Origin of the sequence: Rossellomorea sp. GAMAL-10_SWC (assembly GCF_049568075.1) — a bacterium.
Taxonomy (GTDB): Bacteria; Bacillota; Bacilli; order Bacillales; family Bacillaceae_G; genus Gottfriedia.
On record NZ_CP144911.1, the window covers coordinates 3,516,983 to 3,632,325 of the forward strand.

Below are 115,343 nucleotides of genomic sequence, written 5' to 3' on the forward strand. Positions count from 1 at the left end.
GAGCTTCTTACCTGGATGAGATAAATAATAACCAAATAGTACTCTTAATTGAGCAAACTTTTCCTCATATGTACCTGGCATTTTATTTAACAAAGATTTCTTACCATGTACTACTTCATCATGTGAAAAAGGTAAAACAAAATTTTCTGAGAAGGCATATAAAAACGAGAAAGTCATCTTATTATGATGATGCTTTCTTTCCGTTGGGTGAGTCTCCATATAAGTCAAAACATCATTCATCCAACCCATATTCCACTTAAAATTAAAACCTAATCCACCTTCGTATGTAGGTGCAGTAACTAATGGCCAATCAGTAGAATCTTCTGCAATCATTAATACTTGCGGATCATGTTCAAATACCGCTTCATTTAATTTTCTTAAAAACTGAGTTGCAAAAGGATTCTCTTCATTTCTATTTTTCCAATATAATATATTTGCAACAGCATCTACCCTGAAACCATCAATATGAAAATACTCCATCCAATATAAGGCGTTTGAAATAAGGAATGATTTTACTTCTGGTTTTGATAAATCAAAATTTGCTGTTCCCCATACTTCATTTTCTCTAGCATCATAACCTTCATATTCATATGTCGGTTCACCATCAAACATGTATAATCCATGAGAATCCTTACAAAAGTGACCAGGCACCCAATCCATAATGACTCCTAATCCGTTCTGATGACATTCGTCTATAAAGCTCATTAGTTCATGAGGATTTCCATATCGACTAGTAGAAGAAAAATATCCTACTCCTTGATACCCCCAAGAACGATCATATGGATGTTCGACTAATGGTAAGATTTCAATATGTGTAAAACCATGATCTTTTACATATGGAATTAGTTCTGTCGCTAATTCTGCATAAGTGTAGAAATCACCGTTTTTCTTCTTTTTCCAAGACCCTAAATGTACTTCATAAATTAAAACAGGTTCTTCATATACAGACTTTTTAAATTTTTGCTTACGATATTTTGCATCTTTCCATTTATACCCCGAAAGATCATAAACAATCGAAGCTGTGCTAGGTCTTAGTTCACTATAGAAAGCAAAAGGATCACTTTTTAATAAAACTTCACCACGTTTGGTCGAAATTTCATATTTGTATATCGTCCCATGACCAATTTCGGGGATATATATCGTCCAAATCCCTTGATCGTTCAACTTTTCCATTTTATGTTCAGAACCATTCCAACTATTAAAGTCCCCAACTACTGAGACACCTTTCGCATGTGGAGCCCACACTGTAAAAGTAGTTCCAACTTTATTCCCTTTTTTTACAACATGTGCCCCAAAGCATTCATGGCTATGGAATAAACTTCCCTCATGGAATAAATGCACATCAAACTCAGTTGGCCGTGTCAAAAGCAACATCCTCACCTCATTACAATCTCTTAAATTCTTCTATCTCTTAATATTCTACAAATATATATATTCACCTTGTTTTTATGCAAAAAAAATTCAAAAACTTTTTTCGTAAAATGAATAACCATTCATGAAACCGTTGTCATTATTGCGTTTGTCGTAAAAATGTCGAATTTGTCGAACGAATATTTATGTATATTTATACATAGTATTTCAAAATTCCCTTGTAACAATTTGTAAATTTTTGATTTTTCATAAAATTTCATACATATTTCACACTTTTATAACATATAAACTTTATTTTTAAAAAGAATTGTAGAAAATTGTCGGTTTACGGGGGAGAGTTTTTTTTGAAAAATATTTAGAAATCATTAGCAAATTATTTAAATATTTAGATGAAAAATAAAAAAATCTTTAAACCGAATTCAATTTATTTGGTAATATCGAAGACCATGCAACAATGCATATTGATCAGAATAGTGAATTTAAATTACCTGACTTATATTTTAGGCAATTCAACAACAATTATTGAGATTCATGTAGATTCGCTTCAAACTTACTAAAGATTTGGTATATTTACCTACTTAGGTAGGTCTTATTATTAACTCAATAAAATAACAATCGTAATATAGTAAAAAGGATCTTCGTTTTTACGAAAATCCTTTTTTGGCTTATTATTTAAAAGCTTATTAGGCTTGCATTCGCTTATTTGATGTTATTACACGTAAACGAATATCTGAAATCAGGAATACCCCACATAAAATGACAAGAAAACCAAACAACATCCCTAATGTAATATGTTCTTTCAAAATAAGAATACCCCAGATTATTCCAAACACTGGAATTAAAAAAGTAACACTTAATGTTTTGGTAGGCCCAACACTTTCGATAAGATAAAAATACAATAAATATGCTATAGCAGTACAAAATAATGCTAATCCTAGTACTGCCAATATCGCAACTCCTGATACGTTATCTGTAGACTCAGTGAAATTTAAAAATGTAAAAGGTAAAAGTAAAATTGCAGCACCAATTTGTTGACCAGCTGCAAGTGAAAGTGGTGGTACTAAGGCAAATGCCTTCTTTGCATAAACACCCGCAATTCCATATGAAATAGTCGATAAAACTGCTAGTCCAATGGCTATTTTAACATCATAAGTAAAGGGAATTGAACTCCATCCTACTAACAAGATCACTCCTATTACTCCCACTATTATTCCAGTTAACTTACGAATACTCAACCTTTCTTTCGTCCATAAAAAAACAACCAGAGCTGTAAATAATGGCGTCAAAGAGTTTAGAATTGATGACATTGAGGCTGGCAAATATAATGCTGATGTAGCAATTAATGTAAATGGAATTGCTCCATTTAATGCCCCTATTATTAAATATTGTCTCCATCTCTCTTTAAATTGTAAAGACTTTTTAGTAATAACCAAATATAGCACCAGGGCAAACGCAGCAATTGTAACTCTTCCCTCTATTGTTAAAATAGGTCCAAAAACAGGTGAAGCGATCCGAATAAATAAAAATGAAGCTCCCCATAATGCAGCTAGACTCAATAAAGCTATTCCATCTTTTAACTTCATTTATTCAGTCCCTTTCTGAATGTAGTTGGAGTGTAATTAAAATGATGACGAAACATGCTTGAAAAATGTGCAGAGCCTTTAAAACCAAGTTTATGAGCTATTTCAGTTATGGTTTTGTCAGTATCTCGTAATAATCTCAAAGCTTCAATCATTCTTAACCTAGTTACGTATTCTAACGGAGATAAACCTGTGGATTTTTTAAATATTCTTTGCAAATGAAATTTACTTACTCCAACTTCAATTGCTAACCGATCCAGTGTTAAACTATTTCGATATTCTTTTTCAATAAAATGTTTGGCAGATAAAATAATATCCTCCTCATTTGAGTGAAGTAAATCAGGACGACATCTTTTACATGGACGGTATCCATCTTTAATTGCCAAAGAAAATGACGGATAATATGACACATTTTCTTTTAATGGGGTTCTTGACTTACAAGAAGGTTTACAACAGATTCCAGTGGACTTAACTGCATAAATAAACACTCCATCGTAGTTTTCATCGCATGATTCAACTGCATCCCACATGACCTGATTATTTAATCCGTTCATTTAATCACCTCATCTTTAGCTATTCACATTTTAACACTAAGATCATACGCTTGCTTTCAATTTCTTGCTTTCTAATTTCTTTGGTCTTGTAATATTTATTATTTGAAGAACACTTTAAAAAAATGGATTTAAACGACATTTTAACTAAAGGGTGAGGATAAAATGATGCTGGAATTTAAAATGAGCGAAAAAGACTTTAAGTTTTGATAATGAAGAATATTAACCCGAATGAAGATTAATGGAAAAGGAGAAGGGCGAGATTGTGGAGAACTAAGACTGAGATGTGCTGTTTCGATTACTTTATTTGTAAATAGACAGAAGCCATATTGAATCTATGAGAGTTAACTCCCTGTACATCCTAAAACGTACAAAGAGTACTCTAATATAATGAAGAAAGACGTATTCAATTAAAGCTCGTTCACTAAAATCATAAAAAAGACAAATAAAAAACTCAGTTACCTGTGTTATCACAAATAACTGAGCTTTAGTTATGACCCGTACGGGACTCGAACCCGTGTTACCGCCGTGAAAGGGCGGTGTCTTAACCGCTTGACCAACGGGCCAAAAAAAAATATGGCAGAGAAGAAGGGATTCGAACCCTCGCACCGGTTACCCGATCTACACCCTTAGCAGGGGCGCCCCTTGAGCCACTTGGGTACTTCTCTATCATATGGCTCCGCAGGTAGGGTTCGAACCTACGACCACTCGGTTAACAGCCGAGTGCTCTACCACTGAGCTACTGCGGAAAAATTAATTTTAAATTTAATGGTGGGCCTAAATGGACTCGAACCATCGACCTCACGCTTATCAGGCGTGCGCTCTAACCAGCTGAGCTATAGGCCCATTAAATTTTATAAAAAAGCGGGTGATGGGAATCGAACCCACGACCGAAGCTTGGAAGGCTTCTATTTTACCATTAAACTACACCCGCATAATATGGGGCGACCGATGGGAATCGAACCCACGAGTGTCGGAACCACAATCCGATGCGTTAACCACTTCGCCACGACCGCCATAAAGAGTGCCGACTAGAGGACTTGAACCCCCAACCTACTGATTACAAGTCAGTTGCTCTACCAATTGAGCTAAGTCGGCATATTATTAACTAAATCAATTAGTTTTATTACTTAATATAATTTGCTCCACTCAAGCTTAAGTATTGGTATAGTAACCTTCATAAAGTTCGTCCTTGTCTCATCTAGATAATTCAAGGTGTTTTTCGACAAGTACGCTGATGTTTCGCTACAAAGCTTATTCATTCGTGCTCTACCAATTGAGCTAAGTCGGCTTATTAAAAGCTAATTTACTTATTTATTTAAGATGGTGGCTCGGGACGGAATCGAACCGCCGACACGAGGATTTTCAGTCCTCTGCTCTACCGACTGAGCTACCGAGCCATCTTAAATGGCGGTCCCGACCGGGATCGAACCGGCGATCTCCTGCGTGACAGGCAGGCATGTTAACCGCTACACCACGGGACCATTTGGTTGCGGGGACAGGATTTGAACCTGCGACCTTCGGGTTATGAGCCCGACGAGCTACCAGACTGCTCCACCCCGCGATAATGAGGATACTATTTAATATAGTTCCTAAAAGTTATATACAATTTAATAAAAATGGAGGAGTAAGAGGGATTCGAACCCCCGCGGGCTGTTACACCCCTGTCGGTTTTCAAGACCGATCCCTTCAGCCAGACTTGGGTATTACTCCATTATAAGTGGTGGACCTTGTAGGACTCGAACCTACGACCGGACGGTTATGAGCCGTCTGCTCTAACCAGCTGAGCTAAAGGTCCTTAAATAAGTAGCGGCGGAGGGAGTCGAACCCACGACCTCACGGGTATGAACCGTACGCTCTAGCCAGCTGAGCTACACCGCCATAATAAGTTAATTTAAGTTTCTTTAAGTGGAGCCTAGCGGGATCGAACCGCTGACCTCCTGCGTGCAAGGCAGGCGCTCTCCCAGCTGAGCTAAGGCCCCATGTTTTAAATGGTCGGGAAGACAGGATTTGAACCTGCGACCCCCTGGTCCCAAACCAGGTGCTCTACCAAGCTGAGCCACTTCCCGTTCAGAATAACAGGTGGAATAATATGGCGCGCCCGAAAGGACTCGAACCCATAACCTTTTGATCCGTAGTCAAACGCTCTATCCAATTGAGCTACGGGCGCATATTATAAATGGTACCGAGGGCCGGACTCGAACCGGCACGGGGTCAACCCCCGCAGGATTTTAAGTCCTGTGTGTCTGCCATTCCACCACCCCGGCAGCATATGTGGAGCGGAAGACGGGGCTCGAACCCGCGACCCCAACCTTGGCAAGGTTGTATTCTACCACTGAACTACTTCCGCGTATACTGCTTATAAATTATAAATTTAAATGGTGCGGGTGAAGGGACTCGAACCCCCACACCGAAGTACTAGATCCTAAGTCTAGCGCGTCTGCCAATTCCGCCACACCCGCAAATATTCTCTTTTGAGAAAATGGTGAGCCATGAAGGATTCGAACCTTCGACCCTCTGATTAAAAGTCAGATGCTCTACCTACTGAGCTAATGGCTCAAAAGAGTGCCGACTAGAGGACTTGAACCCCCAACCTACTGATTACAAGTCAGTTGCTCTACCAATTGAGCTAAGTCGGCATATGGTGGAGGATGACGGGCTCGAACCGCCGACCCCCTGCTTGTAAGGCAGGTGCTCTCCCAGCTGAGCTAATCCTCCATCAAACCAAGCGACGTTCTACTCTCACAGGGGGAAACCCCCAACTACCATCGACGCTGAAGAGCTTAACTGCCGTGTTCGGTATGGGAACGGGTGTGACCTCTTCGCTATCATCACTTGATTCTTTTTCTTTAGGACATTAATTATTATATCAAATTTCATTTAAAAGTCAATAACTTTTTTGAAGTTTTTTTTATAATAATTTTCGTACCTTCAAAACTAGATAATGTCATCATCAAACTTGTTAGTTAAGTCCTCGACCGATTAGTATCAGTCAGCTCCACGTGTCACCACGCTTCCACCTCTGACCTATCAACCTGATCGTCTCTCAGGGGTCTTACTAGCTTAACGCTATGGGAAATCTCATCTTGAGGGGGGCTTCATGCTTAGATGCTTTCAGCACTTATCCCTTCCACACATAGCTACCCAGCCATGCTCTTGGCAGAACAACTGGTACACCAGCGGTGTGTCCATCCCGGTCCTCTCGTACTAAGGACAGCTCCTCTCAAATTTCCTGCGCCCACGACGGATAGGGACCGAACTGTCTCACGACGTTCTGAACCCAGCTCGCGTACCGCTTTAATGGGCGAACAGCCCAACCCTTGGGACCGACTACAGCCCCAGGATGCGATGAGCCGACATCGAGGTGCCAAACCTCCCCGTCGATGTGGACTCTTGGGGGAGATAAGCCTGTTATCCCCGGGGTAGCTTTTATCCGTTGAGCGATGGCCCTTCCATGCGGAACCACCGGATCACTAAGCCCGACTTTCGTCCCTGCTCGACTTGTAGGTCTCGCAGTCAAGCTCCCTTATGCCTTTACACTCTTCGAATGATTTCCAACCATTCTGAGGGAACCTTTGGGCGCCTCCGTTACTCTTTAGGAGGCGACCGCCCCAGTCAAACTGCCCACCTGACACTGTCTCCGAGCCGGATTACGGCTCTAGGTTAGAATTTCAATACAGCCAGGGTAGTATCCCACCGACGCCTCCACCGAAGCTAGCGCTCCGGCTTCTCAGGCTCCTACCTATCCTGTACAAGCTGTACCAAAATTCAATATCAAGCTGCAGTAAAGCTCCACGGGGTCTTTCCGTCCTGTCGCGGGTAACCTGCATCTTCACAGGTACTATAATTTCACCGAGTCTATGGTTGAGACAGTGCCCAAATCGTTACGCCTTTCGTGCGGGTCGGAACTTACCCGACAAGGAATTTCGCTACCTTAGGACCGTTATAGTTACGGCCGCCGTTTACTGGGGCTTCAATTCAGAGCTTCTCCCGTAAGGGATAACCCCTCCTCTTAACCTTCCAGCACCGGGCAGGCGTCAGCCCCTATACTTCGCCTTGCGGCTTCGCAGAGACCTGTGTTTTTGCTAAACAGTCGCTTGGGCCTTTTCACTGCGGCTCTCCCGGGCATACACCCAAAAGAGCACCCCTTCTCCCGAAGTTACGGGGTCATTTTGCCGAGTTCCTTAACCATAGTTCTCTCGCTCACCTTAGGATTCTCTCCTCGCCTACCTGTGTCGGTTTGCGGTACAGGCACCTATTTCCTCGCTAGAAGCTTTTCTTGGCAGCGTAGAATCAGGAACTTCGGTACTATATTTCCCTCGCCATCACAACTCAGCCTTATGATGTGCGGATTTGCCTACACATCAGCCTAATTGCTTGGACGCGCATATCCAGCAGCGCGCTTACCCTATCTTTCTGCGTCCCTCCATTGCTCAAACGGAAATGAGGTGGTACAGGAATATCAACCTGTTGTCCATCGCCTACGCCTGTCGGCCTCGGCTTAGGTCCTGACTAACCCTGGGAGGACGAGCCTTCCCCAGGAAACCTTAGGCATACGGTGGACGGGATTCTCACCCGTCTTTCGCTACTCATACCGGCATTCTCACTTCTAAGCGCTCCACCAGTCCTTACGATCTAGCTTCAACGCCCTTAGAACGCTCCCCTACCACTGATACCATACGGTATCAATCCGCAGCTTCGGTGATACGTTTAGCCCCGTTACATTTTCGGCGCAGAGTCACTCGACCAGTGAGCTATTACGCACTCTTTAAATGGTGGCTGCTTCTAAGCCAACATCCTGGTTGTCTAAGCAACTCCACATCCTTTTCCACTTAACGTATACTTTGGGACCTTAGCTGGCGGTCTGGGCTGTTTCCCTCTTGACCACGGATCTTATCACTCGTAGTCTGACTCCTATGGATAAGTCATTGGCATTCGGAGTTTGACTGAATTCGGTAACCCGTTGGGGGCCCCTAGTCCAATCAGTGCTCTACCTCCAAGACTCTAACACATAAGGCTAGCCCTAAAGCTATTTCGGGGAGAACCAGCTATCTCCGAGTTCGATTGGAATTTCTCCGCTACCCACACCTCATCCCCGCACTTTTCAACGTGCGTGGGTTCGGACCTCCATTCAGTGTTACCTGAACTTCATCCTGGACATGGGTAGATCACTCGGTTTCGGGTCTACGACCACGTACTATATCGCCCTATTCAGACTCGCTTTCGCTGCGGCTCCGTCTCTTCAACTTAACCTTGCACGGGATCGTAACTCGCCGGTTCATTCTACAAAAGGCACGCCATCACTCGTTAACGAGCTCTGACTATTTGTAAGCACACGGTTTCAGGTTCTCTTTCACTCCCCTTCCGGGGTGCTTTTCACCTTTCCCTCACGGTACTGGTTCACTATCGGTCACTAGGTAGTATTTAGCCTTGGGAGATGGTCCTCCCAGATTCCGACGGAATTTCACGTGTTCCGCCGTACTCAGGATCCACTCAAGAGGGAACGAGGTTTCAACTACAGGGTTTTTACCTTCTTTGACGGACCTTTCCAGGTCGCTTCATTTACCCCGTTCCTTTGTAACTCCGTATAGAGTGTCCTACAACCCCAAGAGGCAAGCCTCTTGGTTTGGGCTATCTTCCGTTTCGCTCGCCGCTACTCAGGAAATCGCTATTGCTTTCTATTCCTCCAGGTACTTAGATGTTTCAGTTCCCTGGGTCTGTCCTCAGTACCCTATGTATTCAGGTAAAGATACTACTCCATTACGAGTAGTGGGTTTCCCCATTCGGAAATCTCCGGATCAAAGCTTACTTACAGCTCCCCGAAGCATATCGGTGTTAGTCCCGTCCTTCATCGACTCCTAGTGCCAAGGCATCCACCGTGCGCCCTTTCTAACTTAACTAATTTTAAAACTAATTGAATTAAACTTACGCAGTTTAATGAATGACATTATCTAGTTTTCAAGGTACAAAGTTGAGAGTGAACTCTCAAAACTAAACAAAACAATGAAGAAACATTTTCATACATGAACCATCGGTTCATGATGTCTCCATAGAAAGGAGGTGATCCAGCCGCACCTTCCGATACGGCTACCTTGTTACGACTTCACCCCAATCATCTGTCCCACCTTAGGCGGCTGGCCCCTAAAAGGTTACCCCACCGACTTCGGGTGTTACAAACTCTCGTGGTGTGACGGGCGGTGTGTACAAGGCCCGGGAACGTATTCACCGCGGCATGCTGATCCGCGATTACTAGTGATTCCGGCTTCATGTAGGCGAGTTGCAGCCTACAATCCGAACTGAGAATAGTTTTATGGGATTAGCTCCACCTCGCGGTCTTGCAACCCTTTGTACTATCCATTGTAGCACGTGTGTAGCCCAGGTCATAAGGGGCATGATGATTTGACGTCATCCCCACCTTCCTCCGGTTTGTCACCGGCAGTCACCTTAGAGTGCCCAACTAAATGCTGGCAACTAAGATCAAGGGTTGCGCTCGTTGCGGGACTTAACCCAACATCTCACGACACGAGCTGACGACAACCATGCACCACCTGTCACTCTGTCCCCGAAGGGAAAGCCCTATCTCTAGGGTTGTCAGAGGATGTCAAGACCTGGTAAGGTTCTTCGCGTTGCTTCGAATTAAACCACATGCTCCACCACTTGTGCGGGCCCCCGTCAATTCCTTTGAGTTTCAGTCTTGCGACCGTACTCCCCAGGCGGAGTGCTTAATGCGTTAACTTCAGCACTAAAGGGCGGAAACCCTCTAACACTTAGCACTCATCGTTTACAGCGTGGACTACCAGGGTATCTAATCCTGTTTGCTCCCCACGCTTTCGCGCCTCAGCGTCAGTTACAGACCAGAAAGTCGCCTTCGCCACTGGTGTTCCTCCAAATCTCTACGCATTTCACCGCTACACTTGGAATTCCACTTTCCTCTTCTGCACTCAAGTTTCCCAGTTTCCAATGACCCTCCCCGGTTGAGCCGGGGGCTTTCACATCAGACTTAAGAAACCGCCTGCGCGCGCTTTACGCCCAATAATTCCGGACAACGCTTGCCACCTACGTATTACCGCGGCTGCTGGCACGTAGTTAGCCGTGGCTTTCTGGTTAGGTACCGTCAAGGTGCCAGCTTATTCAACTAGCACTTATTCTTCCCTAACAACAGAGCTTTACGACCCGAAGGCCTTCATCGCTCACGCGGCGTTGCTCCGTCAGACTTTCGTCCATTGCGGAAGATTCCCTACTGCTGCCTCCCGTAGGAGTCTGGGCCGTGTCTCAGTCCCAGTGTGGCCGATCACCCTCTCAGGTCGGCTACGCATCGTAGCCTTGGTGAGCCGTTACCTCACCAACTAGCTAATGCGCCGCGGGCCCATCTGTAAGTGATAGCTAAAAGCCATCTTTCAATAAAGGAACAGGAGTTCCTTTATGTCATCCGGTATTAGCTCCGGTTTCCCGAAGTTATCCCAGTCTTACAGGTAGGTTGCCCACGTGTTACTCACCCGTCCGCCGCTAACTAACGGGAGCAAGCTCCCATTAGTCCGCTCGACTTGCATGTATTAGGCACGCCGCCAGCGTTCGTCCTGAGCCAGGATCAAACTCTCCATAAAAGTTAAGTTTAAATCTTGTATTGCTCAAAAAACTAATAATTGACGTTTACTTCATGTTTTGTTTAGTTTTCAAAGTTCATTTCCGTCGCGTCATTGGCGACTTTTTCATATTAACATTCTCAGAAGAGCCTGTCAATGTTTTTTAAAATCTTTTTTCTTTCGACGCCGTTATCTCTTGGCGACATAGAATAATATAACATCTATAAATCACACCGTCAACACTTTTTGAAAGTTTTTTTAAAAAAGGTGAAAACTCTTTTCTAAATAGAATACACATGTATTTGGACATATAAATAGTAAGTCATAATACTTTAATACAAACAAGCTGAATAAACTTAACAGTAGCGAATTGTTCAATAGCATCCATCCGATTTGAGAGAGGTGTAAATAATGAATGGTTTCGTATTGTTTTCAAAGCAACACATAATTACATTATTAATCATTCTTCTCCTTCTTATCTGTTTGTTTTACTTCAGAAAATTTAATAAACAATAAGAAAAAGTAGATTTATTCCTCCGTACCCTATTAATCGTCTCAATGCTTACAGTAGAATTTCTATTATATGGATGGCTTATTAAAACGAACCAGTGGGATTGGGGCGATTCATTACCTCTCCAACTATGCAGTATAAGTATGTATCTATGCTGTTATACACTTATTACAAAAAATTATAAAGTTTATGAGATTATCTATTTTTGGGGATTAGCTGGGGCTATCCAAGCTGTACTTACTCCAGATATTAAATATAGCTTCCCTCATTTTAAATATATACAATTTTTCACTACTCACGGAGGAGTCATTAATTTCTATTTGTTATATGACATTTATCTTTGGATATACTCCAATTCTCCGTTCATTATTAAAGTCATTCTTCTATATAATTTTATTGGCTATACCTATTTACTTACTGGATTATGTTATAAAAGGAAACTACTTATTTTTAAGAGCTAAACCTGCTGGGGCAAACTTGCTAGACTTTTTTGGGCCATGGCCATATTACTTAATTGTATTAGGCTTAATTCTTTTCCCCTATTTTTTGATTTTATATCTCACAATTCATTCATTTAACAAAAAGCTGAAGATAAACCAAGTACCATCCGATCATTCTATCAATTAATTAATGAGTGGATCTCCTGTATTTAGCGTAAATTCAAAATTCTTCAATTTCATTAAATAAGTTCGAATTGTTTTCCATGTTAGCACTAACATTTCCTATCTCATTTATGCTATATTTACAATGAATGGGGTGGACAAAGTGGCAAAAAAGAAAAGTAGTAAAATTAATAATATAAGAACGTTTGCACTTTCATTATTATTTATTGGCTTCATCATTATGTATGGTGGTGTATTTTTCAGAGAGCATAAGATTGTCATGACGCTCTTTATGCTTGTGGGATTTTTAGCGATTATAGGTAGTACAGTTGTTTATTTTTGGATCGGAATGCTGTCTACAAAAACAATTCAAGTCATCTGTCCGAATTGTAACAAAACGACTAAAATGCTTGGTAAAGTTGACATCTGTATGTATTGTAATGAGCCACTTACATTAGATCCTTCATTAGAAGGTAAAGAATTTAATGAAAAATATAATAGCAAACGAGATGCTAAACAATAGCAAAATAAATAAAGCACATTACAATTATGTAATGTGCTTTATTATGATAATGCTTTTTCTTTACATTTAGGACAAATTCCGTATACTTCCATTCTATGATTGGTTACTTCAAATCCCGTTTCCTTTTCAACATAAAGATTGATTCCTTCTAATCCGTCGTAATGAAAGTCATTCATTTCACCACATTTTTCACAAATAATATGATAATGATCAGTTGTTATATAATCAAAACGACTAGAAGAATCACCGAAGTTTAATTCTTTAACCATTCCTACTTCACGTAATACTCTGAGATTATTGTAAACTGTTGCCACACTCATATTTGGAAATTTTCCCTCAAGTGCTTTATAGATTTCATCAGCAGTAGGATGTGTTCCACTTCCTATTAAATATTCTATAATTGCATGCCTCTGAGGTGTAATACGTACGCCGCTATTCTTTAAATGTAAAATTGCATCTTGAATATTTTCCTTATGCAACGCCGCTCTCCCCGTTTCTATAAAATAGTTCCTAAATTAATTACTTATTATTAGTTTATTCAACTGCAAGAATATTTGTCAACTTTTTGAGAATTTCTTAAAAAAATTAGCCTATGCTTGTATCCCATATATGAAAACAAAAAAATGTGCGAGAATTCTCTCGCACTTCAATATGCTATCATCTGAGGAGGTATGCCCTATACTCCAATATATTCTCGAAAGCAATATAGGTATAGACGAAAAGCTCGATTTTTTTAGATAAAACGATTCTTTCTCAAAAAAACTTAACATAAATCAAATTAATTGACCCAAAATAGTTTGTACAATTTTAAGAACGACTAATGACACTATAAACATCTTCAACATGATTCTTTACTCTAACCTTTTGCCATACATTTTCGATACAACCTTCTTCATCAATTAAAAATGTTGTACGTTCTATTCCCATATATTCCTTACCAAAATTATTCTTTAACTTCCATACATCATATAACTTTGCAACTTCAGTTGTTTCGTCTGAAAGTAATAAAAATGGTAATTGATGTTTTTCTATAAATTTTTCATGTCTTTTTATAGGATCAGGACTTATTCCTAAAATGACAGTTCCACTATTCATAAACCTTTCGTATGAATCTCTAAAGTCACAAGCTTCTGTAGTACAACCTGGTGTCATATCCTTTGGGTAAAAGTAAAGAACTACTTTCTTTCCTCTATAGTCTGATAAAGTTACATCTTCTCCATTACTTGCTGGTAAAGTAAATTCCGGTGCTTTGATTCCAATTTCAACAGTCATAATAATCTCCTTAATCATAAATATTAACGTTCTTCTTTAAATACTTGTAAAACAAAAGCCGCTGGCATCGTATAACCGATGAGCGCTTCAACCATAGCAACCCATCTTCCGATCCCCACTGGTACAATATCCCCATAGCCTACAGACAAAAGGGTGATTGCGCTAAAATATAAGCATAACCCCATTATATGGTAATTAGTCCCTTCAATAGGAATAGAATGCTCAATTAAAATTGGATGTGGCCCGCGGTCTAGTATAAAATACACTGCGCTAAAGCCGATAAGTACCGTTCCATATATTAAAAATAAAAGAATGTAATTATTAATTGAAATAAGACTTTTATTGACTTTTGTAGTTGAAGTATTCCATAAATACACTAGGCTATACAAAATTGCAAAGATAGCAATAAAAAAGAAAAAAGCAGTTCCCATTTCAATCACCTCATTTCAATTTATGAAACAAGCTATTGAAATAGAATACTGCTTAGTTACCCGCACCTTTATATTTTTTTACACCTTGATTCCAAATTAAAACAGCTATAACAAAAACAACTAATCCCATAACAGGCGTTAAAAATGAATAGACATACCATTCACTTCTACGTAGAAAATACGCAGCCGGATAAACACCTACAAATGCAAATGGTAAAATCCATGTTAATACAAAGCGAATGATTGGATGATAAATATTAATCGGATAACGACCATAGTTTCCTATATTATACATTAACGGCATAATTGACGTTCTTGCATCTGACCAAAAACCAATACTTGCTAAAGCAATAAAGATTCCGGCATAAACAAACATTCCACCAAAAGCCATTAATAGAAATAAAAATGGATCATACCAAGTGATTGAAAGTCCTAATTTAAAACCTGCATAGATCATAATAATCAATCCAGTAATAGCACCTAGTAACGATTCTAACTCCATTTTCTCTAATACAACTTGAAAAAGACTATGAATTGGTCGAGTTAAAATACGATCAAACTCTCCCTTTACGATGTAACGATCATTAAAATCCCATATATTAAAAAATGAACCAAAAAGAGCAAACGGAACTAAAAAGAAACCATAAATGAATACAATTTCATCTCGGTTCCACCCTTCAATAAGTGACGTATGATTGAAAACTAATAATATAAAAATTAAATTTACAGCCTGAGCCATCAAATCTGATAAAAATGATAAAAAGAAGTTTGCTCTATATTGTAACTTCGTTTTTAAATATTGACCTGAATATTGAAGAAATATATTTAAATAAAACATTCTTTAACCTCCTTGTATAACAAGATGCTTTTTAGCTTTATACCATATAAGAGAAATAGGGATACATAAAATAATGATCCAAATTACTTGAAATAAAAGGCCTCTTAAAATCAATTCACCTTTTATGCCTTGAGCAAAAATCATACTAGGAATATAGCTGATTCCTTGAAATGGTAAGTACTTCATTACATCTTGTGCCCAAACCGGAAAGAACGTGATTGGAATCGTTAAACCTGAAAATAAATCGATGATGACACGTTTAGCTTGAATAAATCCCATATTATTTTGAAGGAAGAATGCCATTAAACCTGTTAATAAATTCAATTGTGTATTAATAGCAAAACTGAAAATCGAAGCAATTAAAAATAAACCTAAAGTTTTTAAATTAAATGAAACATCTAACCGAAAAATTAAAGCTACTATAATAAAGCCTGGAATTGAAAAGAAAAAGAATCTAAAAATCCCCTCACCTAACCCTTGCATCACTTTAGTAAGTAAATAGTTATAAGGTCTAATAAGTTCTATTGCTACTTTACCTTCTACAATTTCTTCAGCAATTTCACGGTCAAGATTATTAAAATAAAACGCCCTTGCCATCCAAGCAATTGCTACATAAGTAGTCATCTGGTTTACTGAAACACCTTGAATTGATCCTTGGTGACCATAGATTGCTTTCCATAAAAAGAAATAAGCTCCTATATTAATCGTATAAATAACAATCCCAGTGTAATAATTAGTACGATACGCTAACATCATTAAAAAACGGATTCGAATGATTTCAATATACTTACTCATTACTAATACCTTCTTGGTAGATGTTTCGTATAATTTCTTCTGTAGAAATTTCTAACATCTTCATATCTTTAACGGGATTTGATTGAACTACTTTAGCTATAATCATAGAAATAAGCGTTTCATCATTCGGTAATGTAACACTCCAAATATTTTCGCCTTCTTCTTCTTTCCATTTTACATCAGTTCGTCCGATCAATTCATATAATGTAGTATGATTTACTGGCTTAATAAACTGGAATTGAATTTCTTTCTCTTCGCCCCATTGCCCTTTTAATTGTTCAAGTTTTCCATCATATATGATTTTTCCTTCATCTAACATAACTACTCGATCACACAATGCCTCAATATCAGAAATATCATGGGTTGTTAAAAGAATTGTTGTGCCATATTTTTGGTTTAACTCTTTTAAAAACTCGCGAATTTTTAATTTTACTAATACATCTAATCCAATTGTTGGTTCATCTAAAAATAATAAAGGTGGATTATGGATTAACGCAGCTGCTAATTCACATCTCATTCTTTGACCTAAAGATAACTTTCTTACAGGTTGATCTAATAAAGGCTCAATATCCAAAGTCTTTATGATATAACCCATATGTTCTTCATATTGCTTATCTGGTATTTGATAAACCTTTTTTAGTAATCGAAATGATTCTTGTACTGCAATATCCCACCATAATTGAGATCTTTGCCCAAATACGACACCTATTGATTTAACAAAACGCTCTCGATCTTTTTGAGGATGGTAACCATTAACTGTTATATCACCAGAAGTAGGTGTTAGTATTCCCGTCAACATTTTAATTGTAGTCGACTTCCCTGCACCATTCTCTCCGATATAAGCCATCATTTCACCTTTTTTTACAGAAAAGCTTATATTATTAACGGCTGTTTTCGTTCTATAGTTTCTTGTAAATAAATCTCTAAATGCACCTTTTACACCAGAGCGACTCAAGAAAGTTTTAAATTCTTTGTGTAAGTTCTGAACTTCGATTATGTTTTCCATAAGACTTCCTCCATTTTTTATTCCGTCGCTTAGTGTATTTGAAATACGAACTAAGTACAATAAAAAAGTACTAAAAAGTAGTTTCCAATTTTTATCGGACTATTTTTGAGAAAAATATAGATTCTACAAAATGTTCAAATTTCTTTTTAACTTGTAAAGGCTTACATTTACCACGCGCTAAAATTTCGTGCTAGAATGTAATTTAACCACATAAATAATGTAAGATGCCGGTTAAATGCTTTCATTTTTTTATCAATAATGGGAGGTACTCCATGAATAATCAAAAGTCAATTGAAATACATAATGAAGCTTTAGAACACATCGTTGGAGGAGTGAACAGTCCTTCAAGATCGTTTAAAGCAGTTGGTGGCGGAGCTCCTGTCACAATGAAGCGTGCAAAAGGCGCATATTTTTGGGATGTTGATGGCAATCAATATATAGATTATTTAGCAGCATACGGTCCTATTATCACTGGCCACGCTCACCCACATATTACAGAAGCAATCACAAAAGCAGCAGAAAATGGTGTCCTTTACGGTACTCCTCATGAACTTGAAGTACAATTTGCCAAAATGCTAAAAGAAGCGATTCCTAGTATGGATAAAGTCAGATTTACAAATTCAGGTACTGAGTCCGTAATGACAACTATTCGTGTAGCAAGAGCATACACTGGACGTACTAAAATCGTTAAATTTGCTGGATGTTATCACGGTCATTCGGATTTAGTACTTGTTGCTGCAGGCTCTGGACCATCTACACTTGGTACTCCTGATTCCGCTGGTGTACCACAAAGTATAGCCAATGAAGTTATTACAGTTCCATTTAATGACACCACAGCATATGCAGAAACAATGGAAAAATGGGGTCATGAAGTAGCTGGTGTACTTGTTGAGCCAATCGTCGGTAACTTCGGAATCGTTGAACCAAAAGAAGGATTCCTAGAAGCTGTAAATGAAATTACGCACAATCACGGTGCTTTAGTCATTTATGATGAAGTAATAACTGCCTTCAGATTTATGTATGGAGGAGCACAAAATTTATTAGGAATTGAACCAGACTTAACAGCTCTTGGAAAGATTATAGGCGGTGGATTACCGATCGGAGCTTATGGTGGTAAAAAAGAAATTATGGAAACAGTTGCCCCACTTGGTCCTGCATATCAAGCTGGTACGATGGCAGGTAATCCAGCATCAATTGCAGCTGGTATTGCATGTCTTGAAGTATTACAACAAGAAGGTGTCTATGAAGAATTAGATCGTCTAGGTGCCATTCTTGAAAAAGGTATTCAGGAAAAAGCTGATGAGCACAACATCCATATAAAAATCAATCGCTTAAAAGGTGCCTTAACTGTCTATTTCAATGTAGACGAAGTAACGAATTATGAAGAAGCAAAAGAATCAGATGGAGAAGTTTTCGGTAGATTCTTTAAGCTTCTATTAGAAGAAGGTATTAATCTAGCACCATCAAAATATGAAGCTTGGTTCTTAACTACAGCTCATACTGAACAAGATGTTCACCAAACTATTAATGCTGTTGGGAACGCGTTCCTAAAATTATCTACGATTAAACTATGATATATCTGAGGTCACTACAACTTGAAGTGACCTCTATTCATACATAGTTAATTCTGAATAATCAATTTTTTTACCATAAAATAGGAGGTAGTTAAATGAAATTTCAAACAAAAACAGAATGGTCACCAGGTTTATTTAGAGATTATTACAATAACGAACATGATGCATGTGGGATTGTTGCCTTTATCAATCGTTCGATAACTCAAACAAGAGATACGATCGATATTGCTGCCGAAAGTTTACGAAAGATGAATCATCGAGCGGGATTTACGAACGGTGAAGGTGATGGTGTAGGAATTCAGACTGACATCCCCACTCTACTTTGGCAAGAAAAACTTACATCTGTAGGAATTAGTCCAGAAGTTGTTTCACATCCTTCATTTACAGTTGGACATTTCTTCTTAGATGAAAAATCAGAAATACAAACTTTGCTCCAAATTTTTGAAGAAAATGGTTATGAAACTTTATATCATAATTGTAATCAAACCTTTACTTCAGCACTTGGCCCAATCGCTCAAGCAGTAGAACCTGAGTTCTTACAAGTAGCATTACTCCCAATTAAAAATCACCAAAGTACAACTCTATTTGATTTAACAAATATTATTATCAAAAAAACAAATGTAACTGTTGTCTCTCTCAGTCAATCGACTTGTGTTTATAAAGTAATGGGAACAATCGACACTTTATTGTCATACTATTCAGATTTACAGCATCCTAATTTTCAATCATCTGTTGTGGTTGGTCATAATCGATATTCAACAAATACATCTTCTTCATTTTCAAGAGTTCAACCATTTAGCGTGCTAGCTCATAATGGAGAAATTAACACAATCGAACAATTAAGAATTGAAGCAAAACAAATAGGAGCAAATATTAAGCATGGAAATAGTGATTCACAAGATGTAAATATAACACTTGAGACGCTTATTCATAAATATAACTACTCACTGAAAGAAGCAATGGAACTGTTATTCCCTCCTGTACCAGCAGAATTTGAATCAGATTCAGAAGTAAACTCCATTTACAATACGATTCGAAGTACATTCGGTCCATATTGTCAAGGTCCCGCAGGAGTACTTACAAGAGAAGGAAATGAATTTGTTGCTAGTGTCGACGCTTTAGGTTTACGTCCAGTATGGTTACTTGAAACAAATGATTACTATGTATTATCATCCGAGCAAGGTATTCTATCTCCAGAATTATTTATATCTGAGCCACATGCTCTTTCTCCTGGAGAAAAAGTCGGTATTAATTTATTAAAAGACCGCGCTCAACTATTAACACACCGTGAATTAACGCATTTTGTTACAACGAAATTAAACGAAAAATTAACAATGAATTTAGCAAATAAAGAAGCAAATTCAACTGATTACGTAGAACACTCACCTCCTTCAATTCATCCGTTTGAATATGGGGCTTTTGGATGGCAAAAGGAACAAATCCAATTAGTTGAACAAATGGCAGAAAAAGGTGCAGAACCTATCCGTTCATTAGGGCATGACGCACCACTAGCATGTTTAGATGAAGCTAGAAAAAATCTGTCTGACTTTATGAAAGAAACAGTTGCAGTAGTAACGAACCCTGCGATCGATCGTGATCGTGAAACAGAACATTTCTCTATTTCTGTCCTATTAGGAAAAAGGCCATCTATTACAAAGAAAGATTCAGGAATTGTTCTACAACTCCCTTCTCCGATATTAGGTGATGGTTTTGTAGGAAATACGTTAAAAGCTAGTCGTCAACAAATCTCGTATGAAGAAATTCTAAATCTATATCAATTAGAAAATAAACTTTATACAATTCAAAGTACATTTTCTAATTTACCTTTAGAAGAAACATTGTCCCAATATAAATACGAAGCAGTAGAAGCTGTAAAAAATGGTGCAGAATGTATTGTTATTACAGATGATGAAGCTCATAAAAATAATCAATACTGGATTGATCCGGCTCTTATTACAGCAATAATCCATAATGGACTTGTGAATGCTAAGTTAAGAAGAAACTGTTCAATTGTCTTAAAGACAGCTGCTGTCCGTAATCTTCACGATTTAATGGTAATGAAAGGCTTAGGAGCAGATGCAATTAATCCTCATTTCCTTTTTGGAACTATTTCAGAATTGGAAGCTCCTGAAAAAATAGTAAAACTTTATGATGTTTTAAATAAAGGAATCGAAAAAGTAATTTCAACAATAGGGATGCATGAGCTACGTGGCTATGCAAAAATGTTCAGTAGCATTGGATTACAAGAAGATATCGCTTCGTCTTTAGGCGTTATAAACTTCTTTGGAGATCAAACCGTATCTGGATTCAAATTATTAGAGGCTGATTCGAAAAAACGTTCTGAAGATTACAACGCAAATAACGCAACTATGCCAAAATCTTTCCACGTATTCCCTCGAATTTGGAAAGCTATTGGTGAAACAGCACAAACAGGTAGTTATGAAACATATCGCCAAAAATTAAATCAAATTGAAGAAGAGCGACCAACTACAGTACGTCATGCGCTTTCTTTAGTTGAAAGTAGTAAACCAGTTGATTCAAGTCAGGTTTCATTAGAAATAGGTACTCACTCACTACCATTTATTATCAGTTCAATGTCATTCGGATCTCAAAATGAGGTTGCTTTTAGAGCATATGCTGAAGGTGCAAATCGACTGAATATGATTAGCTTAAATGGTGAAGGTGGAGAAATCCAAGATATGATTGGAAAATATCCAAACACTCGTGGACAGCAAATTGCTTCTGGTCGATTCGGAGTTAATGCTAATTTACTTCACTCTTCTAACTTAATTGAGATTAAAATTGGTCAAGGTGCAAAACCTGGTGAAGGTGGTCATTTACCTGCTTCAAAGGTTACACAAAAAATTGCGGAAACGAGAAATGCAACACTTGGTTCTGATTTAATTTCACCTTCAAATAATCATGATATTTATTCAATTGAAGACTTAGCTCAAATGATTAGTGAAATTAAAGCTGTTAATCCAAAAGCAAAAGTTGCTGTAAAAGTCCCTGTTGTTCCTAATATCGGCACAATTGCTGTTGGTATTGCAAAAGCGGGTGCAAACTTTATCAATATTAGCGGTTTTGATGGAGGAACTGGTGCTGCCCGTGTTCATGCAATTCAAAATGTAGGTTTACCAGTTGAAATTGGTGTTCGTGCAGCCCACAATGCACTACTAGAATCTGGTTTACGTAATTCTGTCGAGATTTGGGCGGATGGCGGTATGAAAAGCGTAAATGATGTTGTAAAAATGATGATTTTAGGTGCAAACCGAATCGGGTTTGGAACTTTATCAATGATTGCAATCGGTTGTACGACATGTCGTGGTTGCCATTTAGATACATGCCACGTTGGTATTGCAACACAAATTGAATCAGAAATTGAAGCAATGCGTCACGGTTTACGAAAATTCACACCTAGACAATTAGAAACAGCAGTAACAAATTTAGTACAATTCTTCACTGCATTCAAAGATGAATTACAAGTGATAGTTGGTTCATTAGGAGTAAAAAATGCTCAAGAACTTGTTGGTAAAACTGAATTCTTAAAACAAACAAGATTTTTAGATACGCTAAGTTTAACTAATTTATTATCTACTAATAAAATTGAGGATAAAGAATATGTACTTTCGAATGGAGAATCTGCTAAAGTACTTCAAAGTAATGACGTTGGAGTTTATGCAAAGGTTGACAATGAATATCGCCATGCTGGCAGTTTATTAATCCATGACCTAGTAGTAAAAAAACAATCCCAAGGTGTAGCTTCTCCTGTCGAGATAAGCTTCGAGGATCAATCCATTCCTGGAAATGGCTTAGGAACTTATACAGTAGAAGATTATTCTGTATACGTTCAAGGCGGAGCTCAAGATGGCGTAGCGAAAACTGCTTTTGGTGGAACAATTTTTATTAGTAAAGCTTTAGGTGCTAACGGACAATACTTTGGTGGTTCGGTCGGAAAATGCTTTGCATATGGAGCACAAAAAGGACAATTCTTTATCCAAGGTAACGCTGACTCTCGAGCAGGCATTCGTTTATCAGGTGCCGATGTTGTAATTGGTGGCCGTAATCAATCTAGTCAACCAATATCACAGAAAACTCGCCTTGGTGCAAAAGCAAATATAAACGGTTTTGCTTTTGAATATATGACTGGTGGTCGTGCAGTTGTTCTAGGAGATCCAGGTCCATGGATGTGTGCGGGTATGACTGGCGGAGTAATTTACGTTCGAAACTCATCTGAATTAGGCCTTACTAAGGAAGCATACCAAAATCGAATCGCAAAAGGTGCAAGTGTAAGTATTGTACCAGTCGATGAAACTGGTAAAAACGATCTAAATGAATTATTAGAGAAATATATCTCACTTTTAACTCAGCATAACCAACAGGACGAAGCTGAATTTGTTCAAAGTTTATTAGACAACATTGAACAAAACTTCTTACAAATTAAACCTAAAAAAGAACAAGCGGATCCATCTGTTTCAACTGAATGATTTTATAAAAAAGAAGCGAAATATTTCGCTTCTTTTTTCATTATTTAATAGTAAAGCCCTTTCATTTCTAAGTTCGAAATCTTTTAACTTAACTAACAATTTAATCTTCTTTCTCATTCATATTATTAACATAATTTCTTAAAAAATTGTATTGATAATGAGTGTAGTTCATTGTATAGTTACAGGATGTTACATGAGAAAAAAATAAGAAAGTTACTTTTAATTGAAGCAATTTTGAAAAACACTCGATGTAATAAATAGTAGTTTAGTAGTAATATAGTTAAACGTTCATATTTCATTACAAGCATTAAGCTAGACAAAAAAAGGAGTAATACAATGAGATTAGGAGCGCGTGTTCTAAAAACTGGTATAGCTATTACGCTCGCCATTTATAGCGCGATGTTTTTTGATTTATCAACAGCTTCGATTGCAGGTATCTCTGCTATTTCGGCATTAAAATCATCAGTAAACCAATCATATAAATCGTTAATTGAACAACTTCAAGCTAACTTGATTGGTGCAATACTGGCAATTATTGCAGTAATTACTCTAGGGAATAATCCAGTAATTATAGGATTTACATGTATTTTCGTGATTATCATTACATTAAAACTAAAACTCGAAAATACAATTGCTACAACATTAGTTACTGTAGTCGTTATTATGGAAGTAAGTACAAGTACCGAACACTTTGCCATTTTTACTTTCGATCGTATTTTGGCAGTAACAATTGGTGTTTTAGCTGCATCATTTGTAAATATTTTCTTAATGCCTCCAAATTATGAAAAAAAATTATCTCGTGGCATGATTTCGATAACTGAACAAACAAATAAATTAATGATGATGGCTTTACACAAAACTGTTAGCCATAATGGATTAAAAGATGAAATATATCAATTAAAAGAAATCATGAGAAATGTTACGAAAATCTATCGCTTATACAAAGAAGACCGAATCATTCTTGTTGGTCGTAAGAAAAAAGAGCATGAAAAATCTCGTAAAATCGTATTGTTTAGACAAATGCTTGTCACAGCCGATAATGCATTTGATACATTAAAAGCTTTAAACCGATTAGAATATGAAATTAACGCATCTCCGAAAGAGTTCCAAGATTTAGTAAAAAATGAACTAACATGCTTAATGCAATTTCACGAACATGCTTTAATGAAATTAATCGGCAAAGTAAACTTTGATCAAACTGCTCCACTGCATAGAGAAGAAAATATATTAAAAGATAAATTAACAAAGGCATTCTTGGATCACCATGATATTAATGACGAAGAAAAACAAAAAACATGGTTACATTTATTCCAAGTAGTATCCGCCATTTTAGAATATAGCGAAAATGTTGAGCATTTAAATACACTAGTTGATAGCCATCAAACTTATCATAAAGAATACCAAGTTCAAGTTGAACAGGTTGAAACAATGTAAAAGCCTCCGAATTATGGAGGCTTTTTGTTTTGAGTTTGAATCAAAGTATGTGGCGTATCTCGACGGGGTTTTATATTTGATGTTGATTTTTCAATCCTTGTAAACCGATTTTTTCCATTTTTGATTGAATGGAAAGAGTAATATTGCTCGTTTTCTTGCAGAGAGTAACTATTTTGAATCATTCTTCCCTGGGTATACGCTGACCCGTATAAGTAATTTTTTATCTTATTTGTGATTTTTGAAACTTTAATTGCAGTATTGCTGATTTTATTTGCAGTTCGTTGTTTAATTCACACTTACTTCTTCAAATAAAAAAAGCACAAAGAATATCTTTGTGCTAATCTTCTATACCGAACTCGAACTTGTTTCTAAATTTTGAATTTCAAACAAATGATAGTAAGCTTCTTTTTTAGCCATTAATTCTTCATGCGAACCAATTTCGACAATATGACCTTGATCAATATAAACGATTTTATCTACATGTGTAATGGTAGATAACCTGTGTGCAATAAATATTGTTGTTCGGTTCTTTGCTAGTTCCTGAATCGCGTCTTGGATATACCTTTCATTTTCTAAATCAAGAGCTGAAGTAGCTTCATCAAATATTAGAATAGAAGGATTTCTTAAAAATACACGAGCTATTGCTACACGTTGTTTTTGACCACCTGAAAGCTTTACTCCTCTTTCGCCAACAAGCGTGTCATATCCATCTGGTAAACTCATGATAAAATCATGTGCATTGGCTGCTTTGGCGGCTGCAATAATTTCTTCTTCACTAGCACTCGGATTCCCATAACGAATGTTCGATTTTACAGTATCACTAAATAGAAAATTGTCTTGTAAAACGATACCGATTTTTTCACGCATACTTTTTAAATCAAAGTCCCTTATGTCAACACCATCAATTTTAATAGACCCTTTTGTTACATCATAAAAACGTGGTATTAAACTAACTAACGAGGACTTTCCACCACCACTCGATCCAACCAATGCAATCTTTTGACCAGGTTCAATTTGAAAAGTTACATCTTGAATGACCTCTGCATCAACGGCATTATATTGGAAAGATACGTTATTAAAGTGAATTTGACCATCTAACTTCTTTGCAAAAATTGGATTATCTCGATTAACGATGTCATACTTTTCATCCATTAATTCAAAGACACGATCCATCGATGCAAACGATTGTGTTAATGCCGTTGAAGAATTCGCTAATCTTCTAAGTGGATCATATAAACGATCAATATATCCAACGAATGCTACCATCTCACCAAGTGTTAAGTGACCATGAATAACTTGATATGCAGAAAATCCGATAATTAATAATGGTCCAATATCAGTTAATGTATTTATAATTGTAAATGTTCTTGCATTCCACCCTGTATGTTTAAGAGCACGATCTAAAAACTCACCGTTTTTTTCTTTAAATAGTCCACTTTCATAATCTTCCAATGCAAAACTTCGTGTTACTTGCATCCCCTGAATCCTTTCTGTTAAGAACCCTTGTAAAACAGCTAAAGCTTGAGATCTTTGACGAGTCAAAAATCGAAGTCGACCGAAAAAGTACTTTACTGCTAATGTATAAAATGGCAAAACGATTAATGATACAAGCGTTAACTTTACATCCATTGTTAACATGATAGAAACTGTGATTAAGATTGTAATTAAATCTAACCAAACATTCATTAATCCAGTAATAACAAAGTCTTTAGTAGATTCAACATCATTTATTACTCGTGAAATGACTTCACCTGTTTTTGCATTAGCATAATATCTTAAGCTGAGTTTTTGTAAATGTTTAAATAAATGATCTCTAATATCAAATAAAATTCGACTACCGATATATTGAGCATAATACTGTCTGAAATACTCAATAGGTGGTCTTACAATAACAAAAATCCCGAATGCAATTAACATGATGTAAATAAGATGTGAGCTTTTAGTTGCAATTGGTAATGATGAATTAATGATATTATCAACTACATATTTTAATAAAAACGGTAATATCAATGGGATTCCAAATTTAACGATACCTATAGCAATCGTTAAAAAAATATGAAATCGATATGGTTTAACAAATCTTAAATAACGTTTAATACTTCCCATATTTTCATCCTTTCATATCATTAAAAAAGAAACTGTTGAGCAATCTTTTTGAGATATTAATTCTCAAAAAGACTATGTCCGCTCAACAGTTTCGATTAATCACGATACATTAAGAAACGTTCATACCAATTATCAATAAAATCGGAAGCAAACGGCCCTTTTCGTTGATGAATTAATTCCTTTAAATAACCTAAGTTCTTTTTTAAGATTGGGTCAATAATAGGAGGATAATTCATTATTTGTCGATGATTCTCATATTCATCTTCATCTAACAGCACGTAAGTCATGTCTGGAAAAACTTTAATATCTAGATCATAGTCAATATACTTAATGGCACCATCTTCATAGACGAATGGTGAGCTAATATTACAGTAATAATAAACTCCATCTTCTCTAATCATTCCAATGACATTAAACCAATAATCCATATCAAAGTAACAAATTGCTGGCTCTCGTGTAACCCATGTTCTACCGTCCGATTCAGTTACAAGCGTGCGATCATTTGCGCCAATTACTAACTGCTGCGTCCCTTTTAAAATGGTTGTCTCTTCCCATATACGATGAATATGTCCATTATGTTTGTAACTATGTATCTGTATTTTTTCTCCTGGTTTGGGAACGTTCATTGTTTCTCCCTTCTTTCTAGTGTGGACGCATTTCAACACTTTATTTATACTTTACACTTCTATTATAACTAGTTCTTATCCATTTTTAAACAAAAGGGAAGTTAATTTGGTAAAATGCCCCATTGTTTTTTTATTTTAATGCAATTTTCCTCTCATCTGAGAAAGATTTAATAATTTGCTGTGTTTGGATTAAAAAGGTGTCTTGGATAGCTTTTAATTCAGATCTCATTATATGTATTTCATCTTGGATAGAAGACAATTTTGACAAATCCTCTAATTCAAATAGTTGGTTTTCAATTTCTTGACATCGTTCAATTTCTTCTTGAATCTTTATTAACTGATCCATTGTTTCAAGTTGACGACTTACCAATTCATCGAATACTTGCATACCATTCACCATCCTTATTTCATTATTACACTATTTCTTGAAAACTAACATAATCCCTTTGACTACATTTGACGATATTTGACTATTAAGAAGAAATTAATCATTCTATGTGGATTTAAAATGTTGGACTTAAATTTCACGTAGGTAAAAGAGCACCCTTAATATAAGGGTGCTCTTTTTGAACGTTCTTTATAACAACTAGACTGCATGATCTCTCATCAGACAGGAAGATGAATATAGAAAGTAAATTACTTTACTCACTAACTCTCATCAACAGCGCACTTCTAGTAACTTTTTCTTTAGTTAATTATTGTTGGTTTTGTTGTCCAAAGTTGCTAGAAGAAGATCTTTGTGCAGATTTTGCATTAGCTTCTCTTACAGCTTGAACATCAGTTTCACTTGCAAACTCTTGTCCAAAACTTTGGTTTTGTTGTCCAAAGTTTTTAGAAGCAGCTTTTTGAGTAGACTGAGCATTTGCTTGTCTAACTGCTTGAACATCAGTTTCACTTGAAAACTCTTGTCCAAAACTTTGGTTTTGTTGTTTTACTTTGCCAATGTTAGTTCCAGATGCTGTTTTTCCAGCATTGAATTGATTGTTGTTGTTCATGATTTATCACCTCCACGAATAATATGATGTCCATTAGTCGGAGGAATATGTAAAAAACTTTACTTTATTTTTTTTGTTTAATGAACTGTTCGAGTGGAAAACTAAGAGAAGAAATTTAAAGGAGGCTTATTATGTACGTTGGCAGAGATCTTTCAGAATTATCGATGACTCCAAAAACTCAATGGAAAAATAGTGAATTGGAATACTATCATCATTCATTTCAACAAATTACTGGTTATTTAAATATTGAAGGTAGCACAATGCAAAAAGAAATTATAAAAGAAATTGAATCACGTGGTGGTCTTCATAGAAATGAAGCAGACTGGACCAGTGGTACTCGCCCTACTTTTGACTAGAGTACACTTAGAGCACAAAAACCCCAACTCTTTGTTGGGGTTCTTTGTTTCATGACTGAAGCTTTTCGATTTGTTGATAAATTTTTTGATGTACTACCGGAAACGGCAGCTCTTTACACTCATCTAATGTTACCCATTTCTGATTACTTGATAAACTACCTTCATTTATTGCTTCCCCAACATATACTTCCATTTTCCATACAAGATGTGAAAAAACATGCTCAATATTAAATTGATAAGATAATCCTTCAACTACTAATTGAGATTCTTGATTTAAGAAAAAGCTAAGTGTATCACTTTTAGATAACAACGTTGATTGAAATTCAGCAGTTGGAAACTCCCACATATTAGCAAGTAATCCACTAGAAGGTCTTTGTTGAATTAAATATTGATTATTTCTACTCTTAATGACACCTACTACTAGATCAATCGGTTTTGGTGCTTTCTTTTTACTTTTTATCGGTAACTCAGTCACAACACCAGTTTCAAAAGCTAAACATTGTTCTCTCACAGGACATAGTAGACACGCAGGATTTGTTGGTGTACAGATTAATGCTCCAAGCTCCATTAAACCTTGATTAAATGCAGACGGATCTTCATGACTAATTAATGCTCTTACAGCTTGTTCAAAAGTTTTCCGGTTTTTAGGTACACCAATATCTTCCCAAATTGTTAATATTCTAGATAATACCCTCATTACATTCCCATCAACCGCTGGCTCTGGTTTACCGTATGCAATACTAAGAATCGCTCCAGCAGTATAGGGTCCTACACCTTTTAATTTACTTATTAATTCTGGCGTATCTGGTACTTTACCTGAATACTCTTCATGGACTTCACGGACAGCCGTTTGCAAATTTCTAGCTCTGGAATAATAACCAAGTCCTTCCCATGCTTTTAGTACTTTTTCTTCCTCGGCATTAGCCAAGTCAGCAATCGTAGGGAAATTTTGCATAAACTTATTATAAAAAGGGATCACTGTATCCACACGTGTTTGCTGAAGCATTATTTCTGAAACCCATACTCGATATGGATCTTTATTCTTTCTCCAAGGTAAATCTCTTTGTTCTGCTAAAAACCAATTAACTAAATTATTTTTAAAGTCATTTTTGGGGAAAACTTCTAATGTCGTATTTAAATCATTATTCATAACTTATACCTTTCTCTAACGTCTATATGTTTTTGTTAATAGTCAATACTATAAAAATTAAAAGGGTAAGTAAAGGGAGGAACTAAATGGATACTGGTACTCATCTTGTAATGGGATTTACACTTGGCGGATTAGCAACCCTGAGTCCAATTGTCCTACATGACCCACATTTGACAAACTCACTCTTATTAACTACAATCATCGGATCACAATTACCAGACAGTGACACGATATTAAAATTAAGAAATAACGCAAAATATTTAAAACATCATCGTGGAATTACGCATTCAATTCCAGCAGTCATTTTATGGACATTATCACTTTCTGCCCTTATGACATTATTTAACAATAGAGAACACTTTGGACTCTATTTACTCTGGTCTTTCCTGGCAGTAAGTGTACATGTATTCGTTGATTTATTTAATGCCTACGGAACCCAAGCACTAAGGCCTTTTTCAAAACGCTGGATTGCTTTTGGCATCATAAATACTTTCGATCCAATCATTTTTGCAATCCATTTAGTTGGAGTTCCATTTGTTATTTTTCATTTTAGAGCCGGTCCGATTTGTGTCATGCTTTATTTCATTATGATTTTTTACTATGCGTTTAGATATCGACAAAAACAAATCGTGATTCAGACAGTCACAAAAAAATTACCAGATGTAAAACGTGTCTATGTTTCACCTTCTATAAAATACACTCATTATCATATTGTAGCAAGTACAGATTCTCATCATTACGTTGGCAAAATAAAGAAAAGAATCTTTAAAATCCACGACGTATTTAAAAGAATTCCGTTACCAGTAATTGAAGACGTAAAAGCAGCCTTTAAGGATGAAAACGTTAAATCATTCCTGGCATTTTCACCAGTTTATATTTGGGAATTGATTGGACATGACGACCATAAAGAATTAAGACTAATCGATTTAAGGTACAGGACCGAAACTTACTACCCGTTTGTCGCAGTAGTCAAATTCGACTACGAACATAATATTATCAGTTCATTCACAGGCTGGATCTTTAGCGAGAAAAAATTACAGAAAAAACTAAAAGTGGAATCTTAATAAACCAAAAAATAACCCTTAGCAATTTTTTGCTAAGGGTTATTTAATTAATGAAGAAGATTATCCTTCTCTTTCGTTTCTATCATTTCTAAACCTGGTGGCTTTGCAATTTTTATATCTGTTTCATGCAAATATTTTCCATATTGGAAAATAAATTGTTGAACAACCTTTTTAGACATTTGTTCTCCATGATATTCTCCAGCTTTAGCATAAGTTGCTTCAAAATCTTCCCATAACCATTCAACCCAAATTTTTGCTTGTGAGTATGTTAAATGACTATTTTCTTTTAGTAAAAGCTCCGTTAATTGCTCTAAATATTTCTCCATTTAATTACACCTTCCAATTTTTAAACATTTATTATCATCATATCTAAATTCAAAATGGTCATCATATTGATGATGGTTCATTTCATCAATTAGTTTTAATCACTAGGAGGGATTTCTAAGATGACAACAAAAAGTGAACGTTTTTCAAAACAAAAGCATGATATGGCTATTGATGGTAATATAGATTACAAATCACAAAATGCTTCGATCCGTCCAAATGGGAGCATTAATACAAATCCAAGAGATCGTATGGCAAAAAGTAATCGTGATGAATAGAAATTTGACCAGGGGTTTTACATCCCTGGTTTCTTTAATAATGCGATTGGGATTCCTATTTCTTCTTCACTAGTGCTTTTATGCCCCCAAGCAAAGATACCATTCATATATGTGATCATAAATAATACACCGGGTTCTTCAATTAATTCATATTGTTCCCCAGGAATAAATTGACTTGCGTCTAATAAATATGATTGAGCCATCGTTTTTTTACGAAGTATAACTTCAAGTTCATTGATCATATCCATTTGTTCAGCTTTTCTAGCTTGATGATTCAAATTGCTGATTTCTTGAACTAATTCATCTTTCGTTAAATCACTATATCGTTTTGGAATTTCCATTTTAAGTCTCCTCTAAATCATTTAGATATTTTTATTATATCAAGCTAATAACACACAACCAATTAATTTAGCTTCAGACTATTGACAAGCGCTCGCAATCAGTCTGAAAATCAATTGTTTAGAACTCTTATATAGTTCAACCAATTAATTTAGGTCTTCCTCTTCTAAAATTAAAATTGCTTTTTCAATTAAATCAATTGGGAAACCTTTTCGAAATAATACTGTTTTCATTTTTTGAGTATATTCCCAGCCACTTAATTTTTCATATTTTTTTTTCGCTTTTCTAGCATGTATTAATAGAGCTTGTAATTCATCTTCTTCTTCACTTTCATATTGTGTTTCTTCAATTGCAATCGAAGTGATGTTTGCAGAATATCCTTTTCTTCTCAGTAGTTCTTCAAGCTTTGCCTTTTTTTGATTTGTTGAGTACTTTGAAAGTGCAGAAACCTTTTTTTGACAGAGTGAAATAGCATGTTGAATTTGTTTATCTTTTGAAAATAAAATTAAGCTTTTCTCTATTACAGAATTGTTAATACCTTTTGCTATTAATTCATTCTTAATGATTGTTGGTCCTTTCAATGTCGTATTAATAGACGTACGGACATAACTATCAGCGTATTTTTCTTCATTAATATAACCTTCTTCTACAAGTCGGATAATTGTAGTTTGTATTGTATCAATTAAGAATTCTTGCTTTGTTAAATATTGTTCTATTTCTTTTTTTGTTCTCATCATTCTAGATAAATAAACAATGCTAGAAAGATATGCCTTTCTAAGTTGATCGGCATTTAATATCTCTTCTAGTTCAAATGGCTCAAATGATTGACCTTTTTTTATGTTAAATTTAACAAGAGTATCAGCATCTACACTAAATGAATACTCTTCACCATTCCCACTATCTGTGTAAATATTAAATCGTTCTTTATTTAATTTTTGAACTTGAATTTTCGTTATTATAGACATAATTTACCTCAAAATAAATTTTGTTTTTATGTACACATAAAAATAATAATATCATATTATGTATTAAGGAGATGCGTGGATGAAGATTCTTCTTACAGGCGGTACAGGGTTTATTGGATCTCAATTAATAAATGAATTTATTCGACATGAATTTCAATGTTATATTGTCACAAGAAATATAAGAACATCATCTAATCCATTTATTACTTATATTAATTGGGATCAATTAACCTCGAATTCTTTTGGGGAGTCCATTGATGTAGTCATTAACTTAGCCGGTGAATCAATAAACAGCGGTAGGTGGACTAAACAATTAAAAGACAAAATTTTACAAAGTCGTATAAAATCTACAAATATTCTAATTACATGGTTTGAAAGACAAGCCCATCGTCCAAACCTTTTTATTAATGCTAGCGCAATAGGTTTTTATGGAACCTCGGGATCTATAACTTTTAATGAAGATGACAAGCCTATTTCAAATGATTTTTTAGCATCAACTGTAAGAGAATGGGAAACTGTTGCCAGAAAAGCTGAGGAACTGGGAATTCGGACTATTCTCGCTAGATTTGGTCTTGTTTTAGGGTTAAACGGTGGAGCTCTTCCAAAAATGATTTTACCTTATAAATTGTTTATTGGTGGTCCTATCGGAAAAGGTACCCAGTGGATATCTTGGATTCATGAGAAGGATGTTGTTGGACTAATTCTTCATTCGATAAAAAATACCGAAATTAGAGGGCCAATCAATTTAGTGTCACCTAATCCAGTAACAATGAACGAGTTTAGCAGATCCCTTTCAGCAGCTTTACATCGACCAAATTTATTGAAAGTTCCAAATTTTGCCCTTCAATTATTACTAGGTGAAATGAGTATGCTAGTTTTAGAAGGTCAAAAAGTTATGCCCTCTAAAGCCATCCAAACTAATTATAACTTTCAATTCCCAACTTTAAAAGAAGCTTTACTGTTAACTTTAAATTAGTATTTGAAAGGATTTATCATGAATCTATTATTTAAAAATGCAACCATTTTTCCCATTACCTCTCAAGTTTTATATAACCATGATTTGTTAATTGAAAATGGGAAAATTAAAGAAATTGCACCTGAGATTTTTTCGATTGAAGATCAAACAATTGTCATAGAATGTGCAGGAAAACCACTTTTTCCAGGTTTTATTGATGTACACACTCACTTAGGACTATATGACGAAGGAACTGGTTGGGCTGGAAATGATGCGAATGAAACAATTGAAGTATTGACTCCACATATTCGATCAATGGATGGAATATTGCCACTTGATGTTGCTTTTACTGATGCAATCCAACATGGAATTACAACAGCTCATATTATGCCTGGTAGTGGAAATGTAATTGGTGGAACAACTTGTACAATTAAAACATATGGTAAAAGTGTCGATAAAATGATTATTCAAGAACCGTCTGGATTGAAAATCGCTTTTGGTGAAAATCCAAAAAGAACTCATAGTAACGGGAATAAAGAATCAATTACTAGAATGGGTATTATGGGAATGCTACGTGAAGCATTCTATGAAGCTAAAAACTCGCATAACCCAGATGACTTTCGAATTTTACCAATTATTAAAGCTTTAAATAGAGAAATTCCAGTACGAATTCATGCTCATCGTGCAGATGATATTTTATCAGCTATACGTTTTGGCGAAGAATTTAACTTAGATATACGAATTGAACATTGTACAGAAGGTCATTTAATTATTGACCATTTAAAGGATCGAAACCTTCAAGTATCTGTTGGTCCTACATTAACTAGACGTTCAAAAATCGAATTAAAAAATAAATCCTGGACTACATACAAAGCTCTTGCTGATATTGGGGTAAGTGTTTCAATTACAACTGACCACCCTTATACACCAATTCAGTATTTAAATGTATGTGCAGCTATAGCAGTTCGAGAAGGTTTACCTGAGCTCGAAGCTTTAAAAGCAATTACGATTAATCCAGCAAAAAATCTTAATTTATCTCATAGAATTGGTAGCTTAGAAATTGGTAAAGACGGTGATGTAGTATTATGGTCTCATCATCCGTTTCATTATATGGCTAAACCATTACTCACTGTCATAGATGGTAGAATTGTGTATAAAAATATCGAATAATTTTAGTTTGCAATTTGAACAAAATCGTTTATTATAGTATAGTAAGAACGTTTGCGGTAAATTAAATAGAAAGTGTTAAAACACTTTTCTTATATAGTATTTTAACGGGAAAGGCAAATGGTGAGCCACCAGTAAATCGCTGGTCCTAGTGGGTTCGATTCCCACCCCGAAATTTTAGGGTGCATTAAAAAATTATTCATAATTTATTCATAGTTAATGCACTTCACAGGACTTTAAATTTTATTGTTTAGTCCTCACAAAAATTTCGCGGGTGGCGTAACCTTCTTTCGCTACCCTTATTATGAGGAGGAGTAGAGATGCTGAAACAGCGAGATTTACAAGATTGTTCTGTACTTTTTGAACTTATGGTGCATCCTGATGTCTTTCCCTTTGTGCGCCATAAAGCAAATTCGTACGAAGAATTCTTATTTATCACAAAACAAGCAATCGAACTAGAAGAACAAGGAAAAATGATATCAAGAACAATCTTAGATGAGTGGGGTAACCCTATTGGTAACATTTCTTTACATGATATTGAAGATGGATATGGCTTTTTAGGAACTTGGTTAGGCAAACCTTTTCACGGAATGGGTTATAATAAACCAGCAAAAGACGCTTTCTTCCATGAGTTATTTCACGATTTAGGAATCAACTCTATTTTTATGCGTATTCGTAAAGTGAATAAACGCTCTTTTTATGCTGCAAGTAAACTACCATACGCATCATTAGCAAATGAATCACGTAAATGTCTATATGATGAAATAAATCAAAATGAAGAAATTTACGATCTATTTGAAATTACTAAAGACAATTATTTATTGCATACAATGCGTGAAGATTACCAACAACATGAAGTTACACATTTAAAAGAAGCATAATTAAGTATATCAGCCACAAAAAATGGAGAGACTTACTAAGGATTTTATAACTTAGCGAGGTGTTTTTTGTGGATAAACGAAAAGATAAAACGAGACGTAATTTAAGTTCTACTCAAGAAGTATTATATGCAAAGGAATTTAAAAGAGCTGATCGTGCTGCAGGTTATACTAATTTTAATGGCATAGGCAAATAATTTTATTCAAAAAGGCTTTCTTAGGAAGCCTTTTTTTGTTTTTCTAGAATAACTTTATAAACAGTGATGCTCCGTATAACCATCTTGCAAAATTTACAATATCTTATTTAAATTTCACTTGATTCAATAATATAAACCGAGGACGGTCTAACATAATATTCCTTACTAAGTTTTTCCTTTATTCGATGCATTTCATCTTCAATTTTTTCTCCTCGAACAAAAGATCCCCCTTCGATTCCATTCTGATCATCTAGTAAAACATACCAAGAAAATCGAAACTCCTTCATAAAAATTCACCCTTTAAAATAAGAAACTAAAAATGACTATTTTTCATTATATTCACTAACCTCAAATTTATTTTAGTCAATCGTCTAAATATTCTTAAAAATCTTATAAAATAAACTGTCCTTTAAATGTTAGACGCCTACTAACATTTAAAGGACAATTCAAAGTATTAGTTTTATTAACAAGTTTGTAATTCTTTCATTTGAGTTAATAGTTGATAAGCATGATTTACACTTTCATTTGAGGGTGGTTGAATATCTTTTAAAGGATATTTTAATCCTAATGCTTCCCATTTATAAACTCCTAATTGATGATATGGTAAAATTTCTACTTTTTCCACGTTATTTAAAGTGTTTATAAAGCCACCTAGTTTTATTAGATCATCTTCAGAGTCGGTGATTCCAGGAACTAAGACATGTCTAATCCAAACCGGGATATTTCTCTTGTCCAAGTATTTAGCAAAGCATTTAATCTGCTCATTTGATTTTCCCGTAAGTTTTATATGTTTTTTTTCATCAAAATGCTTTAAATCTAATAATACTAAATCTGTGTATTCTAATACTTCGTCTAATTTTAATAGAAAGTTTGGATCAGTACAGAAACATCCACCAGATGTATCAATCGTTGTATGAATCCCATTTTTTCTACAAGATTTAAACAGTTCTAATAGAAAGTCTAATTGTAATAATGGTTCTCCACCACTAACTGTAACGCCACCTCCAGATGATCTCATAAATGGGATATAGGTCTTAATATCCTTCATTACTTGATCAACTGATATTTCTTTACCTACTCCAATTTTCCACGTATCTGCGTTATGACAATATTGACATCTTAATAAACATCCTTGAGTAAAGATTACATACCTAAGACCTGGTCCATCGACAGTTCCACAAGTTTCAATTGAATGTATATTTCCTGAAACCATTGTCATTCACCTCTTAACTATTTTTTTCCTAATTTAGTAAAAACATTAAAGCCTAGTGAAGCATTTCCCTCACTAGGCATGAATTACAGGGATTTTACATAGAACCGTGGAAAGTTCTATTTATTACGTCAATTTGTTGTTCCCTAGTTAGTTTTATGAAGTTAACTGCATAACCCGAGACTCTAATCGTTAATTGTGGATATTCTTCAGGATGTTCCATCGCATCCATTAATGTTTCTCGATTGAATACATTTACGTTTAAGTGATGTCCGCCCTTTTCTGTATAACCATCTAACATAGCTACTAAGTTTAATTTTTGTGTACTCTCATCTTTACCTAATGCTTTTGGAACGATTGAGAAAGTATTTGAAATTCCATCTTGTGCATCTTCATAAGGTAATTTTGCTACAGAACTTAATGATGCTAACGCTCCGTTTGTATCGCGTCCGTGTAATGGGTTAGCACCAGGGGCAAATGGTTCACCTGCTTTTCTTCCGTCTGGTGTATTACCTGTCTTTTTACCATATACAACATTTGACGTAATCGTTAGAACTGATGTTGTATGAATTGAATTACGATATGTTTTATGTTTTCTTACTTTAGCCATAAAGCTTTCAACAAGTTCAACTGCAATGTCATCAACAAGATCATCGTTGTTTCCGTATTTTGGATACTCTCCTTCAATTTCGAAATCAACGACAATACCATTCTCATCTCGAATTGTTTTAACTTTTGCATGTTTAATAGCAGATAATGAATCAGCACAAACTGACAAGCCAGCGATACCTGTTGCCATTGTACGTTTTATATTTGGATCATGTAGTGCCATTTCAATTCGTTCATAGCTATATTTATCATGCATATAGTGAATACAATTTAATGTATTAACGTATAAGCCTGCTAACCAATCTAATAAAACATCAAACTTAACTTTTACTTCTTCATAGTCAAGATACTCTGATGTAATCGGAGCATACATAGGTGCTACTTGTGCTTTCGACTTTTCATCTTTACCACCATTAATTGCATATAACAATGCTTTAGCTAGATTTGCACGTGCACCAAAGAATTGCATTTGTTTACCGATTGTCATAGCAGAAACGCAACATGCAATACCATAATCATCACCATATTCTGGACGCATGATATCATCATTTTCATATTGAATTGAGCTAGTTTTAATTGACATTTTAGCGCAATATTGCTTAAATCCGACTGGTAATTTCGCTGACCAAAGTACTGTTAAGTTAGGTTCTGGAGCCGGTCCTAAGTTATCTAATGTATTTAAAAAGCGGAACGAGTTTTTCGTTACAAGTGGACGACCATCTATTCCAATTCCACCGATTGATTCAGTTACCCATGTAGGATCACCAGAAAATAATTCATTATAATCAGGTGTACGAGCAAACATAACTAATCGTAGTTTCATTACAAAATGATCGACTAATTCTTGAGCCTCTTGTTCAGTTAAAGTATTTTCTTCAAGATCGCGTTCAATATATATATCTAAAAATGTCGATACTCGGCCTAAGCTCATTGCTGCTCCATTTTGCTCTTTTATTGCTGCTAAATAGCCAAAATATAACCATTGGAAAGCTTCTTTTGCATTTGTTGCAGGTCCAGCAATATCAAATCCATGTTTTGCAGCCATTTGTTTTAATTCATTTAATGCACGGATTTGTTCATTTAGTTCTTCACGATCTCGTATTACTTCTTCTGACATAACACTTGTCGTTTTATTTAAAGTATCAATTTTATCTTTAATCAGTCGATCTACACCATATAATGCTACTCTTCTATAGTCACCTATAATTCTTCCACGACCATATGCATCAGGTAGACCTGTAATAACACCCGAACGTCTTGCTGCTTTCATTTCTGCTGTATAAGAATCAAATACGCCTTGATTATGTGTTTTTCGGTATTCTGAAAATATTTTGCTTATTTCTTCGTCAACTTTATATCCATAGGATTCACAAGCTGCCTCAGCCATTCGAATCCCACCATATGGTTGTAATGATCGTTTAAAAGGTTTATCCGTTTGGAATCCAACAATTTGCTCTAATTCTTTCTCTAAGTAACCAGGTTCATGTGAAGTGATTGTAGATACAATTTTCGTATCCATATCTAAAACTCCGCCCTTTTGGCGTTCTTCTTTAGATAATTTAAGTACTATATCCCAAAGCTTGCTAGTTGCATCTGTTGGCCCAACAAGAAAAGATTCATCCCCAACATAAGATTTAACATTTTTTTGAATAAAGTTTCTTACATCAATCGATTTTTCCCATCGTCCAGTTTCAAATTGTCTCCATTGTTCCATCGTATTACTCCTCCTCTACTGCATATAATACAGAAAGTTAATTAAGTATATAACAGATTACGTATTTAATTTATCATACGATGAACTGAAACTTTCACTTATATTATGAACATATTGTGAAACATTGAACAAAGTAATTAAGAAGTTAACTCATATAAACAACTAATTCTTTCCACTAAATTACATTTGCTTCATATAAATAGTAATTCACTCTGAAAACTTTCCAGTTAAACAACAAACTGTTATACTCAAAAGATAGTTACTGTATTAGCAAATTCACTAAAAAAGTGGACAAGACATTCACAATCCGGATATACGATAATACAATGGTTAATACAAAAATGAATAATCTCAAATTGAACAATGTTTCTTTAAAGGAGTAATTATGAATACAAAACTAAATCTTTCTAATTCGATTAATGAAAAATTAAATTTAATATATAATGAACAAATTCAAAAAGTTTTAAAAGAAGAGCAATTATTAATCGGAACAAAACAATATGTTTCTCAAGACACAACGATTTTAGAAGATGCTATTACTGCCCTTCTTCTTGGTAAAAATATATTATTAAAAGGACCAACAGGAAGTGGTAAAACGGTTTTAGCTGAGACTCTTTCAAAATTGCTTTATCAACCGATGCATAGCATAAACTGTTCAGTTGATTTAGATTTAGAAGGTATTGTTGGATACAACACAATTGCCTCTAATTCGAACGGATCTGAAGTAGTTTTCATCGATGGACCTTTAATGAAAGCAATGAAAAAAGGTCATATTTTATACATCGATGAAATTAACATGGCTAAACCAGAAACATTACCATTACTACATGGTGCACTTGATTATCGAAAAATGATTACAAATCCATTTACTCAAGAAGTAGTTAAAGGTGACGAAAACTTTAGGGTAATCGCCGCAATAAATGAAGGATATGTAGGAACAAGCGAATTAAATGAAGCTTTAAAAAATCGCTTCATTATTATAGATGTTCCATACATTAACGGGGAATCATTACTTCAGTTATTAAAAGATGAATCTGAACTAAAAGATGAAGACCTACTTAAGAAATTCACAAGCTTTTCAAGTGATTTAATCCCATTAGCAAGTGAAGGCAGAATTAGTGAAGATGCAGCAAGTATTCGCGGTGTTCTTGACGCATGTGATTTATCTGTTCATATACCAGTACTTCGAGCAATTGAACGCACAATTATCGCTAAATTAAGTGATGACATTGAGCGTGTAACTGTTAGAGAACTAGCTGAAAGTTATTTTCTTTCTTGAAATGAGTGATGATTAACATATGAAACAAATCATTTTTAACAATAAAAAAATCGACGCTTCCACTTTTCTTCAAATGGAAAATTTATCGATTTCTCTTTCGAAAGATCGAAGTTCATTTTTAGAATTTGATTTTCAGGCGTATTACGACGATGAAGAACAAAAATTTACTGTAAGTCATTTTTGGGATACACAAGAGTATAATACACAGTTACAAGGTTTGAAATCAGATGTATACTTAAAAGCTTTAGGTAATAAACATTACTCAGATTTTAGTGAATTCAAAGATACACTAAAGGAATTACAGGAAACTCATTTAAAAAGTTTTTTCACACAATTGTTTGTCCTTCTTGAGGATATCCGACTTGAAGAGTTAATTATTCATCAAAGACCAGGTACAAGACAGTTATTTTCTACGAGAAAAAAAATATATAGACATTATTTTCAATCACAATTTAAAGCAAATGAAATGCGTAATTTCCAATTAGATCAATTGTTTTGTTTAATTTATCTTTCACTTACTTCTACTCAATTAACTTATCAAACGAATGAACAACTCGAGGATATTTTACCAATCCTCTTCCAAGCGTTTGAAGCTAAAAAAACAAGTGATGTTTCTTCCATTGTATTTAGAGTGCAGCAGAGACTACTCGCACTATATAAGGAAGATATGATTCACACATATTTTGGCTATTTACCGTTAAATAAAATTAACGAATTAGCTTCATGTAATAGTAAAGTAAAAGAGCTTCAAAATGACGACCAGCAAGAGGGTCTTGATGAAAGAAATAGCGAAGACGAAAGATTATCAACCTGGCATAGAGAAAGCAAAAATAATGAAACAGATGATAATTTTTTACGATTTGAAGTTGAAAGTGGTACAAAAACTTCTATTAAAGCAAATTTTGCACGTGAAGAAGAGGCCGGCGATCAGGCAATTGCAAATGCATTTGGTTCCTCCAAACAAGGAGAGAATAAAAAGTCAAAACAAACTGATTCATATGAGGCTACGAATTCATCCTCTTCACAGCAAAATCCTTTTGGTAAATACAATAGTAATGTTTCTATTAAATATAAAGAGGCAATTGGGCAAACCGTTACCGAAAAGAAACAGTATTCTACATTGTCTTCAATGGTATCTAAAGATGTTAAAGAACTAAGAAAAACGATTGAAAAATCATTAGAAAATAAACAAAATGCACCTACTGATAAGTACTATGGTAGGTTAAATAAAAAATGGATTCGACTTTTCACAGAAGAAATTCCTAAAATGTTTTATAAAAAACAAACTGAATCGAAAGAATTAGATGCCGTTTTCTACTTATTAGTTGATTGCTCTGGATCGATGTTTAATAAAATGGATGAAGTGAAAAAAAGCGTCATTTTATTCCATGAAACATTAAAACAATTAAAAATCTCTCATAGCATTAGTGGCTTTTGGGAGGATGCTTCAAATGCAACAAAAGAAGACAAACCAAATATTTTACATCAAGTCATTCCGTTTTCAAGCTCTTTATCGCCTTCAGTAGGTCCAAACATTATGCAACTTCAAGAAGAAGAGGATAATCGTGACGGCCTAATGATTCGAATTGTTTCAGAAGAACTCGCTAAACGTTCGGAAAAGCATAAATTTTTGCTCGTGTTTACAGATGGCGAACCTTCAGCATTAGATTATTTCCAGGATGGGATTATCGATACACATGAAGCAGTTAAACAAGCTAGAAAACTTGGAATTGAGGTAATCGGTACATTCATTGAGGAAGAAGAACATCAAGAAGAAACTTCACAATTAATGAAAAATATTTATCAGCACCATTACTTAATCGCCTCAAATGCAGAAGATTTAAGACTTCAACTAAAACCAATGTTAAAAAAATTATTATTAAGAAGCATAGAATAAGATAGTTGTCCATAAGATGAAAAGAAATAGGCTTACTAGTGGCCTATTTCTTTTTATTTTATAAATTTTGTCGAACAGATTTACATAACGAAATCGTATTTCCTATTGATTTTTAAAATTAAACGGAGTACGATAAATTTTGACGACTTAGAGAGATGCATATTTAAAGAAAAGCTAGTGAATAACCGCTAGTTTGTTTTGTATTTAAGGGGGATTAGGACTATGCCTACTTCAATTAAAGCAACATTTTCACGTGTACGATTCGTATTACTGGTTGCGTTAGTAGTTTGGCTAAAAACGTATATTGTTACTCTGTTTGGATTCGATTTAAAAATTGATACAGTCTTTCAAAATGTAATATTATTTATTAGCCCTTTGGCATCCTCATTATTCCTTGTAGGGATCGCAATTTTTTTCAAAGGGAAAAAACGGAATACGATCGCGCTATTGATTAATTTCATTTTAACCTTGCTTTTATGTGGAAACGTTTTATTTTACGGATTCTTTAACGACTTCATAACATTACCAGTGCTGTTCCAAACTAGTAATATGGGTGATTTAGGATCAAGTGTAAAAGAACTAGCAAGCTTTAAAATTCTATTTATGTTTATTGATATTCTTATCCTATATTTGATCTCAAAGAAATTTCCTAAATTTTCAAACACTGGTCGAGTACCTTCATTTATGAAGTCAACTTACTATTTAATAACGATTGCAATTGCAGTTTTAAACTTAGGTTTAGCTGAAATGGAAAGACCTGAATTACTTACTCGTTCGTTTGATCGTGAAATGCTAGTAAAAAATCTTGGATTATATGTTTACCAAGGTTATGATTTATCACTTCAAACAAAGACTTCAACACAAAAGGCCTTTGCAGATAGCAGTAAATTAACTGAAATTGAAAACTATGTAAATAGTAACGGCGCAAAAGCAAATGCAAAGCTTTTCGGTAAATATAAAGGTAAAAATGTTATTGTTATTTCTTTAGAATCAATGCAAAATTTCACAATTGGCGCAAAGGTTAATGGTAAAGAAATAACTCCATTTTTAAATAAATACATTAAAGAAAGTTATTATTTTGATCACTTCTATCACCAAACTGGTCAAGGAAAAACATCTGATGCTGAGTTCATTATTGATAACTCTTTATATCCATTAGATCGCGGTGCTGTCTATTTTACACATGCAAATAACGAATATATGGCTACTCCTGAAATTTTAAAAGATCAAGGCTACTATTCAGCTGTTTTCCATGCAAATAATAAAAGCTTCTGGAATCGAAATGTAATGTACCCTTCTTTAGGCTACGATCGCTACTTTAATGAAGTAGATTATAATATTACTGATGAAAACTCTGTAAACTGGGGATTAAAGGATGAAGATTTCTTTAAACAATCACTTCCTCTTTTATCACAAGTGAAACAACCGTTTTATACTAGATTCTTAACTTTATCAAACCACTATCCTTTCGTACTTGATCCACAAGATCAATACATTGATCAATATAATTCTGGTGACGAGACACTTGATCGTTATGTAACAACAGTACGATATATGGATGAATCAATTAAACACTTTGTTGAAGGTCTGAAAAAATCAGGTCTATATGATAATACGATTCTTGTTATGTATGGTGATCATTATGGTATTTCTGAAAACCATAATCGTGCAATGGCTCAGTTCTTAGGTAAAGACGAAATTACTCCATATGACCATATGGATTTACAACGTACGCCATTTATTATTCATTTACCTAAGCAAAAACAAGGTCAAACGATCTCAAAGGTTGCTGGTCAAATTGATGTAAAACCTACCATTCTTCATCTGTTAGGCGTTGATACAAAAACAGATATTGAATTTGGTAAAGATCTATTTAGCCCAGATTATTCGGAATTCATTGTTTTCCGTGATGGCAGCTTCGTTACAAGTAAATATTATTATGTAGCTGGCTCTAATGAATTTTATAATCGATTAACTGCTGAAAAAGTAGAAGTTCCTGATCAAGAAGCGAAACTACTAATTGATAAAGCCAAAAAAGAGCTAACACTTTCAGATAATATTGTTTACGGTGATTTATTCCGTTTCTACAGTGGCAACAAGCATAAAACAGGTACAATGCAAACAATAACTGACCCAAATCAGTAAAGTGTACTTCAAAAGAACCTCACAGTCTAGTTATTAAATTTTTAGTTTGTCAACAGTCTGAATATGAAAATCAATTTTTTAGTATTTTATCTATACACCGAGAGATGCTTTTACAAGCATCTCTTTTTGTTATAATATGGTATTTATACATAGTTTTTTAATTAAAATATAGTGGGAGGATATTAATTGTATAAAAACTCTAAGTTATTATTTTGGACGATCGAACTACTATTATTATTCTTAGTCTTATTCGTTGGAACAAAAATATCATTCTTATTTCAACCAATTGCTATTTTAATTAGTACTTTATTTGCGCCAATACTTGTCTCAATCTTTCTATATTTCCTATTTGCACCAATAGTTGATTTTTTAGAGCGAAAAAAAGTGCCCCGCTCGATAGGCATTCTTCTTCTCTATCTCGGATTAATCCTAATTGCTGTAGTATCTATCATTAATTTATTCCCAACCTTAACTGAACAATTTAAAGATTTGGTAAATAATATGCCAACAATTGTAAATGAAGCAACAAATAAGATTGGCCTATTAGAGAAATGGTTAGGAAGTCAAAATTACGTTGAAATTAAAGATTTAGAAAAGAAAGTTGCAGACTATGCCCTAGTATTTATCGGTGGCATAACTGGTGGAATTGGTGCATTTTTCAATATTTTAAGTAATGTAACGTTAATCATATTAACAGTTCCATTTATACTGTTTTATATGTTTAAAGATGGTCATAAATTTCCAGCTGCGATGTCTCGTTTTTTACCACAAAGCTTAAGGAATGAAGCAATTCATATTGCAAATGAAACAAGCGAAACATTGGCTTCTTACATTCAAGGTCAAACGATTGTTTGTATTTTTGTTGGAATTGGAACATTTATTGGATATAGTATTATCGGCATACCTAATGCCTTAATTTTAGCGTTAGTAGCTGCTATTACAAATATTATCCCTTACTTTGGCCCGTTTATTGGTGGAGCTCCTGCAGTGATCGTTGCTTTTCTAATTTCTCCTAAATTAGCTTTATTCGTTGTACTGATCATTTTAATTGTTCAACAAATTGATTCCAACTTAATCTCACCATATATCATGGGGAAAAAGTTAAATATTCATCCTTTAACGATTATTCTATTATTATTATTCGCTGGTAACTTTGCAGGTGTACTTGGTATGGTTTTAGCTGTGCCAACATACGCAATATGTAAAGTAGTGATTGTTAATATAACTAGAATCATCAATTTAAGGAAAAAAGCGAAATTCGCGGATAAGATTATTGATGACGATATTGAAACAAATATCGAAATAAACATTAACAACGATAACGAGCCAAAAGAATAAATAAGAGCAAGAATAATGAAGCTGGAGTGATATTCACTCTTAACACTTCCTTTATTCCTGCTCTTTCTTTTTACAATTTAAACGTCTCTCTTCCCTGCTCTCTATTTAAGAGCCATTCTTTCCTCCACAGTCCACCAGCATAGCCTGTTAGCTTACCATTTGACCCAATAATGCGATGGCATGGAACGATGATACTTAATGGATTTCTTGCATTTGCATTCGCAACAGCTCTTACTGCCTTCGGGTTCCCTATACGATTAGCAATATCTGCATATGAAGCAGTTTCTCCATATTTAATTTTAACTAATTCCCGCCACACACTTTCTTGAAAAGGAGTTCCTTTTGCAATTGACTGAATACTAAATTCCTTCCTAAATCCACTGAAATATTCAATCAATTCATTTCCTGCATTCTTCAAAGAAGGTGGCACTATTTTTTGAATTTCGTCATTCTCTTCTTTGACAAAATCAATAAATGCTACTCCTTTTTCATTTCCAACGATCCTTAATGCACCTAACGGAGTGTCTATAAAAGCTGTATCTAATTGATTCATATATCATTCTCCTAGATTATTTATCTAAATTTGGAAAATACTCCATAGCTTCAATACATTGATTATAACCGTTTCGCTTATAAAAATTAACACCTTGTTCGCTTGGCCAAACAATAACAAATTCGAAGTTCATTTCGCCTACCCATTTATTAACTTGGGAGATTAATTTTCCTCCAATCCTCTTCTCTCGATAATCCTTTAATGTATATACATTCGTCATGAAAGCAAAAGGTTTAGTCACTCTACCAGGTCGAGGTACTTTTTGAATAAGTTCAATATAAATATGGGAAACAATTGTACCTTCTATTTCAGCAACCCATATGTACCATTGTTTACTGTTTATTGCATTTAGTAAGAAATCACGACATTCACTGTAAAAGTCATTGTATTCGCTCTCTTTAATTCTGCCCGTCTCATAATCTTCTAAAGTAAAGTCCCATCTCATCTTAATTAATTGATCTATATCTTTTATATCTGCCAACCTCAAATTCATTTTATCCCACCTTAATCCTCAGTACCTAAAACATCGGTATTAGGTGGAATATAACCCATCTGTCGAGCCATCGCGACAATTTGTCCTTTATGATGATATTCATGTGTGATCGTATGTACTAGCAATTTCATCGGTGTGATAGATATTTCTTCATTATGCTCTCTCCATGGAATCTTTCTAACAATTAATTTATTCAATCGGTCAACTGTCATATCCAATAATTCACTCACGAATAAATCAGCTTGATCAAATCTTGATTTAATATCATCAAGACTAAGATTTACAACGTTTTCCTTCGGCGTAATTGGCTTTTTCGTTTTCAATAATATAAAAGATCCAATCCATGCAATATAACATTCTGCCATATGTAGTAAAGTTTCTCTAACACTTTTGAAACCAAACCCGTCTAATTTACGAGTAAAATCCTCTGGCTTTAATTCACCACAAAAATTTAACAATGCCTCACGATTTTCTTTTACCCATTGATATTCCTTCAGATTCACTACAGTCACCTCTTACAATTTTGATTAATTAAGCTATTCTACTAAGAGGTAAAAATTACCTTTAAGTAAAAAAATAAAGGCCTGTATATACCTACAGACCCTTTTGTTTATACAAATAACTTTAAACTTACTTGAACAATTAATAAAACAGAAACTGAAATTAATAGAATTCTGGCTAGCTTCATTGGAACAAATTCAGCAAATCTTAACCCTACTTGATTACCAACAATTGAAGCAGCAGCCATCGTCACAGCAATTTTCCATTGGAAGTGCCCTGTCATATAAAATATGATAAATGCTGATAAACAACTCCCAAAATTTAATACTCTAGCCAACTGAACTGCATTAACATAAGTAAATCCTTTTTTAATAAAATACAAGATTGCAAATGTTGAAGAACCTGGACCGAAGCCCCCGTCATAAACACCAATCCCCGTTAAGATACCCCTATCTAACAATGTTTGCTTTTCAACACCACTTTTATTCGTAGTTTCATAGTTCCACTTTTTACTTGCAAACGTTAACCATAACGAACCAGTTAATAAAACTAATGCCACGATATTCATTACATGTTCATCTAACATACTCGTTACAAATGCACCAATTCCCCCACCAATAAACGAAACGAATATAAATTGAAAAATGACTGAGGTCTTAAAATCTTTCTTTTTAATTGTATAAAGGATACTACTAAACGACCCCAAACCTGAAGCAAACTTATTTGTGGCAATACCCGTTTGAATAGGAATGCCAAGAAAAATCATCATCGGGAGTGTAATTAATCCTCCACCACCTGCTAATGTTCCAACTACTGCTGCACCGATTCCTAAAATAAAAAGTAATAATAGTGAGTCCATTTTCCTATCTCCCTTTTTCGCGTCTATCCTTACTATACACAAAATATTCGAAAAAAGGGAAACTAAAGACCTTATTAGATGTGGATGATTATGGAATAGCAGGACTAAGGGGAGAAATTTTAGGAATGGCGGGACTTTTGGTGCAATAAACGACGTACTGCAATTAAAATTCGAGAATCGCAAATAAAAATGGCAAAACTGCAATTAAAATCCCAAAAACTGCAATTAAATCAGAAATATACCTATAGTGGTACAGGTATTAATACGTACTAATTGTGCTAAAGTAGCTTATTTAAACTGTTATAATAGCAAAATTGCTCTATGTTTTCTCTAGTCGGATAATAAACGAAAAAAATTTGCTAATTTACTATAATGAGTAGCAGTAAAATCCCTCTCAAATGAATAACACTGACGAGATACCCCCACTTCAACATAAAAAGGGCTTGCCCCCGTCAAGTAACCTGACATATGGACAGCCCTCTTTATTAAAAAATACTCAAATTATATCGTGAAGCCAGTAACTCAAATAATTTTATACCGGCTATACTATTTCCTTTTTCATCAAGTGACGGTCCATAAACACCAATTCCAAATCGGCGAGGCACCGCACCCATAACACCGCCAGAAACACCACTTTTAGCAGGAATTCCAACTTTAATCGCAAATTCACCCGATGCATTATACATCCCACAAGTAACCATAAAAGTGTTACAAATCTTTGCTATTTTTTCAGGTATAAGCTGCGTTTTAGAAATAGGATCCCAACCATCAAGCGCGAAAATAAGTCCAATTCTCGCCATTTCTAAACAGTTTACTTCGATTGAACATTGTTTTGTATATAAATCTAATAGCAATTCAACATCTTCAGTAATAATTCCATGCTCTTTCATAAAGTAACAAAGCGATCTGTTCAAGTGCGCTGTTTCAAATTCAGATATAGCAACTTCTTTCGAATAAGAAAGCTCTTTATTATCTGTTAAAACCCTCATAAAGTTCAAAAGTCGTTGAAAGCGATCTTTTATACTATGACCTTTAATCATACTTGTAACTGCCAAAGCCCCCGCATTAATCATTGGATTTAACGGCTTTCCAGCAGACCTAACTTCTAATTTTGCAATTGAGTTAAACGGATCACCAGTAGGCTCCATCCCTACTCGCTCAAATACGTAATCTTCTCCACGATCCATTAAAACTAAAGCTAGCGAAATTACCTTCGAAATACTTTGCAAAGTAAAACGAATGCTCGTATTACCAGCTTCAAAATGTCGTCCATCAGGCAAAAACACAGCCAACGATAAATCCTTTTTATTTGCCTTTGCAAGGGCAGGAATATAATTGGCTACTTTTCCATACTGAATAAACTCCTTTGCCTCTTCAATAAGGACTTTCAATTCCTCCATATTGTGAACTTCTTTTTCCTCTCGAAATCCATTCTGCGTCATAATATCACCTGTTCATTTCATTATTAAGAGAAAAGACATTCTCAAAATCACTTTATATGAGTATGCCTACAACAATTAAATCCCTACCTATTCTTTACGTTTTTCTTATCTACTTCTCCTACCAGACCTGCCCTCATTTCTTGATTTCCCTGTACTTCTTGAATTTCCCGTATTTCCTGTTCTTTCCGCTCTACCTGCATTTCTTGATCTATCTGCTCTGCTTGCATTTCCCGTTCTCTCTGCTCTGCCTGCATTTCCTGTTCTTTCTACTCTACCGGCATTTCCAGTTCTTTCTGCTCTGCCTGCATTACCCGTTCTTTCTGCTCTGCCTGCATTTCCTAATCTATCCGTTCTGCCTGCATTTCCTGATTTATCCGCTCTGCCTGCATTTCCTGATTTATCCGCTCTGCCTGCATTACCCGTTCTTTCTGCTCTGCCTACATTACCCGTTCTTTCTGCTCTGCCTGCATTACCCGTTCTTTCTGCTCTGCCTGCATTACCCGTTCTTTCTGCTCTGCCTGCATTACCCGTTCTTTCTGCTCTGCCTGCATTACCTGTTCTTTCTGCTCTGCCTGCATTACCCGTTCTTTCTGCTCTGCCTGCATTACCTGTTCTTTCCGCTCTACCTGCATTTCTCGATCTTTCTGTTCTGCCTGCATTTTCTGTTCGATCCGCTCTGCCTGAACTTTCTCCTCTTTCCATTTCTATTCTCTTAATTGAAAGATTAAGCTCTTTTTCAATTACTCTCATATCTTGAAAATCTTTTGGAGTAGCAAATGTTATCGCAATACCAGTATCTCCTGCACGTCCTGTTCTTCCAATTCGATGTACATAGCTTTCTGTATCCAATGGTATATCGTAGTTGAATACGTGAGTAACACCTTCGACATCAATTCCTCTAGCTGCTACATCTGTTGCTACAAGATATTGTATTTTAGCTTCGCGGAACATTTTCATAACTTTTTCGCGCTTGCCTTGGGTTAAATCTCCGTGTAGTTCTTCAGATAAAAGACCTTTTCCTTTTAGCTGTTCATTTAATTTATTAGCTCTTCTTTTTGTTCTGCAAAAAATAATTGCTAGAAACGGCTCTGCTTCTTTGATTTGATTCAATAATGCATTAAATTTACCGCGATCTGTTGTTTCAATAATTAATTGTTCAATTTCATCTAGTGTAATTCTTTTAGCTTTTACTTTAATAATTTCTGGCTTTTTCATGTAACGCTTTGCAAGTGATTGGATTTGATCTGGCATTGTAGCAGAAAATAATAAGGTTTGTCTCGACACAGGAGTTTGATTGATAATATCTTCAACCTCGTGTAAAAATCCAATATGTAACATTTGGTCTGCTTCATCGAGCACTAGGAAATCAACTTTATCTAATTTTATTGTTCCTCGTCTTAAATGGTCTAAAAGTCTACCAGGTGTTGCAATGATTAAATGGGCACCACTTTTTAGTTTACGAGCTTGTTGTTCAACATCTTGTCCGCCGTACACAGCAAGTACTCCAAAATCTTCACTAACAATCCTTTTAGCTTCAGCAGTAATTTGAAGGGCCAACTCTCTTGTTGGAGCAACGACTAAAGCTTGTGTATGTGGTAATTCTAAATTAATTCTTTCTAGGATTGGAAATAAGAACGCAAATGTTTTACCAGTTCCTGTTTGCGCCTGTCCTATTAAATCCTTACCTTCAAATACAATGGGAATTGCCTTCTCTTGAATCGGAGTAGGCTCTGTTATCCCTAATTCAGTTAAATACTCAGTTAATTCCTCACTTAAACCTAAACTAGAAAATTTATTCATTAATTTTACCTTACTTTCTATTTTCTTTCATTATAAATAATAATGGTTGTTTCATATATTTACTCAAAAAACGACTAATTCATTGTATCACAACGTTTATTAATCTTTTTAAAATTATTCTTTTTTAATTGTGTAAGTATAATCGATTAGATTTCTTCTGCATCAAGTTATTTTTCACAATTCCTTAGTAAAATAATCAAGAGTTTAATGATATATTAAATTTAAGATCAAGGAAAAAAACGGTAACCCTCGATAGGTTACCGTTTGACTAGTTATTGCCTTACTCTAATCCTAGTGCTTGTAAAACATCATCTAATGTTTTGCCTTTATACTTTGTAGCAGCTTTTGGTGAATTGTCGTTCCATGGATTTTGCATTTTGTAGTTATTAATGACATACTGCATATCCTTTGCATCAACAACACCATCATAGTTAATGTCAGCATCACGCTTATTTGTATTCCAATATGTTTGGATGTATAGCGCATCTTTTACGTCAATGACATTATCTTTATTTACATCTCCACCAGGAATATAGTCATAATTAATCGGTTTAGATCCTGCAGTCGTTTTTCCATCTTCGTTTACACCGATTTTAAAATCTTTCGAGAATGTAAAGTGACCTGGCACATCAATTTTTAATGTAAATTCATCATCTGTTATCGGTAATCTCGTTCTAAATGCTGCTTGTGATAAGTTGCCAGCGTAACCTAAAGGATCAGATACACCATATTCTTTACCATTTACATCTTTCACACTAATTTTTGTACCTGTTTTATTGAAATCAATTTGTTTTGCCATAGGTTCTGCGCCGAACAACATTAGTCCTTCAGCCTGTACTTGAGCTCTCATTAATGAATAGGTCGGTTGAATATAGAAGTAAGGCTGAATTCCTTGTGTCGTTACAGTCGTATTATCCACATTTGTATAAACAGCGTTAAAGAATCGACTTGAACCTGTTCCATTGTAGAAGTTCATTGGTCCTTTGTAGTATAGGTCTTTTGCTTTTAATGTTAAGTCTACTAATGATACATCACCAGCTATCCCTGTATTCGCTAAGTCTCCTGTTGCTGTAGCAGTAACAGTCATTTTAGTTAACGAATTATTAAACTGAGCAGCCGTATATTGAACATCTAGTTTTCCTTTAAATGCTGCATTTGGTTGTACATTGATTAAATCAAGGTACTGACTTGGATAAAGGAAAGTAAATTCTGCTTTCTTCACGTTTGTTTTTATATTTTTGGTTGAGAACGTTACAGTTGTTGATTCACCCATATTAATATGTTGTTTATCAGAGATTGCTGTTGTATATGCCGTTCCTTTTCTAACAAAATATGCATCTATAAAACTTCCATAATTTCTGACAGTTGATTTAGTATAATCTGAGAAATCGTACTCTGTAATGGCATTTACAATTGGACCAGATGTACTTAATGGTATTTCAGCGTTGAAATTTCCTTGTGAGTCTAGTGGTATGCTTTTTTCTTGAGAATTATTAGGATTATAATAAGTAAAATTATTGTCACCTTGTGATGCAGTAATGCCTGCTGCTTTCATCTCGTCTATCTCTTTATCAAATACATTACCTGATACAGAAACTTTCGTGTCAGTCGGATTAGTAGTTTCGTAAATTCCTCCTGCTTTCATATTATTCATTGTTACTTTTGCTTCTTTCACCCCATTGTAAACCGGTGCATCAGCAGTGAAAGTTTCACCTTTATCATTTGTTCCTACCATTCTAATTTTATAGAGTCCTGGGTCAATCTCTTTAAGGTCATACCCAATTGGGTTATCCGGATCACCAGTTAGAGGATAGTATTGACCATTATTCAGAATGCCACGGAAATAATACTCAATATTCTCATCTGCTCCCATTCCGTCAGCTGAGCCTAAGAATCCGATTTCTTTGTCTGTTTTTGGATCTACAATAAAGAAATCAAAATAACGCATATGAGAATTTAATTTAAAGTTTACGCCAATTGACCATTTTGTCGCATTACTTGCCGCTTCATATGGTACTGTAAACGCTGGAGGATTACCTTTTAGGTAGTCAATACCTTCTTTTACCGTATGAATAGCAAATGGAATTTTATATGTTTCATTAGGATCTTTTTGGTTTGTATAGACTACGTAACCTTCATACGTTCCAAGCTTTGCAGTTTTAGGAACATTAATTGTAGCATCCATATTCGCACTGCTGTATCTTTTGACTTTTACAGATGATTTCACATCTAATGTAACGCCATTTGCAGCAGCATCTTGGTCTGCTCTAGAGTCATTTGTGAAACGTCCGTCCAATGTTTGGAATTGAACCTTCACATCATATGTCTTATCTACAGAGCTTTTATTAAATACTGTAATTGCACGTTGATCTGTTAAGTCTTTACCAGTAACAGCTTGTTCTCCAAAACTCAATGCACCAGTAATGTTTTTAATTTGTTTAATGCCTTTACTTGCTAGAGTAGTTGCCTCATTATTACTTATATTATCTTTTACTGTTGAAGTTTTATCTTTTACTTGAATTTCCGTCTGAGAATGAACAGCATCGTATGGATTTACACGACCTGCCCCAACTTCATATACACTGTATTTATCATTTAATGGATCTGCTGTATTCATAAGTGTTGATTTAATATCTGAAGGAGACATATCTGGATGAGCTTGCTTTAATAATGCTGCGACACCAACAACATTAGGCGTTGCCATTGACGTTCCAGATAAACGCTCATACGCGTATTGATAGTTTCCAATTTGATCTGCTCCGTGCATATAAGAAGGAACAGTAGAAAAAACAGATACACCAGGTGCTGTTACTTCAGGCTTAATATCGTATAGTACACGAGATGGACCACGTGAGCTAAAAGGTGCTAATTTATCACCAACTGTCACTTGTTGTTTCATATTACTAAATGTGAAGCCAAGTGATGTACCTTTAGATGCCCCAACTAAAGGTAATTTAGCTGCTAAAGCTTTTCCTTGTGCATTACTCACTAAAAATGTTGGAAGTAATCCATAGCCGTCTCCAAGGTACACATCACCTAATGGAATATCTGTATCATATAAAGCAACAGCTTTTGCACCATGAGCTTTAGCAGTCGCTATGATTTGAGTAATTCCGTAGCTACCGCGCTGTGCTAAAACTATTTTACCCTTTACATCGATTGGATCAGAGTTTCCAGCAGAACCCATCCAATAGCTAGTTTCACCACCATATGATACATTAACCATTTGTAAAGTTTGACCATCAAAGTCAGCTACATCATCAGTCAAGCCTCTAGCAGCTAGCTTAAGATCAGCAGCCAAGTCTCCTGTTGAAGAATGGAGTGATCCTGAAAAATTTGGAATTGAGACAGATGTATCACTAGCCCCAACAGTAATTGCTAAAGGTGCATTACCAGGTGCACCAAGTGAATACATTCGATCTCCTGAGTTTCCTGCTGCGACAATCGCTGTTACTCCTGCAAGAACAGCATTGTTTACAGCAATACTCGTAGGATATAATGGATCATTGTAATTAGCTCCAAGAGACATATTAATGATATCCATTCTATCTGATACTGCTTTATCGATACCTGCCAAAATAGCCGATGTAGATCCAGATCCATATGGGCCTAAAACACGATAAGCATAAATATCAGCTTCAGGGGCAACACCTTCTACAGCAAAATCTGCATTGTTTTTTGCTTGTCCAGCAATAATACCAGCTACATGTGTCCCATGTTCAGTATAGTACGCTTCACCGCTTGAACCTATTTCAGGTTGGCCGGACTTCTTCCAATCTGCATATGAAGTTTCCATCGGGTCGTTATCATTGTCGACAAAATCGTAACCACCTTTAAAGGCACCTTTTAAATCAGGATGATTGTAATCAATTCCAGTATCAAGAATTCCGACTTTTACACCTTTTCCTGTAAAGCCTTCTTGGTGAAGTTTTTCAACTCCAGGGAATGTAACCATCGTGTGAGTTGCAGCCTGCTTAGTTGTCGTCTCCTTTATCGAAGGTGGTTCTACTTGAACTTGCATATCACTCCAGACAGCTTTTACTGCATTAGATTTCAGTAATGACTTTATTTTATTAGCTGGTAGAGTCATAGAAACACCATTAAATGCTTTTTTATATGATCGTTTAATTGAATATGAATTTTTCTTTGATTTTAATTCACTGCTAAAAATTATTTTTAAGTCTTTTTGGAATGTTTCGTGTGAAGCATCCACCTTTTCTTTTGCAGCATCAGTTGTTAACGTTACTCCTTCCGCCTCTGCTTCTAAAACGGCCGTCTGCTGTGGCTTGTCCTTAAACTCGACAATAACAGGAGTAAGCTTGTCACTTGTTTGATCGACATCAGAAGACAATTGAAGCCCCTCTTTGTCACTTAATTTCAATTGCTTAATTGCCTCTCTCTGCTGAGGCGTCAGTTGTGCTAGTACTTGTTCAATCTTTGAAGTTGCTTGTGCATGAACTTGTTGTGAAAAGGAACCTGGTGTCATTGTAGTACTGATAAGTCCTGTTGTTAATGCTAGTGTAGTAACATTTCTAAACATCTTCTTTTTCAACTACTATCCCTACTTTCTTTTCTTAATAAGTTCATTATAATGAAATTTGATATAATTCTTTATTCTGAAAATTATGTCAAACTTCATTTTTTTTTAAATTTATTTATGATTTAATTTTTTTCTTCAAACAAATAGAATAGAACTATGCAAAGTTACGCAAGGAGCTCTCCATAATACCATTAATACTTAATAGTTGAATATACTTACTTATTTGTTCAGAGGTCGCATGGTCCTTATATCTCCAATAGATTAGAAGACATTTATTGAATCTTTCTAAGTTGCCTATTTGATTTGCTGTATAAGCTACATCCAGTAATTCATCTAAACCATTTGGCAGCTGTAGACTTTCACACTGATAAAAAGCATATGCATAACGAAAATCCAAATGCACCTTCTGTTTTAACCATGGTTCTGCATCTATTATCAATTCTTCAATTGTATGTTGATATAAATCTAGGATTCTATTAGCATCATCTAATCGTTTTAATCGAATAAAAGCTTCAAGCACCTTTGGTAATCCAACATATACATCTTCTCGATCTTCTAGCCAACTAAGATATTGATCTACATACTCAAGCTGTCCGTAATCCAAATAAGAAGCAAGTCGATTTCCTATAGCTAAATCAGCAAAATAATCATTTACCCCCGCATATTGATCTGTCAGTTCAATTATTACTTCTAATGAGCCCCCAAGGCGTGCAAGTGCAAAGCTTTTATACATAAGTGCTCTACCATAATACTCTCCGTTTTTAACCAATTTCCTTAATCTCTCAGCGTAGTAAAGCACCTCTTCCCATTGCTCGCGCCTATAATAGAAAGCTGAGATCCATAAATATGCTTCCATTCTAACTTTTTTCGGCATGCAGTACAGATACTCCAACACATATGTCAATGCGTTAGGACCATCCTCAGTCATTCTTAAAATATAAAAACGCCTATAATAACTAATTGCCAACAGTTCTAAAACATCCTTCGAATCACATTCAATAATAATGTCGTACAAAGACAAAGCTTTTTCTTCTTTTCCAGCTTTAAAAAGCTCTTCTGCGACGAAAAAAATATAATTTAAATAATCAATTTGAATCGTAACTGATTTTTCAGTTGTCATAATATGTAACAGATTTTGACAATGCTCCTCGTAACCATTAGTAAAGCATTTGAATAAAAACTGTACACTTTTACGCTTGTCCAAAATTTGTTCTTCATTAAAACACTCTTCATAAAAATATGAATAAAGTGCGCCTTCCTCCAACCCAATAGCTTCGGAAATGGCATCCAAATATTTTAGTGTGAGCGAGCGTTTATGATTGAAAATACGACTTATTTCACTAATATGAATACCTGACTCCCTCGCCAAATCAGTTTTTGTCCAGCCTTTCTCTAGGCATATACATTGAATTTCTTTAAATAGAGCAGCGTTCATTCTTCTCACCTACAATTTTCTTCTTATTTACTTCTGCTCTTTCCTTAAGCGTTATAAATGCCCCATCCTCGTAAAGCTATTAAATTACAATTTCATTATAACGATACTTGATATCATTTTATTTCTGAAAAATTTTGTCAATTTGAATTTAATCTTGTAGACATACTTTTTTTATTAGACAAACGATCAAAAAAGGCTCTCCATTAGTCGCATAATGACGTATAGAGAACCCTATTAATTTGTTAATATAATATAAAACTACTGAAGCTATAAATACTTATGAGTTGATTGAAAGAAACCTAGGCATTAAAAAACACTATAACTGAAATACTAGAGATATTATTGATAAAAAAGGTAAACATATGTTCTCCAAAGAATAGTTAACACAGGAAATATAAAGGAGCTGATTAAATGAACGGAGTTTTAGATATTGTTATTTTTTGTAAAGACACAAACTCTTCTAAGAGCTGGTATGATAAAGTGGGATTTGAATATTTAAGAGGACACGATGGCATGTATTGGTTTAAAGCAGGGAATGGCGAGCTAATGCTCCATCCTACTGATGCGCAATCCAATACTGATGCAGTCTTTCAATTAGTCGTAAATGCAGTCGATCCACTATTTGAAAGTGTATTGGAAAAAGAATTGACGCCATTAGATTTTTCAAATGGAGAAAAAGTCATCACAGAACCTACTATTCAACCATGGGGCTATAAGGAATTTTGTTTAAGAGATCCAGACGGTTACATATGGGCATTTGTTCAAAAATCATGATTAAATAAAGTAAGGAAATCCACAGGATAAATTCATTTTCCATGTGGATTTTCTTTATTTATTTAGTTTTAGATTAAAGATATTACTTTGAAATATTCATTTCTTTTTTTAAGAGCCTACCTTGCTTTCTATACATAGAAAACGTTGACCAATTCGCAATGAAAACACCGGATAAGATTAGTATGCCACCAATCGCCATAATCGGTTTGATCGGTTCGTCCATTACGAAATAACCTAGGACACTTGCAATTAATGGTGATACATAAAGCCATGTTGAGGGGAAGACTGGGTTCGTTTTAGATAATAACCAACTGTATAATCCATGTCCCCCTATTGAACCTATAAATACAAGATACAATATTGGCCCCACTGCGTCCCAAGAACCTAAACTTTCAATTTTTGGTTTTTCTAATAAAAACGACACTAAAAGTAGAAATATTCCACCATATAACATTTGAAAAGCATTGATTAAAAATGGTGATACAGTACTGTATTCTGTTAATATTTCTTTTGAGGAAATTGATCCAAATCCGTAAAAAGCTTCTCCTAATAATACTGCGATACAAGCAGCAACCCATAAGTAAGAGACATGCTGACTTATCCCAGGTAAACAGACAAAAATTACACCTGCAAAAGCCATTAATAACGCTATTAGTTGTTTGCGCTCAATTCTCTTATTATTTCTCCTTAATTGGAAAAGTAAAATCATCATTGGGCCAGTTGCAGACAAAACTGCGGCTAACCCTGATGTTATATATTGCTCAGCCCAATACAATGTTGAAAATGTCATAAAAGTTAAGCAGAATCCAATATACATAATTCGTTTTGAAAAAATAAATTTCTTCACATTTACCCCTTTAAAAAGGAAATATAAAATGACAATCAGTCCTGCTAATGTAAATCGAATGCCGGCTGAAAATAATGGCGAAACGCCTGACTCAATTCCGAATTTTATTGCTAGAAAAGTTGTACCGAAAATCATGCAAATAAAAATATAATTAATAATGATCATTTCATCACCCCTTTGATAAAAGTATTATATTAAAGTCGGAGTATAACAGTATAATAGAGCATATAACAGTTAGCTCTTTTTCCATTGACGATTGATCTTTTTTTAATTAATTTAATACTAAAAACTAGTGGTGATCTATGAAAATTCAAATCCATAAAAAATCAACAGTTCCGATTTATCTCCAAGTAGGCACTCAAATTGCAGGTAGCATTCAAAGTGGTCTACTTTTATCTAACGAAAAATTACCATCTTTAAGGATACTGGCTGAGGAGCTTTCAATAAGCGTTTTAACTGTTAGAAAGGCTTATAAATGGTTAGAGACAAACGGCTATGTCACAGTGATGCCAGGTAAAGGAGTATTTATTAGTAAGAAAGTAAAAAAAACAGCACAAGTTGATCCAAGTAATAACTGGCAACAGACTTTAGGAATCAATATTGTACGATCCCAATATTTAATAAATAGAGAACAGTTAAAATATGATTTTTCAAAAGCAGTTGTCTATCCACGTCTGCTTCCTAATAAATTTTTAGCGGATGAAATGCAAAAACTATTAAGAGATGATGCTTCAATATTAACAACCTACGGACCGGTTCAAGGAGATATTGAATTAAGAACGGAAATTATTAAACATTTATATGAATTTCAAAAAATACGATCTAAAGCTGAAAATCTAATTATTACAAGTGGGGTTCAGCAAGGAATTGACTTAGTAGCACAAGCACTATTAAAACCTGGGGATTCAATTATAGTCGAGAGTCCATGCTATGGTGGTGCACTTGATATTTTTATAAATAAGGGGATTCATATAATACCTGTCGAGATGGATGAAGAGGGAATTCGATCAGACTTAATTGAAGATATGTGCATTAAATTTACACCAAAATTACTTTATGTTAACCCTACCTTTCAAAACCCAACTGGAATCTCAATGAGTAATAGTCGTAGAAAAGAATTAATTGAACTAGCACAACAGTATCATTTTTTTATTCTTGAAGACGATTCATTTAGTGATATTTATTTCGAAAAAGCATTTCAATATTACCCAATTAAATATTATGATCAATCAGACCACGTCATCTACATTAAAGGATTTAGTAAAACTTTAGCACCCGGAGTTAGAATTGCTGCGATGCTAGCAAATGGACCAGTTCTGGAATGGCTACTTGCGATTAAAGCTTCAATGGATGTCGGTAGCCCTTTGCTAACACAAAAAGCAATTTTACCCTTTCTACGAACAGATCGAATGCGAAGTCACGTTGAAAAACTAAGAATAGCTCTACAAATTCGGCGTGATACAAGTGTTGAAATACTTTCATCTCTTAATGATCAATTAAATTTTCGGATACCTGATGGTGGCTTTAATTTGTGGCTTACATTTAATAAATCCAATCTAGATATTTTTAATTTATTAAGAAAAGCCAATCATGAAAATATCTCATTCTTACCTGGTGTAGCTTGTTTTAACAACAATACAGATACCTCTTCATTTCGGATTAGTTACTCACTAGTTAGCGAAAATGATTTAGCCGAGGGGTTAGAGAAACTACGCAATATAATAAAAAAAATATAAAACTAATTAAAGGAAGGCCATATAGAACAAGATGCTTAATTTCAAAAAAATAAACTTATTACCACTCTTCATAACCATACCAGCAATGATAATCGGAGTACTTGCCATGATATAACCAAGTTTCCCCTTCCATTTACGGTCAAAATATTTTAATTGCTATTGTAGGAGGAATCATCTCCTTTTTAGTACTATTTAGAGATAAGAGAACCGCAAAGAAAAAAACAAATATCATTGTTATTACATGCATACTCATATTATTTTTACTTACCTTTTTGGACAATGGATTATACGGTGTACACCGCTGGATAGCAATTGGTCCATTAAGATTTAATATCGCTTTAGTTTTAGTTCCGTTATTATTAATTCAACTAACAAGCTTAATGAAATCAAAACCATTTTGGCTTACTTTTGGTTTTGCATTAATCTTTACAGTATTATTACTTTTTCAACCAGATGCATCTCAACTAACAGCTTTTACGATCGCCATCTCATTTCTATTATTAAATATTATAAAGAATAAAAGTGTTCAAATACTCCTATTAATTGTTTTTATACTTTTAATTATCTTTAGCTGGTCTCACTTAGACCAACTTGCCCCAGTTCCTTATGTAGAGGACATTTTAAGTTTAGTAAAGGAAATGGGAATCGGATGGCTAGTCTTAGCGATAATTTCACTTTTAATTTTATTAATACCATTTTTCTTATTTCCGCCAAACAGTGCAAAACCATTATCCTTTAGTTTAGGGATCTATTTTTTAATTAGTATTCTTTCAAGCTGTTTTGGAAACTTCCCAGTACCGATTATGGGTTATGGAACATCACCTCTTATCGGTTACTTAATTGCAATTTCTTGGTATGTATATAATAAAAAATGAACCAGTAAAATGGCTCATTTTTTCAAGCTGTTGAGTATTAGTCAGCTTTAGGTCAACTAATTTCGAACTTTAATTAAACTAATCAACTCAATTTATTTTTCTAAAAATTAGCTCATAATATATTTAACTTCTGAAAAAAATCATTACTAGTGATTATTGGAATCATGAAATTACTAAAACATATTAACAATTAAAACCATTAATAGATCGTCCAAAAATGATAATTTCATAATTAAATAAATGTTCAATTTAATGTCCGTTTTCCCTTTTGACCATTTTATAATTCAACACTCTGAAAAAATGCGGTTGGGCTGTTTTTAATTCCTAATGAGCCTGTCATGAGGAAGTTCTTTTCAGGTTTTTGCTGTTTTACTTCCTCATGAACCCGTTATGAGGAAGTTCTTTTCAGGTTTTTGTTGTTTTACTTCCTCATGAACCCGTCATGAGGAAATTCTTTTCAGGTTTTTGATGCTTTACTTCCTCATGAAACCGTCATGAGGAAGTTCTTTTCAGGTTTTTGTTGTTTCACATCCTCATGAACCTGTCATGAGGATGTTATTTTTATATTTCTGCTGTTTTACTTCCTCATGAACCCGTCATGAGGAAGTTCTTTTTACATTTCTGCTGTTTTATTTACTCATGAAACCGTCACGAGGAAGTTATTTTAATATTTCCTCTGTTTTATTTCCACAAGTTAAAAAAATGAACCATTAAAATCGTCCATTTTTATTTTTCTCACCAATGAGATGGTCTTTTAAGTGTTTCTGGTATTCTAGTGTGATAATCTCCCTTTGCTGAGTTAATTTGAGCTTGAGTAAGAAAAATACTTCCTGTAAGGTCCGCACCACTCAGATTAGCATCTCGTAAGTCTGCACCGATTAGATCAGAACCTCTTAAATCGGCTCCCTTTAAATCAGCGGCAATTAGATAGGCTCCTCTTAAGTTAGCTCCGATAAAATTCGCATCCTTTAACTTAGCACCAATAAAGTCTAAAGCTCTACCGGTAGCTTTTTGACGTTTTTTATTGTTTTTAAATTTTTTCAAAGCCACTGTCCTTGTTTTCTCACTAACACGTATAAGTAAAGAGTTAACTTCTGCACGGTGGACTGTGATATCTAAGTTTTGTATTAGTTTAGGGTCCATAAGTGTTAATTTTTCAGTTTCTTCTATAACTGTTTTTAATTCATTATGAATCTCACTTGCAGCACTAATCGTCAAACTTTCATTTAAATACCAAAGCATTTCATGCAGTTGCTTCATAATTGGAAATACTTCATACATCTCATTAGCCAATTCTGGATGTTGTCTCCAGTCTTTTCCATTAAAGGTTACTTGAGATACTTTTTGTCCCGCTCCAAAGCAATCAAAAACAGTACAGCCTTTGAAACCTAACTCTCTTAAATTCTTGTGAACTCCGCAACGAAAGTCTGATTGTAAATTATGGCAAGGTTTGCCTGCAATTTTATCATTAGCAAAATCAGCCGAGGCAGCAAAAGGTAATGCGACACAGCATAGACCAAAGCAACTCTCACAGTCCGCTTTTAGATTTTGATAACGCTCATTTACTAATCTTATATTTTCAATTTTACTAGCCACTTCCTGCGCCCCCTACCCACCATATATAAATGAATAATAATTTTTATCGTAACATCGTAATTTTTTTTGGTCAAACGTAATACAGCTTATTAAGTGTAACTTTCAACATTCTTTAGACGGTGTTACTTTTCATCCTTTAGCAATAAAAAACAGATAATTTTATAAAATTATCTGCTTTAATGTACTTTATTTAATTGTTACATCTTTTAAAAATGGAACGAAGTTAATCCAAGTTTGACCTGGTGAAAGTTTTATTTCAGTTCCATCTAATGTAAACGGAATAATTCGGCCATCTACATTCTTCCATTGTATATTCATATACTTTCCATCAACAATATAATATCCTTTTCCTCCATGTTCGAGATCAATTGAACGGCGACCATAGCTATCAATAATTTTATGAGTTGCTTCTACGACTAAAATATTTTTAATTTGAAGCTCTTTCCCATTCAAAGCATCCTTTGCTACAATTCCTTTTTGAACTCGCTGAAATTGTTTAGTTGAATTCGAATACTTGTAATTCACATTATTTCTTGCATCATGAGAGTACTTTATAAATACTTCACCAGCATTTTTCCAAGAGTTATCAAATACTAAGTCTTTCTGAGTAAAATCTAATGGAGTAACTTTTTCAGAATAAGAATAATGTCTTTGAGCAACTCCTTTTTCAATACCCTCTTTCAAAATATAAGAATTGTGAGGTGCTTTTCTCGTTTTGTCTCTTTTAAATAACGTACCGTCGTAGATCAGTCCGTTTAATGCGTCAATCATTCCTGAATCCATCATTTGTTTCGCTTTAGGACTATTTCCGTGACAGATAAATAATGCATGATAACCGTTTGCCAAATTGATGTAATAATCTCTCGCACTTCTTACAGGACCAATTTTCTCGGGAATATTGCTTTGAAAAATAGCTAAAAATCTTGTAATATCTCCTTCTGCTAAAATTTCATAAACAACATCAGCATTACTTAATCCACTTTGAGGTCTAGCTAAATAATAATTATTAACCATAACTGCAACAGGTCTCTGTTCACTAGCCTGACTTACTGGTAATCCACTTAAAGGAGCATAAATCGTATCAATTTCTCCTTTATCAATTACATGTTCATTCGAAGGATTTTTATCATCATTTTTAACTGTTTTTACAGACTTTTCGCCATGCTTACATCCTACTAGAAGCATACTTATCACAATTATTGATAAAATTTTCTTATGCATTGGCTCCCTCACAATCTGTTATTTTCTTAAATTGTATTAAATAACTTATAAAATAGAAAGTATTTATTTGAATTTTCCAAAAATAATATAACAGTCTTCTATTTGGAGTTCTTCCTTAATATATGAACTTGTATTGTTAAATAATCAGCTTAAATTTGTTCTTATTTTATTTAATCTTAAATATTGTATAAAGATAAGAATGATTAGAGGAGTTGAAGCTATATGATTGTAGTTCATTATATCGAGAAAAACGTTGAACTATTAAACCAACTACTCAAAAATGTCCCCTCTGAAGGAGATACTATTTCCATTAAAGGTCGAAAAGGTAAAGTATTAAGTGTTAATCAAATAAATGATAAACATGTGCATGTAATTGTAGAACTAGAAGTTATAAAGAAAGTACAGGTTTTAGCAAAAGATGATAAAAAAAGAAGAAGATAAATTTATAAAACTTAATGGGAGATTATTCCCATTATTTTTTTTGAATTTTTGCCCAGTTTTACAGTTTCACAATTCATTTTTCCACTTAAAACTATGAACTATACTGTCTAAATGGAATGTATTCTTTTTTCAAACTGGACTAATCATGATAAACTAGGAAAGGTTTTAGTAAATCAAAGTAATAAGGAGTTTTAATATGGAAATTAAGAATATCCATCATGTCGCTATTATTTGTTCAAATTATGAATTATCTAAGCATTTTTACATAAATTTATTAGGCTGTAAGGTAATTAAGGAAACCTATCGTGAGGAGCGAGACTCTTATAAATTGGACTTAAGTATTGGAGAAAATGGACAAATTGAGCTATTTTCATTTCCTAATCCACCGAAACGACGTACAAATCCAGAAGCAGTTGGGTTACGCCATTTAGCATTTACTGTGTCTAATATAGAAGAAAGTATTCAATACTTAAAACAAAATGCTGTCTTTGTAGAACCAATTCGAATTGACGAGTTAACGAATAAAAGATTTACATTTTTCCAGGATCCTGATGGTTTACCATTAGAATTGTATGAAGAGTAGATTTAAAAACAAAACCCAATCTTAATGAAAGATTGGGTTTTGTTTTTTCTTTTTTATCATCTTATAGAGAAACCTTTATTTTTTCTGTTAAATTATATGTTTCACCATTAATTTCTAATGATACTGGTGGACCGTATTCCTTTGTGATTGTTACCGTTTTTTTGGCAATTGTTATTTCAAGTCTTGCTCCTTGCCATAGGAAAGGAAAAATCATTTTATCCCAATTTGAAGGTAATTTCGGATCAATTTTTAAACGGTTTATGTCCATGGAGATATTTGCAAAGCCAAAAATTGCTACTAGCCAATTTGCTCCCATAGGCGCAGCATGAATTCCATCATCTGATGATTTTGGATTCGGTCCTAAATCGATTAAACATCCTTCTTGAAATAATTGGTAAGACTCTTCTTGATAGTCACATCTTGCAGCAACAATTGCATGAATTGCTTTACTTATTGGAGAATCATGAACAGTACGCTCTTCGTAGTATTCTAAATTCTTTTTAGCGATTTCCGTTGAGAACAAATCCGGGAAAAGATAGAGCAACATGACAACATCAGCTTGTTTTAACACTTGTAGTTCATAAAGTTCTTTTAGGGAATAATCTAATAGAATTTCCCTACTTGCAATGGATTGTCTATATTCAGTTAAATCAATCTCGGGTTTACTTAAAAATGTATCATCTTGTGGGATGACATTTTCATCATTTGGGCTTGGTAAATATAATCGTTTTAAAAAATCAGTACATTTTTGCTTTAATTCTGCATCAGGATCATTGTATTTTCCCATATAATTTAACGCATTCTGCACATTATAAAAAGCCATGTAATTCGTATAAGCATTATTATCTACTTGATCTGTGTATTCGTCTAGGCCGATTACATTTTTAATCATTAAATCGCCATTTGCATCAGTTGTCCTACTCACCCAAAAGTGTGCAGTTTCTTTGAGTAGTTCAAGTCCATCATTGGCCATAAAGCTTTCATCTAGTGTATTTTCATAATATTGTACGACAGCAAATGCTATGTCAGCTACAATATGTTCACTTGATTTTGCTGAATTTGAGCTTTGCACAATCTCGGGTTTTGTATTATTCGCTGAACCTTTTTGTGTTTCTTCTTTTCCGGAAAAAGCACTTGCCCAAGGAAATAAAGTACCCTCATAACCTGATTGGAATGCATTTACTTTTGCTTCTTTAATATGATGATAGCGATATCTTAGTAATCTTTTAGCAATATCTGGTTCAGTAAATAAGTGAAACGGTGCAATAAACATCTCTGTATCCCAAAAAATTAAACCATTATTGCCCTCGCCAGTTAACCCCCTTGCGCCTATACTCAATCGATCATCATGTCCAGGAGTCATTGCTTCTATATGGTATAAAGAAAAATCAAGAGCTAACTGATCCGCTTGATCTTTTGATGTTATGACTACCCTTTTTTGTTTCCAAAAATCCTGCCATTTGATAGTCGTACTATTTCTCAAATTATCATAACCCTCTGATAAAAATTTCTGTACAGTATTAACACAAGCTGCAGAAGGATCTTCTCGTAACATATCATTAGAGGTATAAACTGAGCTAATTTTTGAAAACTCAACCGTTCGATCAACTACGAGATCTTGTGTAATTGAGGCTAGAAGCTGATTATTTAACGTAAAATATGAAACTTCACTCTCATCTGGAGTTACACAGGATGTAGCGATCGCAATTTTATGTTTGGACTCAGTCGTTTGATAAACACCATGCATAATTCTATTATCCATTATTCTTACTAATTCTTCCGTAAGTTCATTCTTTTGTTGACTGACACACTCCGCATTAATACCTGTTTTTATTTTAATCTTGGCATTACAATCTAAAGCTGTGAGAGTAATTTTTGAAGCAAGTAAATGTAAATCATCCTTTGAAACAAAACGCTGAAACAAGAAATGGAATCGATTTCCATCTTTATTCTTCCAAATTACCTCTCTTATTAACTCGCCAGTCAGCATATTTAATTTTCGATCATAAAATGTAAATTGACCAGTTGCATTTGAAAAAATATCACCATTTATTTCAATTTCCATTCCAATTAGATCTGGAAGATTCACAATCTTTGTCGTTTGACTTGGAGATAACTGATTATAGATACCCGCTATATACATCCCCCTACTTTGTCCTTCATAGTCTTCCTCATGACAAGATCTCAAACCTAAGTAACCATTACCTAATGCCATTAAACTTGCATATTTATTAATTAATTGCTCGTCAAATTCTTTTTCAGTAATCATATTTACTTCATTCATATAGTTAAAATCTCACCTTTATAAAAATTCATATAGTAAAAGTTTGCAATAAAACTTCTTATTTTAAACTTGATATTATAAAAATAGTGGCTGTTTTGTTAAAAAATAGGATTACTGACAATAAAAAAAATCGTGTCACTGTTTCCTACACGATTTATTCTTACAGTTCTTTATTAGTTTTTTGCCAGAGTTAATTGCCAAGATACACCATATTTATCATTCACCCATACAAACTTTTCACTGAATGGATATGATTGCAAAGGCATTAATACTTCACCGCCTTGACTTAATTGTTTGTATGCATTTTCAATTTCTTCATTTGTTTCACAAGTCACATATAATGAAACAGCTGGTGTAAACGTAAATTTATGTTTAACGGTACTATCAATGCACATAAATTGTTGGCCGTTTAATGTGAAAGTAGCATGGATTACTTTCCCTTCAAACTCACCCATATCTGCTCCATAACGCGTAATATTCACAACCTCTGAATTGTTAAATAGTGACATATAAAAATTCATTGCTTCTTCTGCTTGTCCTTCAAACATTAAAAACGTTGTAATTTTTTGCATTTAAGTCAACTCCCTTTTTATTTATATTAAAAATTCATTGCTTAAACAATTTTGGTTTATAGTGATTTCATTTCTTCGTTTAATTTGTTAAAAATACAGTGTAGATCCTCTTTAGAGATTGTTGAATATAAATCTCCAATACTAATCTCACAATAACAAACTTCCTCATTAACTGGTCTTAAGTTACCGGTAATACCAATTTTTGTTTCTTCATGAATCGATTGAAGTATGTTTTTAACCTTTTCGATCAGAGCATTAAAATGGACATGAAACATATTCGAAACGGGAATAGTTGGGACAGTATTGATTGCTTGGCAACTATTAAAAAATTTGGCTAACTCTACTGCATCTTCATAGTATTGCCCCATCTTATTTGCTCTTTGATCAAAATAATAATTTGCACTTATTATGTAAGGATAAAGACTAATTAAATCTCCTCCATGTCTTCTTTTCCAAACTTTTGATTCGTCGATAAAATCTCGGTTACCCGCAAGAATCGCTCCTGCTACTCCTCCAATGCCTTTATAAAATGACATATAAACACTATCAAATAAGCTACATAATTCAGAAGCTGTCTTCTTATAGTATGGGAGAATTTCCATTAATCTAGCACCATCTAAATGCAATTTAATTCCCTTTTCACGACAGTATGAAGAAATTGATTCTAGTGTTTCATATGAAGGTAGTTGTCCACCAATTTCTCGTTGTGGTAATTCTAGTAATAAACAAGAGATTTCCTCATCCATTGCTAAAACATCCTCTAACTCAATAACACGACTTTTATCTGCTAGTAAAATAGGCTGTATATTATGTAGTTTTTTCAAACCATCTTCTTCATGAATTTCTAAATGTGATAAAGGATGATAAGCAACTTTATTAATTCCTTTTTGATCACACCAAATTCTTAATGCGATTTGCTGAGCCATCGTACCGCTTGGAAAAAACACTGCTGATTCCTTACCCAAAAACTCTGCCATTTTTTCTTGAAAATCCTCAATAAAATTCCCTGCTCCATAAAGATCGCTTTCTTCACTACCATTGAATTCGTTTAGTGCATCCTTTAGTACTTGGATATTTCTAAATCCATTACCTGCTAATTGTTGGTTTGTATTTTTAAATGATTCTATAAAAGGATTAATGTTATTCAAATTGAACTCTTCCTTTCGACTATTTAGTTTACTGTTATCCCACTTAAAAAAATTCTCCATAACGACCAATAAATCCTTGAATCTTATAAACTTAGTAAGTTAATCGATAGACTAAAAATCTCTCATTTTGATTTTTATTATAAGCATCTGCTAATAGGATCTCTTGTTTTAATTCAAAGGCAGTCTGGTTTTCTAAAAAATAAATATAATCATCAGAACTATAATACAAAATGATTTCAACATTTCTCTTTGATTGCTCAACTGAAATTAATATATTATTTATGATATTCATAAAAATTTGGATTGAAAATGGATTAAAAAAATAGAAACAATTATCTAATGGATTAATTTGATAATCTTCAGCCAAGCAGCAATAAAACAGGATTTTTTCTTCGCTTGTCTTTGTTTTTTTTATGTAATTCTTTTTATTTTCAATTGCTTCATTATAATATTTTTCACTCATTTCAATCCCAACAACAGTAGCATTAAACAATCTATTTATATAGAAATTTAATCTTCCTTTACCGCATCCGAAATCAACTATTCGGTCATTTCTGGAAAGTGTGTATTGTTTAAATAGTTGTTGTAAAGCGCTATAAGGTGTTGGCTCATATCGATGATAATGAAAAGATTCGTTAAATCCTTTTTGCTCTCCCTCTGTTTTTATATTCAATAGGTTATCATAATACATATCGTCCATTTTTCCACGACCATTCGAACTAATATTTTGTAAGTATCTTTATCATACCGTTTCTAAATAGTTCAGTCTAACCTTACAAAAAGAAGCGTGTTATTTAAACACACTTTTTTTGTAGACAAAGTTCTAAAAAATTGATTTTCAGACTGATTGAAGCGCTTGTCTTTCGAGGCGCGAAGCCTGATAAGGAGCGGAGTTACCCTAGACGGTAATGAGCATCGCTCAGCAGGCGAAGCAACGAAGAAAGCGAGCGTTTGTCAACAGTCTGAAACACGCTTTAACTGAAACTTCTTACCCGCGCCAATATATTGTAATAATGATAGATCGTCTTCAATAATCTTTCCTATTACATTTACTTTCTCATCGCTTGGTAGATTAGTAAGTATAATTTGTAGCTCACCTCCATATCTGCCATATAATTCATTATCAATTGTCACGGATCCAACTGAGCGAGTAATTGTATTTACTGGCTTTAAACTATTCTTACCAAAGCTTCCATATAGTCTAGACTCCATAGATCGAAGACAATCGCGTGCGGGATCTTCTCGATTCGTATGAACTTGCTCTATAATGGAAAGGATTTCTTCATCTTGTGAATACGATCTATATCTTAATTCAATAAAATCCTTTGTTTTTGAAAGAGCCTCCATCGTTTCTATTTTTATATTAATATCACCAACTAAAACTTTATCGATGTAACAGTTTTGAGTTAGATCTAAGTAAGCTTGTAGAGGGTTAGTTCCACGATGTTTTTCTAATGTAGGTAGTCCTTTAAAAAGTGGCCCTCTCATTTCATCATTTCCAGGAATAAATGCCATTGTAGAAATTCCAAAGCTTTTTAACCATTTGTTTTTTTCGATTAAATAAGATGTGGCTAATCCGGTTTCTGGACGGGGATAAAAATTATGCCAAGCTTCTACATTTTTAGTTTGTAATTCGCATTTAAGCAATTCGTCTAAAAATACAGGCGTAAGTGTACTTGCATTAAGTGCAATCTTCATTTTTTTAGAAAGGTCTGCTGTTTGTTTTTCATTTAATCCGTAATCTACTCTTAAACCAGTAACACCCCAATTTTGTAATTCACCCACATTTGAGTAATCTAAGCCTAAATGTGTAAGTGATTTTGCAGAAATATCTGCCATAAGCTCCATTTCATTTTCCTTTGCCTCTGTACCAAGTGTTTGAAGTAGCTTTTTATAAGTTGAAGGGTCATCTTCTGGTATATGTAAAGAGGTAAATATTGAATGAAATCCATTCTTTTTTGCTATTTCGATATATTTTTTATTCTTCTCACTATTTTTTTCAGATAAATAGATTGATATACCTAGCATACTCACTTTCCTTCTTCCTAATTAGATTTATACTATTTTGTTATCATTTTAAACTCTCGAAATAAAAAGTCAATATAACGAGTTATATACATGAAATTATATTTCGTATAAAAGAAATATATTATTAGTTTGTCTAATGGTTTCCTATTAATCACTTAAAAACAAAAAAAGAAAGACAACATTAAGTTGCCTTTCTTAAGTTCATTATTATTTATATACTACGATTGATCCAACTGATTTGTCAGTAGATTGACCATTAACTCGAACTTTTAAACCAAAGTGTCCGATGTTACGACCAGCATCTGGTAAGAATGCATTATTGTAGTCTTTGCTATCATTAAATAAAGAGATACCTTCTTGGCTTGGAGATTTTAGTTCTTCTCCTGTTTTATAAGCAATGTTATAGCCTGATGTCGGATTTAATCCGAAAGCTGCATCCGCTACATGGAAACGAGCACTTGCTTCAGCGCCATAGTTCCATAATAAATTAGTATCGTCGTGAGCATCAACAACACCTAAGAAACCATCACCTGGGTGAATACCTGTCCAGTTTTCAGTAAAGCTATCATCAACATACCATACTACTAAACCACCATCATAGCTTAATAGAGAGCCTCCGCGATTAATATGAGCTAAACCTTCGTCAGCACCTTTATGGTTACGCCATTCTAATAAGTAGTAATGATTTGAATATTTGTTACCATCAAACTTATTAAATCCTTTTAAAGTAAATGGAGAAGTTGCATTTTCAGCACCATCATCAACAATTGTTGCGCCATCTGCTACTACTTTAATATTATCTGCAAAGAATCCAACATTTGAAGTACCCCAGTCAGTTGCAGAACGTAAGCGAAGCTGAATTTTTTGGCCTTTATATGCTGATAAATCAAAGCTTTGAGCTTCCCATCCATTTGATTTTCCAGTGAAGCCAGGCATTGAATTTAAGATAGTTGGATAACCTTCAGACACAACATCACTTCTAGTATGAGTGTTTCCTAATGATTTCCAAGTAGCTCCATTGTCAGTTGAAACTTGAACAAATGCGAAATCCCATTGTTCTTCCATATCGTACCAAGCATCAAAAGTTAATGTTGCTGAAGCTTTTCCTGTTAAATCTACAGAAGTAACCATGCTATTATCCATTTCGTCTGCTTGTCCACCCCAATACTCATAAGTGCCAGCAGCTGGTTTATTAATAGGTGATACTTTTTTCGGTAAATTCACTTGAATTGCTTGGTTGTTTTGACCAAGTGGTGAATTTGCTTGATCTAATAAGAATTGAGTACCTTTTGTAGATACATCTTCCCAATTTACTACAGTTGGGTTAGTCCATTTTCCACCTAAAGTTGATTGGAAATATGATTTTGCCCATGGAGAGAAACCTGTTGGCTCTGTTCCCGGAACCTTACCTGCCCAAGAACCAGCTGACATGATTGACCAATATTCAACAGCTTCACCAGCACCAGAGTAAATTGTATCGTACTCATCTGGTAATCCTAAATCATGACCATATTCGTGTGCAAATACGCCTGTTGCACCATCTTCTGGCATCATTGTGTAGTCATAGAAGCCAGGTAAACCTTTTCCAAGTCCATCTGGGTCAACGAATTTAGCAGAACGATGAGACCAAATTGCGTTGTCTCCTAGTGATCCACCGCCAGCTTCTTGTCCCATACCTGAGTGGATGATTTGAAGGTGATCAACTAAACCATCTGGCTCCCAGTAGTTACCGTCTCCATCTAAATCATGTGGATCTTCTAAATCGTACTCTTGTAAAGGAACTCCTGCAGCTTTTGCAGCAGCATAAGCATCAATTACTAATTGTTTTGATCCACCTGGTGTTACGTTATCATGTCCAGTTTTAGAATCTTTTCCGTAATATGCTGCAGTTCCTGGTACTTTTAACCAGCCATATGCTTTACCATCAACTGTATAAGTTCCACCAGATTGTTGTTCATAATATTGTTTTTGTGAAAGGAAAGTTTCTCCGTTTGGACCTTTCACACCATTTTTACCAAAAATCATATCTTCATAATGTTGTTGAGTAAAATCTGGGTACCAGTTGTCTGTTTCATTCTTCTTAATATTGTTATGAGGAAAATCAGAAAACTCTACCATTAATGTTAGAAGTTTACCCTTCTTTTGAATTCCTGGTGAAGCTGACTCTTGAACTGGATCAGGAGTACCTTTTAATTGACCATTTTTCTTACCGTTTCCGTGTAATAGGCCATTATTGAAGTCTTTAAATTCTCCGTGTTTAGCAGCATCTGCTTTTTTTACTTTGCTTGCAATTGGATCTTTTTCTGTTACTTGATCCGATTGACCTTTAACCGCTAAATAACTTTGTAATGCAGCTTGTTTCTGTGCTTCTGAAGCATTAGCAGAAACCACACCACGTTTAATTAATGCATCTAATAACTTTTCGTCATTAACTAACGATAAATCTAAAGTACTTTTTGAATGCTTAGCTAATGCACTATGTACTTTACTTAAGCTTTCAGATGATGCTGTTTTTAATGGAATTCCAGAAAATAAAGTTCCGGCAACCATTACTGATGCAAAACTAGTTACTACAAACTTGTTCAAAATAAGCCCCCCTTAATAATTTTCAAAGTACATTTTAATAATATTCTAAAAATTCTATAAATCACAGAGGGTTTTTTTCATCAAATACTAACAAATTTCGCATTAATTTTATAAAAAATTTACTTTTTAATATAAAAAACTGACGAAATTCGTCAGTTTTTATAAGTTGCTTTTTCGACATTACATACTTTAGCCTTATATTCTTCTATTAATCTATTTTTTGGAATTAGCACTTTAGAATTATTAAAATCACATTAAAAATAAATTTAATAATGTAATACATGTAATTGTAACTAGTTATATAAATTTCCCTCTTCAAATTTTGACATTTTTTCCCTCCTCTTAACTAAAAAAAAAGATAAGCCATAAACATACCTTTGCTCATCTTCCTTTACTTATAAGTTAATTTTGATTACCTTCTTAATTTGCCTGCCTCTTCACTATACTCCTGAAGCCTACTAGATACTTTATTACCGATTCGGTTAAAGCATATGACATATAATGAATCGATTATATTTTGTTGTGCCATTTTAGAAGCTATACTTCCAATTCGAATATCTTGTTCCATGTCAGGTGTACAAAGTTTGATATCAGCTTCCTTAAATAACGGAGACTTGCCAAGCTTAGTAATCGCAATGATCGTTGCTCCCTTTTTCTTAGCAAAACGAGCAAGCTCTAATACATCCTTTGTTTTCCCTGAATTAGAAACGGCAACAAAAATATCGCCTTCTTCCATATGACCTACTAAAGTAATTACCATATGGAAGTCAGGAGACATAATGGCATGATAGCCAATTTTCCCAAATTTATATGCTCCGTCCATAGCTGATACAGCTGAGCCGCCAACTCCATAAAATATAATCTTCTTAGCTTTTACAATTTCATCAGTTGCTTTTTCTAATTCTCTTTTATCTAAAGTTGATACCGTAGCTTCAATAGCGGCTTTATTTACATAAGTTACTTTATTAAATAAATCATATGGTGTGTCCTTTTTATCCATTACAGAAAAATCATTAATATTCATTTCAGCTACAGTCAAATCTCGAACTAATGCTATTTTAAAGGCTTTAAAACTACCGATTCCTATTGTTTTACAAAATCGAACAACACTTGCTTCACTAGCTCCAGTATTGTTAGAAATATCTTTAGTCGTTAAGTTGGGGACAATTTCAGCATGCTCCATTATATATACAGCGATTTTCTTTTCAGCTTGCGTAAAGCGATCCATATAATTTTCAATTTTTGATAAGATTGTTAAATGTTTCATTTACTAAACACCTTTCTGCTAAAAAACATACAAAATACTATTATTCTCTATTATGAACCAAATGGTTAGAAAATCATATTAATAACGAAATTAAAATTGTTTTTTAGTTCTTTCTACATTTAAAAATTGGTTAAAAATAAAAAGTGTAGGAAAAAATATTCCCTACACTTTTACTTTTTGATGATTTATTGTTGTACTGTAATTGTTTGTGGTGTTACGGATACTTTAAAACCATCTTTACTAGATACATCCGCAGATATTGTATACGTACCATTTGGAACAGTTGCTTCTGGAGTCCATTTTAAGTGGATTTCATTTTTATCTTGTACATCCATTGAATCAACTACATTACCTTTCGAATCCTTAATATAAATTTTCCAATTTACATTATTATTTGCAAAGGCATTGATTCCTGCAGGTGTTTTTGCATTTACATTTTTATTTGGATATACACTGAAGTAACTAACAAGCATTCCCTCGTTAATATAATAAGGATCTCCCCAAACTGTATAACTTTGGTTTAGTGCATAGTCTGCTCCTAATACTACGACACTCTTTGGCTCTTCTTTTACTAGAGTAGATGTTGCTCCTTGTGGTAGTGACTTATATTTACCGTTATACCAAACGATTGCACCATTATAACCACTTCCAACATCATCCGCTTTGAATGAGATTTCGTATTGGCCATCTTTAGGTGTTACTTTTATATCCGAAACGACTGGAGCAACTGAGTCAATATGCAATGGAAGTTTTACGATTTGCGGCTTTGCACCATTATAATCAAGCGTTGTTTTGATTACATAGTTATAAACGCCGTCCTTCACGACTTGTCCATTTTGATCTTTTAAATCCCAACCATATCCAGTATTCAAATAGTCTCTATAAGACATAATGTTTTTACGGAATTTCCATGGCTTACCAGTATATTCACTAAAATCACCTAAGTATTGAAGTAATTCACCTTTATCATTTTCTACGTACATTTCTGTTTTAGCTAAGTTACGAAGCACTGTAAATGATGGGTATACTTCCTTCAATGGAGTATTTGGTGACATTACAATACGATCCATATTAAATCTTCCTGTGTATGGATCATAACCTAATGGGAATACCCCTTCTGCTCCTATTTCATCATTCCAAAGTGTAGTATAACCTAAGAATGCATCTTTCTCATATGCTGCTGGATCAATGTTTTGTGGTTGATCCCATTTGCCATAATAGCCCATGTAAGGAACTGACAACGGTACTGCTGAATCGCTATTTTGTCCTGAAGGAACTAAACGTACGTATCCCTCAACAAAAGAACCATCTTTTAAGCTTGATGGAAGTTGAATCTGAACATCAAGATTTTTTTCTTGTCCTGGTTTAATTTTTAATGTCTTTCCTTCTGTGCTTGTTACTTTTTCACCATTTACAGTTGCAGTAGCCCCTTGGATACGCTCACTTTTTAATGTTAAATATTCTTTTGAATCTAACTTTCCATCACTGTCTAAGTCAAATTCTTTTGTTTCTCTGCCATCTGTAAATACATCTACATATACTTCATATTCTAAATCTTTTACATTTAGATTTTGAAGAGCTTCTGCATTTAATTTGAAGTGAATATTATTGTTCACTTCTTTTAGTGCCACAGCTCCAGCTTGTTCTAGCGGAGTTTTCTCCCTTGTCACAAGTACAGGCGTTTTAATTGCATTTTGAATTTGCATTAAACCAGATCCTTGAATACGTGGAGAATACGGAACTTCATTATTCGTACTAGGATCCTGTACTAGTTTAGAAGTGTTCATTAAAGCAATTTTTGCTTTTAAAGCTGTACTCTCTGAATGTTTTAATCCTTTTTCATAAAGCGATTGTAAAACTAATGCTGAACCACCAGCAACATGTGGAGATGCCATTGATGTACCGCTCATAACCTCATAGCCATTCCCAAGTACAGTTGAGTAGATATTACCTCCTGGTGCAGAAATTTCAGGTTTAAAATCTAATGTATGTGGAGCCCCATATGAAGAAAAATATGACATCGTATTCTTATCAGGGTTATCAACATATACCCCTTTAGATGGTTTCATTTTTACAACATATCCACTTTTTAACTTAGAAATTAATGCATTGCCTATCTCTTTACTTGTAGTAGCTGCTTGTACATTAAAATAAGGACTCCAATAAACTAATGGATAGTCAATATCACCAGCAGCAGGAACAAGAATTACCGCTTTTGCGTTCTTCTTCTTCGCTTCTGATTGAATATAAGAGTAGGTAGCATACCTTTGATTTGGTTTTGCTACTACAATTTTACCAGTTAAATCAGGAAGATTTTTAAAATCGGCAGTTTTACCTTCTCCTACATAAACCAATTCATAAGATTCAAGCGGTGATAATACTTTTGATAGATTAAAGTTATATTGTGATTGATCTTGGTATGGAAGTTGCAATCCATTTTCTTCTTTTAAAGTACTCATATGTATACTTGAATTTTCATATGAAGCCACAGATAACGCAAAAGGACTAACTCCTGGTTCCCCAACTGTACCAATATCCGGATTTTCAGCATATGGTTTTAAAGAAGATTGTAGCAAATTATTTTGTGTACTATAAGCAGAGTTTCCACCCGCTACAACTACAAGCGTACCTTGCTCAGTCGCTTCACGGATCACTTTTTGAATCGGATCATCTACTTCACTAACAAATTCTGAATCAGTTCCTAAACTCATATTAATGACATCTGCTCCCATTGTTACTGCATGCTCAATACCTGCAATGATATCGTCTTCATACGCCCCATTTGCTGTATCAGAGAATACTTTTTCTGCTAGTAACTGTACGCCCGGAGCAATACCTTCTACCCCATCATTTGCATCATCACCGTTTGCACCAATTGTACCTGATACGTGCATGCCATGTTCATTTCCTGAACCATGTGGAATCACATCTGTATCATGATCCGCCCAGTCATATCCAGTTGGAACTTTGTCACTATACCAAACTTCTCCTACACTTGTTTCAGCTAGTTTACTTTTAATGTTTTCTTGATTCCATTTTTCTTTTGCTTTGCCTTTTTCAGTGATTGTCATATCTTTATGCGTATAGTCAATACCTGTATCGACTACCGCTACTAATAATCCCTCACCTTGATATCCGTAACTTTGCCAAACTTTTTGAGCTTGTACTAATTCTTTACTTGCTCCCATTGAAGGTTGGAACTTTCTTGCAATATGTACATTCGTTACGCCTGGTGTTTGTTGAATATCTTTTAAGTTACGAAATTCTGTCTCCAAACTAAAACCATTAAACCCTTCATAGAAGCGTTGATTTATTTTAGGTACAGATCTTTCCTTTGATATCTTTGAGATGACTTGATCTTGCTTTTCTTTAAAACGTGCTTTTTTAGTTTGAGTAGAATCATCAGAAGTTGTTGGTTGTTCGACCTCAACGATTACACGTACTTTTTCATTTGGTTTATAAGCATGAGCTTCATTCAAATCTTTATAGCCAAATGGGTCTACAGCTTTTTCGCCAGTTTGTTTTTGTTCATCAGCAAAAATCTTTTGACCCTGCTTTGTAATCTCATCTAAACTTGGAGCCGGCACCTGATTTTCATTTGTTCCTTCAGCAAATCCAGTTGATGTAAATAACATTGAAGCTAAAGTTGTCGTTGCAAGGACTTTGTAAGGAAAGCTTTTTCTCTTTTTCATCTCTAATCTCCTCTACAGTAAACTTTAATGTTTTTAAATCTATTAAAATATAAATAGATACAAACCAAACTGACCCAATAAATTGCTAATGCTTTATTAATAAATTTGATACTATACTAATTTTAAATTCGTTAACTCTATAATCATAATGGGTTATTCAACCGGACTTTTGGCTTATTCAGTTTGGAGTAAACTTAAAGAATTTAAGTAGAAAAAAAGAGGTTTTTGACATATTCAGTCGAGGAAATTCGAAAAAAATTCATAAACTCGGGAAAATTACATTAATAGGTTGAGACATTTTAGGGTTATATTTGTTTATATTAAATAAAAGATGCAATTTATTATTTTCAATCGAAGTCTCTTCTTTTTTAAATAGGTAAAAATATGGTATTAGAAGTGGTCAGAATAATCTGTCTTTACCATCTTTACGACAAATTTCTACTTATTTTCCCCCTGAACATTGGCAGTGTTGGTGAGTTAGTCTAAAATGGAGCGGTTTTTTGTAAAAATTGTTTTTTAGCTTAATAATGAAGTTAGTTCTGCTATTTTAATTGCGATTATAAGAATTTAATTGCCATTTCCCTTTTTTAATTGCGATTCATAGATTTTAATTGCTGTTTCCCATTTTTAATTGCGATTCATAGATTTTAATTGCGATTCTCCATTTTTAAATGCCCCCTGGGGATTAATACGATTTTTCATCTAAAATTACAACTCCACTATTAATTCATCCCGCCTCGAATAAAAATCAGAATTTTTCATACAATTCCCAAATTTTAGTTTGTTAAATTACCTTTTTTTGGATAGAATGGATTTGTAGGCTTTTAAAGTCTTAATACATAACATTAGGAGTGAAAAAAATGCCAATCGATGTTTATTTAAATTTTAATGGTAATACACGTGAAGCAGTTGAATTCTATGCGGCTGTATTTAACACAGAAACACCAAAAATTATGACTTTCGGTGAAGCACCCCCAAATCCAGAATACCCACTACCTGAAGAAGCGAAAAATTTAGTTATGCATACTAGATTGAACATTAGCGGTAGCAACGTTATGTTCTCTGATACTTTCCCTGGTTTCCCTTTTAACCAAGGTAATAATATTCATTTATCTTTTTTAAGTGAGGATTTAGAAGAACTTAGATCTGTCTTTACTAAATTAAGTGATGGCGGTAAAGTAGAAATGGAACTTCAAGAAACTTTTTGGAGTAAAGCTTATGGTAGCCTAACAGATAAATTTGGCATTCATTGGATGTTTAATCACGGTACTGGTGAATTTTAATTTATAGATAAAAAAGGAAATGAACCCTTATTAATAGGATTCATTTCCTTTTTTTTACATATCTCTACTACACTTCCTCACATGAGATATCTCTCATCTTGCTCCTCAATCTATATTTCTTTTCATTCAGAATATTTCCTATATAATAAGGTATATTTCTAGTTCTCTAAAAGTAGGTGAAATTTTATGCAAATACTATTAAAACGGTTATCACAAAATAGAGAAAAACTTAGCCAGCTTGAAAAACAAGTATTGGATTATATTTTACAAAATACGGATTATATTACGAAGCTGAATCTTGATGAATTATCAAAAGAGCTTTATGTATCGACAGCAACAATTAGTAGAACATGCCAGCAATTAGGCTTTCGTGGGTTTCAAGATTTAAAATATACTCTTTCAATGGAAACAAATAAAGTTCAAAGTCCAGTTTCCTCTACCTCCTATCTCCTTAATACGCATATGGAGAGAATGAAAGAAGAAATGGAAAAAACATTAGAATATATTGATGAAGAAAAGATTAAGCTAGCTGCTTATTATCTAAAGCAAAGTACACATGTTGAAATATTCGGAGTTGGTAACTCACTTCCCGCTTGTGTTGACGCTTCTAGAAAACTCATGTTTGCAGGAAAGTTATGTAATGCGCGAACTGATTGGGACGAGCTACGTAGTGCTGCAAATAGTTTAGCAGAAAATGATTTGGCCATACTAGTTTCATATAGTGGGGAGACTTTACATATGTTAGAATTTGCCCATCTTTTAAAGAATAGGAACGTTAAAACGATCGCCATAACTGGAAGCCACTCAAATCGTTTACAAAAAGAAGTAAGTTTATCTCTTCAAGCTTATATTACAAACACATACTTTGGTGAGCTTGATATGACTTCAAGGTTTCCATTAAGTATGGTACTAGATTTCATTATTATTGCCTATTTAAACGAAATGAAGATATGTTAGTTATTCAAAAGAGACAGAAGTCGTCTATTATCAGACCACTACTGACTCTTTTTATTTATGAACTTATTAGTCTACTGAAAGTAAGCAATATACAAAAAATGTACACGCTTACATAAACACCTCAAACGGTTGTTAAACGATTTTGCCGTGAGTATTCTTAAGACATAATAAAAAACGAAGGAGCTAAAAACATGGCAAAGAAGAAGTCCGTTAAATCACAACTTTGGGAATTTTTTCAAGGGCTAGGTAAGACCTTTATGGTGCCTGTAGCATTATTAGCCTTTATGGGTCTTATATTAGGAATCGGAAGCTCATTTACTAGTCCGACAACTATCGAAACATTCCCATTTTTAGGAAACTCCGTACTCCAAGTTATTTTTAGCTTTATGTCCACTATCGGTGGGTTTGCATTTTCATACTTACCAGTTTTATTTGCAATGGCAATTCCGTTTGGACTTGTACGATATGAAAAAGGTGTCGCTGCTTTCTCTGGATTTGTTGGCTACGTCATCATGCACTTATCAATTAATTTTTATTTAACAGAAACAAATCAATTAGTAGCAGCAGATAAAATGCGTCAAGCTGGTCAAGGTATGGTTATGGGTATACAAACAATTGAAATGGGTGTATTAGGCGGTATCATCGCTGGGATCGTTGTTTATTTGCTACATAACCGCTTTTATAGTATTAAACTTCCAGATGCTTTTGCATTTTTTGGTGGCGCCCGCTTTGTTCCAATTATAACGACACTCGCATTATCAGTTGTTGGGATTATCATTCCAATGATCTGGCCAATTTTCGCAATTATTACAGGAATCGGAAGTTTAATTCAAAAATCTGGCGTTTTAGGACCATTTTTATTCGGTGCTGGTGAGCGTTTACTACTACCATTCGGTCTTCACCATATTTTAGTTGCAATGATTCGATTCACAGAAGCTGGTGGTACTGAAGTCGTTAACGGTCAAACGGTTTCAGGAGCTTTAAATATTTTCTATGCACAATTAAAAGCCGGTGCTCCGATCAGTCCATCAGCAACAGCTTTCTTATCACAAGGAAAAATGCCAACATTCATGTTTGGCTTACCTGCAGTAGCGCTTGCGATTTATCATACTGCCCGTCCAGAAAATCGTAATAAAATTAAGGGACTATTAATCTCTGGTGTTATTGCAACTTTTGTAACCGGTATCACTGAGCCAATCGAATTCTTATTCTTGTTCGTTTCTCCACCTTTATATTTCATCCACGTTATTTTAACGGGATTAGGTTTTATGGTAATGGCTTTATTACATTTAACAATTGGTAACACAGATGGTGGAATATTAGACTTTATTATCTTTGGCGTTTTACAAGGAGTAAAAACAAAGTGGTATCTTGTACCTATAGTAGGAGCAATTTGGTTTACCGTATACTATTCAGTTTTCAGATATGCAATATTGAAATTTAATTTAAAAACTCCTGGTAGAGAAGAAAAAATTGATGATCAACAAAGTGAGGAACCATTAGTGAAAGGAACAAATGCCCAAGCATTAAAAATTCTTACTGCTTTAGGTGGCAAAGAAAACATTCAATCACTAGATAACTGCATTACAAGATTAAGACTTGTTGTAGATAATATGAATATAGTTAATGAAAAAGTTCTAAAGGATTGTGGTGCACTTGGCGTTGTAAAATTAGACGAACACAATTTACAAGTCGTCATTGGTCCGCAAGTTGGTATTCTTAAAACACAATTAGAAAAATTATCATCTTAAATAAATTGGGGTTGTACGAAATGAAATACAAATTTGATCAGATAGTTGATCGGACCGGTACTTATTGTACACAGTGGGACTATATTGAAGATCGATTTGGAGTGCCAGATTTATTACCCTTCTCGATTTCAGATACTGACTTTCAAAGTCCTGATGAAATAATACATGCATTAGAAAAACGAATGAAACATGGTATATTTGGCTATACGCGATGGAATCATGCTGAATTTAAAGAATCAATAATAGATTGGTTTCGTAAGAGATTCTCCTGTGAAATTAAAGAAGATTGGATTGTTTATAGTCCTAGTGTCATTTATTCAATATCAAAAATAATCGAAAACTTGACAAATGTTGGTGATCATGTCGTTATCCAAACTCCTGCCTATGATGCCTTCTTTAAAGTAATTCAAGATAACAATCGTTTCATTTCTGACAATCAATTAATCTACGAAAATGGGAAATATCGAATCGATTTTGATGATTTAGAACAAAAACTATCTCACGACCGTGCCAAGATCCTTCTGCTATGTAGTCCGCATAACCCTTCAGGGCGTGTTTGGACAATGCATGAATTGGAAAGGATTGTGCGCTTATGTAATAAACATAATGTATTTATCATTTCTGATGAAATTCATATGGATATCGTATATGAACCTAATTTCCATATTCCGATTATAAACACTAGCATTAATTTGGAGAATGTATGTATTTGTACTTCTGCAAGTAAAACGTTTAACACTCCCGGGCTAGGTGGATCATATATGATTTTACCAAACCAAATGATCAACAAAGAATTTCTTCTATCTTTAAAAAATCGAGATGGCCTTTCATCTGCAAGCATTTTTGGGACACTTGCGACAATCGAAGCCTACAAAACATGTGAGGACTGGGTTGATGAATTAGCCGAATATACTCATGATAATTTAAAAACAGTAGAAAATTATCTTAACAATCATCTTCCAAAACTTAAATTTACATTACCAGAATCAACATACTTAGCATGGATTGATATTTCCGGGCTACCTTTTTCTAGTGAGCAATTACAACATGCCCTCGTTCATCACGCAAAAGTTGCCATTATGCCCGGAGAGACATATGGTGATGCTGGGAAAGGATTTATCCGCTTGAATACTGGATGTCCCAAATCTAAGATTATTGAAGGATTAAATCGTCTAAAAAAAGCAATAGATTACTTAGAAAGTAATAAATAGTTCGTTTAATAACCCTCTAAAGGTAGAAGATCAGTAATCTACTTTAGAGGGTTATTCATTTAAGAATAGTTAAAAATTGTTTATTCATTTTCTTGAACAAGTAGCTATTAATTAGCCAATTAACATATATTCTATTAAGTCACTTTTTTTAGAATATAAATTAGGGAAGTGTTTGAATGACATCCACTAAAGTTATTAAGCCATTCTCAACGAACTGGTATGTTTTACTTTCGTTTGCTGCACTTGCTGGGATTAGTCAAATGCTTTGGTTAAATTTTGCACCTCTAATTTCATATTTAAAATCACATTACGAAGTTTCAGAGTCAGATATTAATTGGTTATTAATTGTATTTCCATTAATCTATATTTTATTTTCAATCCACTCAGGTAAAGTAATTGATCGAGCTGGATATCGATTTAGTATTTTACTAGGTGGCATTTTCATGTCAGTTTTTTCTACTATTAGAATTTTTGATTCAAGCTTCTCATTTTTGCTAATTGGTCAATTAGGAATTGCGATTGGCCAACCTTATATTTTAAATGCAATATCAAGTTTAGTAGTTGATTGGTTTCCTAAAAATAAACAAGCTACCGCCACTGGCATTGGCACAGTCGGGATGTTCGTCGGAATGGCCGTAGCCTTAGCGGGGACACCGCTTCTAGTAGATCTTTTTGGATTCCAACCCTCATTAGTCATCATGTCAATTTTAACAATTCTTGCATCACTCCTTTTCTACTTCATCGGTCATCATAATTCAGCTTTCAAACGAAATTCTAATACTTCAGGAAGTTTTAGTACTACATTTAAATTATTAAAAAACAAGAATCTTTTACTATTAAACATCGTTTCCTTTTTAGGTTTAGGAGTCTTTAATGGATTAACATCCTGGCTTGAACAAATCTTAAAACCGTACGGAATTTCATCAGAACAAGCCGGAATTGTAGGTGGCACTTTAATAGTCGGCGGTATTATTGGTTCAATTGTGATTCCGCTGTTTTCAGATAAAGTTGGTAAAAGAAAGCCCTTCTTATTAGTCACGATCATCGGCTCCCTTCTATTAATCTATCCAGTTTGTACTTCAGGTAATTTTGCTTTTCTAATTATAATAGGTAGCGTCCTTGGATTCATATTTTTACCTGCTTTTGCTTTGCTGCTGTCAGCTACAGAAGAACTAGTTGGTGAAAAAGTATCTGGTGAAGCAACAGGACTACTATTGATGGCAGGGAATTTAGGTGCTGTAATTGTAATTGGAGCGATGCAGCTAATTAAAGGTGGGCAATCATCGTGGAATCATTCAGTCTATTTCGTATTGTTATTAATGTTAATTGGATTGATTCTTATGCTTTTATTTAAAGAAAGAGCTTGTTTGGTAGTTGATAACAAGAAAAATGGTAACGAATAAAAGTAAAAAAAAGCATTGGAATCCATAAATTCCAATGCTTTTTTTTTAAAATTATGACTTAAATTCAATTTTCTCCAAATACAACCCACCAGGATCCGCAAGATTACTCACTTGAGCACGATCCTTCAACTCAATTATTTTCTGTATATTTTCAGTATGTAATCTACCTGCTCCGACTTCAATTAATGTTCCTACAATCTTTCTTACCATATTGTATAAGAAACCATTCCCGCTAATTCTTATTTGAATAAATCCGTCTTTCTTTTCAAAATCAATCGAGTAGATTTCTCTTACCATTGACTTCTTTTTAGATTTCGCATTTGAAAATGCTGTAAAATCATGCTCACCTAAAAAGTACTCTGCTGCAGCCTTCATTTTTTTAAGATCTAGTTTCTCTTCTACATGCATACTGTATTTACGCATAAATGGATTCGTATATTCCTCATTCCATATTTTATAGATATACGTTTTTGCACTAGTATTATATCTTGAATGGAAACGGTCAGATTCAATCGAAACTTCCTTTATACTAATATCTCTAGGTAAATAACGATTTAAATAACTTTTAATTTCTATTTCTGGCATGTTCTCTTTTATTTTAAAATTAGCAACCTGTTCAAATGCATGTACACCTGCATCCGTTCGACTACTTCCAATAATTTCAACTTCTCTTCCTACCATTTCTGATATTACATTCTCGATTTTACCTTGAATTGTATTTTCACCGTTACCAAGTCTTTGCCAGCCTTTATATCGGCCCCCATCATATTGAATGACTAATTTATAATTGTTCATCTCTTGCTCCTTTATCTAACACTATGTATGTTTTGCTTTTAACCTAAGTCCTTAAAATACTTATTTTTTTACTTATACACTTCCTGCTCTTAACACTTTACCACTTTTTAATCACATATCCTATTTTTAGCCTATTGGCTCTAAGTTCATAACTTATTTAACTTTTTCACAAACTACTTAAAGACTGTATAGTAGAAATAAGACATTTTACTTTATACTTATAGTAACAATTTTGAGGGAGTTTGACATGGTACTTGATGAGTTGGCATTAAAGATCATTAATGAAGTTAGAAAGTTAATACAAGAAGATATCATTATTATTAATACGGATGGCATCATTATAGCAAGTACAGACCCAGCACGAACTGGTACATTTCATGAAGGCTCATTAATTGCAATTAATGAAAGAAAAACGTTTACGATTACATCTGATGATGAAAATCGTTTAAATGGTGTGAAGGCTGGAATTAATCTTCCTATTTATTTTCAAAATGAAATAGTCGGAGTAATTGGCATTACAGGAAACCCCGATCAGATTTCCCCTTTTGGAGAAATGCTTCGTAGGATGACAGAATTATTAATTAGAGAAAACTATTATACAGATCAAATTGATTTACAACAAAGAACGTTAGAAGCATTTGTATTTGATTGGATTCAAGATATTGAATGGGATGATCATTTTTATGAACGTTCTACTATGCTAAATATTGATTTAAGTTATATTAGGCAGGTTATTATTTTTGAATGGGAAAATACGAATATGGTCCCAATCGATACAAGACAACTAATAATTGATTTAGCGAATCGAAATAAAGATGACGTATTTGTTCGTTGGGGCAATAATCGAATTGTATTTTTGATGAAAGTTGACGATACGAATAAAGATATTCATAAACTACAAAGAATGCATGATTTATATGAGATCATAAAAAGTCGATTAAATTCACCCATTGCTGCAGGCGTTGGGCAACAAATCTCTCCAAAACAATTACATCAATCATATTATCAAGCGGATCGTGCTTTAAAAGTTGCATTAAAAACAAGTTCAATTATTTTTGATGAAGATTTAACAATTGATTTAATTCTGCAGGAACTTTCACAAGAGATTAAGAAAACATTTATAGAACGGACAATTGCACCTTTATTAAGTGAAGAGGAGTTATTTATTACAATTAAAGAGTATTTAAATCAAAATCAGTCTCTTAAAAAAACCGCTCAATCCTTACATATTCATATAAACACACTTCTGTACCGCTTAGGTAAAATTACTGAATTAACGAAATTGAATCCGAAAGATATCCAAGATTTAGTTAAATTGTATATCGGAACATACCTACTAGATGATTCTACAAAAAAACACCGATAATTGGTGTTTTTTCTGTATGTTCCTCTATAGTAAATTCATCTATTAACTCTTTATACTTGAATTAAGATAATGGGGGGAATTTATTTATGATTACAAATGACATTGCACAAAGTTTTATAGCAATTGTTGGAAAAGAAAATTATGATGATTCAAAAGTGGAAAGACTCGTATATTCCTACGATGCTACACCAAATTTGCAAGCTCTTCCGGATGCAGTCATTAGTCCTCGTTCTACTAAAGAGGTATCCGAAATCGTTAAAATCTGTAACGAAAACCACATTCCAATCGTTCCTAGAGGCTCAGGAACGAATTTATGCGGTGGTACTTGTCCAACAGATGGCGGGATCGTTATCTTATTTAAACACTTAAACAATATTCTTGAGATAGATGAAGAAAACTTAACTATTACAGCTCAACCTGGTGTAGTGACTCTTGATATGATCAATACAATCGAAGAAAAAGGCCTATTTTATCCACCAGATCCAAGCTCAATGAAAATTTCTACAATTGGTGGAAATATTAATGAAAATTCAGGTGGATTACGTGGATTAAAATATGGTGTAACACGTGATTATGTCATCGCACTTGAAATCGTATTAGCAAACGGAGACATTATTCGAACTGGTGGAAAGCTAGCAAAAGATGTTGCTGGATATGATTTTACTCGTTTATTTGTTGGTTCTGAAGGTACTTTAGGTATTATTACCGAGGCTACATTAAAGCTTATTCCAATGCCAGAAACGAAAAAAACAATGCTTGCATTGTATGATAGCTTGGAAGATGCAGCCAGAACGGTCTCTAAAATTATTGCTAATAAAATTATTCCTACTTCCCTTGAATTTATGGATCAACCTACCCTAGAAGTTGTTGAGAACTTTGCACAGATTGGACTACCGACCGATGTAAAAGCTGTCTTATTAATTGAACAAGATGGTCCAAGTGAAGTTGTAAACAGAGATATCGAATTAATAAAATCAATTTGCCAGCAAGAAAAATGTATTTCAGTTAGCGTAGCTAAATCCGAAGAAGAAGCAGTAGCATTACGTACGGCTAGACGCTCTGCTCTTTCAGCTCTTGCACAATTAAGACCAACAACAATTTTAGAGGATGCAACTGTCCCTCGTTCTAAAATTGCTGAAATGGTCTCTGCAATTAATGTGATTGCTGAAAAACATAATGTAAAAATTTGTACATTCGGCCATGCAGGCGATGGAAATCTGCACCCTACTTGTCCTACCGATGCTCGTGATCACGAAGAAATGGAACGCGTAGAAATGGCTTTTGCAGAGATATTTGAAAAAGCTATTGAACTAGGTGGTACGATTACAGGTGAACACGGTGTTGGAATCGTAAAAGCTCCTTACCTTGAATTAAAGCTAGGTAAAGAAGGCATTACCGCAATGCTTGCTGTCAAATCAGCCCTAGATCCAAATCATATTATGAACCCAGGCAAAGTCTTTGCAAAAGACAGTCGTAAAAGAATGGTGGTGTCAAAATGACAACACTTCAAGAACAACAAGCGATTGGTCAACAATTTAAAGAGCGAATGAACGAAGACAAGCTTCTAAACTGTATGCGATGCGGTTTTTGTTTACCGAGCTGTCCAACTTATATTGAATCAGGTCAAAAAGAATCACACTCACCACGTGGTCGTATCGCATTAATGAAAGCAGTAACAGATGGATTAATTGAACCGGATGAAGATGTGGAACGTACACTTGAGCTTTGTCTTGGATGTCGTGCATGTGAGCCTGTTTGCCCATCTGGTGTGAAATACGGTCATCTACTAGAAGAAGCTAGAGATATTATTGCTCAACACAAAAAACATTCACTTCCTGCAAGAGCTGTTCGGAAAGTTGTATTTAAAGAACTTTTCCCGCATCAAAAACGTATGAGACTCGCAGTTGGTTTATTAGGTTTATATCAACGAACAGGCCTTCAAGTCGTAGCAAGAAAAGCTGGAATTATGAAGTTAATCCCAAACAATTTATCTGCAATGGAAAAGGTTTTACCAAAGGTCCCGACTATGAAACAAATGAAGTCACGCCCTGACTATTTGCCACCATTAAAAGAAAAAGTAAAGAAGGTGGCATTTTTCTCTGGATGTTTAATGGATACAATGTTCTTAGAAACAAACAATGCAACGATGAAGCTATTACAATTAGCTGGTTGTGAGATTGTCATCCCAAAAGACCAGGCGTGTTGTGGTGCATTACATGGTCATAGTGGTGAAAAGTCGATTGCGAAAGATATGGCAAAGAAAAACATTGAAGCCTTCGAAAATCTCGGAGTAGATTATATCATTACAAATGCAGGAGGCTGTGGTGGTTTCCTAATTGACTATGATCATCTTCTTAAAGACGATCCAAATTGGAAAGATCGAGCTCTAGCGTTTAAAAATAAACTAAAGGATATATCAGAAATTCTAGTAGAAGTTGAGTTTCATAATAAAGTAAAATTAAGTTTACCAGAACAAATTATTACGTATCAGGATTCATGCCATTTAAGAAATGTCATGAAAACAGCTTCTGCTCCAAGAACATTATTGAAGTCAATTCAAAATGTACACTATCACGAAATGAAAGATGCAGATCGTTGCTGCGGCTCAGCTGGTATTTATAATATCGTCGAATCCGAAATGTCGATGCAAATACTAGATTACAAGATGAAGCAAGCAACAAAAACACAAGCTACTACAATTGTAACTGCTAACCCTGGATGCTTATTACAAATGAAGCTAGGTGTAGATCGAGAGAATCAATCAGAACATGTGGAAGTCGTACACATAGTTGATTTACTTTTAAAAGCTGCTGAATATAAAGCAATTTAATACTAAAAAAACACAAGGAGATTAATTTCCCTTGTGTTTTTTTATTGCCCTACTATACGGTTTGACTTTATACAATTAAAAAGCCAAGGAATAGATCCTTGGCTCCTATATAAATATTAATGTCTTACAACAGTATATGTTGAAGCAGCACTAGTATTTCCTGCTTTATCTTTTGCAGTTACAGAAATGACAGTTCCTTTTTTCTGAGCTGCAATCTTAACTGAGTAATTTCCTACCGAATCAGCAGTTGCAGATCCTAATACCGTAGTACCTCTTTTAACAGTTACTGTTGAACCTTTTTCAGCTTTTCCAGTTACTTTTAAATCATTGTCATCTACTTTATTAATTGTTGGTTTACCTGGAGGAATTACATCAACAACAGTTACAGTAGTTGCCACACTTGTATTTCCTGCAGCATCTTTAGCTGTTACTGTTAATTTAGTGCCAGCTACTTGAACAGCGATTTTCGCTGAATACGTTCCAGTAGAAGTAGCCTTTACAGTCGCTAGTGTTGTTGTCCCTCTTTTAATCGTAACAGTAGAACCAGCTTCCGCTTTACCTGTTACAACTACATCGTTATTATCAACTCTGTTAACAATTGGTTTTGCAGGCGCAATTACGTCTACAACTTTTGTTGTTCCAGCTACACTCGTATTCCCAGCTGCATCCTTTGCATAAACACTTAACGTTACTCCAGCTTTTTGTACAGGAATCTTAACCGAATAAGTTCCAGTTGATGTTGCTTTTGTAGGAGTTCCTAATACCGTACTACCATTTTTAACTGTTACAGTAGAATTGGCTTCGGCCTTTCCAGTTACAACTACATCATTGTTATCAACTTTGTTTACAGTCGGTTTAGTTGGTGCTACATTGTCATTGAATAATGTGTAAATTCCATAATAATCATCTTCTGTATTATCATCGTAATCAGTATTGTCGTAATCTAATACACCTACATAATATGTACCGGCCTTAGCTTGGTAGTATTGTTCTTCAACACCAGTTTCTTCATCATAATTATAACCCTCATAAACTAATCGGCTATCTTCAACGTAATCTTTTTGATACACTCCCATTGCTAATTCGATATTTCCCGGCCCTAAAGCAGCTCCGCCTAAAAGAATTTCTCCGTCAGTAGGTATGACGATTTTGAAATAATCTAGATCGTATCTAGGTGCTAACTGACCATACATTATCGCTCCAAGTGGTAAGTTGTTTGCTGTGACAAAATCATCATTTTCTTCCATCTCATCCAACTCATCTGGTTCGCTAGTACTGTAGCTTGATAGAGTACTAGATGGTTTTATATTAAAATGATTAAAGTTTGATTTTAAACCTAAAACTTTAAACGTATGAAAATCATTTGAACCTTCCAATACTTGCTTTTCTATATGATTTTTACTAGCTTTCTTTAAAATTTCATAACTGTTTCCTTCTGCATGAGCAGTTGTGAAAGATAATGGTGAAGCTAATAAACCTAATGTTGCTAAAGATAAAATTCCCTTTTTCATCATAATATTCTTTCCCCTCTGTATTTCGTTCGTTATAGTGAACCTCTTATTAGTATCCTTCAATAATTACCCAAGCGCAATAAAAATTTTACCTTAAACTAATAAAACTTTATGCCCGCTAAACAATGCTTAAGTTCGATTTGATTTGATCACATAATCACCCTTAGTAGTATCAAAACATGTTGTGATTGTAACTAACAACTTCATTTCTGATATCACCTCCCTTAGTGAATGGATTACACCAACCACAATAGCATTTGCGTTTTTCCTGCCTTCCCGAAGGCTTTCTTCTCCTTTATATTTTTGATGTTAATCATATTGTACCTACATACCCTTTCATTTTTTTGAGTACCAGACTGATCATCAAATCAACTCTCTTAAAAATGGAATCTGTTAAACTAAAATGTTGATTTTTGCGTACTAAAAAAGACTGTTTTAAACTAAACAGTCTTTTCAGAGTGTTGAAATATAAAATGGTCAAAAGGGAAAACGGACTTTAAGTGAACATTTAATAAAGGTAAAAATTGCATTTTTCGAATGATCTTTTAATGGTTTTAAATGTTAATATAGCTTTTTTTAGAAAACAAATTTGATTGTTTAGTTTAATAAATGTTCAATATTAATTGATCTACAATCTGATTAAAATAAAACACTTAGTTTATTCTAAAAAAGGCTATCTGATTAGGTTTTATCGCGGACATTTTTTGATGAATAAGTTGATTGGAATGGAGGGATGCTCGACTCCTATGGGATTAGCGGGAAGGCTGAGACCCCGCAGGCGCGCCGAGGAGGCTCAGGTCTCGCCCAATGGAAAGCGAGCATCCTGTAATGGAAATCAACATCACTCTACTCCTTTTACGAAAATTTGATAATTAATTGACATGGTTGTTTCTAAACAGTCTACTTAATGATTATTCAACTAATGCATTAAGTTAGTTGTTTACGAGTATCGACTCCTTACATGTTCCTAAAAATGAATAAAAAACTATTATATTATTCCGGAATTTTCAGAGGTACAGCTTAAGTAATTAGCACATTTCTCTTTGAAACACTTAGTTACTGTTCCTGGTTTAAGTTGATCTTTAAACTTCTCATAACAATAACATACTTCTTCGTCCTGTTTAGATGCATTCTTTCGACCAAAGACCATTGGTCCGATATTAGAAGGTTTTAAGTCTTCTATTTTGTTAACTTCTTTGTACTGCTCTAAACAAGACTTACATATACAAGATTTTCTTACTTCATCTGGTGATATCTGATCAAATATTTCTCTTGGAAAATATTCATCATTACACCAACAGTTCTTCCCACTTGAGCACTTATTCTCATTACCACACATGGGACAGAGCTTAATTGCCATGAAATACCCTCCTCAATAATCTGGTTACCAAAGGAATTTCCTTTTTATTCTATTCAATCAATTAACTGGTTTACTAAATTTATCCATTTAATTATATCATTCCTTGTTACTCTAAACTGCCATATAGTTGATTTACTTTAACAGAGCATAAAAATAAAAAGCACAAGGAACGTTGATTTCCTTGTGCTTATATTACCTAAATCCTTAATCCGGCACTATTTACTTTTTTAATGAAGATATAGCCGTTCTTGTTTGATCGATATACTGAATTGTTTGATCGTATTCTTGTGTCGCGACAGCCATAAATAAGATATCGATGACATGTAATTGAGCCATTCTCGATGAGGTTGCTCCACTTCGAAATGTTGCTTCCCTATGTGGTGAATTGAATAATTTAATGTCCGCTAAGTTTGATACAGAATTGGAACCAAAGCCGGTGATACTAATGGTGTTCACGCCGTTTTCCTTAGCAATTTGAAGAGCTTTTTGAACCTCTAGCGTTTCTCCAGAAAATGAAATTCCTACTAAGACATCATTCTCCTCGTGGTTCGCTATTTGAACAGCTAACAAATGCAAATCAGTAAATGCAGAGGTGTATTTTTTTATACGTAAGAATTTTTGTTGAGCGTCTAAGGCAACTACCATTGACCCACCTACACCGAAGAAATAAATATTTCTCGCTTTTGTTAAAGCTTGAACTGCTTCCTCTAAATCACTCACATTAATAATATCGCTAGTATCTTTGATGGCCTGAATATTATTATTCATCATCTTTTTAATAATTGAACTAGTTGATTCCCCTAAATTGATATCCCTCGATCCTACTTCTGTTGTCGTAATAATATCACCTGCAATTCGTAGCTTAAGCTCTTGAAAACCCTTTAGACCCAGTGAACGACATAATCGAATAATTGCAGAATTGCTTGTTTGGCTCTTTTCCGCGAGTTCAAAAACTGTATATTGAATCGATTTTTCTGGGTTTTCAATTATATATTTAGCTGCTCTTCTTTCAGATGGTGGAAGTTTATACAGCATCTCGTTTAACATGATTAAACCGCCATTTAATGCATTCATTTAATCTACTCAACTCTCTCTTTATTTATATAAAACGAAGAATTTGGAAATTTCCAACCAACATTTTCCCCTCTTTTAATGGGATTCAAAATATGTCTTTAAACAAATTATAAAATATTAGGAAGAAAATCTGAATTATATTTTATATGAAATAGAAGGCGACAGACTAGTAGTACTAGTTGTCGCCCTCTAATTAATTTTTTACTACCTTGCTAATAAAACCACTAGCTTTATTCAAACTGACAATTGCTTCATCATAATTCATTCCGGTTAAAATCATAACGATTGCTACTTTCGTTTGATTATTTGCTTTCTGTAAGTAATTACTTGCCGTTTCATAATCACAGCCAGTAGCTTCAACTATTATTCTTTTCGCTCGATCAACTAGTTTATTATTCGTTAATTGCAGGTCTACCATTAGATTTTTATATACTTTTCCAATTCCAATCATTGAAGCTGTCGAAATCATATTACAAATAAGCTTTTGGGATGTACCAGCTTTTAATCGGGTAGAGCCTGTTAACACTTCTGGACCATTATCTACTTCAATTTTTTGGAAGGCAACCTCTCCAATTTTTGAACCTTTATTACACGATACCGCTACAGTTTTTGCTCCAATCTCGTTCGCATACTTTAAAGCACCTATTACATAAGGCGTTCTTCCCGATGCTGCAATACCAATCACGATATCATTTTTTGTAAGGGATATTCGTAATAAGTCATCCTTACCTAGTTCTTCGCTATCTTCGGCACCTTCAACAGCTTTAATAAAGGCCCTTTCTCCGCCTGCAATTAATCCAATGACTTCACTAAGGTTCGTTCCAAATGTAGGTGGGCACTCAACTGCATCTAGTAGACCAATTCGTCCGCTTGTACCAGCACCTGTATAAATTAAACGTCCTCCGTTTTGAAATGCTTCAACAACTAACTGAACTACATTTGAAATCATCGGAATTTGTTCCCTAACTGCTAGAGCCACCTTTTGGTCTTCTTCATTCATTATATTTAAAAACTCATCGACGCTTAGTTGATCTAAGTTACTCGTACGATTGTTTCTAATTTCGGTTGTTAAGTTTTCTAACACAATTACACCTCAATCATAAGGCAGGATTTTAATTCCTACCCCCTGTTTTTACCGCATTAATTATTCCTTACGTGAATTAACTTCTTTCCTAGCTAATAAATATCCTCCAAAGGTCGAAGAGATTTCGTCCGTGTAAAATGTTACTGTTGGATCGTGCTCATGTATTGTTTGAATAAACGTTTTCTGAACGACTGATATTCGACTTAGAATACTTCCTTTTATTGCAACTCGTGGCTCTTCTCGAAGATTTAACTTTTTTAAGGCTTGGATAGTCGTTTTCCCAAGATGTTGACCAGCTCTTTCTAGAACAGATAAGGCCATTAAATCACCTATGTTGGCCATTTCAACGATAAATGGAACATGTGAAGCAATTTCAGCTTTTGTATTGTGATAAATATATTTTTTAAGTTCTTCTGCTTCTTTTAACTGTAACTTTTCCAGCATTTTCAAAGATAAATAACTTAATGGGATACCTTCATCAAATTCCTGTGTAATCTTTTTAAAGATTTCAATGCAAATCCAATATCCACTTCCTTTATCCCCTAGAAGATGTCCCCATCCACCTGCCGTAACAGTCCGTTCTTTATGCCTTCCGATACAAATTGAACCTGTACCAGCGATTGTTAATACACCACTTTGCCCATTTAGTAATGCTGCATGTGCAATTTGTGCATCATTAACTATTTTAAATGGGATATGAAAAGCATCATTTAGTGCCTTTTCTAACGGACCTCGGTCTTTCACTCCACCAATTCCAGCAATTCCTAAAAATAAGAACAGGCAATTCTCTTTTGATAAAGGGCTCAAGCAATTTTCAATTGCTTCTATAATATGATTTATTCCATCTTCCTCATTGATTAGTAAATTACTAAAACCAGAATAACCTTGACTAATAATTTCTCCATCCAAATTATAAGCAATAGCCTCTGACTTCGTTCCTCCACCATCAAGACCTATAACATATTTCACTAAAACTGCCCCCTACCATCTTCCGTCTATTCTATTACTATATGAATCGATTATTTCTCGGCTAATTTTTTATGTAAACGAATGATATGCTCTATAAGCTTTTGTTCACTCATAGCAGTCATTAGATGATCTTGAGCATGAATCATTAATAGAGACTTTTCACATGGCTGACCATTTAATTCGGCTTGTATTAAAGTCGTTTGTGTTTTATGTGCATGACCAATTTCTTGGTGAGACTCTTCGATTAAGCGATCTGCTGTTTCAAAATCATTTTTTTCTGCAGCCTCTAATGCCTCGTAAGCTAGTGATCTCGCATTCCCACCGTGTGATATAATTTCAAAAATTTCCTGTTCGTTAGTCATCATCATATTCATACTCCTTAATTTTTGTTTTATCCTTATTGAATTACCAATTCTTCTTTATAAAATAATGGTAAGTATTCTTTATGAGCATCTAAAAGTGCATCTAGTACTTCCTTTGCAACTTCATCACTTGGAACTAAAGGATTAATCGTTAATGCCAATAAAGCTTTTTCATAAGATCCAGTAACAGCTGCTTCAGCTCCAACTCGTTCAAATGATTTAATCTGCTGAACTAATCCATTTATTTGAGGTGGTAATTCACCTACTGATATTGGAATTGGTCCTTGCTTTGTAACGATACAATTCACCTCTACAGCTGATTCATTCGGAATCCCTTGTATTGAGCCATTATTTTGAACGTTTAATACTTGGATATCCTTTTTATCATTATAAATAGATGTAATTAAGCTACAAGCGGCATCACTGTAATAAGCTCCACCTCGTTTTTCCAGCTGTGGCGGTTTAATAGTTAAATTCTCATCTTTATATAATTCAAATAAATCAGCTTCCAACTTCTTAACGACCTCTGCTCGAGTAGTCCCAGTTTTAAAAGATTCTAATTCTTCATCTAATATATGTTTCGTTTTGTAATAGTAACGATGATATGGATTAGGAAGTACACCTAATGACATAAGAAATTCCTTTTGCCATGGTAATGGTGCGATATTTTTCATTGTCATTTGTATTTCTGGATTCGCTAATAACTCTAATACATGTTCAGTCACTTCTTTTCCATCAACATAAACATGAAGCCCATAAACCATATGGTTTAATCCAGCAAAATCAATATGTACACGACTTAGATCAACTTCTAACAATTTAGCGATCGTCATTGTCATATTAATTGGTACATTACAAACTCCAATTACCTTTTTATGTTTACTATATCGAAGTAATGCTTCAGTAACCATTCCAGCAGGATTTGTAAAGTTAATCAACCATGCATCAGGGCATAGTTGTTGCATTTCTTCAGCAATTTCAAGTAATACTGGTATTGTTCTTAGACCTTTAAATAGACCACCTGCACCATTCGTTTCTTGACCAATCATACCGAATTGTAAAGGGATACGTTCATCTTTAATTCGTGCCTCTAGTAAGCCTACCCGCATTTGAGTCGTTACAAAATCAGCATCCTTTAGCGCTAATTTTCGGTCTAACGTTAAGTGAATTTCCATTGGAACTCCAGCTTCTTTTACCATTCGTTTAGCTAAATTACCAACGATCTCTAACTTTTCCTTCCCTGCTTCTATATCAACTAACCATAACTCACTTACAGGAAGTTCATTGTATCTTTTAATAAAACCTTCAACTAATTCTGGAGTATAGCTAGAGCCGCCGCCTATTGTTACGATTTTAATTCCTCTTTTTTTATTCATCTAAAACACACCTTCATTTCATATTTTTTCTTATGAATTGAATACAACAAGATAACAAGTCACTGTGCAGAAAACTAATAATGTAATAAATAGAATTAAAGCTTGTTTCTTATTCTTAAACTTACCTTCAATAAATACAATCACGCCTGTAAGTCCTACACTCAAACCAATACTATTTGTAATAAATACAGCAAGATCTCTAGTCATTCCTAAAAAGAGTAGAACAGGATTAAAGATAAGATTAAACGCAAGAATAAATACAAAAAATGCAAATGCACCTTTATAACTAAAAAAATGGAGATTCTTTGTAGTGTTCATGTTAAGCTTCCTTTCTTGATTACTTGATATAAATAAAGGAAGCTGGGATTAATCATCCCAAACTCCCTTTACTATGAATTTATAAAGATACTTTTACACCATTATCCATTTCAACTGTAGATTCTTGCGCTAACAATTTTTTATCGTACATTTTGAAGAATGGTAAATAAATAACAACAGATATTGCCAGATTGATTACTACTAGGATAATAGCTCTCCAATCTCCACCAGTTGATAAATATGCACCTATTGGAGCAGGTAAAGTCCATGGAACCATTACGTATGTTGGATTAACTAATCCTCCTGCTGTTGCAAGGTAAGAAATTGTTGCACCAATTATTGGAACGATCATAAATGGAATAATTAATACAGGGTTTAATACAATCGGCATACCGAAAATAACTGGCTCATTAATGTTAAAAATACTTGGGATGATTGCTGTTCTTCCAAGAGCCTTTGAATAACTAGATTTTCCCACGATTAACATTGCTATAACTAAACCTAATGTTGCACCCGAACCACCAATCCAAATAAACCACTGGAAGAAAGTTTCAGGAGCAATGTGTGGTAACTGACTTCCAACTTTACCAGCTGCAACAGCTGCAGAGTTATTAGCTAAATAAACTTCCCAAACAGGTCGTGCAACTGCACCTACTACTGATACGCCATGAATACCAAATGCCCAGAAAAATGTGATTAAGAAAACTGGTACTAGTACACCAGGTAATGAATCACCCGCGCTAATTAGTGGAGCTACGGCTTTGTCTACAAGTGAATGTGTATCAATCTTAAATACAACTGTAATTAAAGTCATTACTGTTAAAACAACCGTTACAGGAATAAGTGCTTCAAAAGAACGTGCGACAGAACTAGGCACTGAATCAGGCATTTTAATCGTAATATTTTTTGTTTTACAAAAACGTAATACTTCAACTGCAAAAATAGAAGTAATCATACCTACGAAAAGACCATGTCCACCCATGTTTGCCATTGGTAATACAAATCCTACTTTATCGATCATTTGAACCCCAGTTGTAAATAAAAATGCTGAGCCGGCTAATAGTGCGCCAGAAAGCGGATCTAGTTTATAGCTTTGGGACAAGCTATATCCAATCCCGAAAGTAATATACAAGGTCATTATGTACATTGTAAGACGGTACGGAATTAAAATATCCGCAGCGTGTTTTGCTGCCCACACTCCTACCGCAGAATCTGCAGGCACTGGAGGAAAGGCAATAATTAAGAACAAGCTTCCAAAAATGATAAAAGGTAAAGCTGAAACTACACCATCACGAATAGCGCGTAAATGTTTTTGTTCAGATAGTTTTGCCATTGGTGTTGATAAATTCTTTTCCAAAAATGAAATAAACTTATCCATTTGTTCTTCTCCTTTGTTTATTAAATTATTAAACTACTTAACTAGTTCTTGAACTAATTTTAATAATGTTGGCCCTCCAAGTGGACTATATGCTTGAGGTGGAATGACAGCACAAGGTACATTCGCCTCATCAGATGAAGCTTTAAAACCATCAAATCGATGTCTTACTTGTGGTGCAACCATCGCTACATCCCAACCATTCTTAACTTCTTCAGCAAACTCTTGAGTCCCAACTGCTAAAACATCTAGACTTAATCCGTTCTTTTCTCCCTCTTTTTTCAGAGCGTTTACTACAATCGCACTTGACATACCGCCTGCACATACAAATAATACCTTCATACTCTTATCCTCCTAATTCAAATTTGATAATATTAAAGATTCGAAAAACTGAAAACGTTTTCTATGAGGCAATTATATTCTTAATAAAATAAAATTTCAATTATTTTAAACAAAAAATGAAATAAAATTTTAAGAAGATGTAAAAAAAAATTTCACATCTTCTTAAATAATGATCATTTAGTTTTCCTTAAACTGAAACTTACTCCAAGGATGTAAGAAATCTAGTAGGAAGATTTCTTCCTCTGTAATGCGTCCAACCACATTCGTTTTCCCTGAATTCTCCATATCCTGTAGTGCTATTTGCAATTCACCTTTATACTGTCCATATAATTCATTTTCTATTAAAATATCGCCTCTACGAATAGGTGGCGTATAAGTAGGTTTAAACTCTTCATCTCTATATTTAACACGAGACTGAGTTGAACGAATTAAGTAATCGGATACGTCCCCGCGGTAAAAATGAAACTCCTCTAAAACAATCTTTTTCTCTAAATCTGTAATTGAATCATGTAAATCAATATTTAGTGTAAATAAGTCTTTACCGTTTTGATTTAGCTCCGCAAGTTGTTTGAACTCTTCTTCTGATGCATAAGCATTTGCGATCATCACATCATCAATCAAGTCTGAATAAAATAAATGTTTCGCTTGCGTTACGACTGATAAATTTCGGTGCATCTCTAATGTACAAAGACCTTCTGATACAGGCCAAGGTCCATATGTTGCAGCTTGTGAATTAATAAATGCTGCTGTACGAATACCATGCTTTTTAAACTCTTCACTGCATGTAACAAAATGCGAATAGCTTAAACCTGCATAAAGATGAGGATAAAAATTATGGGATCCGATTAAATTAGATTGATTTGGCTTATAAGCTAAAATATTTTCTAGATATTTCGTAGCATTACTCATGTTAATTTCAATTTTTAACCCATATGGATTATAAGTCATAATGGACTCTTCATTCCCAGTAAACCCCATATCAAGTCTAATTCCATATGCTCCTAAATCAGCAAAAAATGATAAATCATTATACGAAATATTCAATGTACCAAATACTCGAGGGGCAATATCAACAATGACTTCCATCTCTAAACTATTTGCATAATCAACTATTTCTTTGAACTCTTTTATTATCTGTTCCTTGTCACCATTTACTGATAATAAACATGTAAAGATTCGTTTAAAACCATATTGATGAGCTAATTTAATATAAGCCTTATCTTTTTCAACAGTTGAGTGCTCTGGATAAATTGAAATTCCTAATTTTTTCACGATGAATCCTCCTAGTATGGTATTGGTGTAATATTTCCTAAAACAACTAACCGATTTGCCTTTGTTGCTCCAGGTACATTACTTGGTAAACAATTTAAAGTTTCATTTGCTAAAATCGCAAAGGCGATTGCTTCTTTTGCATCCGAAGAAAAACCAATGTCTTCTTGAACTAATACTTTAGAATCCAAACCTAATAATTCTTGAAGCATGCGTAGTAAGGTTTTATTATGACTACCTCCGCCACCTACAATCACTTCATCAATTGGATGATCTGGTAAAATAAACTTTTTATAATTTTCAGCGATCGATTTTGCAGTAAACATCGTCATTGTAGTCACTAAATCAATCGGTGAAATATCACTAAACTCTTCCAATATTTCATCAACAAACTGTGTACCAAATAACTCTCTTCCAGTTGTTTTAGGTATAGGTGCTAAAATATATGGAATACTCATGCATCTTTCTAGTAATCTTTCATTTACATTACCTTTAGCAGCTAAATCACCATTAGCATCATATGGAACATTAAAATAGCGCTTACAAATTTCATCAATAATCATATTACCTGGACCTGTATCAAAGGCTACCAAATCATCGATTGTAGCACTCCTTGGAATGATCGTAACATTACCAATCCCACCAATATTTTGTAGTACACGCGTTTTCGTTTTACTTTTATAAAGTAATAACTCAGAATGTGGTACTAAAGGCGCACCATACCCACCAGCTGCCATATCCATCACACGAAAATTGGAAACAACTTTCGTCTTTGTTTCATATGCAATAACCGCTGGTTCTCCTAACTGCAATGTAGATTGAATGAAATTCCCAATAGCTTCAGGCTGGTGATAAATCGTTTGACCATGCGACCCAATAAAATCAAGTTGATCTAACGAAAATTCGTTTTTACTACAAATTTCCTTTACTGCTTCTGCAAAAGCATAGCCAAGCTTAAAGTTTAAACTACATAAATGCTGAGCGTTTGAAGAAACAAGTGTAATCGCATCTTGAATTTCTTTTAATAAACCTTCCTCAAGAGGAACTGTCATAAAATCAATCAATCTTACCTCTGTCTCAGGTCCACATCCAGCGATTTCTACTAAAGCTGCATCGATTCCATCTAAAGATGTACCCGACATTAATCCAACTGCATATCCCAATTCATTCACTCCTTCATATTTTTATTAATAATACCTTAAAACAGAATTTCAAATTTGTAAAAGAAAAGAGTGAAAGTTTATTTAGAATTTTTCAAAAAGTAAATGTTGATGTTTTTAAGAAATCCTTGAATTGAAAGAGATTTTTGTAGACTGATTTATTCGCTGCACATCCCCCATGACTAATTTCATATCTAGAACTCCATAATGAATTATTACTCATTTCAGCCTCTTCCACAAAACAACACTTGATAAAAAAAACCAATAAAATATTTTCTAAAAACACATTTATCACTTTGATAAATAGGCATAATTATCTTGTACAAATCAGTAACTAGTAAAAAAGTATTGAATGAACAGCAGAATAATTATACAATTCTTTACATAATCAAACAAAAATTCGATCCAACATTAAGGAGAATCTAAGATGAATCATTTAGAAACACAAATAGATGAATTAGCAGATCAATATTTTACGAGACTAATAGAGATCCGTAGACATTTGCATATGTATCCTGAATTAAGTAAGCAAGAATTTCAAACAACAAATTTTATCAATCAAGAATTAGAAAAGGCTAATATCAAAAAAATTCAGTTGAATAGTCAAACAGGAACTGCTGCCGAGATTAGTGGTAATTCAGGGCCGATTGTTGCACTCCGAGCTGATATTGATGCACTTCCAATTAAAGAAGAATCTGATTTACCATTTCGTTCACTTGTTGATGGAATCGCCCATATGTGTGGACATGATGTTCATACTACTATTACACTCGGAGTTGGATTCATTTTACAGGAATTAAAACACCTGATTCCTGGTACAGTTCGATTGATCTTTCAACCTGCTGAGGAATCTGAAGGTGGCGCTGAGCAAATGATTGCTGAAGGCTTACTTAACGATGTAAAAGCTATTATTGGGCTTCATAATATGCCGGATCTTCCAGTTGGTATGATTGGAATTAAAGAAGGCTTCCTAATGGCAAGTGTAGATGATTTTGCAATTAAGATTAAAGGGAAAGGCGGTCATGCAGCACTTCCTGAAAAAGCAATTGATCCGATTGTAATTGGTAGTGCTGTTGTCAATCTTTTACAAACTCTAGTTAGCAGAACAATTTCTCCAAAAGATTCTGCTGTCATAACTGTTGGATCGTTTCAGGCTGGGAATACAAATAATGTCATCCCTGAATTTGCAGTTTTAAAAGGCACAGTTCGCACATCAAATGAAACAATTCGAAAGCAAATTCAAGAAAAATTTCAAACACTAGTTCAAAATCTTGTACATTCACTTGGAGGAGAAGTAGAAATAGATTATCAAGTATTACTGCCCGCAGTATTTAACGATACAAAAGTAACATCAGTAGTACGAGAAGCAGCAATCTCAGCAGTCGGAGTAGAACATGTTGTGACTGCAGAATCGACAATGGGCGGAGAAGACTTTTCATTCTATCAACAAAAAGTACCTGGTTCTTATATTTGGTTAGGCTCTGGAAATAAAGAAAAAGATATAACGTATGGATGGCATCACCCTAAATTTATGGTCGATGAAGACGCAATAAAAATTGGTGTAAAACTAATGGCCCGATCAGTATTAAAACTATTAACAGATACAACTCTTGATAAATAATAGACTAAAAAGTGAAATCATTCATTAAATAATGTTTTCACTTTTTTTGTTTTTCATCTATTGGCTTAGATGCTTTTAAATAACTATGAGATAGGTCTAATGGATTAGTCGTTTTTTCTAAATATAAACATACCTAAAATGAATCCAATAAATGTAATATAACCAGCAACTATACCGGCAATATAGCGATTTTCATAATGAATATAATCCTCTAATATTGTAATGATAATTGCAGAAAAGGCAGAACCAAAAAAAGCTTGAGAAATAGTCATTTTTCCTTTTAAATGTTTTTTCATAAAACTTTCTCCCTCTTAAAATTGCTAGTATATTATTCTGTTTAATTGATGGATAAACCTTTTTTATCAAGACTATACAGCCATTTAGACCAATTAAAATCACAGGAATAAACTTAAGATACTCCAATCTACCCACTACCTTTTCCAACACTTCCTGCAATATTTTAGGACATTCATTAATATAATTACCTTGTAGAGTTTATAGGGGGGATTATATGCCTGATTTTGTACAAACTGCCAATTTTGAGCATTCGTTCTGGTTACATGTATTAAGGGATCATTCTCAATTTATATTGGATGCTTTACCGTCTAAGCAAGAGGAAGAAATTAAGATTGCACAATCATTTTACGTCATTTTTAATAATTTATTTACTAGGGTAAATAACAATGAAAATATGAGCGATATTACAATTCAAGCAGAAAAAAGTGCTTTAGCGCTACGTGATTTTAAACTTTCACTGCTAACGAAACATATTACTGACGCTAATTTTGCGATTTACTTAACACCTACATTTTTAAACCATATGGTTAATGAATTGGAAGAATATTTATTAGTACTATCCTACTTAAAACAAAATCAAACCCCACCTGTCTTCAATGAACTTCATCATCATTTATTATGGGTGCTAGATGCGGCAGGTCATGCAGATGCCATTTATACGAATCTCGATAGTACAGAAAAAATGCTAAGAAAGAAAAGTCATGAATTCACAAAGCATTTTGAACACTTTTATCTAAAAGCAGTAGAACTGACCGGATATTTACGTACTAAACTAAGTACATTTCCTGCATTAAAAAGAATGAATCAAGACGTAAAATTAGAAATTCAGCTATTCCAAATATTTCTAAAAGAAATTGAAGAATTAGATATCTCAAGCCAAATGTTGAGTAACTTTTCGGCTTTAATGGCAGATCATATGTACAGAGAAGAAATGTATTTCTTAAGGAAATTAGAAGAATCTTCATCCATTAATAATTAATTTTATGAAAAATAAAGCACTCTATTTAACACGTAATATGATGTGTTAAATAGAGTGCTCTTTTACTTTAACTAAACTATTGTTTTATTGAAATCCAGTTATTTTTAATTACTTTTATGACTGCATTTAAGCGATCTGGAACGTCTAATTTCATCAAAATATTGGCGACGTGGTTTTTGACTGTTTTATTCGAAATAAATAATTCCTTACCAATTTGGATATTCGAAAATCCCTTTACTAAAAGGTGAAGTATTTCGTATTCTCTATTTGTAAGGAGCTCTTTTATATATGAATCATTGGGCGGCATAAAATGGATTGAATTATCCTTGAGAAACTTGTATTCTTTTATCAATTCATTTGTATAGCGATTATCTACCATGAATTGTCCACCCTGTACTAGCTTAACAGTATTCACTAAATATGCCTCGTCAACATCTGTTAAACAAATACCTTTTACTCCTACATTCAATAAACGATCTATTTCATAAAAGTCTAAAGAGTTTTTAATGGTAATAATTTTCGTAGAATCATCATGTAACATAATATTTCTTGCATACTTTACCATTTCTTCTCCCGAAACTTGAGTTATAAGAATTGAATTACTTATTTCCTGAAAAGAAAAGCTATCTTCTAAATTAATTTTAATAGCATTTATTTGATTAAATTCTAATATTGTACGAATCCCCGCAACGAAAAGCGAATTTTCAACAAAAATAACAGTATTATTATTTCTTGGATGATTTGGAACTAATTTTGCTAACATTACTGCCACCTCCAATTTGCAAATTTTTTATAGCAACATTTGTATTGTACATATTTGAATTGATTAAATAAATTTAATATTTTTGAAATTAAAGTTAAGTACTTCTTAAACAAAAAATTATTATTATTAAAATTTAAACTAAATCCTTAAAATAAAAGATTCAAAAACTTACGGTCTTATATTATGATATCTATGTACAGATATTTTTTATTACTATAATTTTCCCAAGGAAATATTTTACATTGTAACGTTTCAACTTATTGCTTTTTTAGTAAAAAGAGATTTCTTACAAAATTCAAGAATTATTTTAATAATATAAATTTAACTATGCACAAGATTTTCCAGTAAAAAAGGTGTATCATTAAACTGTTTTCTTATCTTAAGTGTTCCTTCATACTGTATCCACACTATAATTTTATTAGCTCCTCAAAAATTAATGCAATGACTAAAATATAACCAACGATGTCCACTATCTTTTAAGTTTTTATGTTCTTAAATTACTACTTGTATTAGAATTTTTTATTATTAGGAGATTACTATGAATTTCGAACAATTAGAGTATATTGTTTATGTAGCAAGTGAAAAATCAATATCTAAAGCTGCCGAAAAGTTATATATCTCTACATCAGCTATAAGCCAATCTATTTCACAACTAGAAAGAGAATTAAATATAACAATATTTAATCGTTCAAGGGTCGGAACTACTCCTACACCTGAAGGAAATATTGTAATAATGAAAGCAATAAATATATTATCGAATATTAAGCAATTAAATGAGGAACTTTTTAACTTAAATATTAAAAAGGAAAAACAGTTAAAAATCGTTGCAGCAACAGCATTTTTTGATATTTTTCAAGAAGCAGTAACAAACTTCAATTTAGAAAATCCTCAAATCTCAATTGACGTTGAGGAAATGCTTCAAGAGCAGTTACTAAAAAGTTTTAATCCAGATCGTTATGATGTTGGTTTCCTACCAATAGAGAAAGAAGAATTAGAAAAATATCCAAAACTGGGTAAGAAGTTAATCAGTAGAGCTAGAGTAGGTATAGTAGTTGGAAAGAATTCAAAATTATTCAATTATGAATATGTAACACCTGCAGATTTAAATAATGAGAAAATAGTAATATTAAAAAATACAAAAAATGGCATAGTAAAAAAGTTTTCAAAATGTATTACTAATCATGTTATCTTAACGACAAATAATCCTAGACTACTATTAAACGTCGTTAAGGAAAGTGCTGGTTTTTCTTTTATTCATGAGTTTACAGTAAAAAACTACCCAACATTTCGTACTGATGAACTTAAGGTAATACCGATTACATATACTGATGAAACGAATTACATCTATCAGGATATATGGGCTATTTATTCTCGAGAACATGGATTATCAAGTTCATCCAGTGAGATTATTAAACACATATTATTTCAGTTAAATAAATAATGAAAAGGAATAGGAACAATCAATCTAAAAAGTTTTCTATTCCTTTTTCATTTTGTTCATAAGTAACAAATGCAATCTGAACAGATATAATTTATAATAAATAAAAAGTTTTCATGATTTCTTTAGGAGGTGATCTATTATGACAAGTACTGTTAGTTTGTCAGATAAATCAACGTCCCATGCAAAGCCTAGATTTAGAAAGGCGATACTTTGCATGGGTAGGTTTTACTAATCGCCCAAGTAAGCAGTTCTGATTCAACGGCTTTGCACCTTATTTACTAAATAAGAATAAGGGGCTGGCAAAGATGGCATATATAAAAGCAACTGCTATTTTACCTGAAAAGTTATTATTGGAAATACAAAAATACGTACAGGGAGAAACACTTTATATTCCTAAATCTGAAAAAGTTCATAAAAAATGGGGCTCACGTTCAGGTACAAGAAAGCTAATTGATAATCGAAATAAAGCAATTAAAGATGCATTTAAAAATGGTCAATCAATTGAGCAATTAGCGAAAGAATATTTTCTCTCAATCGAAACAATAAAAAAAATTGTATATACTAAATAAATAAAAAAAACACTGATAACCTCATCAGTGTTTTTTTATGGCAACTTTGTTTCTTACATAAACTCAACATATATAATTTCACTTTTTTGATGTAAATTAAAGATATTAAGTTATAAATCGAACTTTCCTCTCAAATTAGGAGTGATATAAATGAAACCTTTTATTAGAACAGAACAGTATAATTTTATTAGACATCAACTTCAAGTCTTAGCAAATGGACATTCTACAGTAAATGATAAAACCGTTTTAAATGCTTTACATTCACTAGTTAATGATAAAATACTAAGTTTATTTCCTGAGCTATCTGAAGATCAACATCTACTCTTCAGTCCAATTAGCACAATTAAAAATTCTGATCAAGCAGATGTTTTACTGAACCGACTAAAGCCTTATATAATTCCTTTTAAAGAAGTATCAGAACAATCCATCAAAAAGCTTTTTCCTAAAGCTAAAAAGTTAAAGCTTCCTTTATTACAAAATATTGATTTAGTTGAGACAACATATATTGGATGGGATGACTTAGGCTCTAATTCAAAGTTTATTGTCACATATTTAAATGACAAATTAATTGGTTTACAAGGTACTTTTAATCCTATGAAAAAAAGAGGCAACTGCACAATATGTAATAAATACGGTGACTTAGGGTTATTCCTGACAAAAACAAAAGGAAAAATTGAAGGTACTTTTACCCAAAGAGGAAATTACATTTGCAAGGATAGCCAAGTATGTAATCAAAATATTATGTCGCTAGAAAAACTGCATGACTTTATTATGTTGGTTAAGTAGTGAAAACTAAAAAATCGCTTAGTGCTACAAACCTAAGCGATTTTTTTCTATTAATTATCATTTATTCTACGTTAGTATCTGTTGATTTCTTTTTAGAGAGAAACCAACCACCTAAAGCGATTAATAGCATGACTGACCAGAAAATCGTATTCCAGATTGGTCCTTCAACGAAGTGATGTGAAATAATGTGTAGCGAAGGATGTGCCAAAGTATGCATTAGTAGTTTAACCCCTACCCATCCAACTAAAAGCATTGCTGCTTTTTCTAGACTTGGACGTGTTGTCAGCAATTTAACAAAAATACCTGCCGCAAAGCGAATAACGATTAAACCTGCAATTGCTCCAATAACAATGACGATAAATTTAGCACCATCCATGCCACCTATATTACCCATTTTTGTATTAGGTAGATCAATTACTAGCGCTACTGCTGCTAAAATAGAATCAACCGCAAATGCAATGTCTGCTAATGATATTTGAGCAACTGTCATACCAAAGCTTTTTCCTTTTTTTCCTTTATCATCATCATGATTTTTAAATAAATGCTTTAATGCGATGAAAATTAAATATGCCGCTCCGATTGCTTGAACCTGCCATACATTAAAAAGAAAAGAAATAATAAAAATGGCACCGATTCGAAAAATAAAAGCTAAAAGTAAACCAATATTGATCGCTTTCTTTTGTTGTTCCTCTGGTAAATGTTTTGCCATAACAGCAAGCACTAGTGCATTATCGGCCGATAATAAACCTTCTAATAAAATTAGAATAATTAATACCCAACCGTACTCTAATAACAAAGATAGTTCCATGTTTTCCCCCTATTTAATTTACTTTTAACTTTTTTAACCACTTTTTAATTATATTCCCTTTTTTATAAATTCCTTATCCAAATTTTTGAATATTCTAGTACAATTTTCTCCATTTACATTTTTATTAGCTTCAAATTAGTTGACTTAGTCAACTTTTTTAGTTTATATTATTAGTAATCTAAAATTTCAGAATATTGAAGGTGAGAAAAATATGAATCATGTTGAAAAAATACGCAAATTTAACAGACATTATGCCAATGTATTGGGAAAAATTGATCAAGAAATCTATAATCACCCTTTTCCATTAACTGAAGCCAGAATCATTACAGAAATCAACGAAAACAACGGATGTACTGCCACAGATATTATCGAAAAACTCGGCATTGATCGCGGTTATTTAAGTCGCATTATTCAACGATTTGATGACGAAAACATCATTTCAAAAATCCAATCTCCTGAAGATAAACGTCAATATACTCTTCATTTAACTGCAAAAGGAAACGAAATCTACAATAAATTGGTTAATGATGCGAACATTGGCGTAGAAAGTATGATTCAAAGCCTTTCTACTCCTGAAGTAAGAGAGCTAGTAAAATCAATGGAAACAATTGAATCCATTTTCTCTTTAAATCAGACATCTATTCCTGAAATATCAATTCGACCATATAAGCCTGGCGATGTTGGGTACGTCGCTTATATTCATGGGAAGATTTATAGTACAACCTTCCAATTTGGTCGTGTATTTGAATATTATGTAATGAAAGGGTTAAGCGAATTTTTATTGAATTCTAACGGAGGCGAACTTTGGGTCGCAGAAGTAAATGGAGAAATCGTCGGATCAATTGCTATTACGAAAGCAAATGAGTCAGTAGCACAGCTTAGATGGTTTGTATTAGATGAAAAATACCAAGGATTAGGTATTGGTAAAAAGCTAATCGAAACAGCACTCAACTTCTGTAAGGAAAACCAATTCGAACATGTATTTTTATGGACTGTAAGCTCATTAGAGACCGCACGTTATCTTTATAAAAAATATAATTTTACTTTAACTGAAGAGAAACCTAACTTTGAATGGACTGGATCAGAGTTAATTGAGGAAAGATGGGATTTAGTGTTTTCATAAACAAAACATTTGAAGAGAAGGCCATTCATTAATTTGATTAATGGATTGACCTTCTAATTTTCCACTTATTTTAATTTACCTAATTCATCAATAAATGCTGGTTTTTTAACGTATTTTTGTTTAAAGTCACTAATAATATTCTGAGCGTATTGGCTACCAAAAATTTTATTAAACTCTACGATTGTTTTACAAACTTTTTTATACATTTTCCGTTCAGTTGCTTGTCCTGCTTCTACTTCAATTAGTTTTGCATAGATTTCTGTTGTTTCTTCCAAATATTCTTCTACTAAATGTGGATAAAGTTTTTTAATTGAAGAAATATGTGATTTACAATATTGAAGTAATTTTCCACTCATTTTTTCCTCAATTAATATTTCAACATAGATATTAGGAATATAGCGTTGCTTTTCTAATTCAGTTAATATTTCTTCTAAAACATTAGGCCATTCACTTGGTTGATAAAGCATTTTCAACTTTGAATAAGACTCAAAATGGTTATCATAAATAAATTCTAAAAGTAACTCAGATTGTTTATTTTTATCTTCAAGCTTTTCGTAGGCAACTAATTGATATTGTTTCCATTTCTTAACTTGTCCACGATATTCTTGATCTTCAATTATTCCATCCTCACAGAGCCTCAATACCTCTAAATAATCATTTGATTGAATTAAGTGATTAATAGCTTTTTCTCTAAATTCACCTAACTTTATATTTTTATAAACGAACTGCATTGCATCGTCAAATCCATCATATTGTTCAATAATTTGATATTGAAGTAACTTTATATTTTCTTTATTGTAATTTGCACTCCAAGAATCACCTTTTATTTCACTTAAAAGTTTTTCAAGTTTATTTTCAAGTTTGTTTCTTAACTTTTCAATACTGCAAAAATGAATGCAACTCTCTAATAGACTGTATCTCCACTCACTCCAATCGTCGTATCGTGAATTCTCAGCCTCTTTTAAAATCTTCATAAAAAAGGACTCTTGTTGTTTTTCATCTAAATAGCTTACAAAATATGCTGCATCATTAATAATGTCCAAACTATTTGAAACAACCGGATTTATGAAGCCGCCAGAGTCATCACTATAATTCATCATGTTTAATACTTCTGGAAGAATAATTAAACATAATGAAACTGCTGTATCAGGCTCTTCCTCTAAAAGCATTTGTCCCGCTTTATCTAACGTCATATAAACACCTTGCAATGCATCGCCTAATTTATTCCACGGAATAAAACCTCGATATTTAGATTGATTGATATATTCTTTAATTAATTTTTTGCTATTCGATCTTACGTCTTCATTTGATGAATACTTAAATAATAATCCTTTTTCAATTTCTTCATTTTCCTCAGCTAAGTCTAGAACAATTGTAAGTAATTCCTCTTTTTTAAGAGCAGAAAGTATTTGTTTTAAATTCTTTTCTTTATTTTCCGTAGATTGCTTGCTCATTGTTAGTTTATCTCCAAATAAATGACATTCTCTTACTAATAAAAGTTTAAAGATCTATTTTCTCTTTAATTATTACAAAATAAATAATAAAGAGGCAACGCAAAAAACATACGTTGCCCCACATTCCTTCTATCTAAACAAGACCTAAATAACTTTTAGTAATATAAGGATAAATAATTTTCCCATTTAAACTATACTTATTAAATAAATTTGTAAGTGCAGTTCCATATGGCTCAAATTCTTTTTCCCTACTTAACGGAGAAAATGAAGAAGATAAGTTCCTACCTAAAAATCCTTCTAAATCCATTTCCAAATCATTTCTATAAACCATCGTTTCATAAATCCCGTTTTTAAAAAATTGGTTAGTAACATCTGCTGTATCTTCTATTCCACCACTAAAACCTTTAAACTTAGGACAAGTTTCTTTGCAAATCTCCTGCAATTCAATCATTATAGGACTTAATAAATCCTTACTATTCCAAACTGGGGATACTTTTGCATTCTCTTTTAAGATTCGTTTACATTCTAACCGGAATTCTTCTTTATCAAACAATTCTTCAAACTTTTTTCAGCGATCCCTCGCATATCATCATTTGATTCAATTGCTAAAACAGTTAACTTTTTTTCAAGTAAAAACTTCGTTAAAATACCTGTACCTTAACCAATGTCTGCAATAACGCTACCCTCATTTAAATGATTTTCTCAAGAGTTTGATATATTCATCGGATAACTTGGGCGAAACTTCGAATATAGATCTGCCTTACCAGTAAAATTTTCAATCAATACAAAACACCTTCTTAAAAAATGTTTTTTAGGTTAAATTTGATGAGCATGAAGTCTAGCAAAAATCCCATCTTCCTGTGATAGTAGTTCTGTATGAGTACCATCTTCAGCAATTCCTTCTTCAGTAATTACTAAAATGCGATCTGCTTTTTTAATTGTACCTAATCGATGGGCAATAATTAATGTTGTTCGATCTTTTGATAAATCATTCAATGCCTCTTGAATAATTGCTTCTGTCTCTGTATCTAATGCCGAGGTAGCCTCATCTAATATTAGGATTGGTGGATTTTTCAAAAACATTCTAGCAATTGCTAATCGTTGTTTTTGTCCTCCAGAAAGCTTTAATCCTCTTTCTCCAATTTGAGTTTCATAACCATCAGGTAATGAAGTAATTAAGTCAGTTAAGTGGGCTTTTCTAGCTGATTCTTCTATTTCTTCATCGGTTGCATTTAACTTACCGTAAGCTATATTTTCTTTTAATGTACCTGTAAATAAAAAGACATCCTGTTGTACGATTCCGATATTTGATCGCAATGATTCCTTCGTCATGTTTCGAATATCAATTCCATCAATTGTGATTGCACCGTCTAAAACATCATAAAATCTTGGAATTAATGAACAAATTGTTGTTTTCCCAGCTCCTGAAGGACCTACAAAGGCAATTGTTTTACCGGCCTCAATAGAGAAGGAAAGATCATTTAAGATTCTACGTTTGTTTTCGTAACCAAAAGAAACATTTTTGAACTTAATATCCCCTCTTAGATTAATTACTTCAATTGCATCTGGAGTATTTACAATGTCTGGCTCATTATCAATCAATTCAGTAAAACGTTTAAAGCCCGCCATACCCTTTGGATATAATTCAAGTAAAGCACTAATCTTATCGATCGGTTTAAATAAAATGTTTAAATATAAAATAAACGCTACTAATTCTCCATACGATAAAATTTTCGTAAAACTTAACCAAGCTCCAAAAACTAGAATAACAAGTGTCATTAATCGAGTAGATACATAGATTCCTAATAAATTCACACTCATAACTTTATAAGCTTTTAGTTTCGTTTTACGGAAGTAATGGTTATTTTTATTAAATCGTTTCATTTCATATTGTTCATTCGTAAAAGATTGAACTACCCTTACGCCTGAAACACTATCTTCAACTTGCGAATTTACATTCGCAATATTTCCATACATTTTACTCCATGAATTATTCATTTTCATGTTTGAGTAGGAAATCAACCAAACTAAAAATGGAACGATTATGATTGCTACTAATGCAAGCTTCACATTAATTGTTAGCATAATCCAAAATGCCCCGATGAAGGTCATAATTGCAATAAATAAATCCTCTGGACCATGGTGCGCTAATTCACCAATATCCATTAAATCATTTGTAATACGGCTCATTATATGACCAGTCTTCGTATTATCAAAGAAACGAAAAGATTGACGTTGTACATGATTAAATAACTCACGACGCATATCAGTCTCAATATTAAT

General features: G+C 34.0%; 92 protein-coding genes, 22 tRNA genes, 3 rRNA genes and 3 pseudogenes (2 of these 120 running past the window's edge). 36 read left to right on the forward strand and 84 right to left on the reverse strand.

The annotated features are described in order from the left end of the window. The 28 genes from glgB to V5E38_RS17520 form a co-directional block, all read right to left on the reverse strand. Positions 1-1,374, reverse strand: partial view of a 1,4-alpha-glucan-branching protein gene (gene glgB / locus V5E38_RS17385; protein WP_499210911.1) — the 5' portion only. It extends 558 nt beyond the left edge of the window; 1,374 of the gene's 1,932 nt are visible here — the first part of the coding sequence; its start codon is at positions 1,372-1,374; its stop codon lies off the left edge, out of view. A gap of 680 nt (positions 1,375-2,054) precedes the next feature. Further along, a complete protein-coding gene (locus V5E38_RS17390; RefSeq protein ID WP_499210912.1) occupies positions 2,055-2,954 on the reverse strand; it encodes a DMT family transporter in 900 nt (299 codons plus the stop codon). Next, positions 2,951-3,505: a bifunctional transcriptional activator/DNA repair enzyme AdaA gene (locus tag V5E38_RS17395; RefSeq protein WP_499210913.1), complete on the reverse strand. Its 555-nt coding sequence runs from the start codon at positions 3,503-3,505 to the stop codon at positions 2,951-2,953. Before V5E38_RS17395 ends, V5E38_RS17390 begins: the two co-directional genes overlap by 4 nt. Positions 3,506-3,996: 491 nt before the next feature. Then, positions 3,997-4,068, reverse strand: a tRNA-Glu gene (locus tag V5E38_RS17400). Between the two features lie 11 nt (positions 4,069-4,079). Further along, positions 4,080-4,170 (reverse strand) — tRNA-Ser (locus V5E38_RS17405). Between the two features lie 6 nt (positions 4,171-4,176). Further along, a tRNA-Asn gene (locus tag V5E38_RS17410) sits at positions 4,177-4,251 on the reverse strand. A 20-nt stretch (positions 4,252-4,271) separates the two neighbouring features. Next, a tRNA-Ile gene (locus V5E38_RS17415) sits at positions 4,272-4,348 on the reverse strand. 17 nt (positions 4,349-4,365) lie between these two features. After that, positions 4,366-4,436: transfer RNA gene (locus tag V5E38_RS17420), tRNA-Gly, on the reverse strand. Positions 4,437-4,442: 6 nt separating this feature from the next. Further along, positions 4,443-4,518, reverse strand: a tRNA-His gene (locus V5E38_RS17425). Positions 4,519-4,527: 9 nt separating this feature from the next. Further along, positions 4,528-4,600: transfer RNA gene (locus V5E38_RS17430), tRNA-Thr, on the reverse strand. Between the two features lie 226 nt (positions 4,601-4,826). Then, positions 4,827-4,902 (reverse strand) — tRNA-Phe (locus V5E38_RS17435). An 8-nt stretch (positions 4,903-4,910) separates the two neighbouring features. Continuing rightward, a tRNA-Asp gene (locus V5E38_RS17440) sits at positions 4,911-4,986 on the reverse strand. Between the two features lie 3 nt (positions 4,987-4,989). After that, a tRNA-Met gene (locus V5E38_RS17445) sits at positions 4,990-5,066 on the reverse strand. Between the two features lie 56 nt (positions 5,067-5,122). Beyond that, positions 5,123-5,215, reverse strand: a tRNA-Ser gene (locus tag V5E38_RS17450). Between the two features lie 8 nt (positions 5,216-5,223). Then, a tRNA-Ile gene (locus V5E38_RS17455) sits at positions 5,224-5,300 on the reverse strand. A gap of 9 nt (positions 5,301-5,309) precedes the next feature. Next, a tRNA-Met gene (locus V5E38_RS17460) sits at positions 5,310-5,383 on the reverse strand. A 28-nt stretch (positions 5,384-5,411) separates the two neighbouring features. Continuing rightward, a tRNA-Ala gene (locus V5E38_RS17465) sits at positions 5,412-5,484 on the reverse strand. Between the two features lie 10 nt (positions 5,485-5,494). Beyond that, positions 5,495-5,571, reverse strand: a tRNA-Pro gene (locus V5E38_RS17470). A 24-nt stretch (positions 5,572-5,595) separates the two neighbouring features. After that, positions 5,596-5,672, reverse strand: a tRNA-Arg gene (locus tag V5E38_RS17475). Positions 5,673-5,682: 10 nt separating this feature from the next. After that, positions 5,683-5,769: transfer RNA gene (locus V5E38_RS17480), tRNA-Leu, on the reverse strand. Between the two features lie 8 nt (positions 5,770-5,777). Continuing rightward, a tRNA-Gly gene (locus tag V5E38_RS17485) sits at positions 5,778-5,852 on the reverse strand. Between the two features lie 29 nt (positions 5,853-5,881). Beyond that, positions 5,882-5,964, reverse strand: a tRNA-Leu gene (locus tag V5E38_RS17490). A gap of 21 nt (positions 5,965-5,985) precedes the next feature. Beyond that, positions 5,986-6,061 (reverse strand) — tRNA-Lys (locus V5E38_RS17495). Positions 6,062-6,068: 7 nt separating this feature from the next. Beyond that, positions 6,069-6,141, reverse strand: a tRNA-Thr gene (locus V5E38_RS17500). 3 nt (positions 6,142-6,144) lie between these two features. Then, a tRNA-Val gene (locus V5E38_RS17505) sits at positions 6,145-6,220 on the reverse strand. 5 nt (positions 6,221-6,225) lie between these two features. Next, positions 6,226-6,341 (reverse strand): 5S ribosomal RNA (gene rrf / locus V5E38_RS17510). Between the two features lie 123 nt (positions 6,342-6,464). Beyond that, positions 6,465-9,402 (reverse strand): 23S ribosomal RNA (locus V5E38_RS17515). Between the two features lie 153 nt (positions 9,403-9,555). Then, positions 9,556-11,106, reverse strand: a 16S ribosomal RNA gene (locus tag V5E38_RS17520). Together the 16S, 23S and 5S rRNA genes with 22 tRNA genes alongside form the textbook arrangement of a ribosomal RNA operon. Before the next feature lie 522 nt (positions 11,107-11,628). Here V5E38_RS17520 and V5E38_RS17525 point away from each other — a divergent pair. From V5E38_RS17525 to V5E38_RS17535, 3 genes and pseudogenes are all read left to right on the forward strand, one after another. After that, a pseudogene (locus V5E38_RS17525) lies at positions 11,629-11,907 on the forward strand (TMEM164-related integral membrane acyltransferase); the annotation flags it as partial. Between the two features lie 7 nt (positions 11,908-11,914). Then, positions 11,915-12,223, forward strand: coding sequence for a TMEM164 family acyltransferase (locus V5E38_RS17530; RefSeq protein WP_499213597.1), 309 nt, complete (start codon positions 11,915-11,917; stop codon positions 12,221-12,223). Positions 12,224-12,361: 138 nt separating this feature from the next. Beyond that, a complete protein-coding gene (locus V5E38_RS17535; RefSeq protein ID WP_499210914.1) occupies positions 12,362-12,721 on the forward strand; it encodes a YgzB family protein in 360 nt (119 codons plus the stop codon). A 41-nt stretch (positions 12,722-12,762) separates the two neighbouring features. Here the strand turns inward: V5E38_RS17535 and V5E38_RS17540 are convergent, their stop codons facing one another. The 7 genes and pseudogenes from V5E38_RS17540 to V5E38_RS17570 all read right to left on the reverse strand — a co-directional run. After that, the gene (locus V5E38_RS17540) at positions 12,763-13,200 is read right to left on the reverse strand and encodes a Fur family transcriptional regulator (protein ID WP_499210915.1); all 438 of its coding nucleotides are present in this window, start codon (positions 13,198-13,200) and stop codon (positions 12,763-12,765) included. 328 nt (positions 13,201-13,528) lie between these two features. Continuing rightward, positions 13,529-13,993 carry a peroxiredoxin gene (bcp, locus tag V5E38_RS17545; RefSeq protein WP_499210916.1) on the reverse strand — a complete coding sequence of 155 codons (465 nt, stop codon included), beginning with the start codon at positions 13,991-13,993 and terminating at the stop codon, positions 13,529-13,531. A 23-nt stretch (positions 13,994-14,016) separates the two neighbouring features. After that, on the reverse strand, positions 14,017-14,424 hold the full coding sequence (locus V5E38_RS17550) for a potassium channel family protein (protein ID WP_499210917.1): 408 nt from the start codon (positions 14,422-14,424) through the stop codon (positions 14,017-14,019). A 52-nt stretch (positions 14,425-14,476) separates the two neighbouring features. Beyond that, entirely contained in the window at positions 14,477-15,262 is a 786-nt protein-coding gene (locus V5E38_RS17555; RefSeq protein WP_499210918.1) for an ABC transporter permease, read from the reverse strand. A gap of 3 nt (positions 15,263-15,265) precedes the next feature. Further along, entirely contained in the window at positions 15,266-16,057 is a 792-nt protein-coding gene (locus V5E38_RS17560) for an ABC transporter permease (RefSeq protein WP_499210919.1), read from the reverse strand. After that, positions 16,050-16,187, reverse strand: a pseudogene (locus tag V5E38_RS17565) (daunorubicin ABC transporter ATP-binding protein); the annotation flags it as partial. The gene V5E38_RS17560 and the pseudogene V5E38_RS17565, both read right to left, overlap by 8 nt. Positions 16,188-16,273: 86 nt before the next feature. Beyond that, positions 16,274-17,063, reverse strand: a pseudogene (locus tag V5E38_RS17570) (ABC transporter ATP-binding protein); the annotation flags it as partial. Positions 17,064-17,335: 272 nt separating this feature from the next. Here V5E38_RS17570 and V5E38_RS17575 point away from each other — a divergent pair. From V5E38_RS17575 to V5E38_RS17585, 3 genes are all read left to right on the forward strand, one after another. Further along, positions 17,336-18,637, forward strand: a complete 1,302-nt coding sequence (locus V5E38_RS17575; protein ID WP_499210920.1) for an aspartate aminotransferase family protein — start codon at positions 17,336-17,338, stop codon at positions 18,635-18,637. A gap of 95 nt (positions 18,638-18,732) precedes the next feature. Next, entirely contained in the window at positions 18,733-23,124 is a 4,392-nt protein-coding gene (locus tag V5E38_RS17580; RefSeq protein ID WP_499210921.1) for a glutamate synthase family protein, read from the forward strand. Positions 23,125-23,460: 336 nt separating this feature from the next. After that, a complete protein-coding gene (locus tag V5E38_RS17585) occupies positions 23,461-24,558 on the forward strand; it encodes an FUSC family protein (RefSeq protein ID WP_499210922.1) in 1,098 nt (365 codons plus the stop codon). Between the two features lie 345 nt (positions 24,559-24,903). Here V5E38_RS17585 and V5E38_RS17590 read toward each other — a convergent pair whose 3' ends face one another. From V5E38_RS17590 to V5E38_RS17605, 4 genes are all read right to left on the reverse strand, one after another. Beyond that, entirely contained in the window at positions 24,904-26,664 is a 1,761-nt protein-coding gene (locus tag V5E38_RS17590; RefSeq protein ID WP_499210923.1) for an ABC transporter ATP-binding protein, read from the reverse strand. A gap of 95 nt (positions 26,665-26,759) precedes the next feature. After that, a complete protein-coding gene (gene ntdP / locus V5E38_RS17595; RefSeq protein WP_097978298.1) occupies positions 26,760-27,290 on the reverse strand; it encodes a nucleoside tri-diphosphate phosphatase in 531 nt (176 codons plus the stop codon). A gap of 130 nt (positions 27,291-27,420) precedes the next feature. Continuing rightward, a complete protein-coding gene (locus V5E38_RS17600) occupies positions 27,421-27,678 on the reverse strand; it encodes a YgaB family protein (RefSeq protein WP_025671838.1) in 258 nt (85 codons plus the stop codon). Positions 27,679-27,985: 307 nt separating this feature from the next. Next, on the reverse strand, positions 27,986-28,285 hold the full coding sequence (locus V5E38_RS17605) for a gamma-type SASP family protein (protein ID WP_499210924.1): 300 nt from the start codon (positions 28,283-28,285) through the stop codon (positions 27,986-27,988). Between the two features lie 131 nt (positions 28,286-28,416). Between V5E38_RS17605 and yfhS the strand changes: the two genes are divergently transcribed. Beyond that, positions 28,417-28,641 carry a mother cell protein YfhS gene (gene yfhS / locus V5E38_RS17610; protein ID WP_499210925.1) on the forward strand — a complete coding sequence of 75 codons (225 nt, stop codon included), beginning with the start codon at positions 28,417-28,419 and terminating at the stop codon, positions 28,639-28,641. 49 nt (positions 28,642-28,690) lie between these two features. Here the strand turns inward: yfhS and mutY are convergent, their stop codons facing one another. Next, positions 28,691-29,791: an A/G-specific adenine glycosylase gene (gene mutY, locus V5E38_RS17615; RefSeq protein WP_499210926.1), complete on the reverse strand. Its 1,101-nt coding sequence runs from the start codon at positions 29,789-29,791 to the stop codon at positions 28,691-28,693. An 86-nt stretch (positions 29,792-29,877) separates the two neighbouring features. Between mutY and V5E38_RS17620 the strand changes: the two genes are divergently transcribed. Continuing rightward, positions 29,878-30,855: a metal-dependent hydrolase gene (locus V5E38_RS17620; protein ID WP_097978301.1), complete on the forward strand. Its 978-nt coding sequence runs from the start codon at positions 29,878-29,880 to the stop codon at positions 30,853-30,855. A gap of 47 nt (positions 30,856-30,902) precedes the next feature. Here V5E38_RS17620 and V5E38_RS17625 read toward each other — a convergent pair whose 3' ends face one another. Next, positions 30,903-31,181: a YfhJ family protein gene (locus V5E38_RS17625; protein WP_097978302.1), complete on the reverse strand. Its 279-nt coding sequence runs from the start codon at positions 31,179-31,181 to the stop codon at positions 30,903-30,905. Between the two features lie 120 nt (positions 31,182-31,301). Here V5E38_RS17625 and sspK point away from each other — a divergent pair, with 120 nt between their 5' ends. Then, positions 31,302-31,457, forward strand: a complete 156-nt coding sequence (sspK, locus tag V5E38_RS17630) for a small acid-soluble spore protein K (RefSeq protein WP_084007022.1) — start codon at positions 31,302-31,304, stop codon at positions 31,455-31,457. A 17-nt stretch (positions 31,458-31,474) separates the two neighbouring features. Here sspK and V5E38_RS17635 read toward each other — a convergent pair whose 3' ends face one another. Then, positions 31,475-31,798 (reverse strand): YfhH family protein, encoded by a 324-nt coding sequence (locus V5E38_RS17635; RefSeq protein ID WP_069035247.1) that lies wholly within the window; start codon positions 31,796-31,798, stop codon positions 31,475-31,477. A 144-nt stretch (positions 31,799-31,942) separates the two neighbouring features. Continuing rightward, positions 31,943-32,761 (reverse strand): regulatory protein RecX, encoded by an 819-nt coding sequence (recX, locus tag V5E38_RS17640; RefSeq protein ID WP_499210927.1) that lies wholly within the window; start codon positions 32,759-32,761, stop codon positions 31,943-31,945. Positions 32,762-32,840: 79 nt separating this feature from the next. Between recX and V5E38_RS17645 the strand changes: the two genes are divergently transcribed. The 4 genes from V5E38_RS17645 to V5E38_RS17660 all read left to right on the forward strand — a co-directional run bounded on the left by V5E38_RS17645 (position 32,841) and on the right by V5E38_RS17660 (position 35,958). Further along, positions 32,841-33,737 carry an epimerase gene (locus V5E38_RS17645; RefSeq protein WP_499210928.1) on the forward strand — a complete coding sequence of 299 codons (897 nt, stop codon included), beginning with the start codon at positions 32,841-32,843 and terminating at the stop codon, positions 33,735-33,737. An 18-nt stretch (positions 33,738-33,755) separates the two neighbouring features. Further along, positions 33,756-34,886: an amidohydrolase gene (locus tag V5E38_RS17650; protein WP_025671592.1), complete on the forward strand. Its 1,131-nt coding sequence runs from the start codon at positions 33,756-33,758 to the stop codon at positions 34,884-34,886. A 317-nt stretch (positions 34,887-35,203) separates the two neighbouring features. Beyond that, the gene (locus V5E38_RS17655; protein ID WP_025671591.1) at positions 35,204-35,764 is read left to right on the forward strand and encodes a GNAT family N-acetyltransferase; all 561 of its coding nucleotides are present in this window, start codon (positions 35,204-35,206) and stop codon (positions 35,762-35,764) included. Positions 35,765-35,832: 68 nt separating this feature from the next. Then, a complete protein-coding gene (locus V5E38_RS17660) occupies positions 35,833-35,958 on the forward strand; it encodes a YfhE family protein (protein ID WP_069035250.1) in 126 nt (41 codons plus the stop codon). A gap of 107 nt (positions 35,959-36,065) precedes the next feature. On the opposite strand, the gene V5E38_RS17665 is transcribed toward V5E38_RS17660, so the two are convergent. The 3 genes from V5E38_RS17665 to pflB all read right to left on the reverse strand — a co-directional run bounded on the left by V5E38_RS17665 (position 36,066) and on the right by pflB (position 39,491). After that, on the reverse strand, positions 36,066-36,245 hold the full coding sequence (locus V5E38_RS17665; protein WP_091023201.1) for a hypothetical protein: 180 nt from the start codon (positions 36,243-36,245) through the stop codon (positions 36,066-36,068). Between the two features lie 176 nt (positions 36,246-36,421). Then, positions 36,422-37,171: a pyruvate formate-lyase-activating protein gene (gene pflA / locus V5E38_RS17670; RefSeq protein ID WP_499210929.1), complete on the reverse strand. Its 750-nt coding sequence runs from the start codon at positions 37,169-37,171 to the stop codon at positions 36,422-36,424. A 94-nt stretch (positions 37,172-37,265) separates the two neighbouring features. Continuing rightward, positions 37,266-39,491 carry a formate acetyltransferase gene (pflB, locus tag V5E38_RS17675; RefSeq protein WP_499210930.1) on the reverse strand — a complete coding sequence of 742 codons (2,226 nt, stop codon included), beginning with the start codon at positions 39,489-39,491 and terminating at the stop codon, positions 37,266-37,268. A 385-nt stretch (positions 39,492-39,876) separates the two neighbouring features. On the opposite strand from pflB, the gene V5E38_RS17680 reads away from it, so the two are divergent. From V5E38_RS17680 to V5E38_RS17695, 4 genes are all read left to right on the forward strand, one after another. Further along, the gene (locus V5E38_RS17680) at positions 39,877-40,770 is read left to right on the forward strand and encodes an ATP-binding protein (protein ID WP_499210931.1); all 894 of its coding nucleotides are present in this window, start codon (positions 39,877-39,879) and stop codon (positions 40,768-40,770) included. 19 nt (positions 40,771-40,789) lie between these two features. Beyond that, the gene (locus V5E38_RS17685; RefSeq protein ID WP_499210932.1) at positions 40,790-42,667 is read left to right on the forward strand and encodes a vWA domain-containing protein; all 1,878 of its coding nucleotides are present in this window, start codon (positions 40,790-40,792) and stop codon (positions 42,665-42,667) included. A 222-nt stretch (positions 42,668-42,889) separates the two neighbouring features. Further along, positions 42,890-44,812, forward strand: a complete 1,923-nt coding sequence (locus tag V5E38_RS17690) for an LTA synthase family protein (RefSeq protein ID WP_499210933.1) — start codon at positions 42,890-42,892, stop codon at positions 44,810-44,812. Positions 44,813-44,998: 186 nt separating this feature from the next. Further along, positions 44,999-46,150 carry an AI-2E family transporter gene (locus V5E38_RS17695; protein ID WP_499210934.1) on the forward strand — a complete coding sequence of 384 codons (1,152 nt, stop codon included), beginning with the start codon at positions 44,999-45,001 and terminating at the stop codon, positions 46,148-46,150. A 70-nt stretch (positions 46,151-46,220) separates the two neighbouring features. Here V5E38_RS17695 and V5E38_RS17700 read toward each other — a convergent pair whose 3' ends face one another. From V5E38_RS17700 to V5E38_RS17735, 8 genes are all read right to left on the reverse strand, one after another. Beyond that, positions 46,221-46,703: a methylated-DNA--[protein]-cysteine S-methyltransferase gene (locus V5E38_RS17700; protein ID WP_499210935.1), complete on the reverse strand. Its 483-nt coding sequence runs from the start codon at positions 46,701-46,703 to the stop codon at positions 46,221-46,223. A gap of 16 nt (positions 46,704-46,719) precedes the next feature. Then, positions 46,720-47,196, reverse strand: a complete 477-nt coding sequence (locus V5E38_RS17705) for a GNAT family N-acetyltransferase (RefSeq protein WP_499210936.1) — start codon at positions 47,194-47,196, stop codon at positions 46,720-46,722. Between the two features lie 11 nt (positions 47,197-47,207). Next, positions 47,208-47,699, reverse strand: a complete 492-nt coding sequence (locus tag V5E38_RS17710; RefSeq protein ID WP_499210937.1) for a DinB family protein — start codon at positions 47,697-47,699, stop codon at positions 47,208-47,210. A gap of 107 nt (positions 47,700-47,806) precedes the next feature. Beyond that, positions 47,807-48,556, reverse strand: coding sequence for a sulfite exporter TauE/SafE family protein (locus V5E38_RS17715; protein WP_499210938.1), 750 nt, complete (start codon positions 48,554-48,556; stop codon positions 47,807-47,809). A gap of 485 nt (positions 48,557-49,041) precedes the next feature. Further along, complete coding sequence (gene glsA / locus V5E38_RS17720; RefSeq protein WP_499210939.1) at positions 49,042-49,998, reverse strand: glutaminase; 957 nt, start codon at positions 49,996-49,998, stop codon at positions 49,042-49,044. Between the two features lie 105 nt (positions 49,999-50,103). Next, complete coding sequence (locus V5E38_RS17725) at positions 50,104-51,798, reverse strand: DEAD/DEAH box helicase (RefSeq protein ID WP_499210940.1); 1,695 nt, start codon at positions 51,796-51,798, stop codon at positions 50,104-50,106. Between the two features lie 280 nt (positions 51,799-52,078). Next, a complete protein-coding gene (locus tag V5E38_RS17730) occupies positions 52,079-56,350 on the reverse strand; it encodes a S8 family serine peptidase (RefSeq protein ID WP_499210941.1) in 4,272 nt (1,423 codons plus the stop codon). 142 nt (positions 56,351-56,492) lie between these two features. Further along, positions 56,493-57,773, reverse strand: a complete 1,281-nt coding sequence (locus V5E38_RS17735; protein WP_499210942.1) for a helix-turn-helix domain-containing protein — start codon at positions 57,771-57,773, stop codon at positions 56,493-56,495. 411 nt (positions 57,774-58,184) lie between these two features. Here V5E38_RS17735 and V5E38_RS17740 point away from each other — a divergent pair, with 411 nt between their 5' ends. Beyond that, the gene (locus V5E38_RS17740) at positions 58,185-58,547 is read left to right on the forward strand and encodes a VOC family protein (RefSeq protein WP_387331812.1); all 363 of its coding nucleotides are present in this window, start codon (positions 58,185-58,187) and stop codon (positions 58,545-58,547) included. Between the two features lie 82 nt (positions 58,548-58,629). Here V5E38_RS17740 and V5E38_RS17745 read toward each other — a convergent pair whose 3' ends face one another. Next, on the reverse strand, positions 58,630-59,559 hold the full coding sequence (locus tag V5E38_RS17745; protein WP_499210943.1) for a DMT family transporter: 930 nt from the start codon (positions 59,557-59,559) through the stop codon (positions 58,630-58,632). 137 nt (positions 59,560-59,696) lie between these two features. Between V5E38_RS17745 and pdxR the strand changes: the two genes are divergently transcribed. Further along, positions 59,697-61,130 carry an aminotransferase-like domain-containing protein gene (gene pdxR / locus V5E38_RS17750; protein ID WP_499210944.1) on the forward strand — a complete coding sequence of 478 codons (1,434 nt, stop codon included), beginning with the start codon at positions 59,697-59,699 and terminating at the stop codon, positions 61,128-61,130. Between the two features lie 131 nt (positions 61,131-61,261). Continuing rightward, complete coding sequence (locus tag V5E38_RS17755) at positions 61,262-62,005, forward strand: FtsW/RodA/SpoVE family cell cycle protein (RefSeq protein WP_499213598.1); 744 nt, start codon at positions 61,262-61,264, stop codon at positions 62,003-62,005. A 735-nt stretch (positions 62,006-62,740) separates the two neighbouring features. On the opposite strand, the gene V5E38_RS17760 is transcribed toward V5E38_RS17755, so the two are convergent. Then, a complete protein-coding gene (locus V5E38_RS17760) occupies positions 62,741-63,601 on the reverse strand; it encodes a pentapeptide repeat-containing protein (RefSeq protein ID WP_499210945.1) in 861 nt (286 codons plus the stop codon). A gap of 186 nt (positions 63,602-63,787) precedes the next feature. Beyond that, a complete protein-coding gene (locus V5E38_RS17765; protein WP_499210946.1) occupies positions 63,788-64,822 on the reverse strand; it encodes a DUF3048 domain-containing protein in 1,035 nt (344 codons plus the stop codon). 222 nt (positions 64,823-65,044) lie between these two features. Between V5E38_RS17765 and V5E38_RS17770 the strand changes: the two genes are divergently transcribed. Both V5E38_RS17770 and gloA2 read left to right on the forward strand, forming a co-directional pair. After that, entirely contained in the window at positions 65,045-65,263 is a 219-nt protein-coding gene (locus V5E38_RS17770) for a hypothetical protein (RefSeq protein ID WP_056468254.1), read from the forward strand. A gap of 196 nt (positions 65,264-65,459) precedes the next feature. Next, complete coding sequence (gene gloA2, locus V5E38_RS17775) at positions 65,460-65,846, forward strand: SMU1112c/YaeR family gloxylase I-like metalloprotein (RefSeq protein WP_097978278.1); 387 nt, start codon at positions 65,460-65,462, stop codon at positions 65,844-65,846. Between the two features lie 61 nt (positions 65,847-65,907). Here gloA2 and V5E38_RS17780 read toward each other — a convergent pair whose 3' ends face one another. The 8 genes from V5E38_RS17780 to V5E38_RS17815 all read right to left on the reverse strand — a co-directional run bounded on the left by V5E38_RS17780 (position 65,908) and on the right by V5E38_RS17815 (position 79,423). Continuing rightward, positions 65,908-68,130 (reverse strand): glycoside hydrolase family 65 protein, encoded by a 2,223-nt coding sequence (locus tag V5E38_RS17780; protein ID WP_499210947.1) that lies wholly within the window; start codon positions 68,128-68,130, stop codon positions 65,908-65,910. A 173-nt stretch (positions 68,131-68,303) separates the two neighbouring features. Beyond that, positions 68,304-68,702 carry a VOC family protein gene (locus V5E38_RS17785; protein ID WP_499210948.1) on the reverse strand — a complete coding sequence of 133 codons (399 nt, stop codon included), beginning with the start codon at positions 68,700-68,702 and terminating at the stop codon, positions 68,304-68,306. 56 nt (positions 68,703-68,758) lie between these two features. Next, entirely contained in the window at positions 68,759-69,850 is a 1,092-nt protein-coding gene (locus V5E38_RS17790) for a threonine aldolase family protein (protein WP_499210949.1), read from the reverse strand. A gap of 91 nt (positions 69,851-69,941) precedes the next feature. After that, positions 69,942-70,550 (reverse strand): class I SAM-dependent methyltransferase, encoded by a 609-nt coding sequence (locus V5E38_RS17795; protein ID WP_499210950.1) that lies wholly within the window; start codon positions 70,548-70,550, stop codon positions 69,942-69,944. Positions 70,551-70,804: 254 nt separating this feature from the next. Further along, positions 70,805-71,878, reverse strand: a complete 1,074-nt coding sequence (locus tag V5E38_RS17800) for a DUF871 domain-containing protein (RefSeq protein ID WP_499210951.1) — start codon at positions 71,876-71,878, stop codon at positions 70,805-70,807. 207 nt (positions 71,879-72,085) lie between these two features. Further along, the gene (locus V5E38_RS17805; RefSeq protein ID WP_499210952.1) at positions 72,086-74,464 is read right to left on the reverse strand and encodes a M6 family metallopeptidase; all 2,379 of its coding nucleotides are present in this window, start codon (positions 74,462-74,464) and stop codon (positions 72,086-72,088) included. Positions 74,465-74,876: 412 nt separating this feature from the next. Further along, positions 74,877-75,731, reverse strand: coding sequence for a MurR/RpiR family transcriptional regulator (locus V5E38_RS17810; protein WP_335474824.1), 855 nt, complete (start codon positions 75,729-75,731; stop codon positions 74,877-74,879). 185 nt (positions 75,732-75,916) lie between these two features. Then, entirely contained in the window at positions 75,917-79,423 is a 3,507-nt protein-coding gene (locus V5E38_RS17815; RefSeq protein ID WP_499210953.1) for a S8 family serine peptidase, read from the reverse strand. A gap of 860 nt (positions 79,424-80,283) precedes the next feature. Here V5E38_RS17815 and V5E38_RS17820 point away from each other — a divergent pair. The 5 genes from V5E38_RS17820 to V5E38_RS17840 all read left to right on the forward strand — a co-directional run bounded on the left by V5E38_RS17820 (position 80,284) and on the right by V5E38_RS17840 (position 86,028). Continuing rightward, positions 80,284-80,706, forward strand: coding sequence for a VOC family protein (locus V5E38_RS17820; protein ID WP_097978269.1), 423 nt, complete (start codon positions 80,284-80,286; stop codon positions 80,704-80,706). A gap of 186 nt (positions 80,707-80,892) precedes the next feature. Then, complete coding sequence (locus V5E38_RS17825) at positions 80,893-81,663, forward strand: MurR/RpiR family transcriptional regulator (protein ID WP_499210954.1); 771 nt, start codon at positions 80,893-80,895, stop codon at positions 81,661-81,663. A 191-nt stretch (positions 81,664-81,854) separates the two neighbouring features. Beyond that, the gene (gene malX, locus V5E38_RS17830; RefSeq protein ID WP_499210955.1) at positions 81,855-83,414 is read left to right on the forward strand and encodes a PTS sugar transporter subunit IIBC family protein; all 1,560 of its coding nucleotides are present in this window, start codon (positions 81,855-81,857) and stop codon (positions 83,412-83,414) included. 20 nt (positions 83,415-83,434) lie between these two features. Further along, positions 83,435-84,625 (forward strand): MalY/PatB family protein, encoded by a 1,191-nt coding sequence (locus V5E38_RS17835; RefSeq protein ID WP_499210956.1) that lies wholly within the window; start codon positions 83,435-83,437, stop codon positions 84,623-84,625. Positions 84,626-84,801: 176 nt separating this feature from the next. After that, positions 84,802-86,028 (forward strand): MFS transporter, encoded by a 1,227-nt coding sequence (locus V5E38_RS17840; protein ID WP_499210957.1) that lies wholly within the window; start codon positions 84,802-84,804, stop codon positions 86,026-86,028. A 51-nt stretch (positions 86,029-86,079) separates the two neighbouring features. Here the strand turns inward: V5E38_RS17840 and truA are convergent, their stop codons facing one another. Then, entirely contained in the window at positions 86,080-86,823 is a 744-nt protein-coding gene (gene truA / locus V5E38_RS17845; RefSeq protein WP_499210958.1) for a tRNA pseudouridine synthase A, read from the reverse strand. Positions 86,824-87,070: 247 nt separating this feature from the next. Between truA and V5E38_RS17850 the strand changes: the two genes are divergently transcribed. The 3 genes from V5E38_RS17850 to V5E38_RS17860 all read left to right on the forward strand — a co-directional run bounded on the left by V5E38_RS17850 (position 87,071) and on the right by V5E38_RS17860 (position 91,019). Continuing rightward, a complete protein-coding gene (locus tag V5E38_RS17850; protein WP_499210959.1) occupies positions 87,071-88,189 on the forward strand; it encodes a CdaR family transcriptional regulator in 1,119 nt (372 codons plus the stop codon). A gap of 86 nt (positions 88,190-88,275) precedes the next feature. Next, the gene (gene glcD / locus V5E38_RS17855) at positions 88,276-89,688 is read left to right on the forward strand and encodes a glycolate oxidase subunit GlcD (RefSeq protein WP_499210960.1); all 1,413 of its coding nucleotides are present in this window, start codon (positions 88,276-88,278) and stop codon (positions 89,686-89,688) included. Then, complete coding sequence (locus V5E38_RS17860; RefSeq protein WP_499210961.1) at positions 89,685-91,019, forward strand: (Fe-S)-binding protein; 1,335 nt, start codon at positions 89,685-89,687, stop codon at positions 91,017-91,019. Before glcD ends, V5E38_RS17860 begins: the two co-directional genes overlap by 4 nt. Positions 91,020-91,135: 116 nt before the next feature. On the opposite strand, the gene V5E38_RS17865 is transcribed toward V5E38_RS17860, so the two are convergent. From V5E38_RS17865 to anmK, 12 genes are all read right to left on the reverse strand, one after another. Continuing rightward, positions 91,136-92,533: an Ig-like domain-containing protein gene (locus tag V5E38_RS17865; protein WP_499210962.1), complete on the reverse strand. Its 1,398-nt coding sequence runs from the start codon at positions 92,531-92,533 to the stop codon at positions 91,136-91,138. A 985-nt stretch (positions 92,534-93,518) separates the two neighbouring features. Further along, the gene (locus V5E38_RS17870) at positions 93,519-93,890 is read right to left on the reverse strand and encodes a cysteine-rich CWC family protein (RefSeq protein ID WP_499210963.1); all 372 of its coding nucleotides are present in this window, start codon (positions 93,888-93,890) and stop codon (positions 93,519-93,521) included. Positions 93,891-94,109: 219 nt separating this feature from the next. Further along, on the reverse strand, positions 94,110-94,964 hold the full coding sequence (locus V5E38_RS17875; protein ID WP_248267941.1) for a MurR/RpiR family transcriptional regulator: 855 nt from the start codon (positions 94,962-94,964) through the stop codon (positions 94,110-94,112). A gap of 193 nt (positions 94,965-95,157) precedes the next feature. After that, a complete protein-coding gene (murQ, locus tag V5E38_RS17880; RefSeq protein WP_499210964.1) occupies positions 95,158-96,048 on the reverse strand; it encodes an N-acetylmuramic acid 6-phosphate etherase in 891 nt (296 codons plus the stop codon). 60 nt (positions 96,049-96,108) lie between these two features. Then, on the reverse strand, positions 96,109-97,017 hold the full coding sequence (locus tag V5E38_RS17885; protein ID WP_499210965.1) for an N-acetylglucosamine kinase: 909 nt from the start codon (positions 97,015-97,017) through the stop codon (positions 96,109-96,111). A 50-nt stretch (positions 97,018-97,067) separates the two neighbouring features. Then, positions 97,068-97,385, reverse strand: coding sequence for a PTS lactose/cellobiose transporter subunit IIA (locus tag V5E38_RS17890; protein ID WP_056468190.1), 318 nt, complete (start codon positions 97,383-97,385; stop codon positions 97,068-97,070). Between the two features lie 29 nt (positions 97,386-97,414). Next, complete coding sequence (locus tag V5E38_RS17895; protein WP_499210966.1) at positions 97,415-98,755, reverse strand: 6-phospho-beta-glucosidase; 1,341 nt, start codon at positions 98,753-98,755, stop codon at positions 97,415-97,417. A gap of 30 nt (positions 98,756-98,785) precedes the next feature. Then, positions 98,786-99,073 (reverse strand): hypothetical protein, encoded by a 288-nt coding sequence (locus V5E38_RS17900; protein ID WP_499210967.1) that lies wholly within the window; start codon positions 99,071-99,073, stop codon positions 98,786-98,788. A 79-nt stretch (positions 99,074-99,152) separates the two neighbouring features. Continuing rightward, positions 99,153-100,451, reverse strand: a complete 1,299-nt coding sequence (locus V5E38_RS17905) for a PTS sugar transporter subunit IIC (RefSeq protein WP_499210968.1) — start codon at positions 100,449-100,451, stop codon at positions 99,153-99,155. A gap of 33 nt (positions 100,452-100,484) precedes the next feature. After that, complete coding sequence (locus tag V5E38_RS17910; protein WP_098230765.1) at positions 100,485-100,790, reverse strand: PTS sugar transporter subunit IIB; 306 nt, start codon at positions 100,788-100,790, stop codon at positions 100,485-100,487. Between the two features lie 177 nt (positions 100,791-100,967). Further along, complete coding sequence (locus V5E38_RS17915) at positions 100,968-102,062, reverse strand: DUF871 domain-containing protein (protein WP_499210969.1); 1,095 nt, start codon at positions 102,060-102,062, stop codon at positions 100,968-100,970. An 11-nt stretch (positions 102,063-102,073) separates the two neighbouring features. Continuing rightward, the gene (anmK, locus tag V5E38_RS17920; RefSeq protein WP_499210970.1) at positions 102,074-103,222 is read right to left on the reverse strand and encodes an anhydro-N-acetylmuramic acid kinase; all 1,149 of its coding nucleotides are present in this window, start codon (positions 103,220-103,222) and stop codon (positions 102,074-102,076) included. 445 nt (positions 103,223-103,667) lie between these two features. Between anmK and V5E38_RS17925 the strand changes: the two genes are divergently transcribed. Next, positions 103,668-104,840: a M20 metallopeptidase family protein gene (locus V5E38_RS17925; protein ID WP_499213599.1), complete on the forward strand. Its 1,173-nt coding sequence runs from the start codon at positions 103,668-103,670 to the stop codon at positions 104,838-104,840. Positions 104,841-104,944: 104 nt separating this feature from the next. Here the strand turns inward: V5E38_RS17925 and V5E38_RS17930 are convergent, their stop codons facing one another. Beyond that, positions 104,945-105,136, reverse strand: a complete 192-nt coding sequence (locus tag V5E38_RS17930) for a hypothetical protein (protein ID WP_499210971.1) — start codon at positions 105,134-105,136, stop codon at positions 104,945-104,947. A gap of 215 nt (positions 105,137-105,351) precedes the next feature. On the opposite strand from V5E38_RS17930, the gene V5E38_RS17935 reads away from it, so the two are divergent. Further along, a complete protein-coding gene (locus tag V5E38_RS17935; RefSeq protein ID WP_499210972.1) occupies positions 105,352-106,116 on the forward strand; it encodes a DUF2935 domain-containing protein in 765 nt (254 codons plus the stop codon). Between the two features lie 76 nt (positions 106,117-106,192). On the opposite strand, the gene V5E38_RS17940 is transcribed toward V5E38_RS17935, so the two are convergent. Further along, the gene (locus V5E38_RS17940) at positions 106,193-106,879 is read right to left on the reverse strand and encodes a helix-turn-helix transcriptional regulator (RefSeq protein ID WP_387331882.1); all 687 of its coding nucleotides are present in this window, start codon (positions 106,877-106,879) and stop codon (positions 106,193-106,195) included. Positions 106,880-107,417: 538 nt separating this feature from the next. Between V5E38_RS17940 and V5E38_RS17945 the strand changes: the two genes are divergently transcribed. From V5E38_RS17945 to V5E38_RS17955, 3 genes are all read left to right on the forward strand, one after another. Further along, positions 107,418-108,320, forward strand: a complete 903-nt coding sequence (locus V5E38_RS17945; protein ID WP_499210973.1) for a LysR family transcriptional regulator — start codon at positions 107,418-107,420, stop codon at positions 108,318-108,320. 305 nt (positions 108,321-108,625) lie between these two features. After that, positions 108,626-108,889, forward strand: coding sequence for a CD3324 family protein (locus tag V5E38_RS17950; protein ID WP_499210974.1), 264 nt, complete (start codon positions 108,626-108,628; stop codon positions 108,887-108,889). A 150-nt stretch (positions 108,890-109,039) separates the two neighbouring features. Further along, positions 109,040-109,675 (forward strand): FusB/FusC family EF-G-binding protein, encoded by a 636-nt coding sequence (locus tag V5E38_RS17955; RefSeq protein WP_499210975.1) that lies wholly within the window; start codon positions 109,040-109,042, stop codon positions 109,673-109,675. A gap of 61 nt (positions 109,676-109,736) precedes the next feature. On the opposite strand, the gene V5E38_RS17960 is transcribed toward V5E38_RS17955, so the two are convergent. After that, complete coding sequence (locus V5E38_RS17960; RefSeq protein WP_499210976.1) at positions 109,737-110,483, reverse strand: TerC family protein; 747 nt, start codon at positions 110,481-110,483, stop codon at positions 109,737-109,739. Positions 110,484-110,694: 211 nt separating this feature from the next. Here V5E38_RS17960 and V5E38_RS17965 point away from each other — a divergent pair, with 211 nt between their 5' ends. Next, positions 110,695-111,606 (forward strand): bifunctional helix-turn-helix transcriptional regulator/GNAT family N-acetyltransferase, encoded by a 912-nt coding sequence (locus V5E38_RS17965; RefSeq protein ID WP_499210977.1) that lies wholly within the window; start codon positions 110,695-110,697, stop codon positions 111,604-111,606. A gap of 65 nt (positions 111,607-111,671) precedes the next feature. On the opposite strand, the gene V5E38_RS17970 is transcribed toward V5E38_RS17965, so the two are convergent. The 3 genes from V5E38_RS17970 to V5E38_RS17980 all read right to left on the reverse strand — a co-directional run. Further along, complete coding sequence (locus tag V5E38_RS17970) at positions 111,672-113,060, reverse strand: hypothetical protein (RefSeq protein ID WP_499210978.1); 1,389 nt, start codon at positions 113,058-113,060, stop codon at positions 111,672-111,674. Positions 113,061-113,193: 133 nt separating this feature from the next. Then, positions 113,194-113,613 carry a hypothetical protein gene (locus V5E38_RS17975; RefSeq protein ID WP_499210979.1) on the reverse strand — a complete coding sequence of 140 codons (420 nt, stop codon included), beginning with the start codon at positions 113,611-113,613 and terminating at the stop codon, positions 113,194-113,196. A 263-nt stretch (positions 113,614-113,876) separates the two neighbouring features. Next, positions 113,877-115,343, reverse strand: the 3' portion of a protein-coding gene (locus V5E38_RS17980) for an ABC transporter ATP-binding protein (protein ID WP_499210980.1). 246 nt of this gene lie beyond the right edge of the window; the window shows 1,467 of its 1,713 coding nt (coding positions 247-1,713); the start codon falls outside the window, past its right edge; its stop codon occupies positions 113,877-113,879.

Coding starts and splice junctions, on each gene's coding strand:
- V5E38_RS17560 (WP_499210919.1), bottom strand. CDS start 16,057: ATGAGTAAGTATATTGAAATCATTCGAATCCGTTTTTTAATGATGTTA.
- V5E38_RS17955 (WP_499210975.1), top strand. CDS start 109,040: ATGAAACCTTTTATTAGAACAGAACAGTATAATTTTATTAGACATCAA.
- V5E38_RS17620 (WP_097978301.1), top strand. CDS start 29,878: ATGGATACTGGTACTCATCTTGTAATGGGATTTACACTTGGCGGATTA.
- pdxR (WP_499210944.1), top strand. CDS start 59,697: ATGAAAATTCAAATCCATAAAAAATCAACAGTTCCGATTTATCTCCAA.
- V5E38_RS17785 (WP_499210948.1), bottom strand. CDS start 68,702: ATGCAAAAAATTACAACGTTTTTAATGTTTGAAGGACAAGCAGAAGAA.
- V5E38_RS17765 (WP_499210946.1), bottom strand. CDS start 64,822: ATGCATAAGAAAATTTTATCAATAATTGTGATAAGTATGCTTCTAGTA.
- V5E38_RS17840 (WP_499210957.1), top strand. CDS start 84,802: ATGACATCCACTAAAGTTATTAAGCCATTCTCAACGAACTGGTATGTT.
- V5E38_RS17960 (WP_499210976.1), bottom strand. CDS start 110,483: ATGGAACTATCTTTGTTATTAGAGTACGGTTGGGTATTAATTATTCTA.
- V5E38_RS17550 (WP_499210917.1), bottom strand. CDS start 14,424: ATGGGAACTGCTTTTTTCTTTTTTATTGCTATCTTTGCAATTTTGTAT.
- V5E38_RS17910 (WP_098230765.1), bottom strand. CDS start 100,790: ATGAAGGTATTATTTGTATGTGCAGGCGGTATGTCAAGTGCGATTGTA.
- V5E38_RS17705 (WP_499210936.1), bottom strand. CDS start 47,196: ATGAATTTGAGGTTGGCAGATATAAAAGATATAGATCAATTAATTAAG.
- malX (WP_499210955.1), top strand. CDS start 81,855: ATGGCAAAGAAGAAGTCCGTTAAATCACAACTTTGGGAATTTTTTCAA.
- V5E38_RS17950 (WP_499210974.1), top strand. CDS start 108,626: ATGGCATATATAAAAGCAACTGCTATTTTACCTGAAAAGTTATTATTG.
- V5E38_RS17635 (WP_069035247.1), bottom strand. CDS start 31,798: ATGGAAATTCCAAAACGATATAGTGATTTAACGAAAGATGAATTAGTT.
- V5E38_RS17585 (WP_499210922.1), top strand. CDS start 23,461: ATGAGATTAGGAGCGCGTGTTCTAAAAACTGGTATAGCTATTACGCTC.
- V5E38_RS17600 (WP_025671838.1), bottom strand. CDS start 27,678: ATGCAAGTATTCGATGAATTGGTAAGTCGTCAACTTGAAACAATGGAT.
- V5E38_RS17930 (WP_499210971.1), bottom strand. CDS start 105,136: ATGAAAAAACATTTAAAAGGAAAAATGACTATTTCTCAAGCTTTTTTT.
- V5E38_RS17685 (WP_499210932.1), top strand. CDS start 40,790: ATGAAACAAATCATTTTTAACAATAAAAAAATCGACGCTTCCACTTTT.
- V5E38_RS17745 (WP_499210943.1), bottom strand. CDS start 59,559: ATGATCATTATTAATTATATTTTTATTTGCATGATTTTCGGTACAACT.
- V5E38_RS17865 (WP_499210962.1), bottom strand. CDS start 92,533: ATGATGAAAAAGGGAATTTTATCTTTAGCAACATTAGGTTTATTAGCT.
- V5E38_RS17800 (WP_499210951.1), bottom strand. CDS start 71,878: ATGCTAGGTATATCAATCTATTTATCTGAAAAAAATAGTGAGAAGAAT.
- V5E38_RS17665 (WP_091023201.1), bottom strand. CDS start 36,245: ATGAAGGAGTTTCGATTTTCTTGGTATGTTTTACTAGATGATCAGAAT.
- pflA (WP_499210929.1), bottom strand. CDS start 37,171: ATGGTTTCAGGAAATATACATTCAATTGAAACTTGTGGAACTGTCGAT.
- V5E38_RS17970 (WP_499210978.1), bottom strand. CDS start 113,060: ATGAGCAAGCAATCTACGGAAAATAAAGAAAAGAATTTAAAACAAATA.
- ntdP (WP_097978298.1), bottom strand. CDS start 27,290: ATGAACGTTCCCAAACCAGGAGAAAAAATACAGATACATAGTTACAAA.
- mutY (WP_499210926.1), bottom strand. CDS start 29,791: ATGAATAATGATTTAAATACGACATTAGAAGTTTTCCCCAAAAATGAC.
- V5E38_RS17575 (WP_499210920.1), top strand. CDS start 17,336: ATGAATAATCAAAAGTCAATTGAAATACATAATGAAGCTTTAGAACAC.
- V5E38_RS17890 (WP_056468190.1), bottom strand. CDS start 97,385: ATGATGATGACTAACGAACAGGAAATTTTTGAAATTATATCACACGGT.
- V5E38_RS17825 (WP_499210954.1), top strand. CDS start 80,893: ATGCAAATACTATTAAAACGGTTATCACAAAATAGAGAAAAACTTAGC.
- V5E38_RS17895 (WP_499210966.1), bottom strand. CDS start 98,755: ATGAATAAAAAAAGAGGAATTAAAATCGTAACAATAGGCGGCGGCTCT.
- V5E38_RS17835 (WP_499210956.1), top strand. CDS start 83,435: ATGAAATACAAATTTGATCAGATAGTTGATCGGACCGGTACTTATTGT.
- V5E38_RS17820 (WP_097978269.1), top strand. CDS start 80,284: ATGCCAATCGATGTTTATTTAAATTTTAATGGTAATACACGTGAAGCA.
- V5E38_RS17680 (WP_499210931.1), top strand. CDS start 39,877: ATGAATACAAAACTAAATCTTTCTAATTCGATTAATGAAAAATTAAAT.
- V5E38_RS17625 (WP_097978302.1), bottom strand. CDS start 31,181: ATGGAGAAATATTTAGAGCAATTAACGGAGCTTTTACTAAAAGAAAAT.
- recX (WP_499210927.1), bottom strand. CDS start 32,761: ATGTCTATAATAACGAAAATTCAAGTTCAAAAATTAAATAAAGAACGA.
- V5E38_RS17770 (WP_056468254.1), top strand. CDS start 65,045: ATGATTGTAGTTCATTATATCGAGAAAAACGTTGAACTATTAAACCAA.
- V5E38_RS17940 (WP_387331882.1), bottom strand. CDS start 106,879: ATGTTAGCAAAATTAGTTCCAAATCATCCAAGAAATAATAATACTGTT.
- bcp (WP_499210916.1), bottom strand. CDS start 13,993: ATGACTGTTGAAATTGGAATCAAAGCACCGGAATTTACTTTACCAGCA.
- V5E38_RS17900 (WP_499210967.1), bottom strand. CDS start 99,073: ATGAACACTACAAAGAATCTCCATTTTTTTAGTTATAAAGGTGCATTT.
- sspK (WP_084007022.1), top strand. CDS start 31,302: ATGACAACAAAAAGTGAACGTTTTTCAAAACAAAAGCATGATATGGCT.
- V5E38_RS17735 (WP_499210942.1), bottom strand. CDS start 57,773: ATGAACGCTGCTCTATTTAAAGAAATTCAATGTATATGCCTAGAGAAA.
- gloA2 (WP_097978278.1), top strand. CDS start 65,460: ATGGAAATTAAGAATATCCATCATGTCGCTATTATTTGTTCAAATTAT.
- V5E38_RS17605 (WP_499210924.1), bottom strand. CDS start 28,285: ATGAACAACAACAATCAATTCAATGCTGGAAAAACAGCATCTGGAACT.
- pflB (WP_499210930.1), bottom strand. CDS start 39,491: ATGGAACAATGGAGACAATTTGAAACTGGACGATGGGAAAAATCGATT.
- V5E38_RS17740 (WP_387331812.1), top strand. CDS start 58,185: ATGAACGGAGTTTTAGATATTGTTATTTTTTGTAAAGACACAAACTCT.
- V5E38_RS17580 (WP_499210921.1), top strand. CDS start 18,733: ATGAAATTTCAAACAAAAACAGAATGGTCACCAGGTTTATTTAGAGAT.
- glsA (WP_499210939.1), bottom strand. CDS start 49,998: ATGACGCAGAATGGATTTCGAGAGGAAAAAGAAGTTCACAATATGGAG.
- yfhS (WP_499210925.1), top strand. CDS start 28,417: ATGTACGTTGGCAGAGATCTTTCAGAATTATCGATGACTCCAAAAACT.
- V5E38_RS17815 (WP_499210953.1), bottom strand. CDS start 79,423: ATGAAAAAGAGAAAAAGCTTTCCTTACAAAGTCCTTGCAACGACAACT.
- V5E38_RS17690 (WP_499210933.1), top strand. CDS start 42,890: ATGCCTACTTCAATTAAAGCAACATTTTCACGTGTACGATTCGTATTA.
- V5E38_RS17715 (WP_499210938.1), bottom strand. CDS start 48,556: ATGGACTCACTATTATTACTTTTTATTTTAGGAATCGGTGCAGCAGTA.
- V5E38_RS17650 (WP_025671592.1), top strand. CDS start 33,756: ATGAATCTATTATTTAAAAATGCAACCATTTTTCCCATTACCTCTCAA.
- V5E38_RS17860 (WP_499210961.1), top strand. CDS start 89,685: ATGACAACACTTCAAGAACAACAAGCGATTGGTCAACAATTTAAAGAG.
- glcD (WP_499210960.1), top strand. CDS start 88,276: ATGATTACAAATGACATTGCACAAAGTTTTATAGCAATTGTTGGAAAA.
- V5E38_RS17935 (WP_499210972.1), top strand. CDS start 105,352: ATGCCTGATTTTGTACAAACTGCCAATTTTGAGCATTCGTTCTGGTTA.
- V5E38_RS17655 (WP_025671591.1), top strand. CDS start 35,204: ATGCTGAAACAGCGAGATTTACAAGATTGTTCTGTACTTTTTGAACTT.
- V5E38_RS17700 (WP_499210935.1), bottom strand. CDS start 46,703: ATGAATCAATTAGATACAGCTTTTATAGACACTCCGTTAGGTGCATTA.
- V5E38_RS17555 (WP_499210918.1), bottom strand. CDS start 15,262: ATGTTTTATTTAAATATATTTCTTCAATATTCAGGTCAATATTTAAAA.
- V5E38_RS17965 (WP_499210977.1), top strand. CDS start 110,695: ATGAATCATGTTGAAAAAATACGCAAATTTAACAGACATTATGCCAAT.
- V5E38_RS17905 (WP_499210968.1), bottom strand. CDS start 100,451: ATGGATAAGTTTATTTCATTTTTGGAAAAGAATTTATCAACACCAATG.
- V5E38_RS17810 (WP_335474824.1), bottom strand. CDS start 75,731: ATGAAACATTTAACAATCTTATCAAAAATTGAAAATTATATGGATCGC.
- V5E38_RS17875 (WP_248267941.1), bottom strand. CDS start 94,964: ATGAATGCATTAAATGGCGGTTTAATCATGTTAAACGAGATGCTGTAT.
- V5E38_RS17395 (WP_499210913.1), bottom strand. CDS start 3,505: ATGAACGGATTAAATAATCAGGTCATGTGGGATGCAGTTGAATCATGC.
- V5E38_RS17645 (WP_499210928.1), top strand. CDS start 32,841: ATGAAGATTCTTCTTACAGGCGGTACAGGGTTTATTGGATCTCAATTA.
- V5E38_RS17795 (WP_499210950.1), bottom strand. CDS start 70,550: ATGGACGATATGTATTATGATAACCTATTGAATATAAAAACAGAGGGA.
- V5E38_RS17870 (WP_499210963.1), bottom strand. CDS start 93,890: ATGGCAATTAAGCTCTGTCCCATGTGTGGTAATGAGAATAAGTGCTCA.
- V5E38_RS17725 (WP_499210940.1), bottom strand. CDS start 51,798: ATGAATAAATTTTCTAGTTTAGGTTTAAGTGAGGAATTAACTGAGTAT.
- V5E38_RS17390 (WP_499210912.1), bottom strand. CDS start 2,954: ATGAAGTTAAAAGATGGAATAGCTTTATTGAGTCTAGCTGCATTATGG.
- V5E38_RS17590 (WP_499210923.1), bottom strand. CDS start 26,664: ATGGGAAGTATTAAACGTTATTTAAGATTTGTTAAACCATATCGATTT.
- truA (WP_499210958.1), bottom strand. CDS start 86,823: ATGAACAATTATAAATTAGTCATTCAATATGATGGGGGCCGATATAAA.
- V5E38_RS17780 (WP_499210947.1), bottom strand. CDS start 68,130: ATGAATGAAGTAAATATGATTACTGAAAAAGAATTTGACGAGCAATTA.
- V5E38_RS17850 (WP_499210959.1), top strand. CDS start 87,071: ATGGTACTTGATGAGTTGGCATTAAAGATCATTAATGAAGTTAGAAAG.
- V5E38_RS17945 (WP_499210973.1), top strand. CDS start 107,418: ATGAATTTCGAACAATTAGAGTATATTGTTTATGTAGCAAGTGAAAAA.